At 71.2% G+C, this 98978-nt stretch carries 85 protein-coding genes, 2 tRNA genes, 1 pseudogene and 1 riboswitch (1 of these 89 only partly in view); of the genes and pseudogenes, 59 read left to right on the top strand and 29 right to left on the bottom strand.

All coding sequences use genetic code 11. The features are described 5' to 3' along the window. Window positions 1-207 precede the first annotated feature (207 nt). Window positions 208-2838, bottom strand: a complete 2631-nt coding sequence (locus AB0F04_RS11690; RefSeq protein ID WP_362040211.1) for a DEAD/DEAH box helicase — start codon at window positions 2836-2838, stop codon at window positions 208-210. Between the two features lie 476 nt (window positions 2839-3314). Here AB0F04_RS11690 and AB0F04_RS11685 point away from each other — a divergent pair, with 476 nt between their 5' ends. Further along, complete coding sequence (locus AB0F04_RS11685) at window positions 3315-4064, top strand: ferritin-like domain-containing protein (RefSeq protein WP_053671656.1); 750 nt, start codon at window positions 3315-3317, stop codon at window positions 4062-4064. A gap of 246 nt (window positions 4065-4310) precedes the next feature. Here the strand turns inward: AB0F04_RS11685 and AB0F04_RS11680 are convergent, their stop codons facing one another. The 4 genes from AB0F04_RS11680 to AB0F04_RS11665 form a co-directional block, all read right to left on the bottom strand. Continuing rightward, entirely contained in the window at window positions 4311-4580 is a 270-nt protein-coding gene (locus AB0F04_RS11680; RefSeq protein WP_362040208.1) for a hypothetical protein, read from the bottom strand. A 445-nt stretch (window positions 4581-5025) separates the two neighbouring features. Then, entirely contained in the window at window positions 5026-5253 is a 228-nt protein-coding gene (locus AB0F04_RS11675) for a DUF3107 domain-containing protein (RefSeq protein WP_260827407.1), read from the bottom strand. 136 nt (window positions 5254-5389) lie between these two features. Then, the gene (locus AB0F04_RS11670; RefSeq protein WP_053671654.1) at window positions 5390-6037 is read right to left on the bottom strand and encodes a TetR/AcrR family transcriptional regulator; all 648 of its coding nucleotides are present in this window, start codon (window positions 6035-6037) and stop codon (window positions 5390-5392) included. Between the two features lie 207 nt (window positions 6038-6244). After that, on the bottom strand, window positions 6245-6469 hold the full coding sequence (locus AB0F04_RS11665) for a hypothetical protein (RefSeq protein ID WP_362040206.1): 225 nt from the start codon (window positions 6467-6469) through the stop codon (window positions 6245-6247). Between the two features lie 255 nt (window positions 6470-6724). Here AB0F04_RS11665 and AB0F04_RS11660 point away from each other — a divergent pair, with 255 nt between their 5' ends. From AB0F04_RS11660 to moeZ, 12 genes are all read left to right on the top strand, one after another. Beyond that, window positions 6725-7768, top strand: a complete 1044-nt coding sequence (locus tag AB0F04_RS11660) for an alpha/beta hydrolase (RefSeq protein WP_362040203.1) — start codon at window positions 6725-6727, stop codon at window positions 7766-7768. An 8-nt stretch (window positions 7769-7776) separates the two neighbouring features. Beyond that, entirely contained in the window at window positions 7777-9393 is a 1617-nt protein-coding gene (locus tag AB0F04_RS11655) for a DUF3152 domain-containing protein (RefSeq protein ID WP_362040200.1), read from the top strand. 69 nt (window positions 9394-9462) lie between these two features. Continuing rightward, complete coding sequence (locus AB0F04_RS11650; protein ID WP_324614289.1) at window positions 9463-9555, top strand: Ms4533A family Cys-rich leader peptide; 93 nt, start codon at window positions 9463-9465, stop codon at window positions 9553-9555. Window positions 9556-9722: 167 nt separating this feature from the next. Further along, the gene (locus AB0F04_RS11645) at window positions 9723-11441 is read left to right on the top strand and encodes an ABC transporter substrate-binding protein (RefSeq protein WP_362040197.1); all 1719 of its coding nucleotides are present in this window, start codon (window positions 9723-9725) and stop codon (window positions 11439-11441) included. 4 nt (window positions 11442-11445) lie between these two features. After that, a complete protein-coding gene (locus AB0F04_RS11640) occupies window positions 11446-12456 on the top strand; it encodes an ABC transporter permease (protein WP_362040195.1) in 1011 nt (336 codons plus the stop codon). Beyond that, window positions 12453-13451 carry an ABC transporter permease gene (locus tag AB0F04_RS11635; RefSeq protein ID WP_362040192.1) on the top strand — a complete coding sequence of 333 codons (999 nt, stop codon included), beginning with the start codon at window positions 12453-12455 and terminating at the stop codon, window positions 13449-13451. Before AB0F04_RS11640 ends, AB0F04_RS11635 begins: the two co-directional genes overlap by 4 nt. Beyond that, a complete protein-coding gene (locus tag AB0F04_RS11630) occupies window positions 13448-15040 on the top strand; it encodes an ABC transporter ATP-binding protein (RefSeq protein WP_362040189.1) in 1593 nt (530 codons plus the stop codon). Before AB0F04_RS11635 ends, AB0F04_RS11630 begins: the two co-directional genes overlap by 4 nt. 260 nt (window positions 15041-15300) lie before the next feature. Continuing rightward, window positions 15301-17028 carry a DUF3492 domain-containing protein gene (locus AB0F04_RS11625; RefSeq protein WP_362040187.1) on the top strand — a complete coding sequence of 576 codons (1728 nt, stop codon included), beginning with the start codon at window positions 15301-15303 and terminating at the stop codon, window positions 17026-17028. 239 nt (window positions 17029-17267) lie between these two features. Further along, the gene (locus tag AB0F04_RS11620) at window positions 17268-18440 is read left to right on the top strand and encodes a hypothetical protein (protein WP_362040812.1); all 1173 of its coding nucleotides are present in this window, start codon (window positions 17268-17270) and stop codon (window positions 18438-18440) included. Between the two features lie 199 nt (window positions 18441-18639). Further along, on the top strand, window positions 18640-19599 hold the full coding sequence (locus tag AB0F04_RS11615; RefSeq protein ID WP_362040184.1) for an NAD-dependent epimerase/dehydratase family protein: 960 nt from the start codon (window positions 18640-18642) through the stop codon (window positions 19597-19599). After that, entirely contained in the window at window positions 19587-20336 is a 750-nt protein-coding gene (locus tag AB0F04_RS11610; RefSeq protein WP_362040181.1) for a spherulation-specific family 4 protein, read from the top strand. The genes AB0F04_RS11615 and AB0F04_RS11610 overlap by 13 nt, the downstream gene beginning before the upstream one ends. Window positions 20337-20399: 63 nt before the next feature. Next, entirely contained in the window at window positions 20400-21578 is a 1179-nt protein-coding gene (gene moeZ / locus AB0F04_RS11605; protein WP_031112256.1) for an adenylyltransferase/sulfurtransferase MoeZ, read from the top strand. A 71-nt stretch (window positions 21579-21649) separates the two neighbouring features. Here moeZ and AB0F04_RS11600 read toward each other — a convergent pair whose 3' ends face one another. The 3 genes from AB0F04_RS11600 to AB0F04_RS11590 form a co-directional block, all read right to left on the bottom strand. Next, the gene (locus tag AB0F04_RS11600) at window positions 21650-23116 is read right to left on the bottom strand and encodes an alpha/beta hydrolase (RefSeq protein ID WP_362040178.1); all 1467 of its coding nucleotides are present in this window, start codon (window positions 23114-23116) and stop codon (window positions 21650-21652) included. A 135-nt stretch (window positions 23117-23251) separates the two neighbouring features. Beyond that, a complete protein-coding gene (locus AB0F04_RS11595) occupies window positions 23252-24796 on the bottom strand; it encodes an alpha/beta hydrolase (protein WP_362040177.1) in 1545 nt (514 codons plus the stop codon). A gap of 133 nt (window positions 24797-24929) precedes the next feature. Beyond that, window positions 24930-27659 carry a lysylphosphatidylglycerol synthase domain-containing protein gene (locus AB0F04_RS11590; RefSeq protein WP_362040175.1) on the bottom strand — a complete coding sequence of 910 codons (2730 nt, stop codon included), beginning with the start codon at window positions 27657-27659 and terminating at the stop codon, window positions 24930-24932. Between the two features lie 186 nt (window positions 27660-27845). On the opposite strand from AB0F04_RS11590, the gene AB0F04_RS11585 reads away from it, so the two are divergent. From AB0F04_RS11585 to AB0F04_RS11560, 6 genes are all read left to right on the top strand, one after another. Then, window positions 27846-28238, top strand: coding sequence for an MGMT family protein (locus AB0F04_RS11585; protein WP_362040172.1), 393 nt, complete (start codon window positions 27846-27848; stop codon window positions 28236-28238). A gap of 362 nt (window positions 28239-28600) precedes the next feature. Next, window positions 28601-32056: an ATP-dependent DNA helicase gene (locus tag AB0F04_RS11580; RefSeq protein WP_362040171.1), complete on the top strand. Its 3456-nt coding sequence runs from the start codon at window positions 28601-28603 to the stop codon at window positions 32054-32056. A gap of 91 nt (window positions 32057-32147) precedes the next feature. After that, window positions 32148-35846 (top strand): ATP-dependent DNA helicase, encoded by a 3699-nt coding sequence (locus AB0F04_RS11575; protein ID WP_362040169.1) that lies wholly within the window; start codon window positions 32148-32150, stop codon window positions 35844-35846. Between the two features lie 10 nt (window positions 35847-35856). Further along, the gene (locus AB0F04_RS11570) at window positions 35857-37260 is read left to right on the top strand and encodes a dipeptidase (RefSeq protein WP_362040167.1); all 1404 of its coding nucleotides are present in this window, start codon (window positions 35857-35859) and stop codon (window positions 37258-37260) included. A 153-nt stretch (window positions 37261-37413) separates the two neighbouring features. Beyond that, entirely contained in the window at window positions 37414-38358 is a 945-nt protein-coding gene (gene nudC / locus AB0F04_RS11565) for an NAD(+) diphosphatase (RefSeq protein ID WP_362040165.1), read from the top strand. Window positions 38359-38426: 68 nt separating this feature from the next. After that, on the top strand, window positions 38427-38987 hold the full coding sequence (locus tag AB0F04_RS11560) for a class I SAM-dependent methyltransferase (RefSeq protein WP_362040164.1): 561 nt from the start codon (window positions 38427-38429) through the stop codon (window positions 38985-38987). A gap of 42 nt (window positions 38988-39029) precedes the next feature. Here the strand turns inward: AB0F04_RS11560 and AB0F04_RS11555 are convergent, their stop codons facing one another. After that, a complete protein-coding gene (locus AB0F04_RS11555; protein ID WP_003992805.1) occupies window positions 39030-39272 on the bottom strand; it encodes a mycoredoxin in 243 nt (80 codons plus the stop codon). A gap of 126 nt (window positions 39273-39398) precedes the next feature. Here AB0F04_RS11555 and AB0F04_RS11550 point away from each other — a divergent pair, with 126 nt between their 5' ends. The 5 genes from AB0F04_RS11550 (at window position 39399) to AB0F04_RS11530 (ending at window position 43538) form a co-directional block, all read left to right on the top strand. Beyond that, entirely contained in the window at window positions 39399-41651 is a 2253-nt protein-coding gene (locus tag AB0F04_RS11550) for an ATP-dependent DNA helicase UvrD2 (protein WP_362040162.1), read from the top strand. Window positions 41652-41815: 164 nt separating this feature from the next. Beyond that, window positions 41816-42142 (top strand): hypothetical protein, encoded by a 327-nt coding sequence (locus AB0F04_RS11545; protein ID WP_362040160.1) that lies wholly within the window; start codon window positions 41816-41818, stop codon window positions 42140-42142. A gap of 172 nt (window positions 42143-42314) precedes the next feature. Then, window positions 42315-42683: a WhiB family transcriptional regulator gene (locus AB0F04_RS11540; RefSeq protein WP_033313877.1), complete on the top strand. Its 369-nt coding sequence runs from the start codon at window positions 42315-42317 to the stop codon at window positions 42681-42683. Next, on the top strand, window positions 42680-43003 hold the full coding sequence (locus tag AB0F04_RS11535) for a hypothetical protein (RefSeq protein WP_352098320.1): 324 nt from the start codon (window positions 42680-42682) through the stop codon (window positions 43001-43003). The genes AB0F04_RS11540 and AB0F04_RS11535 overlap by 4 nt, the downstream gene beginning before the upstream one ends. A 316-nt stretch (window positions 43004-43319) precedes the next feature. Beyond that, window positions 43320-43538: a hypothetical protein gene (locus AB0F04_RS11530; protein WP_362040158.1), complete on the top strand. Its 219-nt coding sequence runs from the start codon at window positions 43320-43322 to the stop codon at window positions 43536-43538. Between the two features lie 16 nt (window positions 43539-43554). Here the strand turns inward: AB0F04_RS11530 and AB0F04_RS11525 are convergent, their stop codons facing one another. Together AB0F04_RS11525 and AB0F04_RS11520 are read right to left on the bottom strand one after the other, a co-directional pair. After that, on the bottom strand, window positions 43555-44925 hold the full coding sequence (locus AB0F04_RS11525) for an AarF/ABC1/UbiB kinase family protein (RefSeq protein WP_362040156.1): 1371 nt from the start codon (window positions 44923-44925) through the stop codon (window positions 43555-43557). Next, a complete protein-coding gene (locus AB0F04_RS11520; RefSeq protein WP_362040154.1) occupies window positions 44918-46132 on the bottom strand; it encodes a ThiF family adenylyltransferase in 1215 nt (404 codons plus the stop codon). Before AB0F04_RS11520 ends, AB0F04_RS11525 begins: the two co-directional genes overlap by 8 nt. Before the next feature lie 430 nt (window positions 46133-46562). Here AB0F04_RS11520 and AB0F04_RS11515 point away from each other — a divergent pair, with 430 nt between their 5' ends. The 4 genes from AB0F04_RS11515 to AB0F04_RS11500 all read left to right on the top strand — a co-directional run bounded on the left by AB0F04_RS11515 (window position 46563) and on the right by AB0F04_RS11500 (window position 50526). Next, entirely contained in the window at window positions 46563-47171 is a 609-nt protein-coding gene (locus AB0F04_RS11515) for a M48 family metallopeptidase (RefSeq protein WP_362040152.1), read from the top strand. A gap of 142 nt (window positions 47172-47313) precedes the next feature. Beyond that, the gene (locus AB0F04_RS11510) at window positions 47314-49062 is read left to right on the top strand and encodes a TerD family protein (RefSeq protein WP_362040151.1); all 1749 of its coding nucleotides are present in this window, start codon (window positions 47314-47316) and stop codon (window positions 49060-49062) included. A gap of 11 nt (window positions 49063-49073) precedes the next feature. Continuing rightward, window positions 49074-49754, top strand: coding sequence for an AIM24 family protein (locus tag AB0F04_RS11505; protein WP_053672370.1), 681 nt, complete (start codon window positions 49074-49076; stop codon window positions 49752-49754). Between the two features lie 16 nt (window positions 49755-49770). Continuing rightward, window positions 49771-50526 (top strand): AIM24 family protein, encoded by a 756-nt coding sequence (locus tag AB0F04_RS11500; protein ID WP_362040149.1) that lies wholly within the window; start codon window positions 49771-49773, stop codon window positions 50524-50526. A 169-nt stretch (window positions 50527-50695) separates the two neighbouring features. Here the strand turns inward: AB0F04_RS11500 and AB0F04_RS11495 are convergent, their stop codons facing one another. Further along, window positions 50696-51223 (bottom strand): NUDIX hydrolase, encoded by a 528-nt coding sequence (locus AB0F04_RS11495; RefSeq protein ID WP_362040147.1) that lies wholly within the window; start codon window positions 51221-51223, stop codon window positions 50696-50698. Next, window positions 51220-52680 carry a zinc-dependent metalloprotease gene (locus tag AB0F04_RS11490; protein ID WP_362040144.1) on the bottom strand — a complete coding sequence of 487 codons (1461 nt, stop codon included), beginning with the start codon at window positions 52678-52680 and terminating at the stop codon, window positions 51220-51222. The genes AB0F04_RS11495 and AB0F04_RS11490 overlap by 4 nt, the downstream gene beginning before the upstream one ends. A gap of 192 nt (window positions 52681-52872) precedes the next feature. Between AB0F04_RS11490 and AB0F04_RS11485 the strand changes: the two genes are divergently transcribed. The 4 genes from AB0F04_RS11485 (at window position 52873) to AB0F04_RS11470 (ending at window position 56068) form a co-directional block, all read left to right on the top strand. Continuing rightward, on the top strand, window positions 52873-53994 hold the full coding sequence (locus AB0F04_RS11485) for an SDR family oxidoreductase (protein ID WP_362040142.1): 1122 nt from the start codon (window positions 52873-52875) through the stop codon (window positions 53992-53994). Window positions 53995-54105: 111 nt separating this feature from the next. Then, on the top strand, window positions 54106-54567 hold the full coding sequence (locus tag AB0F04_RS11480) for a molybdenum cofactor biosynthesis protein MoaE (RefSeq protein WP_362040140.1): 462 nt from the start codon (window positions 54106-54108) through the stop codon (window positions 54565-54567). A 142-nt stretch (window positions 54568-54709) separates the two neighbouring features. Next, the gene (locus AB0F04_RS11475; RefSeq protein WP_199825688.1) at window positions 54710-54874 is read left to right on the top strand and encodes a hypothetical protein; all 165 of its coding nucleotides are present in this window, start codon (window positions 54710-54712) and stop codon (window positions 54872-54874) included. A 102-nt stretch (window positions 54875-54976) separates the two neighbouring features. Beyond that, on the top strand, window positions 54977-56068 hold the full coding sequence (locus AB0F04_RS11470) for a PDZ domain-containing protein (RefSeq protein ID WP_362040138.1): 1092 nt from the start codon (window positions 54977-54979) through the stop codon (window positions 56066-56068). A gap of 53 nt (window positions 56069-56121) precedes the next feature. Here AB0F04_RS11470 and AB0F04_RS11465 read toward each other — a convergent pair whose 3' ends face one another. Then, window positions 56122-56664, bottom strand: a complete 543-nt coding sequence (locus AB0F04_RS11465; protein ID WP_352098330.1) for a PPA1309 family protein — start codon at window positions 56662-56664, stop codon at window positions 56122-56124. Between the two features lie 164 nt (window positions 56665-56828). On the opposite strand from AB0F04_RS11465, the gene AB0F04_RS11460 reads away from it, so the two are divergent. From AB0F04_RS11460 to AB0F04_RS11445, 4 genes are all read left to right on the top strand, one after another. After that, on the top strand, window positions 56829-59768 hold the full coding sequence (locus tag AB0F04_RS11460; protein ID WP_362040809.1) for a UPF0182 family protein: 2940 nt from the start codon (window positions 56829-56831) through the stop codon (window positions 59766-59768). A gap of 57 nt (window positions 59769-59825) precedes the next feature. Beyond that, window positions 59826-59899 (top strand) — tRNA-Met (locus AB0F04_RS11455). A gap of 234 nt (window positions 59900-60133) precedes the next feature. Then, on the top strand, window positions 60134-61957 hold the full coding sequence (locus tag AB0F04_RS11450; protein WP_362040136.1) for a tetratricopeptide repeat protein: 1824 nt from the start codon (window positions 60134-60136) through the stop codon (window positions 61955-61957). Window positions 61958-62043: 86 nt separating this feature from the next. After that, window positions 62044-62117 (top strand) — tRNA-Met (locus AB0F04_RS11445). Between the two features lie 139 nt (window positions 62118-62256). On the opposite strand, the gene AB0F04_RS11440 is transcribed toward AB0F04_RS11445, so the two are convergent. The 4 genes from AB0F04_RS11440 to AB0F04_RS11425 form a co-directional block, all read right to left on the bottom strand. After that, window positions 62257-62673: a Fur family transcriptional regulator gene (locus tag AB0F04_RS11440; RefSeq protein WP_062928973.1), complete on the bottom strand. Its 417-nt coding sequence runs from the start codon at window positions 62671-62673 to the stop codon at window positions 62257-62259. 262 nt (window positions 62674-62935) lie between these two features. After that, complete coding sequence (locus AB0F04_RS11435) at window positions 62936-63328, bottom strand: CBS domain-containing protein (protein ID WP_362040134.1); 393 nt, start codon at window positions 63326-63328, stop codon at window positions 62936-62938. 380 nt (window positions 63329-63708) lie between these two features. Further along, window positions 63709-64119, bottom strand: coding sequence for a hypothetical protein (locus AB0F04_RS11430; RefSeq protein WP_362040132.1), 411 nt, complete (start codon window positions 64117-64119; stop codon window positions 63709-63711). Window positions 64120-64517: 398 nt separating this feature from the next. Next, window positions 64518-65363: a sigma-70 region 4 domain-containing protein gene (locus tag AB0F04_RS11425; RefSeq protein ID WP_362040130.1), complete on the bottom strand. Its 846-nt coding sequence runs from the start codon at window positions 65361-65363 to the stop codon at window positions 64518-64520. A 454-nt stretch (window positions 65364-65817) separates the two neighbouring features. Here AB0F04_RS11425 and AB0F04_RS11420 point away from each other — a divergent pair, with 454 nt between their 5' ends. The 9 genes from AB0F04_RS11420 (at window position 65818) to AB0F04_RS11380 (ending at window position 74021) form a co-directional block, all read left to right on the top strand. After that, complete coding sequence (locus AB0F04_RS11420) at window positions 65818-66081, top strand: DUF6284 family protein (RefSeq protein WP_362040128.1); 264 nt, start codon at window positions 65818-65820, stop codon at window positions 66079-66081. Next, the gene (locus AB0F04_RS11415) at window positions 66078-66968 is read left to right on the top strand and encodes a DUF2637 domain-containing protein (protein ID WP_362040126.1); all 891 of its coding nucleotides are present in this window, start codon (window positions 66078-66080) and stop codon (window positions 66966-66968) included. Before AB0F04_RS11420 ends, AB0F04_RS11415 begins: the two co-directional genes overlap by 4 nt. Beyond that, entirely contained in the window at window positions 66968-67339 is a 372-nt protein-coding gene (locus AB0F04_RS11410) for an RRQRL motif-containing zinc-binding protein (protein ID WP_362040123.1), read from the top strand. Before AB0F04_RS11415 ends, AB0F04_RS11410 begins: the two co-directional genes overlap by 1 nt. Further along, the gene (locus AB0F04_RS11405; protein WP_362040121.1) at window positions 67309-67674 is read left to right on the top strand and encodes a DUF6251 family protein; all 366 of its coding nucleotides are present in this window, start codon (window positions 67309-67311) and stop codon (window positions 67672-67674) included. Before AB0F04_RS11410 ends, AB0F04_RS11405 begins: the two co-directional genes overlap by 31 nt. A gap of 265 nt (window positions 67675-67939) precedes the next feature. After that, the gene (locus tag AB0F04_RS11400; RefSeq protein ID WP_362040119.1) at window positions 67940-69727 is read left to right on the top strand and encodes a MarR family transcriptional regulator; all 1788 of its coding nucleotides are present in this window, start codon (window positions 67940-67942) and stop codon (window positions 69725-69727) included. 92 nt (window positions 69728-69819) lie between these two features. Beyond that, window positions 69820-70785 (top strand): bifunctional DNA primase/polymerase, encoded by a 966-nt coding sequence (locus AB0F04_RS11395; RefSeq protein WP_362040117.1) that lies wholly within the window; start codon window positions 69820-69822, stop codon window positions 70783-70785. 349 nt (window positions 70786-71134) lie between these two features. After that, window positions 71135-72295 (top strand): DUF3631 domain-containing protein, encoded by a 1161-nt coding sequence (locus AB0F04_RS11390; RefSeq protein WP_362040115.1) that lies wholly within the window; start codon window positions 71135-71137, stop codon window positions 72293-72295. A gap of 165 nt (window positions 72296-72460) precedes the next feature. Further along, window positions 72461-72703 carry a helix-turn-helix domain-containing protein gene (locus tag AB0F04_RS11385; RefSeq protein WP_362040113.1) on the top strand — a complete coding sequence of 81 codons (243 nt, stop codon included), beginning with the start codon at window positions 72461-72463 and terminating at the stop codon, window positions 72701-72703. Window positions 72704-72785: 82 nt separating this feature from the next. Next, the gene (locus AB0F04_RS11380) at window positions 72786-74021 is read left to right on the top strand and encodes a tyrosine-type recombinase/integrase (RefSeq protein ID WP_362040112.1); all 1236 of its coding nucleotides are present in this window, start codon (window positions 72786-72788) and stop codon (window positions 74019-74021) included. A 37-nt stretch (window positions 74022-74058) separates the two neighbouring features. Here the strand turns inward: AB0F04_RS11380 and hisN are convergent, their stop codons facing one another. Next, a complete protein-coding gene (gene hisN / locus AB0F04_RS11375) occupies window positions 74059-74859 on the bottom strand; it encodes a histidinol-phosphatase (protein WP_362040110.1) in 801 nt (266 codons plus the stop codon). A gap of 463 nt (window positions 74860-75322) precedes the next feature. On the opposite strand from hisN, the pseudogene AB0F04_RS11370 reads away from it, so the two are divergent. Next, window positions 75323-75535 (top strand): annotated as a pseudogene (locus AB0F04_RS11370) (hypothetical protein); the annotation flags it as partial. A gap of 59 nt (window positions 75536-75594) precedes the next feature. Then, window positions 75595-76200: a TetR/AcrR family transcriptional regulator gene (locus AB0F04_RS11365; protein WP_362040109.1), complete on the top strand. Its 606-nt coding sequence runs from the start codon at window positions 75595-75597 to the stop codon at window positions 76198-76200. Window positions 76201-76207: 7 nt separating this feature from the next. Here the strand turns inward: AB0F04_RS11365 and AB0F04_RS11360 are convergent, their stop codons facing one another. The 4 genes from AB0F04_RS11360 to AB0F04_RS11345 form a co-directional block, all read right to left on the bottom strand. After that, on the bottom strand, window positions 76208-76531 hold the full coding sequence (locus tag AB0F04_RS11360) for a multidrug efflux SMR transporter (RefSeq protein WP_362040108.1): 324 nt from the start codon (window positions 76529-76531) through the stop codon (window positions 76208-76210). Between the two features lie 137 nt (window positions 76532-76668). Continuing rightward, complete coding sequence (rsgA, locus tag AB0F04_RS11355; protein ID WP_362040106.1) at window positions 76669-77679, bottom strand: ribosome small subunit-dependent GTPase A; 1011 nt, start codon at window positions 77677-77679, stop codon at window positions 76669-76671. Window positions 77680-77696: 17 nt separating this feature from the next. Continuing rightward, window positions 77697-79013 (bottom strand): 3-phosphoshikimate 1-carboxyvinyltransferase, encoded by a 1317-nt coding sequence (gene aroA / locus AB0F04_RS11350; protein WP_361941721.1) that lies wholly within the window; start codon window positions 79011-79013, stop codon window positions 77697-77699. 111 nt (window positions 79014-79124) lie between these two features. After that, window positions 79125-79847, bottom strand: coding sequence for a M50 family metallopeptidase (locus tag AB0F04_RS11345; protein WP_362040104.1), 723 nt, complete (start codon window positions 79845-79847; stop codon window positions 79125-79127). A gap of 50 nt (window positions 79848-79897) precedes the next feature. Between AB0F04_RS11345 and AB0F04_RS11340 the strand changes: the two genes are divergently transcribed. From AB0F04_RS11340 to AB0F04_RS11295, 10 genes are all read left to right on the top strand, one after another. Then, complete coding sequence (locus AB0F04_RS11340) at window positions 79898-80713, top strand: SOS response-associated peptidase (protein ID WP_362040102.1); 816 nt, start codon at window positions 79898-79900, stop codon at window positions 80711-80713. Between the two features lie 10 nt (window positions 80714-80723). Next, window positions 80724-81371 carry an alpha/beta family hydrolase gene (locus tag AB0F04_RS11335; RefSeq protein WP_362040807.1) on the top strand — a complete coding sequence of 216 codons (648 nt, stop codon included), beginning with the start codon at window positions 80724-80726 and terminating at the stop codon, window positions 81369-81371. Window positions 81372-81681: 310 nt separating this feature from the next. Further along, a complete protein-coding gene (gene sigR, locus AB0F04_RS11330; protein ID WP_362040805.1) occupies window positions 81682-82368 on the top strand; it encodes an RNA polymerase sigma factor SigR in 687 nt (228 codons plus the stop codon). Continuing rightward, window positions 82365-82676: a mycothiol system anti-sigma-R factor gene (gene rsrA / locus AB0F04_RS11325; protein ID WP_352098347.1), complete on the top strand. Its 312-nt coding sequence runs from the start codon at window positions 82365-82367 to the stop codon at window positions 82674-82676. Before sigR ends, rsrA begins: the two co-directional genes overlap by 4 nt. Before the next feature lie 153 nt (window positions 82677-82829). Further along, a complete protein-coding gene (locus AB0F04_RS11320) occupies window positions 82830-84167 on the top strand; it encodes an HD domain-containing phosphohydrolase (RefSeq protein WP_362040100.1) in 1338 nt (445 codons plus the stop codon). Further along, entirely contained in the window at window positions 84164-85411 is a 1248-nt protein-coding gene (locus AB0F04_RS11315) for an HD domain-containing protein (protein ID WP_362040098.1), read from the top strand. Before AB0F04_RS11320 ends, AB0F04_RS11315 begins: the two co-directional genes overlap by 4 nt. A gap of 117 nt (window positions 85412-85528) precedes the next feature. After that, window positions 85529-86509, top strand: coding sequence for a hypothetical protein (locus AB0F04_RS11310; RefSeq protein ID WP_053672437.1), 981 nt, complete (start codon window positions 85529-85531; stop codon window positions 86507-86509). A 127-nt stretch (window positions 86510-86636) separates the two neighbouring features. Beyond that, entirely contained in the window at window positions 86637-87287 is a 651-nt protein-coding gene (def, locus tag AB0F04_RS11305) for a peptide deformylase (protein WP_104784983.1), read from the top strand. 293 nt (window positions 87288-87580) lie between these two features. Beyond that, window positions 87581-88666: an epi-isozizaene synthase gene (gene cyc1, locus AB0F04_RS11300; RefSeq protein ID WP_362040096.1), complete on the top strand. Its 1086-nt coding sequence runs from the start codon at window positions 87581-87583 to the stop codon at window positions 88664-88666. Next, entirely contained in the window at window positions 88663-90033 is a 1371-nt protein-coding gene (locus AB0F04_RS11295) for a cytochrome P450 (RefSeq protein WP_362040093.1), read from the top strand. Before cyc1 ends, AB0F04_RS11295 begins: the two co-directional genes overlap by 4 nt. 12 nt (window positions 90034-90045) lie before the next feature. Here AB0F04_RS11295 and AB0F04_RS11290 read toward each other — a convergent pair whose 3' ends face one another. Next, on the bottom strand, window positions 90046-91008 hold the full coding sequence (locus tag AB0F04_RS11290; protein ID WP_362040091.1) for a helix-turn-helix domain-containing protein: 963 nt from the start codon (window positions 91006-91008) through the stop codon (window positions 90046-90048). A 93-nt stretch (window positions 91009-91101) separates the two neighbouring features. Between AB0F04_RS11290 and AB0F04_RS11285 the strand changes: the two genes are divergently transcribed. Then, on the top strand, window positions 91102-91344 hold the full coding sequence (locus AB0F04_RS11285) for a hypothetical protein (RefSeq protein ID WP_199825691.1): 243 nt from the start codon (window positions 91102-91104) through the stop codon (window positions 91342-91344). Here AB0F04_RS11285 and AB0F04_RS11280 read toward each other — a convergent pair. The 5 genes from AB0F04_RS11280 to AB0F04_RS11260 form a co-directional block, all read right to left on the bottom strand. Continuing rightward, window positions 91257-92264: a ribonucleotide-diphosphate reductase subunit beta gene (locus AB0F04_RS11280; protein ID WP_362040089.1), complete on the bottom strand. Its 1008-nt coding sequence runs from the start codon at window positions 92262-92264 to the stop codon at window positions 91257-91259. The two genes, AB0F04_RS11285 and AB0F04_RS11280, sit on opposite strands and share 88 nt — an antisense overlap. Continuing rightward, window positions 92264-94615 carry a ribonucleoside-diphosphate reductase subunit alpha gene (locus AB0F04_RS11275; protein WP_362040086.1) on the bottom strand — a complete coding sequence of 784 codons (2352 nt, stop codon included), beginning with the start codon at window positions 94613-94615 and terminating at the stop codon, window positions 92264-92266. Before AB0F04_RS11275 ends, AB0F04_RS11280 begins: the two co-directional genes overlap by 1 nt. Window positions 94616-94738: 123 nt before the next feature. Further along, a riboswitch (cobalamin riboswitch) is annotated at window positions 94739-94873 on the bottom strand. Window positions 94874-95118: 245 nt separating this feature from the next. Further along, window positions 95119-96747 carry a monocarboxylate uptake permease MctP gene (mctP, locus tag AB0F04_RS11270; RefSeq protein ID WP_362040084.1) on the bottom strand — a complete coding sequence of 543 codons (1629 nt, stop codon included), beginning with the start codon at window positions 96745-96747 and terminating at the stop codon, window positions 95119-95121. Continuing rightward, the gene (locus AB0F04_RS11265) at window positions 96744-97010 is read right to left on the bottom strand and encodes a DUF3311 domain-containing protein (RefSeq protein ID WP_199825692.1); all 267 of its coding nucleotides are present in this window, start codon (window positions 97008-97010) and stop codon (window positions 96744-96746) included. Before AB0F04_RS11265 ends, mctP begins: the two co-directional genes overlap by 4 nt. Before the next feature lie 139 nt (window positions 97011-97149). Then, complete coding sequence (locus AB0F04_RS11260; RefSeq protein ID WP_053672402.1) at window positions 97150-97914, bottom strand: GntR family transcriptional regulator; 765 nt, start codon at window positions 97912-97914, stop codon at window positions 97150-97152. A gap of 314 nt (window positions 97915-98228) precedes the next feature. Here AB0F04_RS11260 and AB0F04_RS11255 point away from each other — a divergent pair, with 314 nt between their 5' ends. Continuing rightward, window positions 98229-98978: the 5' portion of an extracellular solute-binding protein gene (locus tag AB0F04_RS11255; protein ID WP_362040082.1), read on the top strand. Its footprint extends 531 nt past the window's final position; only the first 750 of its 1281 coding nucleotides appear in the window; the start codon lies at window positions 98229-98231; its stop codon lies beyond the right edge, outside the window.

Below are 98978 nucleotides of genomic sequence, written 5' to 3'. Positions count from 1 at the left end.
GCCCGGCTGCGTGCCGGGTCCGGCCGGGGCGGCCGACGTGACCTCGGCGGTCCGTGCCGCGAGGGCCGGGTGCGCGGCCGTCGGGGGGCAGGCCTTCGCGGGACGGGGGGTGGCGGTGGCTTCGGGCGGTGGCCGGACGTGCCTTCTGGCTGAACGCCGACGGCCCGGCTCCCTGTTCGGGAGCCGGGCCGTCGTGGGAGGAGCGGGTCAGCCCTCCGTGGGCTCCGCGGCGGCCGTGGCCTTGCGGGTGCGACGCGCCCTGGGCTTCGGCTCCGTCGCGTCCTCGGCAGCGGCAGCCGGGGCCGCTGCTGCCGTCTTGCGCGTGCGGCGCGGCTTGGCCGCGGCGGCCTCCGGCTCCTGATCCGCCTGCGCGGGGATCTCGGCCGGTTCGGCGGCCTTGCGGGTGCGGCGGCGCGGCGGGGCCTCCGTACCCTCGGCCGTGTCGACGGCGGTCTCGGCCGCCGCTGCCGTCTTCCGCGTCCGGCGCGGCTTGGCCTCGGCGGTCTCCGCCTCGGGGGCTGCGGCAGCCGTCTTGCGCGTCCGGCGCGGCTTCGTCTCGGCGGTCTCCGTCACCGTCTCCGCGACGGCAGCGGCGGTCTTCCGCGTCCGGCGCGGCTTGACCTCGGCGGCCTCCGGCTCCTGGGCCGTCTGGGCCGGGATCCCCGCGACGGCCGGGGCCGATTCGGCGGCCTTACGGGTCCGGCGGCGCGGCTTGGCCTCCGCGCCCTCGGCCGTGTCGACGGCTTCCTCGGCCGAAGCGGCGGCCTTGCGGGTGCGGCGCGGCTTGGTCTCCGCGACCTCGGAAGACTCGGCCGTGGCCGTGGCCGTGGCCGTGGCCGTGGCCGTGGCCACGGTTTCGGCGGTCTTGCGGGTGCGGCGACGCGGCTTGGCCTCGGCGGCCTCCGCCGTGTCGACGGCGGCTTCGGCCGCAGCCGCCGCCTTGCGCGTACGCCCGGGCTTGGCCTCGGCCGCCTCGACGGCGTCCTCCGCGCCCGGCGCCGCCGCAGCCGTCTTGCGGGTGCGGCGCGGCTTGGTCTCGGCCGGTTCCGACGCGGGCTCGCCGGTCCCGGCGGCCGTGTCGAGCGCCGACTCGGCCGCGGACGCCGCCGTGGCCTTGCGGGTGCGGCGGCGCGGCTTGGCAACGGTCTCGGTCTGTGCGGCGTCCGCGGCGGCCGGAGCCTCGGCGACGACCGCCGGCTCCGCGGCCGACGGCGTCACCGCGGCCTCGGTCTCCACCACAGGCGTCTCCGAACGGCGCGTACGGCGCCGTCGCGGCTTCGCGTCCGTCTCAGGGGCCTCCGTGGCCGTGCCCTCCGCCGTCGCGACGGCGTTCTCCGCCTGCTCGGACGCGGCGGACTCGACCGCCGCGGCGGCAGCCGGCTGGGACTGGGCCCCGCCGCGGGTGCGGCGACGGCGGCGCGGGGTGCGCGGAGCCGTCACGGCGTCCGCCTCGGCGGCGCCGTCGGTGGCCGTCGTGTCCGGTGCGGTGGTGCCGACGGACTCGGGAGCCCCGTCCACCGCGGTCCCGCCGCGGGTACGACGGCGGCGACGCGGCGTACGCGACGAGCCCTCACGCTCGGCCGAACGGGACTCGTCCCGGTCGCCCCGGCCACCTCGTCCGCCGCGCCCGCGCGGCGCGCGGCCGCCCGGCTCGCCCAGGTCCTCCAGCTCCTCCGCGTCCAGCCCGGCGCGGGTGCGCTCCGAGCGCGGCAGGATGCCCTTCGTGCCCTCGGGGATGCCGAGGTCGGAGAACAGGTGCGGAGAGGTGGAGTACGTCTCCGGCGGGTCGTTGAAGTCGAGCTCCAGCGCCTTGTTGATCAGCTGCCAGCGCGGGATGTCGTCCCAGTCGACCAGCGTGATCGCCGTACCCTTCGCGCCCGCGCGGCCCGTCCGGCCGATGCGGTGCAGGTACGTCTTCTCCTCTTCCGGCGACTGGTAGTTGATGACGTGCGTGACGCCCTCGACGTCGATGCCGCGGGCGGCGACGTCGGTGCAGACGAGCACGTCCACCTTGCCGTTGCGGAACGCGCGCAGCGCCTGCTCACGAGCACCCTGGCCGAGGTCGCCGTGGACCGCGCCGGAGGCGAAGCCGCGCTGCTTCAGCTGGTCGGCGAGGTCGGCCGCCGTGCGCTTGGTGCGGCAGAAGACCATGGCCAGCCCGCGGCCTTCGGCCTGGAGGATGCGCGCCACCATCTCGGGCTTGTCCATGTTGTGCGCGCGGTAGATGTACTGCTTGGTGTTCGCGACCGTCGCGCCCGCGTCGTCCGGCGTCGTGGCGCGGATGTGCGTGGGCTGCGACATGTAGCGGCGGGCGAGGCCGATGACCGCGCCCGGCATGGTGGCCGAGAACAGCATCGTCTGGCGCCGCACCGGCAGCATGTTGATGATCTTCTCGACGTCGGGCAGGAAGCCCAGGTCGAGCATCTCGTCCGCCTCGTCGAGGACCAGGCACTTGACGTGCTTCAGGTTCAGCTTCTTCTGACCGGCGAGGTCGAGCAGCCGGCCCGGGGTGCCGACGACCACGTCGACGCCCTTCTTGAGGGCCTCGACCTGCGGCTCGTAGGCGCGGCCGCCGTAGATGGCGAGGACGCGGACGTTGCGCACCTTGCCCGCGGTCAGCAGGTCGTTGGTGACCTGCGTGCACAGCTCGCGCGTGGGGACGACGACAAGCGCCTGCGGGGCCTCGGTGAGGGCCTCGGGCGCGGCGCGTCCGGCCTCGACGTCGGCGGGGACGGTGACGCGCTCGACGAGCGGGAGGCCAAAGCCCAGCGTCTTGCCGGTGCCGGTCTTCGCCTGGCCGATGACGTCCGTGCCCGACAGGGCCACGGGGAGCGTCATCTCCTGGATGGGGAAGGGAGTGGTGATGCCGACGGCCTCAAGCGCTTCGGCGGTCTCGGGGAGGATTCCGAGCTCTCGGAACGTAGTCAGGGTGCTGCCTCTTCTGTGTGGGCGGCGCGAGGCGAGCGCGGGGTCGTGTCAGACCGTGCCGGGGACGTCGGGCTGCCTACGGGCGGGCCGTAGAGCACGGGACCGCGCCGACGCTCTAGCGCTCGTGCCGCTGAGGGTGTCCCCCTCCGGGTCTCGTACGCACTGTGGCGGACGGCCGGGGAGGGCTGTCGGGTCGGAGCCGATCGGGCCACCGACCGGGCATCCTCATACGTGCGGCCTGTCGAGGTACGTCGACGTACCAGCAGGCGCATTACCACCATACCCCGGAATCGCGCACATGCGATGGCCGATTCGGTCACGTAGTCGTCGTCACAGTGATTGACCAGGGCCTTACGGCCCCTGGCAAGCGGGTTATTGTGCGCTTCATGACGAGCTCTGACAAGCCTGACAACGCCTCGGACACCGCCGCCGCCGAACCCGCCTCCGTCGCCGCCCGGGACTGGGCGACGGCCTCCGCCGACCCGCAGTACCGCGCCGCGGTCGTGGATCTGCTCGGCGCGCTCGCCTACGGGGAACTTGCGGCGTTCGAGCGGCTCGCGGAGGACGCCAAACTGGCGCCGACCCTCGCGGACAAGGCGGAGCTGGCGAAGATGGCGTCGGCGGAGTTCCACCACTTCGAGAGGCTGCGCGACCGGCTCGCCGAGATCGGGGAGGAGCCGACGCGGGCGATGGAGCCGTTCGTCGCCGCGTACGACGGCTTCCACAAGCAGACGGCCCCCTCGGACTGGCTGGAGGGCCTCGTCAAGGCCTACGTCGGCGACTCCATCGCCAGCGACTTCTACCGGGAGGTCGCCGCCCGGCTGGACTCCGACTCCCGCGATCTGGTGCTGGCCGTGCTCGACGACACGGGGCACGGCGGCTTCGCCGTGGAGAAGGTGCGGGCCGCCATCGACGCCGACCCGCGCGTCGGCGGGCGGCTCGCGCTGTGGGCGCGGCGGCTGATGGGCGAGGCCCTGTCGCAGTCCCAGCGGGTGGTCGCCGACCGGGACGCGCTGTCGACCATGCTGGTGGGCGGTGTCGCGGACGGCTTCGACCTCGCCGAGGTCGGCAAGATGTTCTCCCGGATCACCGAGGCCCACACCAAGCGGATGGCCGCACTGGGGCTGGCCGCCTGAGGCCTGTCGTCTGGATCAGGTCGCGGGACACAGGACATCGGCGGTTCTTGTCAGTGCCAGGCCCCGCGTCTGCGGGCCGATCCGAACGACAGGTCCTCTAGTCCTCGTCGTCTGTCGGGAGCCGGCTGCCGGGCGCGGTGCCTTCAGCCGGCCCTGGACCCGCGACGCCGGGACGATCCGGCCGGGCGGGGCCCGGTCGCCCTTCGGCCGGTCCGCTTCCTCGCGAGCGCCACCACCGGCGACCCGTCACGCGGTCGCCGATCGGCGGCGCATTCTTCCCGAGGGGCGCAGCAGCAGCGACATCGAGGCCACCGAGACGATCGCCGCGCCGAGCAGGACGAGCAGTACGTGTCCGGCTGCCAGCGCGCTGTGCATGACGAAGGCACCGAAGAGGGCGCCGGCGACGCCGGTCGACAGCACCATGGAGCGGGCCGGGAGACGGTGCTGCAGGCGGTGTGCGGCCGCCCACGCCAGAGCCAGGCCGAGGATCGCGGAGCTCAGCGCTTCCAGGAGCATGTCGGGGTCCCTCCCACACGGCCGGCCTGCCCAAATCGGTCGTAGCCCGTCTTACCCCTGACCTGCGAAATCCAATCCACCCTTGTGGACGACCTGTGCTCCATCCGTGGAGGAACCGGTGCGGTGCCCGGGGAAGCCGAGGGCTACGGGGGAGGGGTGTCCGAGTGAGCGTGACGCAAACGGGCCGAAGCATCAGTGACGGTCGGCAGTAGCGCAAGCGGGACGGGTCGGCAGCGAGGCGGGCGGGACCTGTGGGCGGAAACGCGAACGGTCGACCGGAACGCGAACAGGTGACCGAAGCGCGGACGGCCGGCGGAAACGCGAACGGCAGGCGGAAACGCGAACGGTGAGCGGAAACGAACGGTGGGCCGAAACGCGAAGGGTGGGCGGCAACGCAAGCGGGGCGGGCCGGCCGCAGCCGTCCCGCCCCGCTCGCGCGTTGCGCCTACAGCGCGCCGAAGCCCACCTTGCGCGGGGCCGGCTCACCGATCTCGACGTAGGCGAGACGGTCGGCCGGGACGAGAAGCTTGCGGCCGTGCTCGTCCACGAGGCTGAGCAGCTGCGACTTTCCGGCCAGTGCCTCGGCGACCACGCGCTCGACCTCCTCGGCACTCTGACCGCTCTCCAGAACGATCTCGCGGGGCGCGTGCTGCACGCCGATCTTGACCTCCACGGCTATGTCCCTCCGACGGTCAGTGATGTGCGCGACCTTCCGCGCCGTACGCAGCACACATTAGCCCGGTGAGGGGACGTACATGCTCCGCCCGAGAACGCCACGAGCGAACATCGGGCGGGAACAAAGACGCCCGTCAGTGCTGCGGCTGGTCCATGCCGTGCAGCGGGAAGCCCGCGATACCACGCCACGCCAGCGAGGTGAGCAGCTGCACGGCCTGATCGCGCGGCACGCTGCGGTCGCTGTGCAGCCAGGACCGCGCCACCACCTGAGCCAGGCCGCCCAGGCCCGAGGCGAGCAGCATCGACTCCGCGCGCGACAGGCCGGTGTCCTCGGCGATGACGTCGCAGATCGCCTCCGCGCACTCGTTCGTGACCTTGTCGACGCGCTCGCGCACGGCGGGCTCGTTCGTCAGGTCCGACTCGAAGACCAGGCGGAAGGCGCCGCCGTCGTCCTCGACGTAGGCGAAGTAGGCGTCCATGGTCGCCCGCACGCGCTGCTTGTTGTCGGTCGTCGACGCCAGCGCGTTGCGTACGGACTGGATGAGCGACTCGCAGTGCTGGTCCAGCAGCGCGAGATAGAGGTCGAGCTTGCCCGGGAAGTGCTGGTAGAGCACCGGCTTGCTGACGCCCGCGCGCTCCGCGATGTCGTCCATCGCCGCCGCGTGGTAGCCCTGGGCCACGAAGACTTCCTGGGCGGCGCCCAGGAGCTGGTTGCGTCGGGCACGGCGCGGCAGGCGTGTGCCCCGCGGGCGAACCGCCTCTGTCTGCTCGATGGCTGTCACGCCGCCTCCCATGTTCGTCCATGTGCGGATCTGGCCGCGTCGCCATCGTACTTTTCGGTAACCGTGGCGTGCGCGGTGAGAGCGCAGAATTTCACGGACCGGACGGATGCGAAAGCGGTTGCGAAGGTTTTAAACAGGGTCAGAGCGGGCAAAAAGCTGCCTCTTTCCTGTTCTGTGGAGCGGTTCGTCGCCCGTCGGCGGCGATCGTCACCGGTAGTCGTCCTCGTCGAGCGAGACGATCCGGGCCTGCTCCACAAGATCCGCCTCGTTCGCGCGGTCCGGGTCGACAGCGGTCAGCGGGTCGTCGCGGTCCGGCGCGAGGTCCGCCTGCTGCTCGGCCGCGTCGACCTCGGGCGCCTCGACGTCGAACTCCTGCGCCTCCGGCGCGTCCTCGTCCTCGAACGTCTCCGGGTCGGTGGGGTCTACGGCCATGCTGGGCTCCCTTCCTACGAACGTCCCTGGGAATGCAGGGGCCACACGCGGGTGCCCTCTGTACGAGCCTAGGAGACACCCGATCCGGACGCTATGCGATCCGCGTCCGGGACGTGACGCAGTGCTGCTTCTGTCGACTGCCGCCCCTCCGTGCCCGGGTGCCTGTTCTTCCGCGTCTCCAACGGGCCGGTTCCTGTGATGGCGAACACAGGCGAACACATGAGCCACGGCGTGATCGTCTCGTAACATTGCCGCATGTCTTCGACCGAGCTGCCGTTCGTGCCGCCCGCCAATGTGCTGCCCAAGGTGGGGACCGTCCGGGTCGCGGAGGGTGAGCGGCTGAGGTCGGTCGAGCTGCCCGGCGTCACGCTCACGATGCGGTCGAGGCCTCCGGCGCGCGAGGGGCTGCCTCCCGCCCTGTTCGTGCACGGGCTCGGCGGTTCCTCGCAGAACTGGTCGGCGCTGATGGCCCTGCTGGACGACTCCGTCGACGGCGAGGCCCTCGACCTGCCCGGCTTCGGCGACTCCCCGCCACCGGACGACGGCAACTACTCCGTCACGGGGCACGCCCGCGCGGTCATCCGTTACCTCGACGCCGCCGGACGCGGTCCCGTGCACCTGTTCGGGAACTCGCTCGGCGGCGCCATCGCCACCCGTGTCGCCGCGGTTCGACCCGATCTGGTCCGTACGCTGACGCTCGTGTCGCCCGCTCTGCCGGAAATCCGAGTGCAGCGCACCGCCGTGCCCACCGGGCTGCTGGCGGTGCCCGGTGTCGCCCTCCTCTTCACCCGGCTCACCCGGGAGTGGACGGCGGAACAGCGGGTCCGTGGCGTGATGGCGCTGTGCTACGGGGACCCCGGGCGGGTGACGCCGGAAGGATTCAGCAACGCCGTGCAGGAGATGGAGCGGCGCCTGCGGCTGCCCTACTTCTGGGACGCGATGGCGCGCTCCGCGCGCGGGATCGTCAACGCCTACACACTGGGCGGCGAGCAGGGGCTGTGGCGCCAGGCGGAACGCGTCCTCGCGCCGACCCTCCTCGTCTACGGCGGCCGAGACCAGCTCGTCGGCTTCCGCATGGCTCAGAAGGCGGCCCGGGCCTTCCGGGGCTCGAGGATGGTGACATTGCCCGACGCGGGCCATGTGGCGATGATGGAGTACCCGGAGACCGTGGCCCTGGCATTTCGTGAACTGCTCGAGGACTCAGGAGAGTTGGGAGTACGGCGAGCCGGGCGGACCGACCGGCCGGCGGCCGGGGACGCTGCCGGCGGAGCAGGCACCGACGAGAGCATGGGGGGCTGAGGCGCGACGTGGGACGCCACAGCCGCCGCGGACCGGTCGTCAAGGACGACGGCGCGGACACGACCGCGGCACGGGACGGCCGGACCGGCGCCGCACAGGGCCGGTGGCCGGGCCAGGCGCCTGACGCCGGACGGGGGGCCAGGAGCGCACCGCCCGGCACACCGCAGGGGGGTGCGCCGTCGCAGGGCTCGCGCAGGGTGCCGGGGCCGAGGCCCGCGCCGGCGGACGGAACGCCGCCACACGGCATGCCGCAGGGAACGCCGCCGCGCGGCACGCCGCGACTGCCCGACGGCTGGCACACCGAGGGCACACCGGCCCAGGGCGTGCCACGTCTGCCCGATGGCACACCGGTACAGGGAGTGCCCCGCCTCGCTGAGGGCGCTCCCTCGCGTGGCGTACCGAGGCGCACTGACGGGACTCTCGCGCACGGCGTACCGAGGCGCGCTGACGGGACTCCCGCGCACGGCGTTCCCCGGTTGCCGGACGGCACCCCGGCGCACGGCTTCCCGCACACCCGCGGAGGGCATCCCGAGCAGCGGGAATCCGGGGGCGGCTGGGGCGAGCCGAGGGCGAGCGGCGGAGGGACCGCCGGTGTCGGTGTACCCATACCGCGGCAGCGCCGCGCATCCGTGCCCGGGCCGCGGCAGGACTACATCGATGCCTTCGTCGACGAGGAGGACGACGTTTTCGCGCCCCGTACGCCCGCCTCCGCGCACGCCGCGGACGCCTACGCCTCCGTGGCGGACTGGAGCGTCGGCAGCCCTGCCGACGCCGGGTCCGGCCACGACGACGCGGGGCCCACCGGCACGCCGGCGCCGGGCAGGGGCGGCAAGGGCCGTACGTTCACCGGCATCGCGGCCGCGGCGGTCACCACGGTGCTGGCCGTGGTCGTCGCCGGGCAGGTCGCCGACGATCACGGCGCCGCCGGGCTGCAGTCGCAGTCCGCCGGCGACCAGGCCCGGGACGTCCGGGACTCCGCGTCCCGTGCGGACGGCCGGGCGCCCGCCCCCGAGGCCAAGCTGCTGACGTACGACGAGAAGATGGGCAGGACGTATCCGCTCGGCGCCACCCTGAAGGGCTCGGGGAAGTTCGACGCCGTCCCCGGCATCGCCAAGGCGCCGGGTGCCGGGCAGAAGTACACCTACCGCGTCGACGTGGAGCAGGGCCTCGGACTCGACGGCGCGCTCTTCGCGGAGGCCGTCCAGAAGACCCTCAACGACCAGCGCAGCTGGGCCCACAACGGCGCGCGCACCTTCGAGCGGATCTACTCCGGCAAGCCCGACTTCGTGATCACCCTGGCCAGCCCCGGCACCACCGCCGACTGGTGCGCCAAGTCGGGCCTGGACACCACCCAGGACAACGTCTCCTGCGACTCGGCGGCGACCGAGCGCGTGATGATCAACGCCTACCGGTGGGCGCAGGGCTCGGAGACCTACGGCGACAGCAAGATCCACGCCTACCGGCAGATGCTCATCAACCACGAGGTCGGCCACCGCCTCGGCTTCAATCACGTCACCTGCGACAAGGACGGCGACCTCGCCCCGGTCATGCAGCAGCAGACCAAGTTCCTCGACCACGACGGCATCCGCTGCCGCCCCAACGCCTGGGCATATCCGGGTAGTTGAACCGCGCGCCGCGGGGATGTGGCGCGGCTCGCGTTGACATGCGCGGAATGATCGTTCATATTTCTGGGCATGTCGCCCCGTCACGCCTCCGTTCGCGCCGCCATCGAGCTGGCGCTCATCGGTGTGACCCCGCTCTGCGTGGCCGACATTCACTGTTGCTGACGCCCGCCCCCGGCGCGCGTCGCTCACACTCCCCGTGACTCGGTCACGGCTTTCCGACGACTCGGTGCCGGGCAGACGTCTGTCTTCTTCCGTCTCACCCTTCGTCTTTTCGTCTCGCGATCCGAGAAATCATGGTCCGGGACGCCTTCCGAGAGGTCGTCATTCCGATGCGCCAACCGTCCGTCACAGCGCGCCGCGTGGCCGCGGCATCCGTCAGCCTGGTCCTGGCAGCGGGCGCCGCCGCCTGCGGGCCGAAGGACAACGATGCCAAGGGCGCCGGCGGTGACTCCACGCCTCACAAGGGCGGCACGCTCACCGTGCTGAACGCCAACCCCCAGCAGGACTTCGACCCGGCCCGCCTCTACACCTCCGGCGGCGGCAACGTCCCGTCCCTGGTCTTCCGTACGCTCACCACCCGCAACCGCGAGAACGGCGCCGCGGGCGCGAAGGTCGTCCCCGACCTCGCCACCGACACCGGGCGTCCCGGCAAGGACGCGACCGTGTGGACGTACACGCTGAAGAAGGGCCTGAAGTACGAGGACGGCACCCCGATCACCTCGGCCGACATCAAGTACGGCATCGAGCGCTCCTTCGCTCCCGAGCTCTCCGGCGGCGCCCCCTACCTGCGGGACTGGCTGGTCGGCGCGGCCGACTACCAGGGCCCGTACAAGGACAAGAAGGGCCTCGACGCGATCGAGACGCCCGACGAGCGGACCATCGTCTTCCATCTGAACAAGCCCGAGGGCGAGTTCCCGTATCTGGCCACGCAGACGCAGTTCGCCCCCGTCCCGAAGAGCAAGGACACGGGCACCACGTACGAGGAGCACCCGGTCTCCTCCGGGCCGTACAAGGTCGTGCGGAACGAGAACGACGGTGAGCGGCTGACGCTGGAGCGCAATACGCACTGGTCCGCCGCGACCGACGCCGAACGCAAGGCCTACCCGGACAAGATCGACGTGCGGTCCGGGCTCGACTCGTCCGTCATCAACCAGCGGCTGTCCGCGTCCCAGGGAGCGGACGCCGCCGCGGTCACCACGGACACCAACCTCGGCCCGGCCGAACTGGCCAAGGTCACCGGCGACCAGGACCTCGCCTCCCGCGTCGGCACCGGGCACTTCGGCTACACCAACTACATAGCGTTCAACCCCACCGTCAAGCCGTTCGACGACCCCAAGGTGCGGCAGGCCATCTCGTACGCCATCGACCGGTCCTCCGTGGTCAACGCCGCGGGCGGGTCCGCGCTGGCCGAACCCGCCACCACCTTCCTGCCCGACCAGAAGTCCTTCGGCTACACGCCCTACGACCTCTTCCCGGCGGGCAAGACCGGTGACCCGGCCAAGGCCAGGGAACTGCTGAAGCAGGCCGGTCACGCGAAGGGCCTCACCGTCACGCTGACGCATTCCAACGCCAAGGACTTCGAGACCAGCCCCGAGATCGCGACCGCCGTCCAGGACGCGCTCAAGAAAGCCGGCATTACGGTCAGGCTGCAGGGTCTGGAGGAGAACGACTACTCCGCCAAGATCCACGACGTGAAGTCCGAGCCCGGCTTCTTCCTCGCCCACTGGGGCGCCGACTGGCCCTCCGGCGGGCCGTTCCTCGCCCCGATCTTCGACGGCCGCCAGATCGTCAAGGACGGCGCCAACTTCAACACCGGCCTGCTGAACGACAAGTCGGTCAACGACGAGATCGACGCGATCAACAAGCTGACCGACCTTGACCAGGCCGCCGAGAGGTGGGGTGCACTGGACAAGAAGATCGGCGAGCGGGCCCTGACCGTGCCGCTGTTCCACCCCGTCTACAAGCGTCTGGTCGGCAAGGACGTCAAGAACGTCGTGATCAGCGACTGGACCGGCGTGCTGGACATCTCCCAGGTCGCGGTGAAGTGACACCGTGAGCGAGGCACTTCTCGCCACCGAGGTGGCCGGCACGGACAGCACCGTCCCGGCCGCCTCGGGGGCCCGTCAGTTCTGGCGGCGGCTGCGCACGCAGCGCGCCGCCCTCGTCGCGGCCGGAGTCGTCGCGCTGCTCGTCCTGGTCGCGCTCGCCGCGCCGCTGCTCACCGCCCTGGAAGGCCAGGACCCGACCACCTACCACCCCTCCCTGGTGGACTCCGCGCGCGGCGGCGTGCCCATCGGGTCCCTCGGCGGAGCGAGCGCCGACCACTGGTTCGGCGTCGAACCGCAGACCGGCCGTGACCTGTTCGCGCGGCTGGTGTACGGGGCACGCGTCTCCCTGGGCGTCGCCCTGGCCGCGACCGTGGTGCAGGTAGCCCTCGGAATCACCGTGGGCGTCGCGGCCGCACTCGGGAGGCGATGGGTCGATCAGCTGCTGAGCCGGTTCACGGACGTCATGGTCGCCATGCCGCTCATGATCATGGCGTTGGCGCTGCTCGCGATCGTCCCGGCGAGCTTTCCGCGGCCGGTACTCGTCGCGCTCGTCATCGGCCTGATCGGCTGGGGCAACATCGCCCGGATCGTGCGCGCCCGGACGCTCACCCTCAGGGAACTCGACCACGTCGCGGCAGCCCGGCTCAGCGGCTGGGGCACCTGGAGCATCGCCCGCCGCGAACTCCTGCCCGGGATCGCCGCGCCCGTCATCACGTACGCCGCGCTGCTCGTCCCGACGAACATCACCGTCGAGGCCGCGCTGTCCTTCCTCGGCGTGGGGGTGAAGCCGCCCACGCCCTCCTGGGGGCAGATGCTCACGGCCGCCGACGTCTGGTACCAGGCCGCCCCGCAGTACCTGCTGCTGCCCGCGGGCGCCCTGTTCGTCACGGTGCTCGCCCTCACGGTCCTCGGCGACGGCGTCCGCACCGCCCTCGACCCGCGCGCGGCCTCCCGGCTGCGCGTCGGGACGGGACGCAGGCGGGAGTCGAAGGCGGACGCGGGAGGCACGGCATGAACGGCATCACCGGCTTCGTCCTGCGCCGCGCCGTCGGCGCCGCCCTCACCCTGTTCGTCATCTCGGTGATCGTCTACGTCGTCTTCTACGCCACGCCCGGCAATGTCGCCCAGATCACCTGCGGTCCGCGCTGCTCGCCGGAACAGGTGCATCAGGTGGCCCGGCAACTGAACCTCGACGACCCGTTGTCCGTGCGGTACGGCCACTTCCTGCAGGGCCTCGTCGCCGGCCAGGACTACTCGACCGGCACGTCCGTGCAGCACTGCCCCGCTCCCTGCCTCGGCCTGTCCTACCAGAGCGACCAGCAGGTCACGCGGCTGATCCTGGCCAAGCTCCCGGTCAGCCTGTCCCTGGTGGCCGGCGCGATGGTCATCTGGCTGGTCCTCGGCGTCGGCACCGGCGTGCTCTCCGCCTGGCGGCGCGGCCGGTTCTCCGAGCGGGTGCTGACCGGCATCACCCTCGCCGGCACGGCCACCCCGGTCTTCGTCATCGGTCTCGTCCTGATGATCGTCGTCTGCGGGGAACTGCAACTGCTGCCCTTCCCGCAGTACGTGGCACTCGGCGACGACCCCGAACAGTGGGCGTGGAACCTGCTGCTGCCCTGGCTGTCGCTCGCCCTCATCGAGGCCGCCGCGTTCGCCCGGCTGACCCGGGCCTCGATGCTGGAGACGCTGGCCGAGGACCACATCCGTACCTTCCGCGCGTACGGCGTCGGCGAACGGTCCGTCGTCGGGCGGCACGCGCTGCGCGGCGCGTTCGCGCCGGTCATCGCCCTGAACGCCAACAACGTCGGGTCGGCGATCGGCGGCGCGGTGCTCACCGAGACGCTGTTCGGCCTGCCCGGCATCGGACAGGAACTCGTCCATGCCGTCAACGTCGTCGACCTGCCGGTCGTGGTCGGCATGGTCCTGGTCATCGGATTCTTCGTGGTCCTCGCCAACGCCGTCGCGGACGTCCTGTACGCGGTGGCCGACCGACGGGTGGTGCTGTCATGAGCCTGGTCGACGTGACAGGCCTCCGCGTGGACTTCGGCGCGCTGCGTGCCGTCGACGGACTCTCCTTCCGTCTGGAGGAGGGCGCCGCCCTGGCCCTGGTCGGCGAGTCCGGCTCCGGCAAGTCGACGGTGGCGTCCGCGCTGCTCGGTCTGCACCGCGGCACCGGCGCGCGCGTCGAGGGCACGGTCGAGGTGGCCGGCACCGACGTGCGGCGCGCCTCCGACGAGGAACTGCGGCGGCTGCGCGGCGGACGGGCCGCCATGGTGTTCCAGGACCCGCTGTCCTCCCTCGATCCGTACTACGCGATCGGAGACCAGATCGCCGAGGTCTGCCGCGTGCACGCGCGCGTGTCCCGGCGGGCGGCACGCGCGCGTGCCGTGGAGGTCCTGGACCGGGTGGGCATCCCGGACGCCGCCCGGCGGTCCCGGTCCCGGCCGCACGAGTTCAGCGGCGGCATGCGCCAGCGCGCCCTGATCGCCATGGCGCTCGCGTGCGAGCCCCGGCTGCTCATCGCCGACGAGCCGACGACCGCCCTCGACGTGACGGTCCAGGCCCAGGTCCTCGACCTGCTGCACACGCTGCGCGAGGAGACCGGCATGGGCCTGCTGCTCGTCACGCACGACGTCGGCGTCGCCGCCGAGAGCGTCGACGAGGTGCTGGTGATGCGGCACGGCCGGGCGGTCGAACACGGCCCGGTCGCCGACGTGCTGGGCGCACCGGCCCAGCCGTACACCCGGGAACTGCTGGCCGCGGTCCCCCGGCTGGACGCGCCGCGGAAGGCCCCGGCGGCCCCCGGGGAGGTCGTCCTCGAGGCGGTCGGCCTCAGGCGCGAGTTCGGGCGCGGGAAGCGGGCGTTCACTGCCGTGGACGACGTGTCGCTGGTCCTGCGGCGCGGCGAGACCCTCGGGGTCGTCGGCGAGAGCGGCAGCGGCAAGACGACCCTCGGGCGCATGCTCGTCGGGCTGCTGGAGCCGACGGCGGGATCGCTGGCCTTCGAGGGCCGAACGCACAGCGGGGTGAACCCGTCCGTGCAGATGGTCTTCCAGGATCCGGTCTCCTCCCTCAACCCACGCCGCAGCGTGGGCGAGTCCATCGCCGACCCGCTGCGCGCACGGGGCGAGCGGGAGGAAGGGCGCATCCGGGAGCGCGTGGGTGAACTGCTGGAGCGCGTGGGGCTCGAGGCAGCGCATTACGACCGGTATCCCCATGAGTTCAGCGGTGGGCAGCGCCAGCGGGTCGGCATCGCGCGGGCGCTCGCGGCCGACCCGCGAGTCATCGTCTGCGACGAGCCGGTCTCGGCCCTCGACGTCACCACCCAGGCCCATGTGGTCGGCCTCCTGAGGGAGTTGCAGCGTGAACTCGGGCTCGCGCTGGTCTTCGTCGCCCACGACCTGGCCGTCGTGCGCCAGGTCAGTGACCGGGTCGCGGTGATGCGGCGCGGCAGGATCGTCGAGGAAGGGCCCGCCGGGGAGGTGTACGAGTCGCCGCGCGACCCCTACACCAGGCAGTTGCTGGCCGCCGTACCGGCGCTCGATCCGCAGGTCGCCGCGCGACGCAGGGCGGAGCGAAGGGAGTTGGCCGCGGCATGACCCGGGCGGGGGCATTCGGATCGGCCCCGGCAGGACCCCGGGCGGAGCGACTCGAATCGGCCGCGGCATGACGATCCGTGTCCGGTTGATCTCCTAGCGCGACAAAACGCGACCCGCACGGGAAAGTTACGACCGTTCACCCCTTTTGGTGGTGCGACGGACAACCGTCCGTCGCACCACCGCCTTGTCCGCATACGTTCGTCCCGCTGCGAGCCGCCGGGCAACGGCGGCTCTCCACACGGGAGATCGGGGGTGCACACGTGCGCATCGGACTGCTTACGGAAGGTGGCTATCCGTATGTGAGCGGTGACGCCAGGCTCTGGTGCGACCGGCTGGTGCGCGGGCTCGCCCAGCACGAGTTCGACGTCTACGCGCTCAGTCGCAGCGAGCACCAGGAGGACGAGGGCTGGGTCCCGCTGTCACCGAACGTCCACCGGGTGCGCACCGCGCCCCTGTGGATGGCCGAGGACGACGAGGCGACGCTCGGGCGCCGTGCACGCCGGCGGTTCACGGAGTGCTTCGGGGAACTGGCCGCGGTGGTGTGCGAGGGACCGGGGGCCGGGAGTGCTCCCAGTCCCGCCGGAGGGCTGTCCGAAGGCGCGCCGGCCTCAGAGGCGGACCGTTTCGCCAACGCTCTGTACGGGCTCGCCGAACTCGCGCGCGAGGAGGGCGGCCTGGCGGGAACGCTCCGGTCGGAAGCCGCCGTACGCACCCTGGAACGCGCCTGTCGTGCGCCCGGCGCCCACCGCGCCGCGCGGGAGGCGCGCGTACCGGATCTGCTCACCGTCGCCGCACATCTCGACCGCGCCCTGCGCCCCCTCTCCCTCGACTGGTACGAGGAGGACGGGCTCGGCGCCGTCGACCTCTGCCACGCCGCGTCCGGCGGTACGGCGGTCCTGCCCGGCCTGCTGGCCCGGCACTTCACCGGCGTACCCCTGATGGTGACCGAGTACGGCGTGCGCCTGCGGACGCACTATCTGACCGCCCCGGACGCCCCGCCCGCCGTACGGTCCCTGCTGGCGGCCTTCCAGGGCCGGCTCGCGGCCGAGGCCTACGGGCGGGCCGAGGTCGTCACCGCCGGCAACACCCACACCCGCCGCTGGCAGGAGCGCTGCGGTGCCGACCGGCACAAGCTCCGCACGGTACACCCCGGCATGGAGGCCCGGCCCTTCGCCGAGGTGGGCGAGACCCCGGACTGCACGGACCCGGACACGCTCGTCTGGGTCGGCCGTGTCGAGCCCGCCAAGGACCTGGTCTCGCTCCTGCACGCCTTCGCGGAGGTACGCAAGCAGGAGCCGAGGACGCGGCTGCGCATCGTGGGTGCCCCCGCCGGTCCCGAGGGGGCCGCCTACCTCGGTCACTGCAGGACGCTGGCCGCCCAGCTCTTCCCCGACGAGGCCGAGGGCCCGCACACCGCCGGCGACAATCCGGTGTCCTTCGAGGAGATCGGCGGCCCGGACATCCCGTCCGTCGCCGACGCCCACGCCTCGGGTGCCGTGACCGTCCTGTCCAGCGTGGTCGAGGGATTCCCCGTCGGCCTCGTCGAGGCCATGCTCTGCGGGCGCGCGACGGTGTCGACGGACGTCGGCGCGGTCGTGGAGGTCATCGGCGGCACGGGCCTCGTCGTACCGCCGCGCAATCCGCGGGCGCTCGCCGACGCGTGCGTGGCGCTGCTGCGCGACCCCCAGCGCCGGGCGCGCCTGGGCGCCGCCGCTCGTGCCCGTGCCCTCGAACTGTTCACGGTCGAGCAGAACATCGAGGCGTTCCACGGCCTTTACCTGGAGATCGTTTCCCGCGCGCCCGTCCGCCGTGTCCTCCTCGACGGAGCGGGGGCGCCCCTGCCGTTCGCGGTTCCCGCCGAGGCCCATGTGCCCGTCCGCTGGACCGCCGCCTCACCCCCTCTTGCCGCCGCCCGCAGCGGCCCCGGCCGGGCAGCGGGCGGACCTGTGCGGGCGACCACTCCCGTGCCCGCCCAGGAGGGTGCGTGATGAGCGACTTGAATGAACTGGCCCCGGAAGGCCGGAAAGCCCCGGAAGCCCCGGAAGCCCCCGAAGTCCCTGTCCCGCGGGCCCCGGAAGCAGCCCCGGAGGCGTTCGCGGAACGCACGGCCGGGAGCCGACAGCCCGCAGCCGGGCGCGAGGTGCCCGGCGTGGGGGAGCGTGCTGCCGATCGCAAGGTGCCCGGCGAGTGCGTGGCCGCCCGCAAGGTGCCCGGGAGCCGTGATCCGGTGCTCGACCGCCCGGCTCCCGGCGGGGGGGAATCCGCCGCCGCGCAGAAGGCCTCCGCCCCGCGTCGCGGCGCAGCCGATCCGGTCAAGGCGCTGATGCACCGGCACCGTGAACTCTGTGAGCGCGCGGTCGACCCCTTGGAGATCGCCGCAGGACTGGAGGCGCACGGCATCACCGACCGGATCGCCGCCCGCTTCCGCCACCGCGATGTCTTCTCCCTCGCCGAGGAGATGTACGCGCGGGTTGCGCGGGACGGGGACACGCCCCCGCCCGCACCGCCCGCCCCTCCCCGGGTGCGCGCCGACTGGGCGTTCCTGACCCTTCTGCCCGGTGCGCTGTGCGCCGCAGCCGTGGCCGCCGTGCACCTCACCCACGGGCAGCCGCGCCTGTTCGCGGCCGCGGCGGGCGCCCTCGCGGTGGCCCTGGGATTCCGTGCGGCCCTGCGCCGAGGGCCCCTGAGCAGGACCTACACGGGCCGGCCCGGGCCGCGGCCGGGCGCAGCCACCGGCAGGACCACCCCGTGGACCCTGTGGCTCGTCCTCTACGCCCTCCTGGGCGACGGGCTGCTCCGCAACGCCCTCACCGGAGGCCCCGACGCCCTGCCCACCGGCGCGCCCGACGGCCCCTGGCCCCTCACCGCCGCCCCCGTCCTGGCTCTCGCCCTGGCCTGCGCGCCCGCCGCCTGGATCACGCACCTCCTCACCGTGCGCGCCCACCGCAGGCTCGCCTCCAGCCGCGGTCTGGAGGACTTCGCCGCCGCCGTGCGGCCCCTCCTGCTCGGCACGTTCGCCCTGTTCCTGGGTGCCTCGGCGGCCCTGCTCGCCCTCTGCGGGGAAGTCCTCGGCGAGTCCGGTGCCTCCGCTCAGGCCCTGGCCCTGGGGGCGCTGCTGTACCTGGCCCGCGTCCTCACGGTGCACGGCTTCACCTACGCCCCCGCCGTGGTCCTCACCGCGACGGCCACGGCAGAGGCGGTCGCCCTCGCCACGGTCTTCGCCTCCCGCCTCCCCGGTCTCGCCTTCCTGGCCACCCCCGTCCAGACCCTCGCCACCACCTGGGGTGCCGGCAGCATCCCCACCCTCGCCTGCGGAGCGGCGGCTCTGGCCCTGCTGTTCCACGCGACCCGCAAGCTCACCCGGGCCTCGGCCCACGCCCCGCAGGAGCCCGCGCGGTGATCCCCGTCGACGCCGTTCCCGCAGCCGACGCCGTTCCCGCCGCCGACACCGGTCCCGCCGCCGCGGGCGGCTCCCGCCCCGCCCCGTCTCTTCCTGCTGTCTGCCCTTCCTTCCCCTTCCCCTTCTTTTTCCTTTACGCCTCGAGGAGAACCCGCATGATCACCCACCCAGGAACCCCGGCGACCCCGGGAGCCACGCGATGAGAGTCCTGCTGATCGGAGCCAACGGCTACATCGGGCGCTTCGTCGCCGACCGCCTGCTCGCCGACCCGGCCGTGCAGCTCACCGCCCTCGGCCGTGGTGACGACGCCGACGTCCGCTTCGACCTCGCCTCCGGCAGCCCCGGTGCCCTCACCCGCTTCCTCGACGCCGTCCACCCGGGTGTCGTCGTCAACTGCGCGGGCGCCACCCGCGGCGGGGCCCGCGAGCTCACCCGCCACAACACCGTCGCCGTCGCCACCGTCTGCGAGGCCCTGCGCCGCAGCGGCTGCGGCGCCCGGCTGGTGCAGATCGGCTGCAGCGCGGAGTACGGCCCGAGCCAGCCCGGCTCCTCCACCGCCGAGGACGCGGTGCCCCGGCCCGGCGGCCCGTACGGCGTCAGCAAACTCGCCGCCACCGAACTGGTCCTCGGCTCCGGTCTGGACGCCGTCGTCCTGCGCGTCTTCTCACCGGCCGGTCCCGGCACCCCCGCCGGCTCCCCACTGGGCCGTCTCGCCGAGGCCATGCGCCGCGCCATGCAGTCCGGCGACGGCGAGCTGAAACTCGGCGGGCTCGGCGCCCAGCGAGACTTCGTCGACGTCCGCGACGTGGCCCGCGCCGTCCACGCCGCCTCGCTCTCCGCCGCGCAGGGCGTCATCAACATCGGCTCCGGCCGCGCCGTGCGCCTGCGCGACGCCGCCGGGGTCCTCGCCCGCGTCGCCGGATACGGCGGCGCCCTCCACGAACTCGACGGTCCGCCCGGTGCCCTGCGCACGGCCATCGGCCATCCCCGCCCCGACCCGGACCACGCGCCCCCCGTCGCGTACCCGTACCCGGACGGCTGCGGCAGCTGGCAGCAGGCCGACGTGCGCACCGCGCGCGACCGGCTCGGCTGGCGTCCCCGGATCGGCCTGGAGGAGTCCCTCGCCGACATCTGGATGGAGGCGGCATGCCGCATCTGACCAGATCCCGGCGGAGCACCTCGGGTACGGAACTCCGCCCCGGCGTCGGGGTACCCGGCTACGCACACCCCCTCCTCGCCCCCACCGAATGGGGCGAGCTGACCCGCCCCGGCACCCCGCTGCACTGGGTGGTCCTCAACGTGGCCGACGGCCCCGGCGCGCGCCCCGACCCGCACTGCCTGGCGGCGGCCGGCCGCCTGCGCAACGCGGGCATCCGCGTCCTCGGCCACCTCGACACCCGGTACGGCACCCGGAACTTCGGCGAACTGATCTCCGACGCCCACAGGTTCGTCGACTGGTACCAGGTCGACGGCTTTCTCCTGGAGCGCTGCCCCGCGGACCACGCCGGTCTGCCCGAGATCCGCCGTACGGTCGCCACGCTCCGCGTGATCCGTGACGCTGCCCACATCGTCCTCGGCCACGGCATCCACCCGCACCCCGGCTACGTCGAGCTCGCCGACCAACTGGTCACCTTCTCCGGACCCTGGAGCGACTACCGCTGGTCGCAGGTGGCCGAGTGGACCGCCGACCACGCCCCCGAGCACTTCTGCCACTTCGTCCACGGCGTGCCCCGCCCCCACCTGGCGGAGGCGCTGCGCATCGCCCGCTGGCAGGGCGCCGCGACGGTCTGGATCACCGACCACACGGACGGGGGCGGTCACACCGACCCCTGGGAGGCCATGCCCGGCTACTGGGACGAATTCGTCTCGCGGGTCGGAACAGGTGTCTCGGAATGAAAAAGCGCATGGCACTGTTACGGGGAGAACAACCGTAGTGATTGACCGACCAACGGAGTCCCCGTGTCGCTGCCACCCCTGGTCGAGCCGGCTTCCGAGCTCACCGTAGACGAGGTCCGCAGGTACTCCCGCCACCTGATCATCCCCGACGTGGGCATGGACGGGCAGAAGCGGCTGAAGAACGCCAAGGTGCTGTGTGTGGGCGCCGGCGGCCTGGGCTCGCCGGCGCTGATGTACCTGGCCGCCGCGGGCGTGGGCACCCTCGGCATCGTGGAGTTCGACGAGGTCGACGAGTCGAACCTGCAGCGCCAGATCATCCACAGCCAGGCCGACATCGGCCGCCCCAAGGCCGAGTCCGCCCGCGACAGCGTCAAGGGCATCAACCCGTACGTGAACGTGATCCTTCACGAGGAGCGGCTCGAGGCCGACAACGTGATGGACATCTTCAGCCAGTACGACCTGATCGTCGACGGCACGGACAACTTCGCGACCCGCTACCTGGTCAACGACGCCTGCGTGCTGCTGAACAAGCCGTACGTCTGGGGCTCGATCTACCGCTTCGACGGCCAGGCGTCCGTCTTCTGGTCCGAGCACGGCCCCTGCTACCGCTGCCTGTACCCGGAGCCCCCGCCCCCCGGCATGGTCCCCTCCTGCGCCGAGGGCGGCGTCCTGGGCGTGCTGTGCGCGTCCATCGGCTCCATCCAGGTCAACGAGGCCATCAAGCTGCTCGCCGGCATCGGTGACCCGCTGGTCGGCCGGTTGATGATCTACGACGCCCTGGAGATGCAGTACCGCCAGGTCAAGGTCCGCAAGGACCCGAACTGCGCGGTCTGCGGCGAGAACCCGACCGTCACCGAACTCATCGACTACGAGGCCTTCTGCGGCGTCGTGTCCGAGGAGGCCCAGGCGGCGGCCGCCGACTCCACGATCACTCCCAAGCAGCTCAAGGAGTGGATCGACGACGGCGAGAGCATCGACATCATCGACGTCCGTGAGCCGAACGAGTACGAGATCGTCTCCATCCCGGGCGCCCGGCTGATCCCGAAGAACGAGTTCCTCATGGGCACCGCTCTGGAGAGCCTCCCGCAGGACAAGAAGATCGTCCTGCATTGCAAGACGGGTGTCCGCAGTGCGGAAGTCCTCGCGGTGCTGAAGTCCGCGGGCTTCTCGGACGCGGTGCACGTCGGCGGCGGCGTGATCGGCTGGGTCAACCAGATCGAGCCGTCCAAGCCGGTGTACTGAGCCGTATCCGGCCTCCCTTCCCGAACGGCGGGGGCCTCGGGCACCACGGGTGTCCGAGGCCCCCGCCGTCGTCATGAGCAGACCGTGCCGTCCTTCGGCACCGAACCGTCCAGCAGGTAGGCGTCCACCGTGGAGTCGACGCAGTCGCTCCCGCTGCCGTACGCACCATGTCCCTCGCCCCGCCAGGTGAGCAGCACTCCGACGCCCTTGCCCAGTTCGTCGGCCATCCTGCGCGCGCCTTCGAACGGGGTTGCCGGGTCGCCGGTGTTGCCGACCACCAGGACGGGGGCCGCGCCCGGGGCGCTCACTTCCGGGGTGTCGTGCTGTCCCGGCACCGGCCAGTCGTGGCACCAGCCGGCCGTGTCCCAGCCGAGGAACGTCCCGAAGACCGGGGAGATCTTCTCGAACCGGGGCAGCAGCCGCTTCGTCTCGGCCACCGTCGGCCGCTCCCGGTCGTCCAGGCACGATATGACCCGCTGGGAGTGGCGCGTCGTGCCGTAGCGCCCCGACGGCTGACGTTCGTTGTAGCGGTCTGCGAGGGTCAGCAGCTCCGAGCCGTCGCCCCGTTCGGCCGCGTCGAGGGCGCCGGTCAGCGTCGGCCAGCTATCCTTGCTGTACAGCGGCAGGATGATGCCCGTCACCGCGAGGGCCTGGGTCAGCTTCCGCCCGGGCAGGCCCGCCGGGAGGGGCCGGGCGTCGATCCGCCGCAACAGGGCCGCGATCTTCCGCGAGCCCTCCTGCGGGTCCTGGCCGGTGGACTCGAGGTAATTGTTCAAAGCGCGCTGGAATCCCCGGGCCTGGTCCTCGGCGTGGCCCACGGTGTCCGCGCCGGGGTCGACGACCGCGTCCAGCGTCATGCGTCCCACCTTCTTCGGGAACAGATGGGCGTAGGTGCCGCCCAGTTCGGTGCCGTAGGAGATGCCGAAGTAGTTCATCCTCTTGTCGCCGAGGACTTCACGGATGCGGTCCATGTCACGGGCCGAGTCGGCGGTCGAGACGTGGGACATGAGCTCCCCGGCGTCCTTCCGGCAGCCCTTGCCGAAGTCGGTGGTGTCCGCCAGGTACGCCTTCTCCTCGGCGGGGGTGTCCGGCGTGAGGTCCACCGTTTCGGCGGCCAGGATCTGCTTGTCGCTCCGGCAGCGGACCCCCTCGCTCGCGCCCACCCCGCGGGGGTCCCAGCTCACCAGGTCGTACCGCTCGCGCAGTGAGGAGACGGCCGGGGCGTACGACGGCATCATGGACACGCCCGAGGCGCCCGGACCGCCGAAGTTGAACAGCAGTGAGCCGACGCGGTCGCCGCCGCGCGCCCTGGCGCGGATCAGACCCAGGCCGATCGTCTCGCCGTCCGGCTTCGACCAGTCCAGCGGCACCTTCAGCGTCGCGCACTGCCAGTCGCTGCTCGGTGCGGGGCCGTCGGACGTGGCTTTGCAACGCCCCCAGGACAGCCCGCTCTTGTCGTCGGACGGACCGCCGCCGCAGCCCGCGGCCAGCAGGGCCGATACGGCCGCCAGAGCGGTCCACCGAACAAAGCGTGCCATGGGCCATCCCCCCTCGCAGGCCGTCCGCTTCGTGCAGCGGAAGGCGGTCCGGCCATGGTAGGCACATCCCGCAGCGACCGCCTCAGCCTGTGGATAACCCTGTGACCTGCGAGTTCGTCCGGGTCGCTGACGGCGTCAGGTGCAGACGGTCCCGGCCGGCGGTACCTTCCCGTCCAGCAGATAGCCGTTCACCGCGCCCTGCACACACGGGTTCTTGCTGTCGTAGGCGCCGTGACCCTGGCCCCGGTAGGTGAGCTCCACTCCGACGCCCTTGCCCAGCGCGTTCACCATCGCTCTCGCGCCCTCGTACGGCGTGGCCGGGTCACCCGTGTTGCCGACGACCAGAATGGGCGCCGAGCCCGGAGCGCTGACGTCGGGGTGGTCGGCCGCGCCCGGCACGGTCCAGTCGGTGCAGCCGATCATGCCCCAGGCCAGGGCGTCGCCGAACAGGGGTGACGCGGCCCGGAACTCCGGCAGCCGCCGCTCCACGTAGGCGGCGTCGTAGCGCGGTTTGGCATCGGCGCAGCTGATGGCGGTGTAGGCGGCGGTCGAGTTGTCGTACTCGCCGTTCTCGCTGCGCCCGTTACTCGAGTCGGAGAGCAGCAGCAGGGTGCTGCCGTTGCCGTCGTAGGCCTCCTCCAGGCCGTCGGTGAGGATGTCCCAGAGGTCCTTCGAGTACAGGGTCTGCAAGATGCCGCTGATCGCCGCGGTCTGGGTCAGCTGGCGGGGGAAGATCCCCGGGAGCGGGGTGCGGTCGAGGTCGTCCAGCAGGGTGCCGATGCGGTCCTTCAGGTCCTGCGCGCTGTCGCCGATCGGGCACTCCTCGGTCTTCGACACGCAGTCCTCGGCGAAGTTGTCGAGCGCGAGCTGGAAGCCCTTGGTCTGCCCCAGCGCGCCCTGTTCGGGGTCCCGCGTGGGGTCGACGACGGCGTCGAACACGGCACGGCCGACCCGCTCGGGGAACAGGTGGGCGTAGACGCCGCCCAGTTCGGTGCCGTAGGAGATGCCGAAGTAGTGCAGCTTGTCGTCGCCGAGGACCTGGCGCATCAGGTCCAGGTCGCGGGCCGCGTCGGTGGTGCGCACGTGCGGCAGGACCTTCTCCGAGTTCTCCTCGCAGGCGTCGTTGAACTCCTTGGTGCTGTCCAGGAGCTGCGTGCGTTCGGCGGCGTCGTCGGGGGTGCCGTCCTGCTGGAAGTAGGCGTCGAGCTGCTGGTCGTTCGCGCAGATCACCGGGTCGCTGCGGCCGACCCCGCGCGGGTCGAAACTGACCAGGTCGTAGCGGGTGCGCAGTTTCTCGTAGTCCTCGGCGAAAGCGGGCAGCGTGGTGACGCCCGAGGCGCCGGGGCCGCCGAAGTTGAAGACGAGCGAGCCGATGCGGTCGTTCCCGGTGCCGGTGGTCCTGACCCTGATCAGCTCGAGGCCGATCGTGTCGCCCTTGGGGTCGCTCCAGTCGAGCGGGGCCTTCATGGTCGCACACTGCCACTCACCGTCGTCCGGCAGGGGAGTGGGCGCGGGACCGCCGCCCTGGGCCTCGTCCGGTGCCGGGCAGGCCTTCCAGCTCAGTTCCTGCCGCGTCACGTCCTCGTCCCCGGCGTCGTCGCTGCAGCCCGCCAGCACAGTGGACAGCAGCACGGCGGAGGCGGTCAGGGCGGCGGCGCGCAGCCGGAGGAGGGACGGCATGGTTCCATCCTGCGGCGGTCCCGGACGGGGCGCGCGGGACGCGTGCCGTACGAGGTAGGAGGGTTCTTTGAGGCCACAGAGCCTGCCGGTCCGGGCTGACGGCGCGGAACGGCGCGTCGGCGTCCCGGTCGTCTCAGAGGGCCTGCTTGCGTGAGAGGTGGTTGAAGGCCAGCCAGCCCGGCAGGACGGGCAGCCACAGGGTCAGCAGGCGGAACAGCAGGACCGCCGGTGCCGCGACCTCCTTCGGGAGCCCGACGGCGATCAGTCCGACCGTCAGGGTCGCCTCGACCGCGCCCACACCGCCCGGCGTCGGAGCCGCGGACCCGAGGGCGTTGCCCGCGAGGAAGACGACGGCGACGCTGGCGATGCTGATCGAGGTGGACTCGTCGCCGAACGCGCGGATCGACGCGTCCAGGCACATCACGAAGCAGGCCGTCAGCAGCAACATGCCGCCGATGCCCGTGACCAGCTTCTGCGGCCGCTGGAGCACGTCCAGCATGCGCGGCACGACACCGGCGAACAGCGACCGCACGCGCGTGACGACGAACTTCCGCAGGAACGGCACCGAGGTCACCACGAGCACGAGCACTGCCACCGTCAGCAGGCCGGCGATGACCGTCCGGGACGGTGACAGCGACGGCGTCTTCTCGGTGCCGGTCAGATAGCCGAAGGACAGCAGCATCAGGATGTGGCAGCCGAGCCCGAACAACTGCGACGCGCCGACACTCGCCACCGCGAGCCCCGGCCGCACTCCCGCGCGCTGCAGGAAGCGCGTGTTCAGCGCGACACCCCCGACGGCCGCCGGAGCGACGATCTTCACGAACGACCCGGCGACCTGCGCCGCCACGGTCCGCAGGAACGGCACCCGCTCGGGTACGAACCCCAGCAGGGCCATGGCCGCGGCGACGTAGCTGCCCATGGAGAACAGCACGGCCGCGGCGACCCAGCCCCACTCGGCGTTCGCGATGAGCGGCCCGAACTCGATGTGTGTGAGCTGCGTCAGCAGGAAGTACGCGCCGATCGCGCCGGCGATGAAACTGATCAGCGTCCGCGGACGCACCCGCTCCAGCCGGGCCGGCTCGACGGGCGCCTGCGGCCTGATCCGCAGCACCGCGTGCCGGATCTGCGTGAGCAGGTCCTCCTCGCGCGCCTCCTCCAGGGCTTCGTCGATCGCCCGTTTCTCCGCGCGCTGCTCCGCCCGTACGGCCTTCTTGTCGGGTTTCTCCTGGACGGGCCCGGATCGGTCCGCGTCCTCCTCCAGGCGGGCCTGCTTGGCCAGCCGGGAAGCCTCCAGGACCGCTTCGCGCTCGCGCTGTGCCCGCTCCCGGGCCAGTCTGCGCAGTGTCGCGCGCGTGGAGCGGCTGAGCGCGATGGGCTGGAGCATCGGCAGACAGTCCGCCACGGCGTCGGGACCGAGCACGCCCACCGCGGAGGCCACCGCCCGCTCGGCGCCCACCCGGAGGCCGAGCGTCACCAGCAGCTGGGAGGTGTCCATGCGCAGCAGCAGGTCACCGGCCGCGATCTCGCCCACGCGCAGATCGGTGAGGATCACCGTGCCGGAACGATCCACCAGGATCGCGTCGCCCACCAGTCTGCGATGCGCGATGCGCCGTGACTGCAGCGCCTTCACCTGGTGCCAGGTGCCGCGCAGCAGCTCGTCGGTGATCTCCTCGTCCGGCAGCGAGTCGAGGGTGCGGGCGCCGCTGTGCTCGTAGACGAGCATCACCGCGTCGGGGCCGAGCTCGGAGGTGGCGATCAGCTTGGGTGCGTTGGCGCCGGCCGCGATGGCCGCGTACGCCAGCAGCGCCTCCTGCTCCAGGGCCTGCCGCAGGGACTGGAGACTGCTGCGGGTGGCGAAGCCGCGCAGGGTGAGGTTGCGCCACGCGCGGTAGAAGAAGCCCTGAGCCTGCTGCTCCCGGTCGACCACCGTGACATCCAGGGGCGGGCCGTCCTCGAGGGTGACGAAGTAGCGCCGCCCCCGGTCCCCCGTGTCCGGATTGTCCGAGGTGTCCTCGCGGGACGCGCTGACCGGGCGGAAGCCGACGGTCCGCAGGCCGGCCATCAGGGTCTGCCCCGTGGGCCGGACATTGGGCGAGCCGACCGCGTACAGCGTGCCGTAGGCCACGGTCCAGCCGATCAGCACGGTCAGGATGATCGAGAACGGGGTCGTGTACCCGGTGACGAGCATCGAGAAGGCGTCGAGGAGCAGCACGACCCACAGCACCGCGCGCCATCTCGGCCGGCGGGACATGCCGACGGCCGTCATGTAGGCGATGACCGGGGCCAGGTATCCGTGCACGGGGTCGGTCAGCGCGTGGACGTCGCCGGGGGAGGGCTGGGTGAGCGCCTCCTGGATGGAGTCGGGTGCCGCCCGGGCGACCCACAGGTCCGTGGCGAGGGTCACGCCGTGTGCGAGGACCGCCGCGAGGACGCCGTCGGCGATGCGGAGCCCATCCCGTTTGATCAGCCGCTCGATGGCGAAGGCGACCGGCACCAGCAGAATGGCGATGCTGGAGGCCAGCCCCGCGATCTTGATGAGCAGGTCGGGTGCCTGCCCGGTGCCCTTGTTGATGTCCTGTTCGAGGCCCGAGGTGGTGCCGTGCGCGAACGCGGCGATCCCGATCAGGACCGCGACGGCGAGCACTCCCACCAGCAGACGCATCAGGTCGGACGGGCGGTGCACGCGCGCGGGGAGCAGCGGTTCGTCGCCCTCCACCTCGTCGATGTGCGCGAAGTCCGGCTCCTCGGCGGCCACGCGGGTCTTCTTCGCCGCCCTCTTCTGGCCCGCCTCCGGAGTGCCCGGGCGCGACGAAGCGTCAGAGGTGCCCTCCGTGTCCTCGGGGTGCGCACCCTGCTGCTTCATCGTCTCTTCTTGGTCTCGTATCACCGGTCACCGCCCGCATGATGGTGGCATGCCGCACCGGCACATGGGGCAATCAGGGTGCACATGCGGGGGCGGACAGTCTGCCCGATGCGTCCCCGCCCCGTGGGGGAAACGCTCCGGAGTACGCCCGGCCCGTTGTCGGTGGGGTGGGGCAGGATGGGGCGGATGAGTGAGCAGAGGAGCCCTGAGGGGGGCCCGTACGAGGACGAGCTCGCGCAGGCGCTGCCCGAGTACGCCGAGCGGGTCCTCGACGTCGCCGAGCTGATCCCGGCGGGACATGTCATGACCTACGGGGACGTCGCCGAGTGGCTGGAGCAGGGCGGCCCGCGCCAGGTCGGCCGTGTGATGGCGCTCTACGGCGGAGCCGCTCCGTGGTGGCGTGTCGTCCGCGCGGACGGCGTCCTGCTGCCGGGGCACGAACAACGGGCCCTCGGCCACTACCGGGCGGAGGGCACGCCCCTGAAGGAGGCGAGCCGCGCCGCCGAGGGGCACCTGCCGCGCATCGACATGAGACGGGCGCGGTGGGACGGCGGGGATCGCGCGGAGGGCCACACCTGACAGCTTCCGCCATCGGGCAGCCGCCTGTGTGACCTGTGATCCGTACGGGGGAATCGGGGCACGGCGCGGGCATGACGTACGTTCGTGAGGCGAGGGGCACGAGCGCCACGAGTGCCGTGCGGGGGCGGCGGGAAGAAGGGGAAGCCCTGCTTCCGCCCGACCCGTCGGCGTAGCGTCGGCTGCGCGTACCCCCGTCACCCCGCGGTCACCGCCCGCCACGCGCGGTGGCCCGCCACCCAGCACTTCCACCAGAACCGGCGAACCACGTGAGCTCCTCTTCCTCCACCAGCGGCCTGTCGCACCCCCGGGTGCGGCGGGGGAGTCGTGGCGCTTACCGACTGGTACGTACCCCTCCTGCCCGCATGGACCCCCCTCTCCTGGACGCCCCGCAGCGTGCCGTGGTTGATCACACGGCCGGTCCGCTGCTCGTCCTGGCAGGTCCGGGCACCGGCAAGACCACCACCCTGGTCGAGTCCGTGGCCGAGCGCGTCGCCCGGGGAGGGGACCCCGAGCGCGTCCTGGTGCTCACGTTCAGCCGCCGGGCGGCCGTCGAACTGCGTGACCGCATGGCCCTGCGGACCGGCGCAGCCCGCGCCCCCCGGGCGACCACCTTCCACTCGTTCTGCTACGCCCTGGTCCGCGCCCACCAGGACAGCGACCTCTTCGTGGAGCCGCTGCGCCTGCTGTCCGGCCCCGAGCAGGACGTCTCCGTGCGGGAGCTGCTCGCGGGACAGGCCGGTCTGGAACGGCTCGGGCTGGCGCACGTGCGCTGGCCGGACGAACTGCGCGCCTGCCTGACCACCCGTGGTTTCGCCGACGAGGTCCGCGCGGTCCTCGCCCGCAGCCGTGAGCTCGGCCTCGGCCCCGACGCCCTGGACGCCTTCGCCCGCCGCACGGGACGGCCCGACTGGCGCGCCGCGGCCGCCTTCCTCGCCGAGTACCTCGACGTGCTCGACCTGCAGGGCGTGATCGACTACGCGGAACTCGTCCACCGCGCGGTGCTCCTCGCCCGCCGCCCCGAAGTCGCCGCGTGGCTCGCCGCCCGCTACGACGCCGTCTACGTCGACGAGTACCAGGACACGGATCCCGCCCAGGTGCGGCTGCTGGACGCCCTCGCCGGCGGCGGCCGCACGCTCGTGGCCTTCGGCGACCCCGACCAGTCGATCTACGCGTTCCGCGGCGCCGACGTGAACGGCATCCTGGACTTCCCGCACGCCTTCCCGCGCGCGGACGGCCGCCCGGCCCCCGTCTCGGTGCTGCGGACCTCCCGCCGCTCCGGTGCCGGCCTGCTGGCCGCCACCCGCCTCCTCACCCAGCGCATGCCCCTGACCCGCCTGCCCGCCGAGAAGGTCCGCGCCCATCGCGAACTCACCCCGGTGCGCGACGGCGGCCGCGTCGAGGTGTACACCTACCCGACGTCCGGGACGGAGCTGGACAACATCGCCGACATCCTCCGCAGGGCACACCTGGAGGACGGCGTCCCGTGGCGGGACATGGCCGTCCTGGTACGCGCCGGGTCCCGCACCATCCCGACGCTCCGCCGAGCCCTCTCGGCGGCGGGCGTCCCCGTGGACGTCGACGGCGACGACCTGCCCCTGCGGCACGAACCGGCGGTGGCACCGCTCCTGACGGCGCTGCGGGCGGTGGCCACGGCGGAAGCCGCCGGGGCCACTGACACGGGCGCGGCGGAAGCTGCTGGGGCCGCTGACACGGGCAGGGCGTCCGACGGTGCCCCCGACGCGGAGCCCGCGGTAGTTGCCGGGGCCGCTGACAGGGAAACGGCATCTGACGGTGCGCTCGACGCGGAGCCCGCGGTAGTTGCCGGGGCCGCTGACACGGGCAGGGCGTCCGACGGTGCCCCCGACGCGGAGCCCGCGGAAGCTGCCGGGGCCCCTGACAGGGAAACGGCATCTGACGGCGCCCCCGACGCGGGGGCGACCGCCTGCTGGCTCGACACCGAAACCGCCCTCACCCTCCTGACCTCTCCCCTCGCGAGCATGGACGCCGCCGACCTGCGCCGCCTCGGCCGCGCCCTGCGCGACGAGGAGCGCGCCGCGGGCAACCCGTTGCCCCCGCCCTCCGACGCGCTGCTCGCCCAGGCTCTCGCCGAGCCGGAGCGACTCGCCGTGCACGACCCCACGTACGCGCGAGGCGCCCAGCGCCTCGGTGCGCTGCTGCGCAAGGCCCGTGAGCGTCTGGCCGGCGGCGGTACGGCCGAGGAGGCGCTGTGGGACCTGTGGCAGGGCACACCGTGGCCCGCCCGGCTGGAACGGGCCGCCCGCCGGGGCGGCGCCGCCGGACGCAACGCCGACCGCGACCTGGACGCCGTGTGTGCCCTGTTCGCGACCGCCGCCCGCGCCGAGGAGCGCACCGGCGGCCGGGGCACCCTGAACTTCCTGGCGGAGATCGACGCCGAGGACATCGCCGCCGACACCCTCGCGCGGCGTGCCGTACGCCCCGACGCCGTGCGCCTGATGACCGCGCACCGCTCCAAAGGCCTCCAGTGGCGCCTCGTGGTCGTCGCGGGCGTCCAGGAGGGCCTGTGGCCCGACCTGCGCCGCCGCGGCTCCCTCCTGGAAGCCGACCGCATCGGCCGCGACGGCCTCGCCGAACCCCTCACCCCCGGCGCCCTGCTCGCCGAGGAGCGCCGCCTGTTCTACGTGGCCGCCACGCGCGCGCGGGAGCGCCTCGTCGTCACCGCGGTCAAGGCCCCCGCCGACGACGGCGACCAGCCCTCCCGCTTTCTGACCGAACTCGGTGTCGAACCCAAGGACGTCTCGGGCCGCCCCCGTCGCCCGCTGTCCGTCGCGGCACTCGTCGCCGAACTGCGCGCCACCACGGTCGACCCGCGCGTCTCCGACGCACTCCGGGAGGCCGCCGCCCACCGTCTGGCCCGGCTCGCCGCACTCGCCGACGAGGACGGCCGCCCCCTGGTGCCGTCCGCACACCCGTACCGCTGGTGGGGCATGTTCGAGCCGACCGAGTCCAAGGTGCCGCTGCGCAACCGCGACCAGCCCGTCGTGCTCTCCGGCAGCGCGCTCGACCAACTGGCCAACACCTGCGCCCTGCAGTGGTTCCTGGGCCGTGAGGTGAAGGCCGACACGCCCGCGACGGCCGCCCAGGGCTTCGGCAACGTGGTGCACGTCCTCGCCGACGAGGTCGCCTCCGGGCACACCCCGGCCGATCTCGGCGTCCTGATGGAACGCCTCGACTCGGTGTGGAACGCGCTGGCCTTCGACGCGCCCTGGAAGTCGGCCCAGGAGAAGGACAACGCGCGCGTGGCGCTCGAACGGTTCCTGCAGTGGCACGTCATGAACCGCACCGGCCGCACCCCCGTGGCCAGCGAGCACGACTTCGACGTCACCCTCGAAGCGGGCGAGTACCAGGTGCGCATCCGCGGCCAGATGGACCGGGTCGAGGCGGACGGCGACGGCCGCGCCTATGTGGTCGACTTCAAGACCGGCAAGCAGGCGCCCAGTTCCAAGGAGGTGGAGCGCCACCCGCAGCTCGCCGTGTACCAGCTTGCCGTCCGCGAGGGCGCCGTCGACGAGGCCTTCGACGGCGTACGTCCCGAACCGGGCGGCGCCGAACTCGTCCACCTCCGGCAGGGGGCGGCCAAACGGGACGGCGGCGAGAGCCTGCCCAAGGTGCAGGCCCAGGAGCCGCTGGAGGGGGAGTGGGTCGGCGACCTGCTCGCCACCGCCGCAGGGAAGGTCCTCGACGAACGCTTCACGCCGACCGCCGGGCAGCACTGCACCCACTGCACGTTCCGGGCCTCGTGCAGCGCGCGCCAGGAGGGGCGTCACGTCATCGAGTGAGCTATCGCACCACTTGTGCTGACCTGCGCTTCTTCCGTCCCGGCAGGCCGGTGCGGGCAGCTCTGTCAGTGGCCGCCGCTAGCCTTTCGATGTGCCCGCCCGTATCACTGATCCCGAACAGCTCAAAGAGCTCCTCGGCATCCCGTTCACCCCCGAGCAGACGGCCTGCATCACCGCGCCGCCCGCCCCACAGGTGATCGTGGCCGGAGCCGGCTCGGGCAAGACGACGGTGATGGCGGCACGCGTGGTGTGGCTGGTCGGCACCGGTCAGGTCGCCCCCGAACAGGTGCTCGGCCTCACCTTCACCAACAAGGCCGCCGCCGAACTCGCCGAGCGTGTCCGCAAGGCGCTGGTGAAGGCCGGAGTGACCGACCCGGACGCCATCGACCCGGACAACCCGCCGGGCGAGCCGGTGATCTCCACGTACCACTCCTTCGCGGGCCGGCTGCTGACCGACCACGGCCTGCGCATCGGTCTGGAGCCCACGTCGCGGCTTCTGGCCGACGCCACCCGCTTCCAGCTCGCCGCGCGTGTCCTGCGCGAGGCCCCCGGGCCCTACCCGGCCCTGACCCGCTCCTTTCCCGACCTGGTGGGCGACCTCCTCGCCCTCGACGCCGAACTCGCCGAGCACCTCGTACGCCCGGAGGCCCTGCGCGCGCACGACGCCGAACTGCTGCTGACCCTGCGGGGCGCCAAACTCAGCAACGCCGACCTGCGCAAGGTCCCCGAAGCGGCCGCCGCCCGGCGTGAACTCGCCGAGCTGGTCACCCGCTACCGGGCCGCCAAACGCGAGCGGGACCTGCTCGACTTCGGCGACCAGATCGCCCTGTCGGCCCGGCTCGCCGGGGTCCCCGAGGTCGGCCGCCTCCTGCGCGACGAGTTCCGAGTGGTCCTGCTCGACGAGTACCAGGACACCTCGGTCGCCCAACGCGTCCTCCTGGCAGGCCTCTTCGGCGAGGGCACCGGCCACCCCGTCACCGCCGTCGGCGACCCCTGCCAGGCGATCTACGGCTGGCGCGGTGCCTCCGTCGCCAACCTCGACGACTTCCCCGAGCACTTCGCCCAGGCCGACGGCCGCCCCGCGACCCGCCAGGCGCTCAGTGAGAACCGCCGCAGCGGTGGCCGCCTCCTCGACCTCGCCAACGGCCTCGCGGAGCCCCTCCGCGCCCTCCACGCCGGTGTGGAGGCCCTCCGCCCCGCCCCGGGCGCCGAGCACGACGGCACGGTCCGCTGCGCCCTGCTGCGCACCCATGCCCAGGAGATCGACTGGGCCGCCGACTCCGTCGCCCACCTCGTCCGGACCGGCACGCCACCGGGCGAGATCGCCGTGCTGTGCCGTACGGCGACCGACTTCGCCGAGATCCAGGGCGCCCTGGTCGCACGGGACGTCCCGGTCGAGGTCGTCGGCCTGTCCGGACTGCTGCACCTGCCCGAGATCGCCGACCTCGTCGCCGTCTGCGAGGTCCTCCAGGACCCAGGAGCCAACGCCTCCCTGGTACGCCTGCTCACCGGCCCCCGCTGGCGCATCGGCCCGCGCGACCTCGCGCTCCTGGGGAGGCGTGCCCGGCTTCTCGTGGCCCACGCGCGCGTGGCGGACGACGACGACCAGGACCGGCGCCTCGCCGAGGCCGTCGAAGGGATCGACCCGTCGGAGGTGATCTCCCTCGCGGACGCCCTCGACACGTTCCTCGAGACACCGCTGGACGGCCGCGGGGACGACGACGGACTGCCGTTCTCGCCCGACGCGCGCGTGCGCTTCGCCCGGCTCGCCACCGAACTGCGCGAGCTGCGCCGCTCCCTGGCCGACCCGCTGATGGACGTCCTGCACCGCGTCCTCGCCGTCACCGGCCTGGAGGTGGAGCTGTCGGCGTCCCCGCACGCCCTGGCCGCCCGCCGCCGCGAGACCCTGTCCAACTTCCTGGACGTCGCCGCCTCCTTCGCCGCCGGCGACAACGAGGCCACCTTGCTCGCCTTCCTCGGCTTCCTGCGCACCGCCGCCCAGTACGAGAAGGGGCTCGACAACGCCCTCCCGGGCGGCGACAACACCGTGAAGGTGCTCACCGCCCACAAGTCCAAGGGCCTGGAGTGGGACGTCGTGGTCGTCCCCGGCCTGGTCACCGGCACCTTCCCCAGCAGCCAGGGCCGCGAGAAGTGGACCTCCCAGGGCAAGGTCCTGCCGCACGGGCTGCGCGGTGACGCCGACACCCTGCCCGACGTGCCGTCCTGGGACGCCAAGGGCCTGAAGGCCTTCCACGAGGCCATGAAGGACCACCAGCACACCGAGGAACTCCGTCTCGGCTACGTCACCTTCACCCGGCCCCGCTCCCTCCTCCTGGGATCCGGCCACTGGTGGGGCCCGACCCAGAAGAAGCGCCGCGGACCGTCCGCCTTCCTCCAGGCCCTCTACGAGCACTGCGAGGCCGGGTACGGCGAGATCGAGGCCTGGGCCGACGAACCCGCCGAGGACGAGGAGAACCCCGCCCTGCACCAGGCGACGGCCGATCAGGTGTGGCCGCTGCCCCTGGACGAGACGGCCCTGGCCCGCCGCCGGGCGGCCGCCGAGACCGTCCTCGCCCACCTGGAGAACCTCGCGTCGCGGGAGGACGGGCATCCCACGGCCACGCACGACCCGGACGACCTCGCCGATCCGGAGTGGCCACCGCCCCCCGAGGACGACGAGCCTCCCCACGACGAGCCTCCCCACGAAGGGCCTCCGCACGACGAACCGGACCCGTTCGACGAGGACCCCTTCGACGAGGACCCCTTGGACGAGGACCCCTTGGACGAGGACCCGTTCGGCGATGGCCCTTCCGAAGACAGCCCCTTCGGTGAGGGTTCCGTCGCGGAGGGCCGCCCTGACGAAAGCGCCTCCGGGAAAGACCCGGCGGGCGGTGACGCCCGGGCCGCACTCCGCCCCACCGTCCCCCACCAGGCGACGCCACCGGAGGGCCGGGCCACCCACTCCCGCCCCAGGGTTCCCGCACACCCGGGACCCCGTCGCCGGGACCACCCACAGCTCACCCCGGAGGAAGCCCGCACCATCGCCTCCTGGGACCGCGACCTCGACGCCCTCACCGGCGAACTCCTGCGCGCCCGTGACAGCGTCACCGACGTCCCCCTGCCCGCCTCGCTCTCCGCCTCCCAGCTGCTGCTCCTGGCCGCCGACCCGGACGGCCTGGCCCAGGAGCTGGCCCGCCCCATGCCCCGCCCGCCCCGGCCCGCGGCCCGGCGGGGCACCCGCTTCCACGCCTGGGTCGAAGCCCGCTACGAAGCGCTCACCCTGCCCATGCTGGAACCGGAGGAACTGCCCGGCAGCGAGGCCGAGATCGCCGACGAACGGGACCTGGAGGCCCTCAAGGACGCCTTCGAGCGCACCCCGTACGCGCACCGCACGCCCTACCGGGTGGAGGCTCCCGTCCAGCTCGAGATCGCCGGCCGGATCGTCCGGGGCCGCATCGACGCCGTCTACAAGGAGGGCGTCGGCGACGAGGCGACGTACGAGATCCTCGACTGGAAGACCAGCCGTACCCGGACCGCCGACCCGCTCCAGCTCGCCGTCTACCGCCTGGCCTGGGCCGAGCAGCGGGGCGTGCCGCCGGAGTCGGTCACGGCCGCGTTCCTGTACGTGCGCAGCGGGGAGGTCGTGCGCCCGGAGCTGCCGGACCGGGCCGCCCTGGAGCGGCTGCTGCTGGAGGACCCGGCAGACGAGACGGGGGCCCGGACGAGCGCGCGGACGGGGGCGGCGTCCGGTGAGGAACCGCACTCCGAGGACGTCGGTGCGGGCCGATAGGCTCGTGACCATGAGCCAGACCCCGGACAGCGTCGTCCGTACGTACATCCAGCAGCACCGCGCCGCCTTCCTCGACGACCTCGCCGAGTGGCTGCGCATCCCGTCGGTGTCCGCCCAGCCGGACCACGCGCCCGACGTACGACGCAGCGCCGACTGGCTCGCCGCCAAGCTGAAGGAGACCGGCTTCCCGGCAGCAGAGGTGTGGCCGACCCCGGGCGCCCCCGCGGTCTTCGCCGAGTGGCCCTGTGACGACCCCCAGGCGCCCACGGTGCTGGTCTACGGCCACCACGACGTGCAGCCCGCCGCCCGGGAGGACGGCTGGGACAGCGAGCCCTTCGAGCCGGTCGTGCGCGGCAACCGCCTCTACGCGCGCGGGGCGGCCGACGACAAGGGCCAGGTGTTCTTCCACACCCTGGGTGTCCGCGCCCACCTCGCCGCCACCGGCCGCACGACCCCGGCGGTGCACCTGAAGCTGCTGATCGAGGGCGAGGAGGAGTCCGGCTCCCCGCACTTCCGGGCCCTGGTCGAGCAGCACGCCGAGCGGCTCGCCACCGACACCGTGATCGTCTCCGACACCGGCATGTGGTCCGAGGACACCCCCACGGTGTGCACCGGCATGCGTGGCCTCGCCGAGTGCGAGATACGCCTGTACGGCCCCGACCAGGACATCCACTCCGGCTCCTTCGGCGGTGCGGTGCCCAACCCCGCGACGGCCGTGGCCCGCCTGGTCGCCGCTCTGCACGACGAGCACGCGCGCGTGGCGATTCCCGGTTTCTACGACGGCGTGGTCGAACTCACCGACCGCGAGCGCGAACTCTTCGCCGAACTGCCCTTCGACGAGCAGCAGTGGCTGCGCACGGCCAAGTCGAAGGCCGCCCGGGGGGAAGACGGCTACACCACCCTGGAACGGATCTGGGCCCGCCCCACCGCGGAGGTCAACGGCCTCGGCGGCGGCTACCAGGGCCACGGCAGCAAGACGATCATCCCCGCCTCCGCCATGGTGAAGCTGTCCTTCCGCCTGGTGGCGGGCCAGGACCCCGGCCACGTGGAGAAGGCCGTCCGCGCCTGGGCCGAGCAGCAGGTGCCACCCGGGATCCGCTGCGACATCACCTTCAGCGGAGCCACGCGGCCCTGCCTGACGCCGCTGGACCACCCCGCCCTCCAGTCGGTCACCCGCGCCATGGGCCGTGCCTTCGAGCAGCCGGTCCGCTTCACACGCGAGGGCGGCTCCGGCCCGGCCGCCGACCTCCAGGACGTCCTCGGTGCCCCCGTGCTGTTCCTGGGCATCTCGGTCCCCTCGGACGGCTGGCACGCCCCGAACGAGAAAGTCGAACTCGACCTGCTCCTCAAGGGCGTCGAGACCACCGCGTACCTGTGGGGTGACCTCGCCGAGAACTGGCGCAATGAGCCCTGAGCCTCCCGTTCCGTCCGGGCCGGCCACGCGCGCGGGGCACACTGGAAACGCCGCCCACCACCGCCCGAGCCCGCCGGACCCGGTCGCCCCGCCGTACGTCCCGCCGAACCGCCCGCCGAACCCGACCCTTGCACCGGGGAGTTGGAAGCACCCGTGACCACCTGGACCGACCACAACGCCGACCGCCCCATCTCGCTCACCGCCCCGAGCGGCATCGACCGGGCCGCCCACCACCGGCTCGACGAGGCCTGGCTCGCGGCGGCATGGAGCCACCCCACGACGCGCTGCTTCGTGGTCTCCGGCGGGCAGGTCCTGATCGACGAGACGGCGGACGGGCGTACCGAACTCGTCATGACCCCCTCCTTCGAGGCCCCCCTCACCGAGGCACACCGCTACTTCCTCGGTATCGACAAGGACGGCGTCAGCTACTTCGCCCTCCAGAAGGACTCCCTGCCCGGACGGATGGACCAGTCCGCTCGCCCGGCCGGCCTGCGTGAGGCGGGCGCCCTGCTGTCGGCCCGCGACGTGGGCCTGATGGTGCACGCGGTGGGACTGGAGAACTGGCAGCGCACGCACCGCTTCTGCTCGCGCTGCGGCGAGCGCACCGTCATCGCTGCCGCCGGACACATCCGCCGCTGCCAGGCCTGCGGCGCGGAGCACTACCCGCGCACCGACCCCGCCGTGATCATGGCCGTGACCGACGAGGACGACCGCATCCTGCTCGGCCGCCAGGTCCACTGGCCCGAGGGCCGCTTCTCGACGCTGGCCGGCTTCGTCGAGCCCGGCGAGGCCATCGAGCAGTCGGTGCGCCGCGAGGTGCACGAGGAGGTCGGCATCAGCGTCGGCCAGGTCGAGTACGTCGCCAGCCAGCCCTGGCCCTTCCCGTCGAGCCTCATGCTGGGCTTCATGGCCCGCGCCACCTCGACCGAGATCGAGGTCGACGGCGACGAGATCCACGAGGCCCGCTGGTTCTCCCGGGAGGAACTGCACGCCGCCTTCGAGTCCGGCGAGGTGCTCCCGCCCTACGGCATCTCGATCGCGGCGCGCCTGATCGAACTCTGGTACGGCAAGCCACTCCCGACGCGGAGCGCCGTCTGACGGGCGGGCGGGGGCCCGACCCGTACTGGAACCACAACGTCCATCACCATCCGGTGATCTTGGCCGCCGTGCCGGACGGCAGCCGCACGGCCTTGGACGTCGGCTGTGGCGACGGACTGCTCGCCCGCAAGCTCGCGGCACGGTCGGCGTCCGCCACGGGCGTCGACCGTTCGCCGGAGATGATCGAACTCGCCCGCCGGTACCCGCGCGGACCGGGCAACGTCACCTACGTGGAGGCGGACTTCCTCACCGCCGGTGACCTGCCGGAGGGCGGATACGACTTCGTCAGCGCGGTGGCTGTGGTGCACCACGCGCCGTTCGAGGAGGCGGTCACCCGCCTGGCCCGGCTCACCGCGCCCGGTGGACGCCTCGTGATCGTCGGCATGGCCGCCAACCGAACGTTCCTGGACTGGCTCATCAGTGCCTGTGGCGTGCCGGTGAGCCTGCTCCTCGCCCGCCGGAACGGCGGCAAGCGCACCCCCGACGGCATGCCCATGGAAGACGTGCACATGTCCTGGGCGGAGGTCCGGCGGGCGCTCCACCGCCTCCTGCCCGGCTGCACCGTCCGCCGCACGCTGTTGTGGCGCTACGTCGCGGTGTGGGAGCGCCCACGAGAAGGCGGCCCCTGAGCCGCCTCAGGAGCCGCCTTCCGTGGAGAAGCACACGGCTGACTAGGCGCCGATCTTCTGCTTCACCTGAGCCAGCGAGGGGTTCGTGAGCGTCGAGCCGTCCGGGAACAGGACGGTGGGCACCGTCTGGTTTCCGCCATTGGCCTTCTCCACGAAGGCGGCGGACTCCGGGTCCTGCTCGATGTTGATCTCGGTGTACGCGATGCCCTCGCGGTCCATCTGGCTCTTCAGCCGGCGGCAGTAGCCGCACCACGTGGTGCTGTACATCGTCACAGTGCCCAGCATGTCTCTCGTGCTCCTCAGGTGGCTCGGGGCGGGTGGTCGCAGTGACAGAACGTATGTGAAACGTCCATCATTCCCGGGCCCGGAGACCGGGCAGACGTGACGCCTGCCGCATTCGTACGACTATCAGTGCCTGCCTGTGGACAACCGGAGCAGCCGTCTCGCGTGACCTGGCAGCATGGCGGTGTGACAGCAGCAACGCACTCCACCCTGTTCCCACAGGTACCGGACTCCGCCGACGCCGTGCTCGAAGGGCTCGACCCCGAGCAGCGCGAGGTGGCCACGGCCCTGCACGGTCCGGTGTGCGTCCTGGCGGGCGCGGGCACGGGCAAGACCCGGGCGATCACTCACCGCATCGCCTACGGAGTGCGCGCGGGCATCCTGCACCCCTCCAGCGTCCTCGCCGTCACCTTCACCAACCGCGCCGCCGGGGAGATGCGCGGACGGCTGCGCCAGCTCGGCGCCGCCGGCGTCCAGGCGCGAACGTTCCACTCGGCCGCACTGCGCCAGCTCCAGTACTTCTGGCCGAAAGCGGTCGGTGGCTCCATGCCCCGGCTCATCGACCGCAAGATCCAGCTCGTCGCCGACGCGGCGGCCGCCTGCCGCATCCGGCTCGACCGCGGAGAGCTGCGGGACGTCACCGCCGAGATCGAATGGTCCAAGGTCACCCAGACCGTCCCCGCCGACTACGCGCCCGCCGCCGCCAAGGCCGGCCGTGAGTCCCCCCGCGACCCCGCCGAGATCGCCCAGCTCTACGCCGCCTACGAGGACGTCAAGCGCGAGCGGTCCGTCATCGACTTCGAGGACGTGCTGCTGCTGACCGTGGCCGTCCTGCAGGACCGGCACGACATCGCGGAGCAGATCCGCGCCCAGTACCAGCACTTCGTGGTCGACGAGTACCAGGACGTCAGCCCCCTCCAGCAGCGCCTGCTCGAACTGTGGCTGGGCGAACGGGACAGCCTGTGTGTGGTCGGGGACGCCAGCCAGACGATCTACTCCTTCACCGGAGCCACCCCCGACCACCTGCTCGACTTCCGCACCCGCCACCCCGGGGCCACCGTCGTCAAGCTGGTCCGCGACTACCGCTCCACCCCCCAGGTCGTCCACCTCGCCAACGGCCTGCTCGCCCAGGCCCGGGGCCGGGCCGCCGACCACCGCCTGGAGCTCGTCTCCCAGCGCGCCGCGGGGCCCGAGCCGGTCTACTGCGAGTACACCGACGAGCCCGCCGAGGCGGAAGGCGCGGCCCGCCGGATCCGGGAGCTCATCGATTCGGGGGTCCCGGCCTCCGAGATCGCGATCCTCTTCCGTACCAACGCGCAGTCCGAGACCTATGAGCAGGCCCTCGCCGACGCCGCGGTGCCCTATCAGCTGCGCGGCGCCGAGCGCTTCTTCGACCGCCCGGAGGTGCGCAAGGCGGGCATCGCCCTGCGCGGCGCGGCCCGCTTCGGCGGCAACGACTCCCTTCTCGACGACGCCGTCGACCTCCCTTCCCAGGTGCGCGCCGTTCTGTCGGGAGAGGGCTGGACGCCCCAGCCGCCGGCCGGCTCCGGTGCGGTGAGAGAGCGCTGGGAGTCCCTGGCCGCCCTGGTGAACCTGGCTCAGGACTTCGCCGCCGCCAAGCCGGGCGCCACCCTGTCGGACCTCGTCGCCGAACTCGACGAACGGGCGAACGCCCAGCACGCCCCCACCGTGCAGGGCGTCACCCTCGCCTCGCTGCACTCGGCCAAGGGCCTGGAATGGGATGTCGTCTTCCTCGTGGGTGTGGCCGAGGGCATGATGCCGATCACCTACGCGAAGACCGACGAACAGATCGAGGAGGAGCGCCGCCTCCTCTATGTCGGGGTCACCCGCGCACGCGAACACCTCCATGTCTCCTGGGCGCTCTCCCGCTCGCCCGGCGGCCGCCCCAACCGCCGTCCCAGCCGTTTCCTCGACGGACTGCGCCCGGGCTCGACGGCCACGACGGGCCGTGCCGCCTCCGGCGGGGCGGGCGGGATCGAGCGCGGAATTTCCGGAACCAGGGAGTCCGCCCCGAGGCGGACCTCACGCGTTCCCGCCCGCTGCCGGGTCTGCGGCCGCACGCTCACCGACCCGGGCGAGATGAAGTTGATGCGCTGCGACGACTGCCCCTCCGACATGAACGAGGGCCTGTACGAGCGGCTGCGCGAGTGGCGGGCCGACCAGGCGCGCAGCAGTGGTCAGCCCGCCTTTTGCGTGTTCACGGACAGGACGCTGATGGCGATCGCCGAGTCCGCCCCCGACGACGAATGTGAGCTCGCCCGCATCCCGGGCGTCGGCATGCGCAAGCTCACCCGCTACGGGGCCGACGTACTGGCCATCTGCGCAGGCCAGTCAGGCGCGGAGAGCACGGATGAGGACTGACACGAACTCGTCGAAAAAATAGTTTGCGCATGCCCCAGCAATCCCCATAGGTTCTTAGGCACGAGAGCAGCGGCCTTCTCGGAGGCCCTGATTCCGTGTTGTACTTGCGTATCCGTCGGACTGGTTCACCCGGTCCCCCTAGACGCCGAGAGGAGGCGAGTCCAGTGATCAGCATCAACACCAGCTCCGTCAGCATCGTGAAAATGACCGATCGCTCGGCCGTCTCCGTGTGCATGCTCGGCGTTTCGAACCTGGGCACCGGTCTGTCCGGCATTCGTGCCGTCCTCCCGGCGTCCTCCTCCGTTGCTCCCGCGGGCCTTCCCGTCCGTGAGCGCAATGAGCGACCGACCAAGGCACTGGAAGCGGCAGTAACGGCACAGGCGCAGGCCTATGCCTTTACGGCGACCGGTGCCGGATTCCGGAAGCAGACGACGCAGCACCACCAGATGTGGGCCTTCCGTGGGCCAGAACCCTGGAGTGATCCAGCCTGATCGCCGATCAGGCCGGCGCCTTCAGGGCCGCGGAACCCCATCCGGGATCCGCGGCCCTTCTGTTTGTCCCTGAACAGGGACGACGGACCGAAGGAGCCTCGGGACAAGAAAAGAACCCGGTACCACCACCCCCCGGCCAACAGGCCGGACGACCTGACGAGGAAGACGAACCGTGCAACTCGAAGCGCACGCCCCGTCCGTACCGCCTTCCGACACGATCCCCAAGCCCGGCTCCACGGAGGACCCCGCCTTGACCCCGCTCACCGCGCTCACCGCGCTCGACGACGCCATCGAGAACCTCGGCGTACCCGTCCCGTGCCGTTCCTACGACCCGGAGGTCTTCTTCGCCGAGTCGCCCGCGGACGTCGAGTACGCCAAGTCCCTCTGCCGCACCTGCCCGCTGGTCGAGGCCTGCCTCGCCGGTGCCAAGGAGCGGCGTGAGCCCTGGGGCGTCTGGGGTGGCGAGCTGTTCGTCCAGGGTGTCGTCGTCGCCCGGAAGCGGCCGCGCGGCCGCCCGCGCAAGAACCCGGTCACGGCATGAACACCGCAGGAACGATCGACCGTCCCCTCACGCACGACCCCCAGAAGCAGGCCCCGATGAAGCCGTCCACTGACGAGCCCGCCGGCTCGGCGACCCAAGACTTCCCCACCAGCGGCGCGAAGGACTCGCGTCAGAACAGGACCCGAGAGATGCAACTCATTCCCGAAGCCATGGCTCGTGCGCATATGCGCGAGCGACTGCAAGAGGCGGAGCGGGATCGCCTGGCCGTGCGCCTGGCATCCGCCCGCCGGATGCAGCGCAGGGCGGAGCGCGCGTCGCTGCGTGCCCGCCGGGCGCTCGCCATGGCGGTCATGCAGTAATCCGCTGCACCTGAAGCGGGGCTCTCCGGAACAGGAGACCGCACTGCCGCAGCCGACTCCTCACCGCGGGGGCCGATCCGTACCGAACGGACCGGCCCCCGCGGCGCGTTGTCCGCCCGGGCAGGCGCACGCACGCCGCCTGCCTGGTCCGTGTCTGGTGCCCGCCGAGCCGATGGGGCCCGTCGGTCCGGGTGTGCGATGTCCGCCGGGCCGGGGCGGCACGCTGACCGAGCGGGGCCGTCGCCCAGCGTGCCCATGGGGTGTGCCCCCCGGGCGTTGTACCGCCGCGTCGCCGGGGCGGAGGTATCGTCGCCGGGTGACGAGTCCTCCGGGAGGCAGCGCCCGCGGTCCCGCCGCTGAACCGCGGCGCTTCACTTGCGCGCGCTGCGGCACATCGGCCGAAGTGCTGACCGTGAACCCACCTCTCACCTGGACGTACTCCATGGAGGACGGCGCCCTTCGCCATTACTGCGACGCCTGCTCCCGGGAGAACCTCAGGTCCATCGAGGGGCGCCTGGACTCGGACTGGTGGTGAAGCCCGAGGTCGGCACTCAGGCCTGCGCCACCGCCTCCTCGCCGTCCGCCGGATCCTCCGGGACGAACCCCGGCAGCCACTCCTCCAGCTCCTCGCGCAGCCGCACCGTTGCCCCCAGCTGGCACAGCACACCGATCGTGCTCAGCGTCACCCGGTGGATCAGCAGGTAGGACGGGGGCAGGTTGAGCTGCTTGCCGAGCTGGTAGGCCGGGGAACGGGGGTCGGCGACCCGCGCCGCCTGGCTGCGCATCCACCCCCGGGTGAAGGTGAATTCCTCGACCTGGGCCGGCTCGATGATCGGCAGCAGGTAGTCCATGACGGCGTCCGGGTCCAGCTCTATGGTCTCCTTGACGAATCCCTCAGCGCAGAGCAGCTCGTAGACCGCCTCGGCCTCACCGTCGAGGGTCATCCGCAGGGACTCGCCGATGGTGGCCGGCAGGCCCCCCGGAAGCCGGTCGACCGTGCCGAAGTCCAGCACTCCCAGGCGCCAGTCGTCCTCGCCTGCCGGGCCGCCGGGCAGGAGCCGGAAATTGCCCGGGTGGGGGTCGGCGTGCAGCAGACCCGTGCGGGCGGGACCGGAGAACAGGAAGCGGGCCAGAAGCTGACCGGCACGGTCGCGCTGTTCCTGGGTGCCGTCCGAGATGATCTCCGACAGCGGGATGCCGTCCATCCACTCCGTGACCAGGACCTGGTCGGACTGGTGCACCACCTGCGGCACGACCACGTCCGTGTCGTCCGTGAACTCCTCCGCGTGGGCCTGCTGGGCCTGGGCTTCCAGACCGTAGTCCAGCTCCTCCGAGACGCGGTCCTTCAGCTCTGTGATCAGGGGCTTGATGTCCATGCCGGGAATCAGCGGGCCGAGCAGGCGGGAGAAGCGGCTCAGCTGGTTCAGATCCGACAGCAGGGCCTCGCCCGCACCCGGATACTGCACCTTGACGGCCACCTCGCGGCCGTCGTGCCACACCCCTCGGTGGACCTGGCCGATCGACGCCGCCGCGGCGGGCTTGTCCTCGAACTCCAGGAACAGCTCGTGCCAGCCCTCGCCGAGCCGCTCCTCGAGCACCGCGTGCACGGTCCGGGTCGGCATGGGGGGCGCCGCCTCCTGGAGCTTGGTCAGCGCGGCCCGGTAGGGGCCGGCCACCTCCTCCGGCAGCGCGGACTCGAAGACGGACAGGGCCTGGCCGAACTTCATCGCGCCGCCCTTGAGCTCACCCAGCACCTTGAACAGCTGGTCGGCCGTGCGCTGTTGGAGTTCGCGGCCGACGAGCTCGGCGGATTCACCGACGATCCGCTTGCCGAATCCCCAGGTCGCCCGCCCGGCGATGCCGAGCGGGAGCGCGGCGAGCTTGGCGGTCCGGGTAACCGCCTTCCGGGGAAGATCAGACATGCGCCCTCCAAGTCCCAGCCGGCCGCTCCGCCTCTGCCTCACGGCACTGCTCCGACGGCCGTTGCACAGCCATTGTCTCGTGTGACTCCGCGTCCTCCGAGGGGCGCTCCCCTTTTTCTCTCTTCGCCGCAGCGCACGGGCATGCCGGATGCGCCCGGACCGGCCGCGCACACCAGTGAAGAGCAGGGGCGGAGCACTCCCAGCGTGCTCCGCAACTGGAGGGGGCCCGGCCGTCGAGGAAAGCGAGTGCGTGCGCGGCCGCGAGTCCGGCCACGGCCGTGGCCAGTGCCAGGTCGCAGGGCGGCACCTGCCGCTGCTTGCCGGAACGCCACTGGGCGACCAGACGCGGCCAGGTGGAGTCCCGGTCCACGCGGTCCTCGTGCAGGCATCCGGCGCATCCCGTCTCGCCGGGCAGGACGAGAGGACCGACCACGCCGGTGCCCTCCACGACACCGGCGTATAAATGGGGTGTACCGGACGCCATCAGCGGCTCCGCGGCGGCCGGGTCGGGGGCGTGCACGGCGACATCGTCCCTCGGGGCGAGAATCACGAGCGAGAATCCCGGGTCGCCGTCCACCGGGGGCGCCTGCGCCGCCGCGCCGCGCGGCGGCCGGGCGGGTGCCGCCCGGCGCACGGCACGGCGGGCCGACTCGTCCCTGCGGTCGCCGACGGCATCCGGGGGAAGCCCGCCCGGCGCGACGTCCCACGGCTCCACACGACCGCCGTCCATCACGTCCACCTTGCCCACGCCGGCTCCGGCCAGGAGCGAGGCCAGCACGGCACCCACCCGGCCCGCGCCTCGCACCTGTACGCGTTGCGAGCGCCGCGCGGCCAGCTGCCCGATCGCGTCACCGGGCGTCGATGCCGTCAGGGAAAGGGAGGCGAGGTCGGGGCGCAGCCGGTCGAGGACCTCCTTCTTCTTCCGCAGTGCGTCTGCGGCCGGCCCGCCGCCGCGGGCGTCGTCCAGCAGTCCGGCCAGGGCCAGCCCCCGCAGCAGCTTGTCGACATGACCGTCGGGCAGGTCCATGCGGCGTCCCTCCTCGCGGAGCAGCTCCAGCCCTCGGGTGCCGTTCAGCAGGTCGAGGAAGCTGCCCGTGGCCAGGTCCATCGGGCCGAGCGTCATCGCGTGCGCCGGTGTCATCCCGAACTGCACGGTGTTGAGGTCGCGCCAGCCGCGCCTGAGCGCGGGTTTCACCATCGGATGCATGCCAGGCCCCCGTATGCCGTAGATCGTCCCCGTACGCCGACGGCCCACGGCGGCGCGGCCCCTGGTCCCGGACCGGCCTCGCCGTGGCTTCGCCGACGAGATCCAGCATGCCCAACCCGGCTGCGGCCTGCTGAAAGTTGTCCACAGGCGCGGGAATTAGTCGTACCGGTCCGGCGGCCGGTGCGTGTGACTCGGCGATCGGTTCATATGATCCGGTGGCCGTGCCGTGCCGTGCCGTGCCGTGCGACCTGCGGTCGTGCCGCCACACCGCAACCGCGCCCTGCCGACCGGCGACCGAACCTGACAAACCCGGCGCCCGTGTCATACGACCCGGCGCCCGTGTCGTACAAATCCGGCGGCCTGTGCCGACGGCGGCACCGAAGCGCTCCGGAGTCGGGACTTCCCCGTGTGCAGCGGGTAACGTCGGGGCGTGCCCGCCGACCCACTGCACCGCGCCGGAACCGCACAGCGCAGCACGACGAGCCAGCCGCCGAGCGGCTCAGGGGCGAGCGCGATCGAGGTACGCAGGAGCGCCCGCCGACGCCGAACGGTCTCCGCGTACCGCGAGGGCGATCGCACCGTGGTCCTCATCCCCGCCCGGATGTCCGAGGCGGAGGAACAGCGCTGGGTGACCGTCATGCTCGACAAGCTGGCCGCCCAGGAGAGCAAGCGGGCCCTCGGGGACGCCGAGCTGGCCGAGCGGGCCCGGCGCCTTTCGGACCAGTACTTCGACGGCCGGGCCCGGCCCGCGACGGTGCGCTGGGTGACCAACCAGAACACCCGTTGGGGTTCCTGCACCCCCGCCGAGGGCAGCATCCGCCTCTCGCACCGCCTCCAGGGCATGCCCGAGTACGTCGTCGACTACGTCCTCCTCCACGAGCTCGCGCATCTGCTCGTTCCCGGACACGGACCACGCTTCTGGGAACTCCTGGAGGCCTACCCGCGCACGGAACGGGCCCGGGGATATCTCGAAGGAGTGGTCGCCGCCGAGCGGTTGCCCCATGTGCCCGGCACCAGGGGCGACGACCCAGCCGGATGATCGACCGCTTTCCGCGAGCGAACAGCCGATACGGCTGCGTGGGCGTTGTGTACCGGCTCTGTACCGACCTCGTCCGATGTCCGGGTTTGCCGTTAGCCTGGCGCGACGCACTTACGTTCTGGATGGGGGACGGTCGTTACGCATGGCCAGGGAATTCCAACGCGGCCACAAGGCCAGGATCAGTGACCTCACCGCGGGTACGGATCTGTACGTAGGTGTACAGATCGCCGGCCCCGGACTGAGCTTCGACATCAGCTGCTTCGGCCTGGACGCCGACGAACGGCTCTCGGACGACCGGTACTTCGTCTTCTTCAACCAGCCGAAGTCCCCCGAGGAGTCCATTCAGCTCCTGGGCGCCCAGGCGGGGGACACCGAGTCCTTCCGGGTGACGCTCGACCGGATCCCGCCGCAGATCCAGAAGCTGTCCTTCACCGCGACGCTCGACGGCGCCGGCCAGATGTCGCAGATCGCCCCCGGATACATCCGTATCGTCGCGGGCGGCGAGGAAGTGGCGCGTTACTCCTTCAACGGCTCGGAGTTCTCCACCGAACGGGCCGTGATGCTGGGCGACTTCTACCTGAAGAACGTCTGGCGGTTCGCCGCCGTCGGGCAGGGCTTCGACGGGGGTCTGGAGGCGCTGCTGAAGAACTTCGGCGGCGAGGTCGCCGAAGACGAGGCACCCGCGCCGGCCCCGCAGCAGCCGCAGAGCGCCGCCGCACCCGGCTTCGCCCCGCCCGCGTTCGGTGTCCCCAGCACACCGGAGCCCGCGCCCGCCCCCGCACCTGCGGCGCCCCCGGACCCCGCACCTGCGGCGCCCCCGGCCCCCGCACCCCAGCCCGCCGCGCAGGGCTTCGCGCCCCCGCCCGGCCACACCCCGCCTCCGTCCCCGGCGCCCGCACCCCAGGTGCACGCCGCCCCGACCATCGTCGCCCCCCTGCACACCCCGCCCGGTGGTTCCCCGGTGCCGCCCCCGGCCCCGGCGCCCGCGCCGTACGGCCAGCCCGGCCAGCAGCCGCAGCAGCCCGGCCAGGTCCCCGGCCAGACGGCCCCGCCGCCGCCCGGATACGGTCAGCCTCAGGCCCCCCATGCGCCACAGGCGCCCCACGTTCCGGCCCCGCCCCCCGGCTATGGCCAGCCCACGCCGCCCCCGGGCTACGGTCAGCAGCAGCCGCCGTTCGGGCAGGCACCCTACGGAGCCCCGCAGGGTGCCCCGCAAGGCGCTCCTCAGGGCCCGGGTGTGTCCGCCGCGCTCCAGCAGTTCAAGGAGACCCCCACCGGGCAGCGCTGGACGCAGCAGAACAAGAAGCTCGTGCGCGTCGACCTCGGCATCGGCGGACAGCCCGTACTGGCCCGGCAGGGCAGCATGGTGCTCTACCAGGGCAAGGTCGACTTCAGCTACAAGGGCGCGGGCTTCGCCGGCCGGATCGTGGGCAACGCGACCGGCCAGGAGATGCAGCTGATGCGCTGTACCGGTCAGGGGCAGGTGTTCCTCGCCGAGAACTCGACCATGCTGCACCCCTTGGAGCTGCAGGGCGACGCCGTCTGCGTCTCCGCCGAGAACGTCCTCGCCTTCGACGAGAGCCTCACCTACGAGGTCCGCCGCATCGAGGGCCACGGCATCCCCGGTGGCGCGCTGTTCACCATGCAGTTCCAGGGCACCGGCACCATCGTCGTGAAGACGCATGGCACACCCGTGGTGCTGCCGGTCACCCCCACCACGTTCGCCGACTGCAACGCCGTGGTCGCCTGGTCGGCCGCCGCCCAGGTCGTCGTCTCCAGCCAGGTGCGGATGCGCCGCAACGCCTACCCCGGTGACACGGGGGAGAGCGTCAACCTCCAGTTCCGGGGAGCGCCCGGCAACTTCATCGTCGTCCAGCCGTACGAGGTCTGAGGGAGCCCGTCATGACACAGCAACTCGCGGGCCACGCCCCCGCACCCGTCACCGCCCGCATGGAGAACCACGGCAACCACATGCTGAAGGTGGCCATGCAGACCGGGAACGACCTCTTCGCGCGCGTGGGGTCGATGGTCGCCTACGAGGGGTTCGTGCAGTACGAGCCCAACCCGCCGGCCGTGCGCCAGATCGCCAAGGACTGGCTCACCGGTGAGGGCGCGCCCCTCATGAAGTGCTCCGGCGACGGTCTGCTCTACCTCGCCGACTACGGGGCGAACGTCGTCGTCATCAATCTCAACGGCGACGGAATCTCGGTCAACGCCACCAATCTGCTGGCCTTCGACGCCCACCTCACCTGGGGCGTGGAGCGAGTGAAGGGCCTGGCGAAGTTCGCCGGGCAGGGCCTGTGGAACACCAAGATCTCCGGGCAGGGCTGGGTCGCGCTGACCTCCCGGGGCAAGCCCATCGTCGTCGACTGCGGAGGTGGCGAGGACGAGACCTACGTCGACCCCGACGCGCTCGTCGCCTGGTCCCCGAACCTCAAGGTGAAGGGCAAGCGCAGCTTCCGTGCGCAGTCGCTGATCGGCCGCGGCAGCGGCGAGGCCTACCAGATGGCCTTCTCCGGTCAGGGCATCGTCGTCGTCCAGCCCAGCGAGGACAGTACCGACCGCCTCCGGGTCCGGGGCTGAGGGGGAGCCACACGTCATGCAGAGCCCGATCTTCGCCTACAACGAGCAGCAGACCCAGGAGCGCTGGAGCCTGCAGAACAAGCAGATGCTGCGCGTCACCCTGGAAGGCCACGACGACGTCCTGGCCCGCAAGGGCACCATGGTCGCCTACCAGGGCCTCGTCGAGTTCGACGCCGAGTTCCAGACCAACCAGCAGTCACGTGCCCGTGCGCAGACCGGTGAGGGTCTCGACCTGATGCGCTGCCACGGGCAGGGCACGGTCTACCTCGCCAACCTCAAGCAGCACGTGCACATCATGGACGTGGACCAGGACGGCCTCACCGTCGACAGCAGCTACGTGCTGGCGATGGATTCCTCCCTGCACCACGAGGTCATCGCCGTGGACAGCCTGTACGGCATCTCCGGCTCCGGGAAGTACCAGCTCAACATCTCGGGCCGGGGCAAGGTCGCTCTGATGACCTCCGGGATGCCGCTGCTGATGCAGGTGACGCCCGACAAGTACGTCAACTGCGACGCCGACGCCATCGTCGCCTGGTCGACGAGCCTGCGGGTGCAGATGCAGGCCCAGACGCACTCCTCCGGGGTGTGGCGGCGCCGCGGCAGCACGGGTGAGGGCTGGGAGCTGAGCTTCATGGGCACCGGCTACGCGCTGGTCCAGCCCAGCGAGCTGCTGCCGCCGCAGGGCGCGCAGATCGGCTCGGGCCTCTCCGCGCAGTACGGCATGGGCCAGCAGGGGGCGCGCGGGCAGAACCAGGGCAACGTCTGGAGCTGAGCGCTCCGCGGGTTCGGCCGATTCGGTTCGAGGGGCTGTGCGGTCTCGCTCAGGCCGCGGGCCGTCCGTGGCTGGTCGCGCAGTTCCCCGCGCCCCTGAGGGGGCGCAGCCCACTGTCAGGATCGACAGGTAAGGGGCGGCCGCAAGAGCGGTCGCCCCTTACCGATTTTCAATCCTCGAGCCTCGCACGGGTCGCCGCCATCAACTGCACGACCGACTCGTCCGCCACCCCGGCCACCTCGTCGTAGCCGAACCAGCGCACGTCGAGCGACTCGTCGCTGATCGCGTGCGTGGCGTCCGACGGGGCCACCACCGCGTACTGGACGTCGAAGTGCCAGTGGCACGGCGGCGGGATCGGGTGCCGGTCCAGGCGCACCGGCCCGCCGGGCAGCAGGGAGAGGCCCGGGACACCGGACTCCTCCGTCGCCTCCCGCAGGGCCGCATCCGCGAGGGAGGCGTCGCCCGGCTCGCAGTGGCCGCCCATCTGCAGCCACATCCGCAGCTTCTTGTGCAGCGTCAGCAGCACCCGGCCGCCCTCGGGGTCGATCACCAGGGCACTCGCCGTGATGTGGCCCGCGTGGCAGGCCTTCCACAGACCGTCGGGGTGCTCCGACAGATGGTCCAGGTAGGCGTGGCGTAGCTCCGTCTGGTCCTCGTACCCCTTCAGCACGAGGACCGCGTCGTCATACAGGCTCACCCGGCGTCGTCGCCCCTGTTCTCGTCCTCGCCGTCGTCCTTCTTCCTGAGGTCGGGCTTGTCCGCCGCCTCGCCGAGCATCTTGTCCAGCTCGGAGAAGTCGATCTGCTCGCGGTGCACGAAGCCGTCCGGGTCATCCAGGTCGGTCGCCGTCGGGAGCATGTCCGGGTGGTGCCACAGGGCGTCCCGGCCGTCGACCCCGCGCGCGTCCGTGAGCGAGGCCCACAGACGGGAGGCGTCCCGCAGGCGGCGCGGGCGCAGCTCCAGGCCGATCAGCGTGGCGAACGTCTGCTCGGCCGGGCCGCCCGAGGCGCGACGGCGGCGCAGCGTCTCGCGCAGGGCGTCGGCGGACGCCAGACGGGGCTTCGCCGCGGCGTGGACCACCGCGTCGACCCAGCCCTCCACGAGCGCCAGAGCCGTCTCCAGACGGGCCAGGGCGGCCTTCTGCTCGGGCGTGTCCTCGGGCTGGAACATGCCCTGCTGCAGGGCCTCCTGCAACTGCTCCGGGTTCTGCGGGTCGAACTGGCCGACCACGTCCTCCAGCTTGGCCGTGTCGACCTTGATCCCGCGGGCGTAGCCGTCGACCGCGCCGAACAGATGCGAACGCAGCCACGGCACGTGCGCGAAGAGGCGCTGGTGGGCGGCCTCGCGCAGGGCGAGATACAGCCGCACCTCCTCCTGGGGGACGCTCAGGTCCTTGCCGAACGTCTCGATGTTCACCGGCAGCAGCGCGGCCTTGCCGGCCGGGCCGAGCGGCAGGCCGATGTCGGACGAGCCGACGACCTCGCCGGCGAGCACGCCGACGGCCTGCCCGATCTGCGTGCCGAACATGGCGCCGCCCATGGAGCGCATCATGCCGATCAGCGGGCCGGCCATGGCCTGCATCTCCTCCGGCAGGACGTCGCCCATGGCGGTGCCGACGCGCTCGGCGACCGGGTCGACCAGTTCCTTCCAGGCGGGCAGGGTGGCCTCGACCCACTCCGCGCGGCTCCAGGCCACCGCGGAGGCGGCGCCGGAGGGCAGGGACGTGGCGTCGTCGAGCCACAGGTCGGCCAGGCGGACGGCTTCCTCGACGGACTTGCGCTCGGCGGGGCCGACACTGGCGTCCTTGGTGCCGTCGGGACTGCCCTGGGAGACCGTCTGGCGGGCGATCTGCTTGGCCATGTCCCAGTTCACCGGGCCGCCCTCGTAGGAGAGCATCTGGCCCAGCTGCTGGAACGCGGCGCCCAGGTCGGTGGGATTCAGCGCCCCGAACATGGCTGCGAACGGATTGTCCGCACCGGGGCCGCCAGGGCCACCGGGACCTTGGCCGAAGCCACCGGCTCCGGGCAGGCCGCCGAAACCGAACGGGTTGGCCGGTCCCTGACCACCACCGCTCTGCTGGTCCTTCTTCTTGCCCTCGTCGCCGTCGTCCGGCTCCTCCGGCGGAAGGCCGAATCCGAATGGGGTGTCACTCACGGGATTCCTCGGCTGGTAGGGCCGCCGGTTCTTTCCGGCGGCACGGCTGCCCGACATCACCACCCAGCGTAGACACCCGGGGCGGATCGGGCCTCGGTGCTTCGCCGACTGACGGCCTGCGGCAGGATGGATGCCACCTGGTACGCACGCGTCGGACGCGCTCGTACTGAAGACAACCGCTGGAGACGCCCGGTGAGTTCCCCAGATCCGCAGGTTCGCGCAGCGCGAAACCAGTCAACCAGTTCCGCGAGTCCCGCCCCGCGCGGACCCGTCGTCGCGGTCACCGGTGCCGCGTACGGCGTCGGAGCCCTGCTCACGGAGCAGCTGGCCGCATCCGACGAGGTCAAGCAGGTCGTCGCCATCGACGAGCGGCGCGGCGAGTGTGCGGCGGCCCAGTGGCACATCCTGGACGTGCGGGACCCGGCCATCGCGGACAAGCTGCGCGGGACCGACGTGGTGGTGCACCTGGCGCTGGATCTCGACCTGGAGACCGACGCGGCCGCCCGAACGGCCTACAACGTACGGGGGACGCAGACCGTCCTGACGGCTGCCGCGGCCGCCGGAGTGCGCCGGGTCGTGCTGTGCACCTCGGCGATGGTCTACGGGGCGCTGCCCGACAACGAGCTGCCGCTGTCCGAGGACGCCGAGCTGCGCGCCACGGCCGAGGCGACGGGCGTGGGCGACCTGCTGGAGATCGAACGGCTGGCGCGGCGCGCGCCCAGGGCGCACCCCGGGCTCAATGTCACCGTGGTACGGCCGGCCGTGCTGGTCGGCGGCACCGACACCGCCCTGACCAGGTACTTCGAGTCGCCCCGGCTCCTCGTCGTGGCCGGGTCGCGGCCCGCGTGGCAGTTCTGCCACGTCGAGGACCTGGTCAGCGCGCTGGAGTACGCCGTTCTGGAGAAGGTCGACGGGGAACTGACCGTCGGCTGTGACGGCTGGCTGGAGCAGGAGGAGGTCGAGGAGCTCAGCGGGATCCGGCGGATGGAGCTGCCGTCGGCGGTCGCGCTGGGTGCGGCGGCCCGACTGCACCGCATCGGGCTCACGCCCTCCCCGGCCGGGGACCTGGCGTACACGATGTACCCCTGGGTGGTGAGCGGCAGCCGGCTGCACGACGCCGGGTGGCGGCCGCGGTACACCAACGAGGAGGTGCTGGCGGAACTCCTGGAGGAGGTCTCCGGCCGGCACACGGTCGCCGGACGGCGGCTGGGCCGCAAGGACGCGACGGCCGCGGGTGCCGCCGGAGCGACGGTGGCGCTGCTGGGTGCGGCGGCGGTGGTGCGACGGGCGCGGAAGGCCCGGCGGCGGATCTAGGAACGCCACGTCGCGGAAGGCCGCCCCTGTAGGAGGCTCCAAACGGGTACGCGCGCGTGCCGGTCGATGGCTCTATTCCGTGCTGTCGGTCGTGTGCGGCACGATGGGAACATGGCAACCACGAACGATCACCCCGATGAGCAGGCCGCGCAGGACCCGATCAAGCTGATCGGGATCCGGGACTCGGCCCTCTCTCTGGACGAGGTGTTCCTGGCCGTCGGGGACGACGCGGCCGGGGGCACCGCGCTCTTCGTGGGCACCGTGCGGAACCACGACGGGGGCGCCGACGTCGACGAGCTGGGGTATTCGTGCCACCCCAGCGCCGAGGCCGAGATGCGGCGCGTCGCGGAGAAGGTCACCGCAGAGTTCCCGGTGCGGGCCCTGGCGGCCGTGCACCGCGTGGGCGACCTGCGGGTCGGGGACCTCGCCGTGGTCGTCGCCGTCTCCTGCCCGCATCGCGGAGAGGCCTTCGAGGCGTGCCGGAAGCTGATCGACGACCTGAAGCACGAAGTGCCCATCTGGAAGCACCAGAAGTTCTCCGACGGCACCGAGGAGTGGGTCGGAGCCTGCTGAACCGGGCAGCCTTCCGGCAGCCCGCCGCTCCCGGAAACCGCTTCCGGTTGCGTAACCGCACCCCTGGCGTGAGCGTTGTCACTGCGGATCGTTAATCTGCTGATCAGTCAGTTGCGGATGCTCAAAGGGGTTGGAGGTCGGCATGGCGGCGCTCGCCTGGTTGCTGATTCCGCTTGTGGCTGCGATCGGCGCGGGGCTTTGGGGCAGTTGGGCCCACCGGACACGGAAGGTCCGCAACGACGGCCCGGAGCTCACCGGCTACATCCGCTTCCGCGAAGCCATGGAGAAGCCCCGCCCGGGTGCCTGAGGGCCGAGGAAACAGCAGGTCACAAGCGTTGCAGCGGGCAGGGCCGCCCCGGACGGGCGGCCCTGACGGTGCGCTGACAGGACCGTCCCGTACTGTCGACTCATGCCACGCCGCACCGCGACGATGCTCGCCTCCACCCTGATGCTGATCGCGCTCCTGTGCGCGGGAGTGTTCATCCCCGTGCCCTACTCGGAGATGTCCCCGGGGCCGACGGTGAACACGCTGGGCGATCACGACGGCGAGCCGGTGCTGCAGATCGCGGGCCGGAAAACCTATCCGACCAGTGGCCATCTGAACATGACGACGGTCCGGGTCACGAGCGCCGACTACCGGATGAACCTGGTCGAGGCCGTCTACGGCTGGCTCGCGCACGACAACAAGGTCGTGCCGCACGAGACGCTCTATCCGGACGGCAAGACCGAGGAGCAGTCCACCCAGGAGAACGCCGAGGAGTTCAGCCAGTCCCAGGAGAGCGCCAAGGTCGCCGCCCTGAAGCAGCTGGACGTTCCGGTGAAGTCCTGGGTGATCGTCTCCACGGTCGTCAAGAGGTCCCCCGCCGAGGGCAAGCTGCACGCGGGGGACGTGATCAAGGCCGTCGACGGTACGGCGGTGAAGGAGCCGGCCGACGTCGCGAAGCTCGTCACGAAGCACAAGCCGGGCCAGGAGGTCCGCTTCACGATCGTGCCGGCCAAGGAGCAGGCCGCCGCGGAGAAGGAGAAGCGGACGCCGACCAGGACGCAGAACATCAGCATGACCACCACGACGTCCGACGACACCGGTGAGAAGCGCGCCATCGTGGGGATCTCCGCCGGGACCGACCACACCTTCCCGTTCACCATCGACATCAAGCTCGCGGACGTCGGCGGGCCGAGCGCCGGGCTGATGTTCGCGCTCGGCATCTACGACAAGCTCACACCGGGCAGCCTGACCGGGGGCACGTTCGTGGCCGGCACCGGCACGATCGACGACACCGGCAAGGTCGGGCCGATCGGCGGCATCGAGATGAAGACCGTGGGCGCGCGGGCCAAGGGCGCGAAGTACTTCCTCACGCCCGCCGACAACTGCGCGGCCGCAGCCAAGGACACCCCCGACGGTCTCACCCTGATCAAGGTGGGCACCATCAAGGACGCCCTGGGAGCCCTGAAGGACATCCGCGGCGGCGACACCGCGGACCTGCCGAAGTGCGGTAAGTAGCCGGGACCGCGGGGCCCGGAAGACCGGGCCCCGCGGTCCGCTCCTCGGCGCCGCTATTCCTCGAACGTCGCCGCCAGCGCCTCCGCCAGCCCTGGGACCAGGTCGGAACCGGTCAGGACCTCGGTCGGGGAGTCCTTCTCGCGCAGCCGCAGGGCCGACTCACGCGTGCCGTCGCGCAGGACCGCGACCGTCATGCGGACCTCCTGGCGGTCCGGGTGGTCCGCCACCCACTTCGTGAGGGCGGCCTCGCTCAGACCCTGCGGAACCTGTGCCTCCGCGGACGGCGGCAGCATCAGGCGCTCCACGGCCAGAGCGCAGCCGACCACCGCGTCGGGCCAGGCGATGGTGGCGAGGAACTCGTCGAGCGGCTTGCCCGTTGGCACTTCGTCCTGCTCGATCGGGGTGAGGCCGGAGTTCTCCGACTCGTCCCCCAGACCGAGCCGGTCCGCAAGCGAGGGCTGTTCGGCCCGCAGCCGTGCGGTGTCGACGAGGGCGAAAAGGCGGGCTGACTGGTCCCAGCCGAGGCCGGAGACGTACTCGTCGATCTCGAGAACGGCCCGGGTGAGCGGGTTCGCAGCCATGGGAGTGTTGGACATGGTCACAATCCTGCCTCGTTCCCGGCCGGAATCGGGAACCGAGTAAACGGTGAGTAAGTTGCATAGGTGGGGGCCCCACGATCACGGGGGCCACGTACGGTCCGTGAAGACGCGGGCCTGACGAATCAACAGCGAACTTCGAGGTGCGCACCTTGGCTTTCCAGATGCCGGACCGCGGCGGAGGCCCGACAGGGCCGCGGATCAGAGTGGGCCGCCCGTCCCGGCGTGTCCGGACCCTGCTCATGACGCTGGGCGTCCTTGCCGTTCTCGGCATGGCGTTCACCATGTTCGCGGGCTTTTGGACGGACTGGCTCTGGTACCGCTCGGTGAACTACTCCTCGGTCTTCACCACCACCCTGTGGACCAAGATCGGGCTCTTCTTCGTCTTCGGCCTGCTCATGGCCCTGGCCGTCGGCTTCAACATCTGGCTGGCGCACCGGCTGCGGCCGCCGCTGAGCGCGATGTCGATGGAGCAGCAGAACCTCGACCGCTACCGGATGGGCATCGCGCCCTACAAGAAGTGGCTGCTGTTCGGGATCACCGCCCTTGTGGGCCTGATCGCCGGCGCCTCCGCATCCGGGCAGTGGCGGACGTGGCTGATGTGGGTCAACGGCGTGCCCTTCGGGCAGAAGGACCCCCAGTTCAAGCTGGACGTCTCCTTCTACGCCTTCGACCTGCCGTGGTACCGGTTCCTGCTCGGCTTCGGCTTCGCCGCGGCGATCCTTTCCGTGATCGCCGCAGCGCTCACGCACTACCTGTACGGCGGGCTGCGCGTCACCAGCCCCGGCGCCCGCGCCACGGCCGCGGCCACCGGGCACCTGTCGGTGCTCATCGGCATCTTCGTGGCCCTCAAGGCGGTCGCGTACTGGCTCGACCGGTACGGACTCGCGGTGAAGTCCAGCGACTTCAGGGCCACCGACAACTGGACGGGCCTCAGGTACGTCGACGCCAACGCCTACCTGCCGGCCAAGACGATCCTGTTCTGCATCGCCGTCATCTGCGCGCTGCTGTTCTTCGCCACCATCTGGCGGCGCACATGGCAGCTGCCCGTGATCGGCTTCGGCCTGATGGTGCTCTCCGCGATCCTCATCGGCGGCCTGTACCCGGCGATCGTGCAGAAGTTCCAGGTCCAGCCGAACGAGCAGGCCAAGGAAGCGCCGTACGTCGAGAAGAACCTCGAGGCCACGCGCAAGGCCTATGGCATCGACGGCACCAAGGTCACGGACTACTCGGGCACGAGCAAGACCGAGGACAAGACCACCCTGCGCGACGACGTCCCGTCCACGGCGAGCATCCGGATCATGGACCCGAACATCGTCTCGCCGACGTTCCAGCAACTCCAGCAGATCAGGAACTACTACGCGTTCCCGACCAACCTGGACGTCGACCGCTACGCCAAGGACGGCAAGGACCAGGACACGGTCATCGGGCTGCGTGAGCTGAACCTCGCGGGCATCCCGAAGAAGAACTGGATCAACAACCACTTCCGTTACACGCACGGGTACGGAGTGGTCGCAGCCGAGGGCACCAGCGCAGACGCCCAGGGCCGTCCGAACTTCACCGAGTCCGACCTGCCCTCCGAGGGCGACCTCGGCACGTACGAGCAGCGGGTCTACTACGGCGAGAAGACCACCACGTACTCGATCGTCGGCGGTCCCCAGAAGGAGATCGACTACTCCGACGACAACGGCGAGAAGACCACCAGCTACAAGGGCGACAGCGGGGTCAACCTCTCCAACCCGGTCAACCGGGCCGCGTACGCGGTGGCGTTCGGAGAGCCGCAGATCCTGTACTCCGGGGCCATCGGCGACGGTTCGCGGATTCTGTACAACCGCACGCCCAAGGAGCGCGTCGAGGCGGTCGCCCCCTGGCTGACCATCGACGGCGACGCCTATCCGGCGGTCGTGGACGGCCGGATCCAGTGGATCGTCGACGCGTACACGACGACGAACGGCTACCCGTACTCCTCGCGTACGACCCTCGGTGACACCACGGCGGACTCGCTGACCGCCACCAACGACAACCGCGCGGTGGTGGCCCAGCAGAACCAGGTCAACTACATCCGCAACTCGGTGAAGGCGACCGTCGACGCGTACACCGGCAAGGTCAAGCTCTACCAGTGGGACACCAAGGACCCGGTCCTGAAGACCTGGATGAAGGCCTTCCCCGACACGGTGGAGCCGAAGACCGACATCTCCAAGTCCCTTATGGACCACCTGCGCTACCCCCAGGACCTGTTCAAGGTCCAGCGGGAGCTGCTCACGCGCTACCACGTGAAGGACGCCACGACGTTCCTCAGCGGCAGCGAGGTGTGGCAGGTGCCGGACGACCCGACGAACCGGTCGGGCAGCGCGGTGCCGCCGTACTACCTGAGCATGAAGATGCCCGACCAGAAGGAACAGGCGTTCTCGCTGACGACGACCTTCACGCCCAACGGCCGGGACAACCTAAGTGCGTTCATGGCGGTCGACGCCGAGGCGGACACCAGTGACTACGGCAAGATCAGAATCCTGAAACTGCCGACCAACACCACGGTCAACGGACCCAAACAGGTCCAGAGCCAGTTCAACTCGCAAGAGGACATCGCCGAGTCCATCAGGCTCCTGAGGGGCGGCGACTCCGAAGTGGAGTACGGCAACCTGCTGACGGTGCCGCTCGACGGAGGACTGCTCTACGTGGAGCCGGTCTATGTACGCGGTGGTGGACTGAAGTACCCCCTGCTGCGCAAGGTGCTGGTCACCTACGGAGGCCAGACCGCCTTCGAGAACACCCTCGACGAGGCCCTCAACAAGGTCTTCGGAGCGGACGGCACGACCACCGAGCCACCGGACGAGGGGGACACGACGCCACCACCGCCGACGTCCGACAACCCGACGGTCCAAGAGGCCCTGCAGGATGCCCAGAAGGCCTTCGACGCGGGCCAGGAGGCCCTGAAGAAGAACGACTGGGAGGCGTACGGCAAGGCGCAGAAGGACCTTGAGGACGCCCTGCGGCGGGCCGAGGACGCACAGTCCGAGGCGAGCCGGGCGGGCGGCTCCGGGGGCGGCGAGAGCAAGCCCGGCGACAAGCCGAGCGGCAGTCCGAGTCCGAAGCCGAGCAGCTAGCGCCCTGGCCTGGTCAAACGCCCATCCCGCGCCGTGATACGGTTGTGAACACAACGGCGCGGGGTGGAGCAGCTCGGTAGCTCGCTGGGCTCATAACCCAGAGGTCGCAGGTTCAAATCCTGTCCCCGCTACTGAAGTCGCGATGTCCGAGTGACGGAGCGGCACCGAAGGCCCGGATTCCACAAAGGAATCCGGGCCTTCGTGATGTGTGAACGCATGTGCTGGCGTCATCTGCGGCCGCGCCGCCGAGGGGAGTTGGCCGATCTGTGTTTGACTTGTCTCTCTGTGGGCATGTCGACAAAACGCTGAAGTGACCTCACTGGCTGCGGTATACCAGGTGTACCCAGGTTGCAGGTGGTGCGACGATGGACGTTATGGGGGACAAGGCAACTCTGTTCGAGACAGGGCGTTTTGTGCAGCCTTCCAGCCGGGAGGACACCGAGACCCCGGACGAGACCGGGGAGATCGCCGACGAGGCGGCCGAGGAGCTGCGTCAGCGGCTCGCAGCCGAGGCCGGCGACGTCGAGGCGATGAGTGTCCTCGGGGCCATGCTGTTGCGCCGTGGCGATCTCGACGGTGCCGAGCCTCATCTGCGTGCCGCCACCGCCGCCGGCGACCGGGCGGCCGCCAACAACCTGGGAGTCCTCCTGCACCAGCGGGGGTACGCCGACGAGGCCGCCGGGTGGTGGCGGATCGCCGCCGTCGCCGGATCCACGGCGGCGGCGCACGCCCTCGGGCGGCACCACCGCGAGCGCGGTGACGAGCCCGCCGCCGAGTACTGGCTGCGCCAGTCCGCCGAGCAGGGCCACACGCTGGGCGCGTACGCGCTCGCCGATCTGCTGGAGCACCGCGGCGATGCCGGGGCCGAGCAGTGGATGCGGGTCGCGGCCGAGCGCGGGCACCGGGAGGCGGCGTACCGGCTGGCGCGGGCGCTGGACCGCAAGGCGGCGCCGGAAGCCGACGGCGGCGACGATGTCCGGGCGTCCGAGGAGGCCGAGCAGTGGTACCGGCAGGCCGCCGCGCGCGGCCACCGGCGGGCCGCGCTGCACCTCGGGACGATCCTGGAGAGGCGGGGCGAGCTCAAGGAGGCCGGACGCTGGTACCTGACCTCCGCCAAGGACGGGGAGGCGCGCGCCGCCTGTGCGCTCGGCTTCCTGCTGCGCGACGCGGGCGACACCGAGAACGCCGCCGTGTGGTGGCTGCGGGCCGCCCAGGACGGTGACGGCAATGCGGCGAACGCGCTGGGGGCGCTGCACGCCGAGCGGGGCGAGACCCAGACCGCCGAGCGGTGGTACCGGGCCGCGATGGACGCGGGTGACGTGAACGGCGCGTACAACCTCGGTCTGCTCTGCGCCGAGCAGGGGCGCACCCCGCAGGCCGAGCAGTGGTACCGGCGCGCGGCCTACGCCGGGCACCGGGAGGCGGCGAACGCGCTGGCGATCCTGCTGCTGAGGGGCGGTGACGAGACGGGTGCGGAGCCGTGGTTCTCCAAGGCCGCCGAGGCCGGGAGCGTCGACGCCGCCTTCAACCTCGGCATCCTGCACGCCGGCCGTGGCGAGGAGCAGGCCGCGTTGCGCTGGTACGAGCGTGCCGCCGCCGCCGGCCACACCGAGGCGGCGCTCCAGGTCGGCATGGCGCGGCTGCGGGACGGCGACGAGCAGGAGGCCGAGCGGCACCTGCGGTGTGCGGCCGGGGGCGGGAGCTCCGAGGCCGCGTACCGGCTGGCGACCGTGCTCGACGCCCGGCGGCCGCCGGAGCCCGCGCACGAGCTCGGGGAGCCGGTGCACCGGCGGAGCGAATGCGAGGAGTGGTACGAGCGGGCGGCCTCCCAGGGGCACCGGCGGGCGCAGGTGCGCGTCGGCATGCTCGCGGCGGCCCGGGGCGATGTCGTCGAGGCGGCTCGGTGGTACCGGGAGGCGGCCGAGGCCGGGTCCCGCAACGGCGCCTTCAATCTGGGGCTGCTGCTCGCCCGGGAGGGGAGCGAGCCCGAAGCGGCGGTGTGGTGGACGCGGGCCGCTGACGCCGGGCACGGGCGGGCGGCGTTGCGGCTGGCCTTGGTCTACGCGCGTCGGGGTGAGCTGGCGGAAGGCCAGCGCTGGGCCGACCGGGCCGTGTCCCTGGGGCCCGCGTCCGTCACCGAGAGGGCGGAGAGGCTGCGGGATGCGCTGCGGCAGGAGCTGTCGGCCTGAGACGCCCCTGCCCGGGCCGGGTGCGGCACGGCCGGGCAATGGATTTGCGTCCGTCCTCTGCGGTGACGTAACGTTGCATTCACCGACGCGGGGTGGAGCAGCTCGGTAGCTCGCTGGGCTCATAACCCAGAGGTCGCAGGTTCAAATCCTGTCCCCGCTACTGAAGGCCGAGGGCCGGAATCCGAAAGGGTTCCGGCTCTTGGTGTATGGGCGCCCGTGGTGCGCGTCCGTGCGGTGGAGCAGCAGAGAGCCCCGGCACTCATCGGTGCCGGGGCTCTCGTGTTCCGTGCGGGGGAGGGCTAGGCGGCGGCGCAGTTCGGACAGACGCCGCGGTACGTCACCTCGACGTCCGAGACCGTGAAGCCGAAGCGTTCGGTGTCGGGGAGGTCCGCCAGCGGGTTGCCGGTGGGGTGGACGTCGCGGATCGCGCCGCACTGGGCACAGACCAGGTGGTGGTGCGGCTGGTGGGCATTCGGGTCGTACCGCTTGGCACGCTGGTCCGTGGAGACCTCGAGCACCTCGCCGAGGGTCACCAGCTCGCCCAGCGTGTTGTAGACGGTCGCACGGGAGATCTCGGGCAGCTTGGCGACGGCCCGTGCATGGACCTCGTCGGCCGTCAGATGGACGTGTTCGCCGTCGAGGACCTCAGCCACGACACGCCGCTGCGCGGTCATCCGCCATCCGCGTCCGCGCAGCCGTTCCAGAAGGTCACTCATAGCCACCAGCCTAGCAGCAAAAGAGACCAGGTCCCGAACAGGTGTGAGTTTAGATCAGAACTCGTCTTAGACATTGTCTATCGATTGTCTCTCGCGGGACGAGAGTGATCGCGAGGTCGCGGCTGTCGGCGGCCCGGTGCACGTGCGGGACCGCTCCTGTGGGAGCTTCTCGGCGGACGGGCCGGGTCCTCTCATGCGGGCCCGGCCCGCCCGTGTCGTCATGCCGGCACCCGCTGTCGTGCGGTGCCCGGCAGCAGGGTCGCTATGCCGGCACCCGCTGTCGTGCCGGTGCCCAGCAGCGGATGATGTCGCGGACCGAGACGATGCCGGCGGGTTCGCCGCCGTCCAGCACGATGAGATGCCGGAAGCCGCCGTGTGCCATTGCGGACGCCGCCTCCTCCAGGGTCCAGGCCGGGGCGGCGAACACGACGTTGTTGGTGGTGTGGGCGTGCGCGCGCTCCGTGTCCGGGTCCTGGCCGAGGCCCACGGAGTTGAGGATGTCGCGTTCGGTGAGGATGCCGATGCCGCCGGCGTCGGGGTCGTGGACCACCGCCGCCCCCACCTTGCGCGCGGACATCAGCGATGCGGCCTGGCGCAGGGTGTGGTTCGGGCCGATCGTGAGGACGACGGTGCTCATGGCGTCACGGACGAGCATGGATGGAGCCACCTCCTGGGAGTCTCCCCACCGTTCGTTCAGAATTTCACAAATTCACAAGTGGGGGGACCCTCAGAGTGGCAGGTAAAGGGAGGGTCAACAAGGGGGCGCTCGGTAACAACGGGGGGCTTAGTAGCGCTGGTACTGATCAACAACTTTGGCGGGCTGCGGAGTTGCTCCGCAGCCCGCCAAATACCTGCGCGTTTGCTGTCGTTGCTTGTCGTTGTTGGCCGTCCTCGGCCACCCTTGGACGGCCCACAGACGGCCCGGCTGTGGGTGTGCGACCTGGGGCAATGCTCGATCCATGAGCCTTCTGGGCCCCGCCGCTCATGCTCGCTGGCCCCGCCAGCGGACGCCCTCTGTCCGTATTGGCTCTCCGGTCACCACCGGCAGTAGGCCACGGTCGCATCGTCCCCAGACTTGTAGCGCGGCCATCGGAGCCCAGAGGGGTCTGTGGCCTCGACCTTGCGTACGGCTTCAATCAGCTCACGTGGCCCACCAGACAGAAGCGTGGCGAAGACGTCAGACCAGGTCGCCATGCCGTACTCCGTGACGAGCCTCGATACACCATCCGACAGGACGGCAGCGGAGTGGACATCTCGCGTTCGGGTCGTGCCGGTAACGGCGTGTTGTGCCGCTTCTGGGCTGGCTGCGGCCACCCAGTAACCTTCTGGAGTGTTGCGCACCTGCCGCTGAGCCAGCACAAGACGTTGCAGCGCCTCCCTGTGCGCCGAGGTATGCGTTTCGTGGCGCTCAACCTCAGCTCGCAGTTCCGGCAGCACTTCGTCCACCCGAAGGTCACTAATGACGGTGTGACCCTCGGCGCCTTCGAGAACGATGGGCGAATCAGCTAGGACCAGATGGTCAAGGACTCCGTGTCGCTGCCGCAGGATCGCAACCGTGGCTGATGGCGTCCCGGGGTTCCCAAGGTCACATTCGGGGTGCGCCGCCGCAACGCGTTCGAGAGCGTCCGCCAGGCCGTCGGCGAGTGGCCGGTCAAGATCTGCCAGAGCAGCCACAAGATGCCCCCCGAGGTGGGCGACGTACCACGGGACGCCGTGACGGCATCCCGTGGACAACCCAGCAGTGCTCAACCCGTCCAGCACTACGGCGAGCGTTGAAGTGCCGGCCACCCAATCTTCGTTTGGGTTGGCCCCTCCACCTTGCGTTTCCACACAGACGCGCATGATCAGCTTTCGTGTCGGTACAGCGGGGTGACTCGACGGCTCTCCAGCACTTCCAGCGTCTCGGGGTCGTAGCGACACGAGATCAGCGTCGAGAAGCGTCGAGTGCGAACCTCGCGGTACAGCTCTGCCAAGTGGTGCTCCAAGTAGTGCACGACTCCGTTCGCCCCTATGGCGTGGATACCGGCGATGTACAAAAACGTCCCACGGCCATCCAGGCGCGGGAGCCGTCCGAGGTAGCCGAAGTCGCTTGCCGAGCCGTCCTCATCCATCGGGGACCGATACGTCTCGCCTGTCTTCTGGTCCATCAGGTGCCAGGCACGGTCCTTCTCAAACCGCAGGTTGTGGTCCCCCTCCAACACTTGGGCGACGATGGGGGACAGTCGCGGACCGCAGATGACCACGTGGTTGTCACGGTTGAGGTTGACGATGCCGCTGGGTGGGATCACCTCGTACTGAGCCTCAAGCTTCATCCCTCCGAGAAGCCTGCGCAGATGCTCAAAGTTGTCGAGGTCTTCCCGCACTACGACCGCACTCGGGTTCTGGTCGGGCTCTTTGCCTGCCTCGGTCTTTCCGCCGAGCGACACGGTGACCAGGTCTGTGCCAAAAAACGCCCGCTCGGGGGGTGGCCCGGCAGACGCCAGTTGTCCCACTCGACCCCGGCTCACGCCAAGGACCTTGGCGATCTCAGCTTGTGTCATGCCTGACGCTTGCGCCTCTTCGATGGCCTCTCGGCGAATGCGGGACAGCTCCAGCACCCAGGCCTGATAGGTCGCCATCAGGTCAATCGCGGCCTTGGCTCGCTCGACCGGGACCGCAATGTCAGCGACCCGCTTCATGTCGTCGTGCACGACTCTCCAATCGTTCGCCTAGGGGGGCTAACGAACTGTATCGCGAGAGGGGGTTGCGCGCAGCCTTGGGTTTGCTTACGGTACCTATCAAGCGGTTCGGCAAGCCCCCCTAAGCATCAGCGAAGGGAGAGCTTGCATTGGTTTGACCTGCATGAATGCGCCTGGAGGAAAGCCCGCGGGGGTGAGTACGAAGGAAGCGCAGGTTCCTTGACAACTGAATGGGGATCACGCCGCCTCTCCTCGGCCAAGTAGGCGGCCGCACGGACCCCCGTGTGAGGTACAGCGCGACTCAATCTCCGCAGCACCGCTGCGGCCGGTTGCCTCCGCTGCTCGTCTCGTACGAGCAGCGCTGAGGGGAGCCGGATGTTCCGACTTCAACGGCGCGCACCCCCCGGAGTTGCAGCTCCGAGGGGTGCTGTTCGGGCCGTTTCACCTGCTTGGGAGACCACGACCCATGAACCACATCGTCACTGTTCAGGACGCTGTTACCGGTTTCGAGCCGTGGGTGGAGCCCACGGACGCGGAGCTGGACGCCATCGACGCGGAGATGCCCGTCATCCGCGCGGAGGTGGAGTTGCTGGACGCGCAGATCATCGTCATTGACCGCACGCCGTGCGAGCTGGACGAGCGGCGCATCCGCCGGGCCCGCCGGCGCGTGCTCGCCGCGCACCGCGAGTACGTCAACGGCCTGTCTGGCCAGGCGGACGGTGCCGCATGAACCTGCACCGCAAGGGGCGCACCGCCCTCGTGCTTGCGCTGGTCATCGTGGTCGCGATGGCCTTCCGGGTGTCCTGGAACGCGCTGCGCGACATCGCGGGCGCCATCGGCGCCGACGACACGGCCGCGACGCTCTACCCGTTCGTCGTCGATGGCCTCATGGCCCTGGCCCTGATCGCGACGCTCGTGCTCGCCGGACGGGACCGGACATTCGCGCTACGGGTGCTGGCCGGGTACACCGTCGCCTCGCTCGTCCTGAACTACGTGCACGGCCTGGTCCCGGAGCTCCACGGCCGGTCGGTCGACTGGGGTCGACTGGCCGACTGGGACCCTGCGAACTGGGCCCTCGTGCTGCTCGCCACGTCGCTGCCGGTCGGGTCGATCTACTTCGGCTCCGACCTCGTGGCGAAGGTGCTGCACCATCGCCCCGCCCCGATCACGTCCCCGACCGCGAATGCGGAGGAATCGACCAATATCGACAGGAATCGGTCTAGTTTTGACCTCGCGGTATCGACCCCGGCGCCGATCACGCCGAACGTCACGGCGCTGCCCCGAGCGGTGGCCGTCGGCTTCCTGAAGTCGAACATCCCGGCCAAGCCGGTCGGGGCCATCGAGCAGCCGACCTCGGCGCCGATCGAGCGGCGTGCGGTGGCTGCTGAGTCGACCCGACCGCGTCGGGCCACGGGCCGCGTGCCCGAGGTTGCCCGCACGCCGCGCCCGAAGCGCAGCCCGGACGAGTTGCTCGACGAGGCACGGAAGGTCACGGCCGATTGGCCGGACACCAGGCTGACCGCTGAGGGCATCCGCCGTGAGGTCCGCACGTCCCCGGCGAACGCCCGCACCCTGCGTGACACCCTGCGTGCCGAACGCGGCGTTCAGGTCGCCTGATGGCGGCCCTGCCGGTCTACCGGTGGCGCATGGCACCGGATGGCTACGCGACCTACCGCCAACTGCGCGCCCTGGGCCTGCGGCCGGGTGGTCAGGAGGTGGCGGCGCAGCTCGAACGGCCGCGCCGTCGGCGCGGCCCGCTGGTCGCCTACCTCTACCGCATCGACCGCGCCAAGCCGGTGCGGCCGATGACCCCGGCTCGCCGGGCGGCTCTGGCCAAGGCCAACACCGCCCGCCGTATCTGCCCCGAGTGCCGTCGTGACGCGGGATACGTCATCCCGCCGTCGCTCGGCATGTGTTCGACCTGCGCTTTCCCCGACAACGCCCCGGAGGGTGCGTCATGGAACAGCTCCCCGCACACCGCCCGATGACGGTCGTTCAGCTCCCGGACGGCAGCCATGTCTACGCAGACCCCGCCGCCTTGCCCGCACAGCAGCCTGCCGGGCCGCAGGTGGTGCACATCCACCAGGCGCCGCCGGACCGCACGGTGCAGCGCGTCGCGCTCGGCTCCGGGGTCGGTGCCGGTGCGGTCGCGGCCGGCGTCTACTTCGGCCCGCTGCTCGTCGGCGCCCTCACGGCCATCGCCGCGAATCTCGCGATGCTCGCGTTCATCGCGCTCGTGCTCGGCTGGGCCGTCGTCACCGTGGTCCGAGCGGTGGGCGACGGTGGCAAGGGCACCGGCAAGCGCGGCCGGAAGGGCCGCTGAACCACCCCAAGGCCGTAGGAGGCCCGCAGAGCGCCTGAGGGGCCTTCTGGGTGGGGTTTGACCCCCGGAAGACTGTTCGGCCGCCACAACCCCCGTAGCGACGCAGGGTGACGGAAGTTTCCGTCCTCGCGCGCACGCGCGTAGGGGCCGCCTCGGAAACCAGGAAACCGGAAACCTGCTCACTCCGCGTAACCCGCGCGTGTGGTGACGGGCCGTCGCAGGGCCCGTCACCACCGACCCACTCATCCCTGAGAAGAGGACACTCGTGAGTCACGGACAAGTCTGGCGGACGCATCGCCAGTACGCAGCCACCGCCGCCCGCTGGACGGCCGATCACTGGCGCAAGGAAGCCGAGCGCCGCCGCGCCCTGCGCGCCGAACGCAAGCCCCTCGTGCGCGACGCCCGACGTGCGCTCGCCACCGCCCGCGCCATCGACCCCGAGGGCGTCACCCCCCTGCGCCACCGCGCAGAGCGCGAGTTGCGCACGGCCAAGCGGCGCGTGCCTGACCCGATGTGGCTGTTCGCCACCAAGACCGCCACCGCACTCGGGGTCGCCGGATACGTGTGGCTGCCGCAAGTCTCCGCCCGAGCCTGGGTGTGGTCGGCCATCGCCGTCGTCGCCGCTGTCACCGCCCTGTCGGTGTGGATCGCGGTGCGCGATCGCGACACCACCGGCCTGAAGCCCACCGCTGAAGAGTCGGCGCTGCTGAAGCGCCTTCAGCCGCAGCACTGGAAGGAACACGCCGAACAGCGCGGCCTCGCCGGGACACTGACCGGCCGACCGAAGCTGACCGACGCGGGCATCGTGTGCGCCGTCCGCCTCGACGGCACATGGACGGCGACCAAGCTGCGCGGCGCCGAGGATCACATCCGGGCCCTGCTCGGGGCCCGCACGAGCCTGCGCATGCAGGTCAAGGCGGGCAAGCAAGGCGGCTGGGCCGAACTCACCTTGCGCACTCGCAGCGCGGCCGACGGCGACGACCTGACCTGGACGCCCGAGCGGCGCTCCCTCGGCATCGACACCGTCACCGGAGAGCAGGTGAGCGTGCCGCTCGGGGAACGGCTGCTCATCGCCGGACGCTCCGGCGCCGGTAAGTCGGTGGCGTCCCGGCCGCTGCTGTTCGACGCGTCCGAGGGCGCGACGAACGCGCTCGTCATCATCGACCTGAAGCGGGTGGAAGGCCGGTTGTGGGACCACCGGGCCCGCGTCGCCTCCACCCCGCGCGAGGTCATCGACGTGGTCGACGAGCTGGAGACGGAGATGCTGGAGCGGCTCAGCATCCTGCCCAAGGGACAGGACACCTGGACCCCCACGCCCGACCGGCCGCGCATCACGGTCGTCGTCGACGAGGGCGCCGAGGTGATGACCGCCGCCGACAAGGTCCCGTGCGAGACCGAGGCCGCAGAGGGCAAGACCCGCACCGTCAACCGCTCCGCCCTGCCGGGCCTGGAGTCCATCGCCCGCATGGGCCGCGCGGCGTGCATCGACCTGTGGTGGATGACGCAGAAGCCCAGCATCAACGACGGCATCCCCAAGCAGATCGCCCCGCAGATCGGCGTCTCCATCTGCCTGGCCGTGCGCACGCCGGCCGAAGCGCGCGTGGTCCTCGGTGAGGACGCTCAAGCCAAGGGCTGGAACGCCGACGAACTCCCCGTCCCTGGTGTGGCGCTGATCCGCGACGGCAAGCGCAAGCCCGACCCCGTCAAGGTCCGCTACATGGACAAGGCCGTCGTCATCGCCCTGCCCGACCGCACCCCGTGGTCCCGCAGCGCGGCACCCACGGTGGAAGCCGCGGGCGCCCCCACGCTCTCCCTCGTCACGAACACCGCGACCGAGGCGGCGCCCGCCGTGGACGGTGCCGCCGCCCGCGTGCTCAAGGCCATCGAGACTGCCGATGAGCCGGTCCGGCAGAAGGACTTGGTGACGCTGGCGGGCCTGTCCAAGGGCGCCGTGTCCAAGGCCGTGAAGGCCCTCACGAGCGGCGGCGCCGTCGTCCGCACTCCGGACGGCTGCCTGACCGCGACGCGCGGCGACGAGTCCGCCGCCGCCTGACCGACCACACGACGACGGCGGCCCCCTTCCGCCAAGAACCGGGGCCGCCGCCTTCCATCAGACCGTCAACAGACCTGTGGAGGTCTCCCAGCATGACCCAACCGACCGACATCCGGCGAGACGGCCACCGGCAGTTACCGCCAGACGGCATCCCGAGCGCATCCCTGGAGTGCCTGCCGCTGCTTGCGTCCGCCCTCACGGCGGCCGAACGAGGCTGGCCTGTCATCCCGCTCCACCCCGGCAGCAAGCGCCCCGCCGGGCACGCCGAACGCGCCTGCCCCGGCACCGGACGGTGCGCAGACGGACACCGCACCCCGGAGGAACGGGCCACCACCGACCCCGCCCTGATCCACGCCGCGTGGGCCCACCGGCCCTACAACGTCGGGATCGCGACCGGCCCGGCCGGGCTGCTCGTCATCGACCTGGACCCGGTCAAGGCGGAAGAGCCAGAAGGAGCGCCTGACGGCGCCACTTCGTTGCAGGCGCTCTGCGAGCGCGCCGGGCAGGCCCTCCCCGACACCTACCGGGTGCGGACCGCGCGCGGTGAACACCTGTACTTCACGTCCCCCGCCGGGGTGCGGCTGAAGTGCAGCGTTGACCGGCTCGGGCCGCACATCGACACCCGCGCCTGGGGCGGCTACGTCGTCGCCCCCGGCAGCACCACCCCTGACGGCGCCTACGAGGTCGCCCACGAGGTGCCGGTAGCCGAACTCCCCCGGTGGCTCACCGTGCTGCTCACGGAACCGGACAGGGCCGCCCCGGTGCCCACGCGGGTGCATGACGGCACCCGCGCGGCACGCGTGGCGCTGGAGCGCGAGTGCGCCGTCATCGCTGCCGCGTCCGAGGGTGGGCCGAACGGGCGGAACAACACCCTGCACCGCAGCGCCTGCAAGGTGGCGCGGTTCGTGGCGTGGGGCGACATCCCCCGCCACGTGGTGGAGCAGGCAATCCAGGGGGCGGGGGAGGCTACCGGCCTGCCGCCGGCCGAGTGCCGCACCACCATCCGCAGCGCACTGGACTGGGTCATCGCCCACGCCACCCCCAGGCAGGCGGCATGACGGCGCCAACTCCCCCCGCCCTGGATTGCGCCACCAACACCCCCGACCGGCCGCACGCCGCTCCACAGCCTGTGGACGCTGCGGCCGTAGGCAAGCCGAAAGGCGCCGCCCGCAAGGGCGTCCGAACTGCTTGTAGTCCTAACCCGCACCGCGACGACGGGCGCCGCCCCATCGCGTGGCTGCACATCGTCGCCCCACGCGGCGCCGTCCCCACCGCCACCTCGACGTGCGCGTGCGGACGCGACCGCTCAGCCATCGGCAAGTTCCGGGTCCTCGCCCTCATCGACGACCACACCGCCCACCGAGACGCATGCCCCCTGCGCAACTCTCAGGAAGGAAGGGCCGCCGCATGACCAGCCCCATCGACGGCGCCGCGCTGCTCGACGAGGTGGAAGCCTTCCACCGTCGCTTCAACGTCTTCCCCACCGACGCCGCATACGTGGCGGTCGCCCTGTGGGACGCGCACGCTCACCTGCTCGACTGCTTCGACTCCACACCCCGGCTCGCGTTTCTCTCCCCCGAGCCCGGCTCGGGCAAGTCTCGGGCACTGGAGATCGTCGAGACCCTCGTGCCGCACCCGATGGTCGCGGTGAACGCGTCGGCCGCCGCGCTCTTCCGGGCCGTATCCGGGGCCGACGGGCGCCCCACGATCCTGTTCGACGAGATCGACACCATCTTCGGCCCCAAGGCTGGAGATAACGAGGACCTGCGCGGCTTCCTGAACGCCGGACACCGCCGTACCGGCGTCACCTACCGGTGCATCGGAGACGGTGGCAACCAGACCGTGCAGGCATTCCCCTCGTACTGCGCGGTCGCGGTCGCCGGACTGGGCTCCCTGCCGGACACGATCCTGACCCGCTCCATCGTCATCCGCATGCGCCGACGGGCCCGCAACGAGCGCGTCGAACCCTTCCGCGCCCGCATCCACGAGGCGGAAGGGCACAAGCTCCGTGACCGGCTCGCCGAATGGGCGGCACAGGCACGCGGTTTCGTGCTCGGCGCCTGGCCCGAGATGCCCGACGGGGTCACTGACCGCCCCGCCGATGTGTGGGAGCCACTGTTGGCCATCGCGGACGCCGTCGGGGGTCAGTGGCCCGAGCGGGCCCGCGAAGCGTGTGTGACGCTCGTCAGGGCCGCGCAGACCACCGACAAACACAGCCTCGGTATCCGGCTGTTGACCGACCTGCGCGACTATGTCTTGATCGGCGTGGACAAGCTGCCCACCATCGCCATTCTCGACCGGCTCAACGCCCTCGACGACGCCCCGTGGGCCGACCTCGACGGCAAGCCGCTCGACAACCGGCGCCTGGCCCGAATGCTCGGCGAGTACATGACCGCCGACAACACCCCCATCCGGTCGCGGAATATCCGCACCGCTGGCGGAGTCCTCAAGGGCTTCCACGCGGAGGATCTGGCGGACGCATGGGCGCGCTACTGCCCGCCCCCCTCTCAGGACGCCGCTACAGCCGCTACACCGCTACAGCCCAGCTCAGAGCCCCTGAATCTGTAGCGGCACCGAAGCGTGTAGCGGCTACGCCCGCCACCGGTAGCGCATGCGTAGCCGCTACACGCCACCCCTCCGCTACAAAAACACCCCCGCTGACCTGCGATGTAGCGGCGTAGCGGATGTAGCGGACTTCTGAGTAGGGGCCCATGCCCCAGCCGGAGGAGCTTCATGACGACCCCGACCAAACCGTCGGACCTACGGGCCACCCTCCGGGGTGGCCTCCCAGACCGGTACCTCACCCCGGACGACATCGCCGAGATGTTCGAAGTTCCCCTCGAAACCGTCTACCAGTGGCGCCGGAAGCGCACCGGTCCCCCCGGCTTCCGCATCGGCAAGTACGTCCGCTACGACCCGGCCGACGTGCGCGCCTACGTCACCCGATGCAAGAGCGCCGACCAAGAGGCCGCCTGACCCGGCCACATCGCACCAGCCTCCCGGGGAGAGCCACGCCGTGGCTCTCCCCGCCTCATGCCCTGAAGGGACGACTCCTCGTATGGCCGGCCATATCCAAGACCGCTGGTACAAGACCGAGACCGACACCAACGGCAAGACCGTCCGCGTCAAGACGGACCGTCACGGCACGGGCATGCGCTACCGCGCCCGGTACGTCGGCCCCGACGGCACGGAGAAGTCGAAGAGCTTCCCCGACGGCCAGAAGCGCATTGCCGAGAAGTGGCTGTCTGGGATCGAGGCGGACATGTCGCGCGGGCAGTACATCGATCCGCGTGCCGGTCGCCTGACCGTGCGCCAGCACGCCGAACGGTGGTTGGCCTCGCTCACGATGGACCCTGGAACCTACGTGAGCACCGAGCAACGCATCCGGCTGCACGTCTTGCCGCACCTCGGTAGCCGCTCGCTCGATTCGCTGAGGCCGATCCACATCCGTGAGTGGTTGAGGAAGCTCGAAGATGGGGGAGTAGCCGCCGCATACCAGCGGGTCATCTTCGCGAATCTCAACGCCATGCTGGCTGCAGCCGTAGACGACCGCCTCATCCCGTACAACCCGTGCCGTTCGTCCTCGGTGCGGGCGCCCAAGCCGGAAGCCCGCCGGATTGTTCCCTGGTCGCGTGAGCGCGTGCTGGCGGTGCGCTCGGCACTGCCTGAGCGGTACCGGGCCATGGTGGACTTGGCTGGCGGGTGCGGCCTGCGACAAGGCGAGGTGCTCGGCCTGGCGGTTGAAGACGTGGATTTCGTCGAGGGCGTGGTTCACGTCGTCCGGCAGGTGAAGCTCATCGCCGGGCGGCAGGTCTTCGCACTGCCCAAGGGAGGCAAGTCACGCACGGTCCCGTTGCCGGAGAGCGTCGCTCGGGCGCTTGAGGCACACACCGCGCAGTACCCGCTTGCCGCTGTGCGGCTGCCGTGGAGGTCGGTCGACGGCTCACCGGCCACGGCATCCCTGTTCTTCCGCAATGCAGAGGGGCGCCCAGTGATCCGCAACGTCTTCAACGAGAAGGCGTGGCGCCCCGCACTCGACAAGGCAGGCATCCCGCGCGGCCGCGAGAACGGCATGCATGCCCTGAGGCACTTCTACGCTTCCGTACTGCTGGACGCGGGGGAGAGCATCAAGGCCCTGTCGGAGTATCTGGGGCACCATGATCCGGGCTTCACGCTGCGGACGTACACGCACCTGATGCCGAGCAGCGAGAAGCGGACGCGCGAGGCGGTGAACCGGGCCTTTGAGGGCGGCCCGGACGCCGATGACGGCCCCACGACGGCCCAGGCGGCCTGATCCTAGGGGAAACCCGCAGGTCAGACCGCAAACGCCCTCAGTAGCGCTGGTTGAGGTATCCGAGCAGTTCGTCGTGCAGCAGGCCGTTCGACGCGGCCGCGTTGCCGCTGTGCGGGCCCGGGCGGGCGTCGAGGCCGGTGAAGGTGCCGCCGGCCTCCGTGACGACGATGGCCGTGGCGGCCATGTCCCAGAGGGAGAGCTCCGGCTCGGCGCACATGTCGACGGCGCCTTCCGCGACCATCATGTACGGCCAGAAGTCGCCGTACGCGCGCGTGCGCCACACCTCGCGCGTCAGGTCCAGGAAGCCGTCCAGGCGACCCTGTTCCTCCCAGCCGCTGAGCGAGGAGTACGCCAAGGACGCGTCGGAGAGCTTGGAGACGCGGGAGACGTGCAGCCGGGAGGCCTTGGTGAGGCTGCGGCCGGAGAACGCGCCATGACCCTTCGCGGCCCACCAGCGGCGGCCGAGGGCGGGGGCGGAGACGACGCCGACGACGGGCTGGAAGCCGCCCTCGCCCGCCTCCATCAATGAGATGAGCGTGGCCCACACGGGCACGCCGCGTACGTAGTTCTTGGTGCCGTCGATCGGATCGATCACCCAGCGGCGCGGACCGGTGCCCTCGACGCCGTATTCCTCGCCGAGGATCGCGTCTCTGGGGCGGGCGCGCTGGAGCTGGCCGCGAATGAGCTCCTCTGCGGCCTTGTCCGCCTCGCTCACCGGGGTCATGTCCGGTTTGGTCTCGACCTTGAGGTCGAGGGCCTTGAAGCGGTCCATCGTCGCGGCGTCGGCGGCGTCGGCGAGGACGTGGGCGAGACGCAGGTCGTCGAGGTAGTCGGGCATGAAACGAACCTATCTGCCGAGGTGGGGGTGGGGCCACAGGGGGTTTGTGACGGTGGGGGAGGGGTTTGGGCGAGGCCGGGTGCGGGGCGCGCGGTCAGTGATGCGGACCCGGCTCCTCTGTGTCGCCCGGAGCCGGTCCGGGCTTGGTGTGTGTGGACGGACGTCGTCGTCGATGACGTAAGGCTCTCGGCGTCCCTCGCCTGCCTCACGAGGTCTTGGGCATGCCCGACCCGATGAGGACGGTGGTGCTTCGAGGTTTTCGTGGTGCGGATGTCCGCACCATAGTGTTCGCCGACACTTCATTGCAACGAGGTGAGTGATTGTGTTGCGTTCCCTCCCGAGCCAGTTGCAATGCTGCCTGACGGTGGGCTGTTTTCATCGCATCGACTGCGCGCCATTGTTGCCCATTTTGTGAACGCAACGTAGCCTTTCGATCCTTGGAAACAATAGGCGACTGGTTCCGCCGAACGCCGAGTACCAGCCGTTCACCCCGGCCGTCGAGACCCTGCGGGGCCTGCTGCTCGGCACCGGGTCGGCCGCAACGGATGGCTGGCCCGTCGCCTGGTGCCCGGCAGTACGCCCCTTCGCATGGGCGGGCGGAGGGCCGGCACCCCCGCGTCAACGCCCCGCGCTGCAAGGCCGAAACGCGCCCCCGTGCGCGCCCGCGAACCCTTGACAGTGGTTCCACGCGCGTCAAATCTGGGGCAGAGCCGCTCGCCCCAAGGGGAGGCGAAGATGCCTGCAGCGCGGGAATCCCTGCTGGACGCCGCTTACACGGCGCTGGTGCGCCGGCCGTGGTCCGCCGTACGGATGGTGGACGTGGCCGCGGCGGCCGGAGTGTCCCGGCAGACGCTCTACAACGAGTTCGGCAGCAAGGACGGTCTCGCCCGGGCGCTCGTCAGGAGAGAGGCCGACGGATACCTCGCGGGGGTGGAACGTGCCCTCGCCGGGCACAGCGATCCGTGCGAACGGCTCACCGCCACCGCCGAGTGGACCGCCTCTGCGGCCCGGGACAACGTCCTGGTCCGCGCCATGCTCACCGGCTGCTGGAGCGAGCGGCTGCCCGCCCCGGCCCTGACGGCCGTCCCGTCCAGCTCCGCCGTACCGGCTCAACGCCGCGCCGACGGGCCGCTGCCCTCACCCGGCGACTTCGTCGCGCTCGTCCGCGACCGGGCCGTCAGCGTCCTGGCCGGCCCCGCCACGCCCACGTCCGCCACCGCCGACCTCGCCCGCTCCTGCGAACTCGTCGTCCGGCTGGCCCTGTCGTGCGTGGCCGCACCGCCCGGCGAGGGAGGCGTCGCCGGCCTGGTCCGCAGCGCCCTTCCCCGGCACGTCGGCTGACAGCGCGTCAGTGAGCGGACCCCGACAACTGCAGTCCGACCACACCGGCGATGACGAGAGTGATCGACACGATCTTCAGGGTCGACACCACGTCCCCCAGGAACACCATGCCGTAGATCGCCGTCCCCGCCGCCCCGATGCCGGTCCACACCGCGTACGCGGGACCCACGTCGAGTCGTCTCAACGCGAGAGTCAGCAGCCCGAAGCTGCCGAGGGCGAAAACGCAGAACGCGACCGTCGGCCAGAGCCTGGTGAAGCCGTGCGACAGCTTCAGACACACCGCGAAGCCGGTCTCGAGCAACCCGGCCACGATGACCAGCAGCCACGCCATGAGTCGTCCTCCCGTATCCCACGTTCAGTGACCGCTTCACAGTCTCAGCGCGCCCGTCAGGCCTTGGCCGGGCTCTCGTCCGGCTTGGGTGCGATTATGCACTTACCGCCCGCACGCCAGGACAAACAACGCGGAGGTCAGTCGCCTTCCTTGCGCTCACGCGTGGCCAGCAGCCGCCGCAGCGAGTACAGCCGCGCCGGATCCGCGTGCCCCTCGGCCACCCACGCGTCCAGGGCGCAGTCCGGCTCGTCGTGGCTGCACGCGCGCGGGCAGCCCCCGGTGCCCGGCTCCAGGTCGGGGAAGGCGTGGATGACCCGGGACGGATCCACGTGGTTGAGGCCGAAGGACCGCACGCCCGGGGTGTCCACGACCCAGCCGTCGCCGCCCGACAGCGGCAGCGCCAGCGCCGAGGTGGTGGTGTGCCGGCCGCGCCCCGTCACCGCGTTCACATGCCCGGTCGAGCGCCGCTGCTCCTCGGGCACCAGCGCGTTCACCAGGGTCGTCTTGCCGACGCCGGAGTGGCCGACGAACGCGGTGATCTTTCCGTCGAGCTGCTCGCGCACCCGGGCGACGGCGACCCCGCTCTCCAGTTCCGCCCGGCTCGTCACGACGTAGGGGATGTCCAGGTCGCCGTACAGCTCCAGCAGCTTCTCGGGCGGCGCGAGGTCCGACTTGGTCAGCACCAGCAGCGGATCCAGGCCACCGTCGTAGGCCGCGACCAGGCAGCGGTCGATCAGCCGGGGACGGGGCTCGGGGTCGGCGAGGGCGGTGACGACGGCCAGCTGGTCGGCGTTGGCGACGACCACCCGCTCGAACGGATCGTCGTCGTCCGCGGTGCGCCGCAGGACCGAGGTGCGTGCCTCGATGCGCACGATCCGCGCGAGGGTGTCCTTCTTGCCCGTCAGATCGCCCACCAGGGCCACGCGGTCGCCGACCACCGCCGCCTTGCGGCCCAGCTCGCGGGCCTTCATGGCCATGACCATGCGGTCCTCGACCAGACAGGTCAGGCGGCCCCGGTCGACGGTGAGGACCAGCCCCTCGGCGGCGTCCTCGTGCTTGGGGCGGATGTTCGTCCGGGGCCGGGTGTTGCGGCGGCCCGGCCGGGTGCGGATGTCGTCCTCGTCGGTGTGCTTGCCGTAGCGGCGCATGACGTGATCCCTGCGTCCTACGCCCCGAGCATCCCGGTCCACAGGTCGGGGAAGTCGGGCAGGGTCTTGGCCGTCGTCGCCACGTTCTCGATCTGCACGCCCTCCACCGCCAGTCCGATGATCGCGCCGGCCGTGGCCATGCGGTGGTCGTCGTAGGTGTGGAAGATCCCGCCGTGCAGCCGGCGCGGGCGGATGTGCAGACCGTCGGCGGTCTCCGTGACGTCGCCGCCGAGTTCGTTGATCTCCTTGGTCAGCGCGGCCAGCCGGTCCGTCTCGTGCAGCCGCAGATGAGCCACTCCGCGCAGGGTCGACGGGGAGTCCGCGAGGGCCGCGACCGCCGCGATGCCCGGCGTCAGTTCACCGACCTCGCCGAGGTCGACGTCGATGCCGTGGATCGAGCCGGAGCCGGTGAACACCAGCCCGTACTCGGTCAGTTCGCAGGAGCCGCCCATCTCGGTGAAGATCTCGCGCAGCCGGTCACCGGGCTGCGTGGTGCGGGAGGGCCAGTCCGGTACGACGACCTTGCCGCCGGTCACCAGCGCCGCTGCCAGGAACGGCTGGGCGTTCGACAGGTCCGGCTCGATGACCAGGTCCCGGCCGAGCAGGGCACCCGGCGAGACCCGCCAGACGTTCGGCTCGCCGCCCGACTCGGGCGTGTCCACCTGGGCGCCGACCGCGCGCAGCATGTCGACCGTCATGCGGATGTGCGGCATGGAGGGCAGCGTGGCGCCGGTGTGGCGGACCTCGACGCCCTGGTTGAAGCGCGGGCCTGACAGCAGCAGGGCGCTCACGAACTGCGACGAGGAGGAGGCGTCGATGGCGACCGTGCCGCCGTCCAGGGCGCCGCTGCCGTGCACGGTCAACGGCAGGGCACCGCGGCCGTCGTCGTCGATCCGGGCGCCGAGCTGACGCAGCGCGTCGATGACGCCGGTCAGGGGACGCTCGTAGGAACGGGGGTCGCCGTCGAAGCGGACGGGACCGTCGGCGAGCGCGGCCACCGGCGGCAGGAACCGCATCACCGTGCCGGCGTTGCCGACGTCGACCGTGGCCGGGCCGCGCAGGCCCGTGGGGAGCACCCGCCAGGCCTCACCCGTGCCGTCGGGTCCCACGCCTTCCTCGATCTCGATGCCCATCGCGCGCAGAGCCCCGGCCATCAGCAGGGTGTCGCGGGAGCGCAGGGGGCGGCGCAGCCAGCCGGGCTCGGAGGCGAGAGAGGCGAGGACCAGGGCGCGGTTGGTGACCGACTTGGACCCGGGCACGTGGACCGTCGCGTCGACGGCTCCGCTCGCGTGCGGGGCGGGCCAGAGGGCGGTGTCTGCGGTGTTCGGGGCCATGGCCCCACTTTATAAGCAGGCCGTCCTTCGAGTGCGGTGCCGTGGGGCCGGTCGGGCCCGGGCGGGGGAGCCGTACGTCGCGGCGGCAGCGCGGCCTCCCGGGGCAGGCCGTCACATCTCCAGCAGCCAGCGGCCTCCGCCGATCAGCGAGCACAGCGACACCGCGTGGAACAGGAAGAACCACAGCCCCGCCGGTACGTGCGTCAGCCGCGACAACTGGTCCGCGTCCGAGTCACCGGCGCCGCCCCGGGCCCGCTTCGCCTGGAGCTCGAAGGCCGGGCGGACTCCGCCGATCAGCAGGAACCACACCACGGCGTACGCGAACGCCGCCTGGACCTGGGGACCGGCCAGCCACGACACGAGCACGAACAGACCGCCGGTGACGAGCATCGTCAGGGCGCCGTAGGCGTTGCGGATCATCACGAGCATGGCGAGCAGCAGGGCCGTCGCCAGCCACAGCAGGAGCGTGATGCGGCCGGCGCCGAGCAGGGCCGCGCCGCCGAGGCCCAGCAGGGGCGGGGCGGTGTAACCGGCGGCCGCGGTGAGGATCATGCCGAGGCCGTGGGGCTTGCCCCGGCTGACGGTCAGGCCGCTGGTGTCCGAGTGCAGGCGTATGCCGGTGAGGGTGCGGCCGGTGAGCAGGGCCACGAGCCCGTGACCGCCCTCGTGGGCGATGGTGATGGCGTTGCGGGAGATGCGCCACAGGCCGTGGGGGACCACCACGGCGAGCGCGGCGCCCAGGGTCGCGATCACCACCCACAGGTCGGGGTCGGGCTGCGTACCGGAGACCTCGTCCCAGAGGGAGGCGAGCGAGGCGGTTGCGGTGCTGTGCATGTGTGGCGTCGGCTCCCTGTGCTCGGACGGAATCTGGCAGTGTGGCACGTATGTGCGGACGGTATTCAGCGAGTCGTAGGCCAGAGGATCTCGCAGGCATCTTCGAGATCGAGAAGTGGGAGCCCGAGGAGACCCTCGCGCCGGACTACAACGTGGCGCCCACCAAGGAGGTCTACGCGGTCCTGGACCGTCCTCTGAAGGACGCGGACGACCCGCGGCCGGTTCGGCAGCTGCGCACGCTGAAGTGGGGCCTGGTGCCGTCCTGGTCGAAGACCCCCGAGGGCGGCGCCCGGATGATCAACGCCCGCGCGGAGACCGTCCACGAGAAGCCGTCCTACCGTCGCGCCTTCACCTCCCGGCGCTGCATCCTGCCCGCCGACGGCTACTACGAGTGGGTCACCGGCACCGAGGAGCGCGAGCTGGAGGTCGAGGGCAAGAAGAAGCGGCCCCGCAAGCAGCCGTACTTCGTGACTCCGGCGGACGGGTCGGTCTTCGCGATGGCCGGGCTGTACGAGTTCTGGCGTGACAAGACGCTGCCGGACGACCACCCGCAGGCCTGGTGGGTGACGTGCTCGGTCATCACCACGGAGGCCGAGCGCGGCCCGCTCGCGGTGTCCCCGGCCGACGGGCCACGGGCGCTCGCCGAGATCCACCCCCGGATGCCGCTGATGCTGACGCCCGACCGCTGGGACGCGTGGCTCGACCCGTCCCGCACGGACTCCGACGAGCTGCGCGAGCTGCTCGCCCCGCCGCCCGGCGGGCTGATGCGCGCCTATCCGGTCGCCTCCGCCGTCAGCAACGTCCGCAACAACGGGCCGGAACTGCTGAAGGAGCTGGAAGGGCCCGAGGAGGGCACACTCTTCTGACGTGACGCATGTGACGAAGACGGCCGGCACGACCACCGAGACCGTCGAGACCGACGCCGGAACCGCCCGCATCACCTGGCACGCGGCGAGGAAGGCCCGTCTGGTCCTCGCCGTCAGCCACGGCGCGGGCGGCGGCATCGAGGCCCGTGACCTGACGGCCCTGGCCGAGGCTCTGCCCGCCCACGGCGTGACCGTGGCCCGCGTGGAGCAGCCCTGGCGGGTGGCGGGGAAGAAGCTGGCCCCCGCGCCGAAGACGCTGGACACCGGCTGGCGGGGCATCTGGCCCGCGCTGGCGAGGCCCGGACTGCCGGTCGTCTCCGGCGGGCGCAGTGCCGGGGCCCGGGTGGCCTGCCGTACCGCCGCCGAGCTGGGCGCCCACGCCGTACTGGCGCTGAGCTTCCCGCTCCACCCGCCGGGCAAGCCGGAGAAGTCCCGGGCCGAGGAGTTGCTGGGCTCCGGGGTGCCCACGCTGGTCGTGCAGGGCGGGAACGACCCGTTCGGAAAGCCGGAGGAGTTCCCCGACGGGGAATTCCAGCTCGTGGAGGTCCCGTACGGGGATCACGGCTTCGCTGTGCCGAAGCGTGCGGACCTCTCGCAGGAGGAGGCCATGGCGGTCATCACGGACGCGGTCGTGGAGTGGGCCGGGTCACTCGGGTAAAGCTTCGGGAATGCCGGGGCGGCGGTCGCTGTTGTGCGGGACGTACGTGCTGGAGACCAGCACCGACGTCGTAGGAGAGGGAGTCCGCCGCATGGGTTCGACCATCTGCCCGCCCGTCACCCGCCACCACCCCGTGGACGGGCTGCGCCCGGCAGAATCCGATTCGACCCGCAGCAGCCGCGCCGACCTGGACTGGACGGTGCTGCACGCGGCCAAGACCGCCTCTTTCGGGGCGGCGGGCGGACCGGATCGTCGTCTATCCTCCGATTCGGGTGAGGCCGGTCTCGGTCTCACGAGAACACTCGAGGAGGTGGGTCCGGTCACTGGGACCGACGCAGGGACCGAACACGGCCAGGCGGAGCAGCCCGAGGGCCAGGGCGGCGCGGGCGCGGAGACGGCCGCGGAGCGCAGTGCGCGCTTCGAGCGGGACGCGCTCGAGTTCCTCGACCAGATGTACTCGGCCGCGCTGCGCATGACACGCAACCCGGCCGATGCCGAGGACCTGGTGCAGGAGACGTACGCCAAGGCGTACGCGTCCTTCCACCAGTTCCGCGAGGGCACCAACCTCAAGGCGTGGCTGTACCGGATCCTCACCAACACCTTCATCAACTCCTACCGCAAGAAGCAGCGTGAACCTCAGCGCTCCGCGGCCGAGGAGATCGAGGACTGGCAGCTCGCCCGTGCCGAGTCGCACATGTCGACGGGTCTGCGCTCCGCGGAGTCGCAGGCGCTCGACCACCTGCCCGACTCGGACGTGAAGGAGGCGCTCCAGGCGATCCCCGAGGAGTTCCGCATCGCCGTGTACCTGGCGGACGTCGAGGGGTTTGCCTACAAGGAGATCGCCGACATCATGGGGACACCCATCGGTACGGTGATGTCCCGGCTGCACCGGGGCCGCCGTCAGCTGCGCGGCATGCTGGAGGACTACGCCCGTGACCGCGGGATGGTGCCGGCCGGTGCCGGAGAGTCGAACGAAGCGAAAGGCTCGGGGTCATGAGCTGCGGAGAGCCGCACGAGACGGATTGCAGCGAAATCCTCGATCATCTCTACGAGTTCCTCGACCGTGAGATGCCGGACTCGGACTGCGTGAAGTTCGAGCACCACTTCGAGGAGTGCTCGCCCTGCCTCGAGAAGTACGGGCTCGAGCAGGCCGTGAAGAAGCTCGTCAAGCGCTGCTGCGGGCACGACGACGTGCCGGGCGACCTGCGGGACAAGGTCATGGGGCGGATCGAGCTGATCCGCTCCGGCCAGACCGTCCCCGAGCAGGACGTCACGGCCTCCCCCGCCACGCCGCGGGAGTCCTGACACTCCTGCTTCTTTCAACTACCCCACATCCGCGCGGGTAGTCACCCTCGAACACGTCACTCGAACGTGCTAATCCCCGGGTGATCGGCCCGTGGACCCCCCTGCCGCCGCCCTAGGCTCGCGCCCTGACGGACCTGGCCGGGGGAGGGGCTCATGGAAGCGGTACCGGCACGGGCACGTGTCTACATCGCCTGTGTCGCCCTGGCCGCGCTGTTCTGCCTGCTGCCGCAGCCGGGCGCCCGCACCACCTGGTGGGCGGTCGTCCTGCTCGCCGTGCTGTACGCCGGATGCGAGCGCATCGCCCGGTCCCGGTTCGTGGGGATCTCCCACCCCGCCGGGACGTTCTACCCGGTGCTGCTCGCCGGTGCCTTCCTGTTGCCGCCGCCCGCCGCGGCGCTGGTGGCCCTGCCCGGCGCGCTGCTCTCACCGGTCGGCCGGCGGCCCGTGGCGCTGCGACGCGTCTGGCGGGCCGCCCGGCTCGTCCTCGGAGTGGGGGCCGCGGCCGGGACGCACCGGCTGCTCGGCGGGCCGGACGCGGTCGCCGCGGGCGACGTCCCGTACGCCCTCGGGCCCGCCGGGGCGGCCGTGCTGGCGTTCTGCCTGGTGCTCGCGCTGCTCGACGGCGGGATCCTGGCCGTGGCGGAACGGGTGCCGGTGCGGCGGGCCTGGCGCGGACTGGTGGCGCGCTCGCTCGCGCCGATCGCCGTGCACGGCCTCGCCGGGCTGATGATGGCCGTTCTGTGGCGCAGTCCCTACGGGCCCGTGGCCGCGCTGCTCGTGCTGCTGCCCATGTGCGTCTCGTGGTGGGCGTTCGCCCAGTACCACCGGGAACACGCCGCCCACCAGGCGACCATCCGGGCGCTGGTGCAGGCCGTCGACATCAAGGACGGGTACACCCGCGGGCACAGCGAGCGGGTCGGGCAGGCCTCCATGATGATCGCGCGCGAGCTGGGCATGGCCGACGAGCGCGTCGAGGTGCTCCGCTTCGCCGGGATCCTGCACGACGTGGGCAAACTCGGCGTGCCCACCCGGCTGCTCAGGAAGGACGGGCCGCTGACGCCCGAGGAGCGGCGGGTGATCGAGCTGCACCCCGAGTACGGGCACGAGATGGTGCGCGGCATCGGCTTCCTGGGCGAGGCCCGCGCCGCCGTACTGCACCACCACGAGCGGCTGGACGGCAGCGGCTACCCCTACGGCCTGGTGGGCCGTCAGATCCCCGAGTCGGCCCGGGTCGTGGCGGTCGCGGACGCCTTCGACGCCATGACCTCCACCCGCAGTTACAGCAGGGCCCGGCCTGTCGACGTGGCCCTGGCGGAGCTGGAGCGGTGTGCGGGCAGCCAGTTCGACCCGGTGATGGTCACCGCTCTCGTAGAAGCTGTCGGGCGGACGGGGTGGCACCCCGCGGTGACCGCCGACGACGAGGAGGCCCGCCCACGCCGGGTGCCCCCGCCCGGCGCACCCCTGTCCAGCCGCCCGGGGGCACACCGGTGAGCGCCTGCCGGACGCCCCCGCTCCTCACCCTCGTCCACGCCTGCGCCGCCCTCCTCGCCGCCGGCTCCCTCTCCGTCACCCTCTACGACGGTCTCGAGGAACGCCGGGTCGCGCTCGCTTTCGGCGTCCTCGTCACGGTGGGCGAGCTGACCCGCCGCAACGGCGCGCGGGTCCGGGAACCGGCACCGCTCGGAGCCGCCGCGGCCCTGTCCTACGCCCTCCTCGGCGAAGCCGGCGGACGGGCCACCCACCACGGCCCCACCCAGGTCGTCGCCGTGGTGCTCGCCGCCTCGCTGCTCGGCAGCGTCCCGCACGTCGCGCGCGGACAGGGGCCCACACTCGACCACCTGGCGCGCCGCGTGCTCACCGTCGGCTTCGTCGCCCTGTGCTTCCAGCCCCCGTACAACCGGGGCATGTTCGACGACTGGGGCGGCCCCGCCTACGCCCTGCTGCTGCTCGGGCTGCTCTGCCTGACCGCGCTGTGCGACGCGGTGCTCGCCGCCGCCGTGGCCCACACCCGCACCGGCTGGCCCTTCGGGCCGGTGCTGCGGGACGAGCTGCGGGCCGTGTGCGGCATCGGGTCCGCCGTCATCGCCACCGGGGCGGTGATGGCGCTGGCGGTCGCCGTCGTGGGGCTGTGGGCGCTGCCCGTCTTCTCCGTGCCGCTGCTGCTCGCCCAGATGTCGTTCCGTCGCTACGCCGCGGTCCGGGCGACCTACCGGCAGACCATCGCCTCCCTCGCCCGGGCCACCGAGGTCGCCGGATACACCCCCTGCGGCCACGCCCGGCGGGTCGCAGCGGTCAGCAAGGCGGTGGGGCGTGACCTGGGGCTGACCGAGCCCGAGCTGGCCGTGCTGGAGTACGCCGCGCTCATGCACGACATCGGGCAGCTGAGCCTGGTCGACCCGGTGCCGGCCGGCGCCACCGCCGCGCTGCCGGCCGCGGAGCAGCGGCGGATCGCCCTGCTCGGCGGGGCCGTCGTACGGCAGACGGGCGTCGACGAGGCGGTGGCCGTGGTCGTGGAGCGGCAGGCCGACCCCTACGCCGAGCAGCCGCTCGCCGCGCGAATCGTCCGGGCCGTGAACGCGTACGAGGAGAAGTCCCGGGAAGGAGGGCCGGGCGGGCCGCTGAAGGCGCTGGAGGAACTCCGGCTCGCCACCGCCGGGACGTACGCCCCGGAGGTGGTGGCATCACTGGCTCGCGTACTGGCAAGAAGCAGTCTGACCCTGTCCGTGGCTGGGTAACCCATGGGTAATGAGCGCCCTCGAGGCCGCACGTGGTTGGATGCCAAGGAGAAGGTGTCCGGGGGCTCGAAACACAGCTACGGCCAGCCCACCGCACGGAACTGGCAGGCGGGAATCGTGAGGATCTTCGGCAAGGGACGGCACCGGCCCTCCGCCTCCTGGCGGCAGGCCACGGACCGGGCGTTCACCCTCATCGGCGACGGCCGGTACGAGGACGCAGGCGCACTGCTGACACGTGCCGCCGATCTGGAGCCCTGGCTGTCCGAGTCCTGGTTCAACCTCGCGCTGCTGCACAAATTCCGGCACGACTGGGAGCAGGCGCGGGCGGCCGGCCTCAGGGCCGTGGCACTGCTCGACCGGGACACCGGCGCGCCCGACTGGTGGAACGTCGGCATCGCCGCGACCGCGCTGCAGGACTGGCCGCTGGCCCGGCGTGCCTGGCAGGCCTACGGGCTGCGGGTGCCGGGGGCGGCCAACGACTCCGGTGAGCCCCTCGGCATGGACCTCGGCAGCGCGGCCGTACGGCTGTCCCCGGAGGGGGAGGCCGAGGTCGTGTGGGGGCGGCGGCTGGATCCCGCGCGGATCGAGGTGCTGTCCATTCCGCTGCCGTCGTCGGGGCGGCGCTGGGGCGAGGTCGTCCTGCACGACGGCGTGCCGCACGGGGAGCGGACGACTGCCGCCGGGCACACCTACCCGGTGTTCGACGAGATCGAGCTGTGGGCGCCCTCGCCGGTGCCGACCTGGGTGGTGCTGCTGGAGGCGGCGACCGAGTCGGACCGGGACGCGCTGGAGCAGCTCGCGGCGGACGCGGGGTTCGCCGCGGAGGACTGGTCTTCTTCCGTGCGGTTGCTGTGCCGGATGTGTTCCGAGTCCCGTATGCCGTCGGACGAGGGTGACGGTGAGCACCTCGACCCGCATGATCACAGTGAGCCGGGGCATCCCGGACCGCTGGGGCACCGGACGGACGGGCAGCTGTGGGTGCCGGAACGGGAGTGCGGGCTGGCTGCGCCGGCTTCGCTGGTCCGGGGGTTGCTGGACGGGTGGGTCGCCGACAGTCCGGATTCCCGGGACTGGCGGGATCTGGAAGAGGTCTGTTAGGCCGTCGTGCGGGTGCGGGCCCGTCATGGTCGTTCGCGCAGTTCCCCGCGCCCCTGACAGGGCGCCCTCCCCGTACCCTGTATCTGCATCCCGGCTTGGATTTGTTCAGGAAGGCGTACGTAACGTCATGGCTCAGCAGGACACCGATCAGCAGCGTGCGGGCGTGCTCCCCGTCGATGACGAGGGGTACGTGATCGACACGGAGGACTGCGAGGAGCGCGAGGCGGCCTGGCGGGAGCGCGGTACCTCGCGGCCGATCACGGTGGTCGGGAACCCGGTGCTGCACAAGGAATGCAAGGACGTCACCGACTTCGGCGAGGAGTTCCAGCAGCTCGTCGCGGACATGTTCGCCAGCCAGCGCACCGCCGAGGGCGTGGGCCTGGCCGCCAACCAGATCGGCGTCGACGCGAAGGTCTTCGTCTACGACTGCCCCGACGACGAGGGTGTCCGGCACACCGGTGTCGTCTGCAACCCCAAGCTCGTCGAACTGCCCGCCGAGAAGCGCCGCCTGGACGACAGCAACGAGGGCTGTCTGTCGGTGCCCACCGCGTACGCCCCGCTCGCCCGGCCCGACTACGCCGAGGTGACCGGGCAGGACGAGAAGGGCAACCCGATCCGGGTGCGCGGCACCGGATACTTCGCTCGGTGTTTGCAGCACGAGACCGACCACCTGTACGGCTACCTGTACATCGACCGGCTCTCCAAGCGCGAGCGCAAGGACGCCCTGCGCCAGATGGCCGAGAACGAGCCTCGCTACCCCGTGGTGGCCAACGACTGAGACCCCGGCCTCACCAGCCGCACGGCGTCTGCTCGGGTTCCGCCCCGAACAGGCGCCGTTCCTCTGTGCCGTTCGCCTGCCCGTCACATGTTCGACCGCTGCCGCTCCCTCGTAGATCCGCGGGAAGTCACACAACGGGAGATTCCCGGCGGTGTGGGGTGGTGAATGAAGCAAATACGTTCCCAGACCGGTCAGTTGTAGTGCTGAATGGGATGAGCGGGGTATGCAACGGCGCACGCCCGGCACGAAGGGAGGGGCGCCCGCGCCAACTGGCGGCTGAGAGGGGTTAGTTCGTGCATGCTTTGTCACACGGCACCACATGGACACCGGCCACGATCGCAGTTCCACCGTCGCTCTCTCTCCCGGTGATCGAGGCGGAGTTTCCCCGGCGACTCCACCCGTATTGGCCGAAGTGCCAGGAGAAGACCCGGGCCTGGCTGCTCGAAAAGCGGCTCATGCCGGCGGACAAGGTGGAGGAATATGCCGACGGCCTTTGCTACACCGACCTCATGGCGGGGTACTACATCGGCGCCCCGGACGAGGTCATGCAGGCGATCGCCGATTACAGCGCGTGGTTCTTCGTCTGGGACGACCGTCACGACCGCGACATCGTGCACGGGCGGCCCGCGGCCTGGCGGCTGCTGCGGGACCGGCTGCACTCGGCCCTCGACTCCCCCCGGGAGCATCTGCACCACGAGGACCCACTGGTCGCCGGGTTCGCGGACAGCGTGCTGCGGCTGTACGCCTTCCTGCCCCAGACGTGGAACCTCCGGTTCGCCCGGCACTTCCACGCGGTGATCGACGCGTACGACCGGGAGTTCCACAATCGCACGCAGGGAATCGTTCCGACGGTCGAGGAATACCTTCGGCTGCGCCGGCTCACCTTCGCACACTGGATATGGACGGACCTGCTGGAATCGGCTGCGGGCTGTGAACTCCCCGACGCCGTACGTAAGCACCCGGCGTTCCGGAAGGCGGCGTTACTGAGTCAGGAATTCGCCGCGTGGTACAACGATCTGTGCTCGCTTCCGAAAGAGATAGCGGGCGATGAGGTGCACAATCTCGGAATCAGTCTCATCACCCATGAAGGGCTGACTCTGGAACAGTCTGTCGCGGAAGTCAGGCGCCGTGTCGAGAGAAGCATCACCGATTTTCTCGACGTCGAACAGGAAGCCTTACGGTTCGCCGACGACCTCGCCGACGGAACCGTACGGGGCAAGGAACTGAGCGCCGCCGTGCGGGCCTGCCTGAGCAATATGCGGAACTGGTTCAGTTCCGTCTACTGGTTCCACCACGAGTCCGGCCGGTACATGGTCGACAGCTGGGACGACCGGTCCACGCCCCCGTACGTCAACAACGAAGCGGCAGGTGAGAAATGACCGTCGAGTCCGTGAAGCCCGAAACCCCGCCGGCCGTGGAGCTGCGGGAGCCGCCCCGGGCGGGCGGTGGTGTCCCGGTCCTCGGGCACGGCTGGAAGCTCGCGCGCGACCCGCTGGCGTTCATGTCCCGGCTGCGCGACGACGGCGACGTCGTGCGGCTCAAGCTCGGGCCCAAGACGGTGTACGCGGTCACCACGCCGGCCCTGACCGGTGCCCTGGCGCTGAGCAACGACTTCATCATCGCCGGGCCGCTGTGGGAGTCCCTGGAGGGCCTGCTCGGCAAGGAGGGCGTGGCCACGGCGAACGGCCCGCGCCACCGGCGTCAGCGGCGCACCATCCAGCCCGCCTTCCGGCTCGACGCCATCCCGGCCTACGGCCCGATCATGGAGGAGGAGGCCCACGCGCTCACCGAGCGCTGGAAGCCCGGCGAGACGATCGACTGCACCTCCGAGTCCTTCCGGGTGGCCGTGCGGGTCGCGGCCCGTTGCCTGCTGCGCGGCGAGTACATGGACGAGCGGGCCGAGCGGCTGTGCGTCGCCCTCGCCACCGTCTTCCGGGGGATGTACCGGCGGATGGTGGTCCCGCTCGGTCCGCTCTACAACCTGCCGCTTCCGGCCAACCGGGAATTCAACCGGGCATTGGCCGATTTGCATCTCCTGGTCGACGAGATCGTCGCCGAGCGCCGGGCATCCGGTCAAAAGCCGGACGATTTGCTGACGGCATTGCTGGAGGCCAAGGATGACAATGGCGAGCCGATCGGGGAACAGGAGATCCACGATCAGGTCGTCGCGATCCTCACCCCCGGCAGCGAAACCATCGCCTCCACGATCATGTGGCTGTTGCATATGCTCGCGGAGCATCCCGAACACGCCGACCGGGTGCGCGACGAAGTCGAAGCCGTCACCGGTGGGAAGCCGGTGGCATTCGCAGACATCCGAGGACTCAGGCACACCAACAATGTCGTGGTCGAGTGCATACGTTTGAGACCGGCCGTCTGGGTTCTTACGCGCCGGGCGGTGCGGGACACGGAACTCGGTGGATACCGTATTCCGTCCGGGGCGGACATCATCTACAGCCCCTTCGCGATCCAGCGCGACCCGAGGTCGTACGAGCGCAACCTGGAGTTCGATCCGGACCGCTGGCTTCCGGACCGGGTCAAGGACATCCCGAAGCACGCCATGAGCCCCTTCAGTGTCGGCAACCGCAAGTGCCCGAGCGACCACTTCTCGATGGCCATGCTGACGCTGATCACGGCGGCGCTGGCCACCAGGTACCGCTTCGAGCAGGTGGCGGGGTCCAAGGACGAAGCGCGGGTGGGGATCACGCTCCGGCCGCACGACCTGCGGGTACGGCCGGTCGCACGGTGAGAGGGCCGTGCTTCAGGCCGCTTCGGGGCCTCTGAAGGTGCGCCGGTAGGCGTTCGGGGTGGTCCCGATCACCCGGACGAAGTGGTGGCGCAGCGTGGCCGCGTTGCCGAACCCCGTTCGGCCGGCGATCGCGTCCATGGTCTCGTCCGTCGCCTCCAGCAGCCGCTGGGCCAGCAACACGCGCTGGCGCAGGATCCAGCGGTAGGGAGTCGTGCCCGTCTCCTGCTGGAAGCGGCGGGCGAAGGTCCGCGGGGACATGTGGGCGCGGGCGGCCAGCTGCTCGACGGTGACCTCCTCGTCGAGGTGCCGCTCCATCCACGCCAGCACCTCGCCGATGGTGTCGGCCTCGGGGAGCGGCAGCGGGCGCTCGATGTACTGGGCCTGGCCGCCGTCGCGGTGCGGCGGCACCACCATCCGCCGGGCGATCTTGTTGGCGACCTCGGTGCCCTGCTCCTTGCGCACCAGGTGGAGGCAGGCGTCGATCCCGGCGGCCGTGCCGGCGGACGTGATCACGGGGTCCTCGTCGACGTAGAGCATGTCCTGCTCCACGACCACGCGTGGGTACTGCCGGGCCAGGTCCTGGGCGTGCTTCCAGTGCGTGGCACAGCGCCGGCCGTCCAGCAGCCCCGCCGCGGCCAGCACGAAGACGCCGGAGCAGACGCTCAGCACCCGGGCGCCGCGGTCGACCGCGCGGCGCAGGGCGTCCAGCAGTTCCGGCGGGAAGTCCCGGTGCGCGTAGCTCTGCCCGGCCGGCACGGCGATCAGGTCGGCCGTCTCCAGCCGCTCCAGGCCGTGCTCGGCCTGGAGCGAGAAGCCCGAGTTCATCCGCAGCACCGGACCCTCGGCCGAGGCGACGGCGAAGTCGTACACCGGCAGGCCCTCGTCGCTCCGGTCGGTGCCGAAGACCTCGCACACCACACCCAGTTCGAAGGGGTTCACGCCGTCGAGGAGGGCGACGGCCACGTTCTGCAGCATGCGTCCAGTGTGCCTCGCCGTTGGCAGTAATTCGAGGGTCTACGGCAGTACTGCCACTGACGGTAAGGAGTAATCAGCGCGACAGTGGTGTCCATGAACAGCAACCAGGTAGAAGCACTGATCGGACTGACCGCCACCTTCGGGATCCTGGTCCTCCTGATCCTCCCGTCCGTGATCGGCCTGGTGCGCGAGAGGCGCATCGACCGTCAGATCCGGGAGGCCCAGGAGGCCCGCGAAGAGGTGCCGGCTCAGAAGTCCTCGTCCAGGTCGACGGTGCCCTCCACCGCCACCTGGTACGCCGAGGGACGCCGCTCGAAGAAGTTGGTCAGCTCCTGAACCCCCTGGAGCTCCATGAAGGAGAAGGGGTTCTCGGAGCCGTACACCGGAGCGAAGCCGAGGCGGGTCAGCCGCTGGTCCGCCACGCACTCCAGGTACTGCCGCATCGACTCGGTGTTCATGCCCGGGAGACCGTCACCGCACAGGTCGCGCGCGAACTGCAGCTCGGCCTCGACGGCCTCCCGGAGCATGTCCGTCACCTCCTGCTGGAGCCGGTCGTCGAACAGCTCCGGCTCCTCCTTGCGGACGGTGTCGACCACGTCGAAGGCGAAGGACATGTGCATCGTCTCGTCGCGGAACACCCAGTTGGTGCCGGTGGCCAGGCCGTGCAGCAGGCCCCGGCTGCGGAACCAGTAGACGTACGCGAAGGCGCCGTAGAAGAACAGGCCCTCGATGCACGCGGCGAAGCAGATCAGGTTGAGCAGGAAGCGGCGGCGGTCCGCCTGGGACTCCAGGCGCTCCAGCTTCTCGACCTCGTTGATCCACTTGAAGCAGAACCCGGCCTTCTCGCGGATGGACGGGATGTTCTCCACGGCCGCGAAGGCGGCGGCACGGTCCTCCGGGTCGGGCAGGTAGGTGTCCAGCAGCGTCAGATAGAACTGGACGTGCACGGCCTCCTCGAAGAGCTGTCGGCTCAGGTACAGCCGCGCCTCGGGCGAGTTGATGTGCTTGTACAGCGTCAGCACCAGGTTGTTCGCGACGATCGAGTCGCCCGTCGCGAAGAAGGCGACCAGCCGGCCGATCAGGTGCTGCTCCGCCGGTGACAGCTTGGCGAGATCGGCGACGTCGGAGTGGAGGTCGACCTCCTCCACGGTCCAGGTGTTCTTGATGGCGTCCCGGTAGCGCTCGTAGAAGTCCGGGTAGCGCATGGGGCGGAGAGTCAGCTCGAAGCCGGGGTCGAGCAGGTTCTGGCTGGTCATTACTGGCAGGCCTCGCAGGACTCGGGGTTTTCCAGGGAGCAGGCGACCGCTTCGGGATCGGGGGTGGCCTGCACGGGGACGCTGGCCTTCGCGGCACGGGCGATGCGGGTCGCCGGGCGCGAGCGCAGGTAGTACGTCGTCTTCAGCCCGGACTTCCAGGCGTAGGCGTACATCGAGGAGAGCTTGCCGATGGTCGGCGTCTCCAGGAAGAGGTTCAGCGACTGGGACTGGTCCAGGTACGGAGTCCTGGCCGCCGCCATGTCGATCAGACCGCGCTGCGGGATCTCCCACGCCGTGCGGTAGAGGGCGCGCACGTCCTCGGGGATCCAGGCGAAGTCCTGCACCGAGCCGTTGGCCTCGCGCAGGGCCTCACGGCTGCGGGCGTCCCACACGCCGAGCCGCTTCAGCTCGTCCACCAGGTAGGAGTTGACCTGGAGGAACTCGCCCGACAGCGTCTCGCGCTTGAAGAGGTTGGACACCTGCGGCTCGATGCACTCGTACACGCCCGCGATGGAGGCGATGGTGGCCGTGGGCGCGATGGCCAGGAGCAGCGAGTTGCGCAGGCCGGTCGTGGCGACGCGCTCGCGCAGGGCCGCCCAGCGCTCCGGCCAGGCCGGCTCGGTGTCGTAGTGGTCGGGGTGCAGCACGCCCCGGGCCGTACGGGTCTTCGCCCAGGCCGGAAGGGGGCCGTTGCGCTCGGCGAGGTCGGCGGAGGCCTCGTAGGCGGCGAGCATGATGCGCTCGGCGATACGGGTGGACAGGGCCTTGGCCTCGGGCGAGTCGAAGGGCAGGCGCAGCCGGAAGAAGACGTCCTGCAGACCCATCGCGCCGAGGCCGACCGGACGCCAGCGGGCGTTGGAGCGGCCCGCCTGCTCGGTCGGATAGAAGTTGATGTCCACGACCCGGTCGAGGAACGTGACGGCCGTGCGGACGGTCTCGTCCAGGCGCTCCCAGTCGATGTCCCCGCCGGTCACGAACGCGCCGAGGTTCACCGAGCCCAGGTTGCAGACCGCCGTCTCACCGTCGTCGGTGACCTCCAGGATCTCCGTGCAGAGGTTGGAGGAGTGCACGACGTGGCCGGGCTCGGCCGTCTGGTTGGCGGTGCGGTTGGCGGCGTCCTTGAAGGTCATCCAGCCGTTGCCGGTCTGCGCCAGGGTGCGCATCATGCGGCCGTACAGCTCGCGGGCGGGCAGGGTCTTCTTCGCCAGGCCCTTCGCCTCGGCCGCCCGGTAGGCGGTGTCGAACTCCGCGCCCCACAGGTCGACCAGCTCGGGCACGTCCGAGGGGGAGAACAGCGACCACTGGGCATCGGCGTTCACGCGCCGCATGAACTCGTCCGGCACCCAGTGCGCGAGGTTCAGGTTGTGCGTACGGCGGGCGTCCTCACCGGTGTTGTCGCGCAGCTCCAGGAACTCCTCGATGTCGGAGTGCCAGGTCTCCAGGTAGACCGCCGCCGCGCCCTTGCGCCGGCCGCCCTGGTTCACGGCGGCCACCGAGGCGTCCAGGGTCTTCAGGAACGGGACGATGCCGTTGGAGTGGCCGTTGGTGCCGCGGATCAGCGAACCGCGGGCGCGGATGCGGGAGTACGCGAGTCCGATGCCGCCGGCGTGCTTCGACAGCCGGGCCACCTGGTGGTACCGGTCGTAGATGGAGTCCAGCTCGTCCTTGGGGGAGTCGAGCAGGTAGCAGGACGACATCTGGGGGTGCCGGGTGCCGGAGTTGAACAGGGTGGGGGAGGAGGGGAGGTAGTCGAGGCGGCTCATGAGCCCGTAGAGCGCCGCGACCTCGTCCAGTGCGCGCGTGGTGTCGTCCTCGGCGAGGCCGCTCGCCACCCGCAGCATGAAGTGCTGGGGCGTCTCGACGACCTTGCGGGTGTGCGGGTGACGCAGCAGGTAGCGGCTGTGCAGCGTGCGCAGGCCGAAGTATCCGAAGCGGTCGTCGGCCGCCCGGTCGATCAGCGCGTCGAGACGGGCGGCGTGGACGCGTACGAACTCGGCGGTGCGGTCGGCGATGAGGCCCTCGCGGTGGCCGACCGCGACGGACTCGGTGAAGGACGTGACGCCCTGCGAGGCGGCCTCTTCACGGATGCCGATGGTCAGCAGCCGGGCGGCCAGCCGGGAGTAGGCGGGGTCCTCGGAGATCAGACCGGCCGCGGCCTCCGTCGCCAGCTCCCGCAACTCCCGCTCGTCCGCCCGCGCGGAGCGGCCGCGCAACGCGGCGGCGGCGACCCGGCCGGGATCGGCGTCGGGGAGGTCGGCGGTCAGCTCGGTCAGGGTCCGCAGCAGCGCGGCACCGGGGGCGTCGTGCTCTTCTTCGGCGGCTGAGACCGGTTCGGCTGGCGCGATGGTCACGTGGGGCTCTCCCTCGCTCGGCACGGGGGCCTCGTCGAGGGCAGGGGGCAGCACACGAGCGCACGCGGCGTCGCGTCCACCGGCCCATTCCACGAGGCCCGGACGTCAGGGCACACCGGCCGGGTGGCCGGGCGCGCTGTCGGCAGGTCCTCGGACTGACGCCCATACGCCTATATGGGCATGGGTACACCGTTGCGGGACAGTTCCGGATTCGCACCGGATTCCCCTGCGGCGGCAGCGAGCATGAGCATACATCTTGTGCCGGGTTCGGGCGGCACCCCCAGATGTTGTGTCGCGACGGTTTCAGAGCGTCAGCTGGCAGGTGAGAAGAGTGATCTCCGTCAGTGCCGCGAAGGGGTTCCGGTCACGCTCGGGCGGGGCGTGCGTGTGTACGACGGCGGGCCGCCGTTGGTGTGATCTCGGCGGCCCGCTGCGGGTGTTGTGTGGTTGTTCGCGCCCACGCGGCGGAGCCGCATGAGTGATACGGCCCCGCGCCCCTGGGGTCAGTGAGCCGAACCGGCGGTGGCGGGCGGGAGTTCCACCTGGACGCCGGGGTCGCCCGCGTCCGCCGTGTAGTCCTCCGGCTTGGTCTCGTCGATGCCGTCGGGGGCCTTCAGGGCCTTCAGGACGAAGGTCAGGACCACCGTCACCACCACGTTCAGCACGAACGCCGTGAGGCCGATGTAGCCGATCTCCCCGATGCCCGGGATCTCCTTCGCGGAGCCGCCGAAGTGCTTTTGCGTCGGGGAGGCCACGCCGTACGCCGCGACCGTGCCGTAGATCATGCCGACCGCCCAGCCCGCGAGCAGCGCCCAGCGGTGGAACCAGCGCGTGAACAGGCCGCCGACCAGGGCCGGGAAGGTCTGCAGGATCCAGATGCCGCCCAGCAGCTGGAAGTTGATGGCGACCGTCTTGTCCATGGTGAGGACGAAGGCCAGGGCGCCGACCTTCACCAGCAGGGAGACCAGCTTGGAGACCTTGGTCTCCTGCGCCGGAGTGGCGTCCGGCTTGATGAAGTCCTTGTAGATGTTGCGGGTGAAGAGGTTCGCGGCCGCGATGGACATGATGGCCGCCGGCACCAGCGCGCCGATGCCGATCGCCGCGAACGCCACACCCGCGAACCAGTCCGGGAACATCGTCTCGAACAGCTGCGGGATCGCCAGCTGCCCGTTCTGCACCTTGATGCCGGCCGCGATCGCCATGAAGCCGAGCAGCGCCAGCAGACCCAGCATCAGCGAGTACAGCGGCAGGATCGTGGTGTTGCGGCGGATCACCTCACGGCTCTTCGAGGACAGCGTCGCCGTGATCGAGTGCGGGTACATGAAGAGCGCGAGGGCGGAGCCCAGCGCCAGCGTGGCGTACGTCCACTGGCCCGGCTCGGCCGGTGTCAGCGCACCGCGCGGCGCGCCCGTCGCCGGGTTGGTCTGGCCGTACGCCTCTCCGGCCTTGGCGAAGATCTCGTCGAAGCCGCCCAGCTTGATGGGGATGTAGATGATCGCCACCGCGATGACGATGTAGATCAGCGTGTCCTTCACGAACGCGATGAGCGCGGGGGCCCGCAGACCCGAGGAGTACGTGTACGCCGCCAGCACGCCGAACGCGATCAGCAGCGGCAGGTCCTTGATGAACCAGTTGGTGTTCTCGCCGCCGCCGACGCCCATCACGTCCAGCACGGCCTGGATGCCGACCAGTTGGAGCGCGATGTAGGGCATCGTCGCCAGGATGCCGGTGAGCGCCACCGCCAGCGACAGGCCCTTCGAGCCGAAGCGGCCGCGCACGAAGTCGGAGGTCGTGACGTAGCCGTGCTTGTGGGACACCGACCACAGGCGCGGGAGGAAGGTGAAGATCAGCGGGTACACCAGGATCGTGTACGGCACCGCGAAGAAGCCGGCCGCGCCCGCCGCGTAGATCGCCGCCGGCACGGCGACGAAGGTGTACGCCGTGTACAGGTCGCCGCCGAGCAGGAACCAGGTGATCCAGGTGCCGAACGACCGTCCGCCCAGGCCCCATTCGTCGAGGCTGTGCTCGTTCTCGGCCTTGCGCCAGCGCGCGGCCAGGAAGCCCATGACCGTGACGGCCAGGAAGAAGAAGATGAAGACGCCGAGCGCGACGCCGTTCACGCCGTCCTTCACTGCGACGCACCGCCCTTCGCGGCCGAGCGGGCGCGCTGGTCACGCTGCCAGAGCTTGTAGGCGATCATCGTCAGAGCGGTGGAGATCAGCACCCAGGCCATCTGGTACCAGTAGAAGAACGGGATCCCGATGAAGGCCGGGTCGGTCTTGGCGTACGAGCCGACCCACAGCATGGCCACGAAGGGCGCTATGAGGCAGACCGCGATGACGACGCGCACGGGCGTCACCACCGGCCCTCTGCTGGCTTGTGGGGCTTGCGACATCAGGCGGCTCCGTCCCCTTGGTGATCACTTGCGGCGCAGGCAATCTAGGTCAGGGTGAGGCGGGAACGGAACCCCTCGTCCGCAATGCGGTACCCAACCGAAACCAGGCGTCAGCAGCGACGGAAGCCCTGCGGCGCGGTCACTCGGCAGGCCGCTTCAGGCGGGCCACGAACTTGTACCGGTCCCCGCGGTAGACCGACCGCACCCACTCCACCGGCCGGCCGTCCCGGTCCAGCGAGTGCCGGGAGAGCATCAGCATCGGCAGCCCGACGTCGGTGCCCAGCAGACCGGCCTCGCGCGGGGTCGCCAGCGACGTCTCGATGGTCTCCTCGGCCTCCGCGAGCCGGACGTCGTAGACCTCGGCCAGCGCCGTGTACAGGGACGTGTACTTCACCAGGGAGCGCCGCAGCGCCGGGAAGCGCTTCGCGCTCAGGTGGGTGGTCTCGATCGCCATCGGCTCGCCGTTGGCCATGCGCAGCCGCTCGATGCGCAGCACGCGTCCGCCGGGTGTGATGTCGAGCAGTCCGGCCAGGCGGTCGTCGGCGGTGATGTAGCCGATGTCCAGCAGCTGCGAGGTGGGTTCGAGGCCCTGGGCGCGCATGTCCTCGGTGTACGAGGTCAGTTGCAGCGCCTGCGAGACCTTCGGCTTGGCGACGAAGGTGCCCTTGCCCTGGATGCGCTCCAGCCGGCCCTCGACGACCAGTTCCTGCAGCGCCTGGCGCACGGTCGTGCGCGAGGTGTCGAACTCCGCCGCCAGGGTGCGCTCGGGCGGGACCGGCGTGCCGGGGGCCTGGGTCTCCGTCATGTCGAGCAGGTGTTTCTTCAGGCGGTAGTACTTGGGCACGCGCGCGGTACGGACGGGCACCCCGTTCTCGTTCTCCGCACTGCTGACGTCGGTGCTCATGCTCCGCCTTCCCGGCCCGGTCTGCCGACACGATCCCACTTGTATACCGTCGGCGTCTCTTTTGGTCTAGTCCACCATTCCCTGTGGTCTACCCGCAGTATGCCGCGTCCCGCGCGGATTTTCGCTGCCTTCTTACTTAAAGGTTCCTGCATATGTAGGTCGCATAACGGCTGGTCAGGGCCGTATCGAGGCCCTTGACAGGCCTTCTGGTCTGGTCCAAGCTCCCCGGTACTGGTCTACACCATTGGTCCAGGCCCGGCCCCACGTTCACTGCGGGGAGCCAGGGGGGTTGTGGGATCCCTGAGGAGGGTGGCGTGAAGCGCAAGCTGACAGCCGCGATCGGTATCGCGGGCATGATGGTCTCCATCGCGGCATGCGGGGGCGAAGGCGGCGGGGACTCCGACAAGGGCGCGGACGCCAAGGAGCTGACCGTCTGGCTCACCGTCGACGCCCAGAACAACTGGCCCGCACTGGTGAAGGCCGCCGACGCCGCGGTGCAGAAGAAGCACCCCGGCCTCAAGATCAATCACGAGTACTACGGCTGGCCCGACAAGAACGCCAAGCTCGACGCCGTCCTCGCCACGGACAAGGCCCCGGACGTGGTCGAGATGGGCAACACCGAGATGCTCGGCTACATGGTCAAGGGCGCCTTCGCCCCCCTCGACGCGGCCACGTTCGACAACTCCGACGCCTGGCTGGACGGCCTCAAGGCCTCGGTCACCTACGACGGCAAGACCTACGGCGTCCCGTACTACGCCGGCGGTCGCGTCGCCAACTGGCGCAAGGACGTGGCGGCGTCCGTCGGGGTGAAGTCGGCGCCGAAGACGTACAAGGAGCTGACCGCCGCCCTGGACAAGATCCAGAAGAAGCAGGGCGACAAGTTCAGCGCCTGGTACCAGCCCACCCGCGACTGGTACGCGGCCATGTCCTTCGTCTACGACGCCGGCGGCGCCATCGCCACCGAGTCGGGCGGCCAGTGGAAGGCATCCCTCTCCTCGCCCGAGTCCCTCAAGGGCCTGAAGGAGTTCAAGAACGTCGTCGACTCCTACATGCACGGCGACAAG

Source organism: Streptomyces sp. NPDC029041 (genome assembly GCF_040637515.1).
GTDB lineage: Bacteria > Actinomycetota > Actinomycetes > Streptomycetales > Streptomycetaceae > Streptomyces.
This window is presented reverse-complemented; position numbering and strand designations above follow the sequence as displayed.

Excerpts from the sequence above, each read along its gene's own strand:
- AB0F04_RS11690 (WP_362040211.1), bottom strand. The coding sequence starts at position 2,838 with ATGACGCTCCCCGTGGCCCTGTCGGGCACGGACGTCATCGGCCAGGCG.
- AB0F04_RS11685 (WP_053671656.1), top strand. The coding sequence starts at position 3,315 with ATGACGAGCTCTGACAAGCCTGACAACGCCTCGGACACCGCCGCCGCC.
- AB0F04_RS11680 (WP_362040208.1), bottom strand. The coding sequence starts at position 4,580 with ATGCTCCTGGAAGCGCTGAGCTCCGCGATCCTCGGCCTGGCTCTGGCG.
- AB0F04_RS11665 (WP_362040206.1), bottom strand. The coding sequence starts at position 6,469 with ATGGCCGTAGACCCCACCGACCCGGAGACGTTCGAGGACGAGGACGCG.
- AB0F04_RS11660 (WP_362040203.1), top strand. The coding sequence starts at position 6,725 with ATGTCTTCGACCGAGCTGCCGTTCGTGCCGCCCGCCAATGTGCTGCCC.
- AB0F04_RS11650 (WP_324614289.1), top strand. The coding sequence starts at position 9,463 with ATGTCGCCCCGTCACGCCTCCGTTCGCGCCGCCATCGAGCTGGCGCTC.
- AB0F04_RS11645 (WP_362040197.1), top strand. The coding sequence starts at position 9,723 with ATGCGCCAACCGTCCGTCACAGCGCGCCGCGTGGCCGCGGCATCCGTC.
- AB0F04_RS11635 (WP_362040192.1), top strand. The coding sequence starts at position 12,453 with ATGAACGGCATCACCGGCTTCGTCCTGCGCCGCGCCGTCGGCGCCGCC.
- AB0F04_RS11630 (WP_362040189.1), top strand. The coding sequence starts at position 13,448 with ATGAGCCTGGTCGACGTGACAGGCCTCCGCGTGGACTTCGGCGCGCTG.
- AB0F04_RS11615 (WP_362040184.1), top strand. The coding sequence starts at position 18,640 with ATGAGAGTCCTGCTGATCGGAGCCAACGGCTACATCGGGCGCTTCGTC.
- AB0F04_RS11610 (WP_362040181.1), top strand. The coding sequence starts at position 19,587 with ATGCCGCATCTGACCAGATCCCGGCGGAGCACCTCGGGTACGGAACTC.
- AB0F04_RS11600 (WP_362040178.1), bottom strand. The coding sequence starts at position 23,116 with ATGGCACGCTTTGTTCGGTGGACCGCTCTGGCGGCCGTATCGGCCCTG.
- AB0F04_RS11595 (WP_362040177.1), bottom strand. The coding sequence starts at position 24,796 with ATGCCGTCCCTCCTCCGGCTGCGCGCCGCCGCCCTGACCGCCTCCGCC.
- AB0F04_RS11590 (WP_362040175.1), bottom strand. The coding sequence starts at position 27,659 with ATGAAGCAGCAGGGTGCGCACCCCGAGGACACGGAGGGCACCTCTGAC.
- AB0F04_RS11585 (WP_362040172.1), top strand. The coding sequence starts at position 27,846 with ATGAGTGAGCAGAGGAGCCCTGAGGGGGGCCCGTACGAGGACGAGCTC.
- AB0F04_RS11580 (WP_362040171.1), top strand. The coding sequence starts at position 28,601 with ATGGACCCCCCTCTCCTGGACGCCCCGCAGCGTGCCGTGGTTGATCAC.
- AB0F04_RS11570 (WP_362040167.1), top strand. The coding sequence starts at position 35,857 with ATGAGCCAGACCCCGGACAGCGTCGTCCGTACGTACATCCAGCAGCAC.
- AB0F04_RS11555 (WP_003992805.1), bottom strand. The coding sequence starts at position 39,272 with ATGCTGGGCACTGTGACGATGTACAGCACCACGTGGTGCGGCTACTGC.
- AB0F04_RS11535 (WP_352098320.1), top strand. The coding sequence starts at position 42,680 with ATGAACACCGCAGGAACGATCGACCGTCCCCTCACGCACGACCCCCAG.
- AB0F04_RS11525 (WP_362040156.1), bottom strand. The coding sequence starts at position 44,925 with ATGTCTGATCTTCCCCGGAAGGCGGTTACCCGGACCGCCAAGCTCGCC.
- AB0F04_RS11520 (WP_362040154.1), bottom strand. The coding sequence starts at position 46,132 with ATGCATCCGATGGTGAAACCCGCGCTCAGGCGCGGCTGGCGCGACCTC.
- AB0F04_RS11510 (WP_362040151.1), top strand. The coding sequence starts at position 47,314 with ATGGCCAGGGAATTCCAACGCGGCCACAAGGCCAGGATCAGTGACCTC.
- AB0F04_RS11505 (WP_053672370.1), top strand. The coding sequence starts at position 49,074 with ATGACACAGCAACTCGCGGGCCACGCCCCCGCACCCGTCACCGCCCGC.
- AB0F04_RS11500 (WP_362040149.1), top strand. The coding sequence starts at position 49,771 with ATGCAGAGCCCGATCTTCGCCTACAACGAGCAGCAGACCCAGGAGCGC.
- AB0F04_RS11480 (WP_362040140.1), top strand. The coding sequence starts at position 54,106 with ATGGCAACCACGAACGATCACCCCGATGAGCAGGCCGCGCAGGACCCG.
- AB0F04_RS11475 (WP_199825688.1), top strand. The coding sequence starts at position 54,710 with ATGGCGGCGCTCGCCTGGTTGCTGATTCCGCTTGTGGCTGCGATCGGC.
- AB0F04_RS11470 (WP_362040138.1), top strand. The coding sequence starts at position 54,977 with ATGCCACGCCGCACCGCGACGATGCTCGCCTCCACCCTGATGCTGATC.
- AB0F04_RS11465 (WP_352098330.1), bottom strand. The coding sequence starts at position 56,664 with ATGTCCAACACTCCCATGGCTGCGAACCCGCTCACCCGGGCCGTTCTC.
- AB0F04_RS11460 (WP_362040809.1), top strand. The coding sequence starts at position 56,829 with ATGCCGGACCGCGGCGGAGGCCCGACAGGGCCGCGGATCAGAGTGGGC.
- AB0F04_RS11450 (WP_362040136.1), top strand. The coding sequence starts at position 60,134 with ATGGACGTTATGGGGGACAAGGCAACTCTGTTCGAGACAGGGCGTTTT.
- AB0F04_RS11440 (WP_062928973.1), bottom strand. The coding sequence starts at position 62,673 with ATGAGTGACCTTCTGGAACGGCTGCGCGGACGCGGATGGCGGATGACC.
- AB0F04_RS11435 (WP_362040134.1), bottom strand. The coding sequence starts at position 63,328 with ATGCTCGTCCGTGACGCCATGAGCACCGTCGTCCTCACGATCGGCCCG.
- AB0F04_RS11420 (WP_362040128.1), top strand. The coding sequence starts at position 65,818 with ATGAACCACATCGTCACTGTTCAGGACGCTGTTACCGGTTTCGAGCCG.
- AB0F04_RS11415 (WP_362040126.1), top strand. The coding sequence starts at position 66,078 with ATGAACCTGCACCGCAAGGGGCGCACCGCCCTCGTGCTTGCGCTGGTC.
- AB0F04_RS11410 (WP_362040123.1), top strand. The coding sequence starts at position 66,968 with ATGGCGGCCCTGCCGGTCTACCGGTGGCGCATGGCACCGGATGGCTAC.
- AB0F04_RS11405 (WP_362040121.1), top strand. The coding sequence starts at position 67,309 with ATGGAACAGCTCCCCGCACACCGCCCGATGACGGTCGTTCAGCTCCCG.
- AB0F04_RS11395 (WP_362040117.1), top strand. The coding sequence starts at position 69,820 with ATGACCCAACCGACCGACATCCGGCGAGACGGCCACCGGCAGTTACCG.
- AB0F04_RS11390 (WP_362040115.1), top strand. The coding sequence starts at position 71,135 with ATGACCAGCCCCATCGACGGCGCCGCGCTGCTCGACGAGGTGGAAGCC.
- AB0F04_RS11385 (WP_362040113.1), top strand. The coding sequence starts at position 72,461 with ATGACGACCCCGACCAAACCGTCGGACCTACGGGCCACCCTCCGGGGT.
- AB0F04_RS11380 (WP_362040112.1), top strand. The coding sequence starts at position 72,786 with ATGGCCGGCCATATCCAAGACCGCTGGTACAAGACCGAGACCGACACC.
- hisN (WP_362040110.1), bottom strand. The coding sequence starts at position 74,859 with ATGCCCGACTACCTCGACGACCTGCGTCTCGCCCACGTCCTCGCCGAC.
- AB0F04_RS11365 (WP_362040109.1), top strand. The coding sequence starts at position 75,595 with ATGCCTGCAGCGCGGGAATCCCTGCTGGACGCCGCTTACACGGCGCTG.
- AB0F04_RS11360 (WP_362040108.1), bottom strand. The coding sequence starts at position 76,531 with ATGGCGTGGCTGCTGGTCATCGTGGCCGGGTTGCTCGAGACCGGCTTC.
- rsgA (WP_362040106.1), bottom strand. The coding sequence starts at position 77,679 with ATGCGCCGCTACGGCAAGCACACCGACGAGGACGACATCCGCACCCGG.
- aroA (WP_361941721.1), bottom strand. The coding sequence starts at position 79,013 with ATGGCCCCGAACACCGCAGACACCGCCCTCTGGCCCGCCCCGCACGCG.
- AB0F04_RS11345 (WP_362040104.1), bottom strand. The coding sequence starts at position 79,847 with ATGCACAGCACCGCAACCGCCTCGCTCGCCTCCCTCTGGGACGAGGTC.
- AB0F04_RS11340 (WP_362040102.1), top strand. The coding sequence starts at position 79,898 with ATGTGCGGACGGTATTCAGCGAGTCGTAGGCCAGAGGATCTCGCAGGC.
- rsrA (WP_352098347.1), top strand. The coding sequence starts at position 82,365 with ATGAGCTGCGGAGAGCCGCACGAGACGGATTGCAGCGAAATCCTCGAT.
- AB0F04_RS11320 (WP_362040100.1), top strand. The coding sequence starts at position 82,830 with ATGGAAGCGGTACCGGCACGGGCACGTGTCTACATCGCCTGTGTCGCC.
- def (WP_104784983.1), top strand. The coding sequence starts at position 86,637 with ATGGCTCAGCAGGACACCGATCAGCAGCGTGCGGGCGTGCTCCCCGTC.
- AB0F04_RS11295 (WP_362040093.1), top strand. The coding sequence starts at position 88,663 with ATGACCGTCGAGTCCGTGAAGCCCGAAACCCCGCCGGCCGTGGAGCTG.
- AB0F04_RS11290 (WP_362040091.1), bottom strand. The coding sequence starts at position 91,008 with ATGCTGCAGAACGTGGCCGTCGCCCTCCTCGACGGCGTGAACCCCTTC.
- AB0F04_RS11285 (WP_199825691.1), top strand. The coding sequence starts at position 91,102 with ATGAACAGCAACCAGGTAGAAGCACTGATCGGACTGACCGCCACCTTC.
- AB0F04_RS11280 (WP_362040089.1), bottom strand. The coding sequence starts at position 92,264 with ATGACCAGCCAGAACCTGCTCGACCCCGGCTTCGAGCTGACTCTCCGC.
- AB0F04_RS11265 (WP_199825692.1), bottom strand. The coding sequence starts at position 97,010 with ATGTCGCAAGCCCCACAAGCCAGCAGAGGGCCGGTGGTGACGCCCGTG.
- AB0F04_RS11260 (WP_053672402.1), bottom strand. The coding sequence starts at position 97,914 with ATGAGCACCGACGTCAGCAGTGCGGAGAACGAGAACGGGGTGCCCGTC.